At 75.2% G+C, this 115343-nt stretch carries 99 protein-coding genes and 1 riboswitch (1 of these 100 running past the window's edge); of the genes, 43 read left to right on the forward strand and 56 right to left on the reverse strand.

The genetic code is table 11. The features are described 5' to 3' along the window. On the reverse strand, positions 1-714 hold a 714-nt coding region (locus tag NPS70_RS15535; protein WP_256525115.1), incomplete at its 3' end, for a glucose-6-phosphate dehydrogenase. 270 nt (positions 715-984) lie between these two features. On the opposite strand from NPS70_RS15535, the gene NPS70_RS15540 reads away from it, so the two are divergent. Together NPS70_RS15540 and NPS70_RS15545 are read left to right on the forward strand one after the other, a co-directional pair. After that, positions 985-2172, forward strand: coding sequence for a hypothetical protein (locus NPS70_RS15540; RefSeq protein WP_256524849.1), 1188 nt, complete (start codon positions 985-987; stop codon positions 2170-2172). 167 nt (positions 2173-2339) lie between these two features. After that, positions 2340-2522: a hypothetical protein gene (locus NPS70_RS15545; RefSeq protein ID WP_256524850.1), complete on the forward strand. Its 183-nt coding sequence runs from the start codon at positions 2340-2342 to the stop codon at positions 2520-2522. An 88-nt stretch (positions 2523-2610) separates the two neighbouring features. Here the strand turns inward: NPS70_RS15545 and NPS70_RS15550 are convergent, their stop codons facing one another. Together NPS70_RS15550 and NPS70_RS15555 are read right to left on the reverse strand one after the other, a co-directional pair. Next, entirely contained in the window at positions 2611-3522 is a 912-nt protein-coding gene (locus tag NPS70_RS15550) for a hypothetical protein (RefSeq protein WP_256524851.1), read from the reverse strand. A gap of 123 nt (positions 3523-3645) precedes the next feature. After that, positions 3646-4119 carry a VOC family protein gene (locus tag NPS70_RS15555; protein WP_256524852.1) on the reverse strand — a complete coding sequence of 158 codons (474 nt, stop codon included), beginning with the start codon at positions 4117-4119 and terminating at the stop codon, positions 3646-3648. 209 nt (positions 4120-4328) lie between these two features. On the opposite strand from NPS70_RS15555, the gene NPS70_RS15560 reads away from it, so the two are divergent. Then, positions 4329-6749 (forward strand): SpoIIE family protein phosphatase, encoded by a 2421-nt coding sequence (locus NPS70_RS15560; RefSeq protein WP_256524853.1) that lies wholly within the window; start codon positions 4329-4331, stop codon positions 6747-6749. A gap of 59 nt (positions 6750-6808) precedes the next feature. Here the strand turns inward: NPS70_RS15560 and NPS70_RS15565 are convergent, their stop codons facing one another. After that, a complete protein-coding gene (locus NPS70_RS15565; RefSeq protein ID WP_256524854.1) occupies positions 6809-7177 on the reverse strand; it encodes a hypothetical protein in 369 nt (122 codons plus the stop codon). A 308-nt stretch (positions 7178-7485) separates the two neighbouring features. On the opposite strand from NPS70_RS15565, the gene NPS70_RS15570 reads away from it, so the two are divergent. Then, positions 7486-8412 carry a glutamate ABC transporter substrate-binding protein gene (locus NPS70_RS15570; RefSeq protein WP_256524855.1) on the forward strand — a complete coding sequence of 309 codons (927 nt, stop codon included), beginning with the start codon at positions 7486-7488 and terminating at the stop codon, positions 8410-8412. Positions 8413-8589: 177 nt separating this feature from the next. On the opposite strand, the gene NPS70_RS15575 is transcribed toward NPS70_RS15570, so the two are convergent. From NPS70_RS15575 to NPS70_RS15600, 6 genes are all read right to left on the reverse strand, one after another. Then, positions 8590-10809 carry an NADP-dependent isocitrate dehydrogenase gene (locus tag NPS70_RS15575; RefSeq protein WP_256524856.1) on the reverse strand — a complete coding sequence of 740 codons (2220 nt, stop codon included), beginning with the start codon at positions 10807-10809 and terminating at the stop codon, positions 8590-8592. Positions 10810-10924: 115 nt separating this feature from the next. Then, positions 10925-11854, reverse strand: coding sequence for a carbohydrate ABC transporter permease (locus tag NPS70_RS15580; RefSeq protein WP_256524857.1), 930 nt, complete (start codon positions 11852-11854; stop codon positions 10925-10927). Then, the gene (locus NPS70_RS15585) at positions 11851-13209 is read right to left on the reverse strand and encodes an ABC transporter permease subunit (protein WP_256524858.1); all 1359 of its coding nucleotides are present in this window, start codon (positions 13207-13209) and stop codon (positions 11851-11853) included. Before NPS70_RS15585 ends, NPS70_RS15580 begins: the two co-directional genes overlap by 4 nt. 12 nt (positions 13210-13221) lie before the next feature. Next, positions 13222-14553: an ABC transporter substrate-binding protein gene (locus NPS70_RS15590; RefSeq protein WP_256524859.1), complete on the reverse strand. Its 1332-nt coding sequence runs from the start codon at positions 14551-14553 to the stop codon at positions 13222-13224. A 90-nt stretch (positions 14554-14643) separates the two neighbouring features. Continuing rightward, on the reverse strand, positions 14644-16317 hold the full coding sequence (locus NPS70_RS15595; RefSeq protein ID WP_256524860.1) for a glycoside hydrolase family 13 protein: 1674 nt from the start codon (positions 16315-16317) through the stop codon (positions 14644-14646). A gap of 222 nt (positions 16318-16539) precedes the next feature. After that, a complete protein-coding gene (locus tag NPS70_RS15600) occupies positions 16540-17814 on the reverse strand; it encodes an ABC transporter substrate-binding protein (RefSeq protein ID WP_256524861.1) in 1275 nt (424 codons plus the stop codon). A 167-nt stretch (positions 17815-17981) separates the two neighbouring features. Between NPS70_RS15600 and NPS70_RS15605 the strand changes: the two genes are divergently transcribed. From NPS70_RS15605 to NPS70_RS15615, 3 genes are read left to right on the forward strand one after another with little or no spacing between them, the layout of a single operon-like run. Continuing rightward, on the forward strand, positions 17982-18488 hold the full coding sequence (locus NPS70_RS15605) for a PadR family transcriptional regulator (RefSeq protein WP_256524862.1): 507 nt from the start codon (positions 17982-17984) through the stop codon (positions 18486-18488). Next, positions 18485-19345: an ABC transporter ATP-binding protein gene (locus NPS70_RS15610; protein WP_256524863.1), complete on the forward strand. Its 861-nt coding sequence runs from the start codon at positions 18485-18487 to the stop codon at positions 19343-19345. The genes NPS70_RS15605 and NPS70_RS15610 overlap by 4 nt, the downstream gene beginning before the upstream one ends. A gap of 2 nt (positions 19346-19347) precedes the next feature. Beyond that, the gene (locus tag NPS70_RS15615; protein ID WP_256524864.1) at positions 19348-21663 is read left to right on the forward strand and encodes an FtsX-like permease family protein; all 2316 of its coding nucleotides are present in this window, start codon (positions 19348-19350) and stop codon (positions 21661-21663) included. 133 nt (positions 21664-21796) lie between these two features. Here NPS70_RS15615 and NPS70_RS15620 read toward each other — a convergent pair whose 3' ends face one another. Further along, positions 21797-23242 carry a glyceraldehyde-3-phosphate dehydrogenase gene (locus tag NPS70_RS15620; RefSeq protein ID WP_256524865.1) on the reverse strand — a complete coding sequence of 482 codons (1446 nt, stop codon included), beginning with the start codon at positions 23240-23242 and terminating at the stop codon, positions 21797-21799. 329 nt (positions 23243-23571) lie between these two features. Here NPS70_RS15620 and NPS70_RS15625 point away from each other — a divergent pair, with 329 nt between their 5' ends. Next, positions 23572-24210: a LysE family translocator gene (locus NPS70_RS15625; RefSeq protein WP_256524866.1), complete on the forward strand. Its 639-nt coding sequence runs from the start codon at positions 23572-23574 to the stop codon at positions 24208-24210. Between the two features lie 58 nt (positions 24211-24268). Here the strand turns inward: NPS70_RS15625 and NPS70_RS15630 are convergent, their stop codons facing one another. Further along, on the reverse strand, positions 24269-25774 hold the full coding sequence (locus tag NPS70_RS15630; RefSeq protein WP_256524867.1) for a SulP family inorganic anion transporter: 1506 nt from the start codon (positions 25772-25774) through the stop codon (positions 24269-24271). Between the two features lie 404 nt (positions 25775-26178). Between NPS70_RS15630 and NPS70_RS15635 the strand changes: the two genes are divergently transcribed. Continuing rightward, positions 26179-26574: a MerR family transcriptional regulator gene (locus NPS70_RS15635; protein WP_305885953.1), complete on the forward strand. Its 396-nt coding sequence runs from the start codon at positions 26179-26181 to the stop codon at positions 26572-26574. Between the two features lie 79 nt (positions 26575-26653). Here NPS70_RS15635 and NPS70_RS15640 read toward each other — a convergent pair whose 3' ends face one another. From NPS70_RS15640 to NPS70_RS15675, 8 genes are all read right to left on the reverse strand, one after another. Next, the gene (locus tag NPS70_RS15640; RefSeq protein ID WP_256524869.1) at positions 26654-28720 is read right to left on the reverse strand and encodes an iron ABC transporter permease; all 2067 of its coding nucleotides are present in this window, start codon (positions 28718-28720) and stop codon (positions 26654-26656) included. A 4-nt stretch (positions 28721-28724) separates the two neighbouring features. Next, positions 28725-29708 (reverse strand): iron-siderophore ABC transporter substrate-binding protein, encoded by a 984-nt coding sequence (locus NPS70_RS15645; protein ID WP_256524870.1) that lies wholly within the window; start codon positions 29706-29708, stop codon positions 28725-28727. Further along, a complete protein-coding gene (locus NPS70_RS15650; protein WP_256524871.1) occupies positions 29705-30565 on the reverse strand; it encodes an ABC transporter ATP-binding protein in 861 nt (286 codons plus the stop codon). The genes NPS70_RS15645 and NPS70_RS15650 overlap by 4 nt, the downstream gene beginning before the upstream one ends. Positions 30566-30707: 142 nt before the next feature. Further along, positions 30708-31622 carry an STM4011 family radical SAM protein gene (locus NPS70_RS15655; protein ID WP_256524872.1) on the reverse strand — a complete coding sequence of 305 codons (915 nt, stop codon included), beginning with the start codon at positions 31620-31622 and terminating at the stop codon, positions 30708-30710. Positions 31623-31633: 11 nt separating this feature from the next. After that, positions 31634-33052 carry an STM4012 family radical SAM protein gene (locus tag NPS70_RS15660; RefSeq protein WP_256524873.1) on the reverse strand — a complete coding sequence of 473 codons (1419 nt, stop codon included), beginning with the start codon at positions 33050-33052 and terminating at the stop codon, positions 31634-31636. Continuing rightward, entirely contained in the window at positions 33049-33888 is an 840-nt protein-coding gene (locus NPS70_RS15665) for an STM4013/SEN3800 family hydrolase (protein WP_256525116.1), read from the reverse strand. The genes NPS70_RS15660 and NPS70_RS15665 overlap by 4 nt, the downstream gene beginning before the upstream one ends. A 110-nt stretch (positions 33889-33998) precedes the next feature. Further along, positions 33999-35177, reverse strand: coding sequence for an STM4014 family protein (locus tag NPS70_RS15670; RefSeq protein WP_256524874.1), 1179 nt, complete (start codon positions 35175-35177; stop codon positions 33999-34001). Next, the gene (locus tag NPS70_RS15675; protein ID WP_256524875.1) at positions 35174-36127 is read right to left on the reverse strand and encodes an STM4015 family protein; all 954 of its coding nucleotides are present in this window, start codon (positions 36125-36127) and stop codon (positions 35174-35176) included. Before NPS70_RS15675 ends, NPS70_RS15670 begins: the two co-directional genes overlap by 4 nt. A 206-nt stretch (positions 36128-36333) precedes the next feature. Between NPS70_RS15675 and NPS70_RS15680 the strand changes: the two genes are divergently transcribed. Beyond that, positions 36334-36660: a hypothetical protein gene (locus NPS70_RS15680; RefSeq protein ID WP_256524876.1), complete on the forward strand. Its 327-nt coding sequence runs from the start codon at positions 36334-36336 to the stop codon at positions 36658-36660. Between the two features lie 225 nt (positions 36661-36885). Then, positions 36886-37848 (forward strand): DUF6745 domain-containing protein, encoded by a 963-nt coding sequence (locus NPS70_RS15685; protein ID WP_256525117.1) that lies wholly within the window; start codon positions 36886-36888, stop codon positions 37846-37848. Between the two features lie 22 nt (positions 37849-37870). On the opposite strand, the gene NPS70_RS15690 is transcribed toward NPS70_RS15685, so the two are convergent. The 16 genes from NPS70_RS15690 to NPS70_RS15765 form a co-directional block, all read right to left on the reverse strand. Next, positions 37871-38062, reverse strand: coding sequence for a hypothetical protein (locus NPS70_RS15690; protein ID WP_256524877.1), 192 nt, complete (start codon positions 38060-38062; stop codon positions 37871-37873). Positions 38063-38156: 94 nt separating this feature from the next. Next, positions 38157-38492: a DUF6233 domain-containing protein gene (locus NPS70_RS15695; protein ID WP_256524878.1), complete on the reverse strand. Its 336-nt coding sequence runs from the start codon at positions 38490-38492 to the stop codon at positions 38157-38159. Positions 38493-38507: 15 nt separating this feature from the next. Next, the gene (locus NPS70_RS15700) at positions 38508-38879 is read right to left on the reverse strand and encodes a hypothetical protein (RefSeq protein ID WP_256524879.1); all 372 of its coding nucleotides are present in this window, start codon (positions 38877-38879) and stop codon (positions 38508-38510) included. Between the two features lie 215 nt (positions 38880-39094). Next, the gene (locus NPS70_RS15705; protein ID WP_256524880.1) at positions 39095-39676 is read right to left on the reverse strand and encodes a hypothetical protein; all 582 of its coding nucleotides are present in this window, start codon (positions 39674-39676) and stop codon (positions 39095-39097) included. A 12-nt stretch (positions 39677-39688) separates the two neighbouring features. Then, complete coding sequence (htpX, locus tag NPS70_RS15710) at positions 39689-40594, reverse strand: zinc metalloprotease HtpX (protein ID WP_256524882.1); 906 nt, start codon at positions 40592-40594, stop codon at positions 39689-39691. 262 nt (positions 40595-40856) lie between these two features. Further along, positions 40857-42203 (reverse strand): Ni/Fe hydrogenase subunit alpha, encoded by a 1347-nt coding sequence (locus tag NPS70_RS15715; protein ID WP_256524883.1) that lies wholly within the window; start codon positions 42201-42203, stop codon positions 40857-40859. Continuing rightward, the gene (locus NPS70_RS15720; RefSeq protein ID WP_256524884.1) at positions 42200-42985 is read right to left on the reverse strand and encodes an oxidoreductase; all 786 of its coding nucleotides are present in this window, start codon (positions 42983-42985) and stop codon (positions 42200-42202) included. The genes NPS70_RS15715 and NPS70_RS15720 overlap by 4 nt, the downstream gene beginning before the upstream one ends. A 4-nt stretch (positions 42986-42989) precedes the next feature. Beyond that, the gene (locus NPS70_RS15725) at positions 42990-43853 is read right to left on the reverse strand and encodes an FAD/NAD(P)-binding protein (RefSeq protein ID WP_256524885.1); all 864 of its coding nucleotides are present in this window, start codon (positions 43851-43853) and stop codon (positions 42990-42992) included. Then, entirely contained in the window at positions 43850-44332 is a 483-nt protein-coding gene (locus NPS70_RS15730) for a cyclic nucleotide-binding domain-containing protein (RefSeq protein WP_256524886.1), read from the reverse strand. Before NPS70_RS15730 ends, NPS70_RS15725 begins: the two co-directional genes overlap by 4 nt. Further along, positions 44329-45540, reverse strand: a complete 1212-nt coding sequence (locus tag NPS70_RS15735; RefSeq protein ID WP_256524887.1) for a 4Fe-4S dicluster domain-containing protein — start codon at positions 45538-45540, stop codon at positions 44329-44331. The genes NPS70_RS15730 and NPS70_RS15735 overlap by 4 nt, the downstream gene beginning before the upstream one ends. A gap of 124 nt (positions 45541-45664) precedes the next feature. Further along, positions 45665-46213: a hydrogenase maturation protease gene (locus tag NPS70_RS15740; protein ID WP_256524888.1), complete on the reverse strand. Its 549-nt coding sequence runs from the start codon at positions 46211-46213 to the stop codon at positions 45665-45667. 116 nt (positions 46214-46329) lie between these two features. Beyond that, complete coding sequence (locus tag NPS70_RS15745; RefSeq protein WP_374212008.1) at positions 46330-46596, reverse strand: DUF1918 domain-containing protein; 267 nt, start codon at positions 46594-46596, stop codon at positions 46330-46332. Between the two features lie 143 nt (positions 46597-46739). Continuing rightward, positions 46740-47600, reverse strand: coding sequence for a universal stress protein (locus NPS70_RS15750; protein ID WP_256524889.1), 861 nt, complete (start codon positions 47598-47600; stop codon positions 46740-46742). Positions 47601-47933: 333 nt separating this feature from the next. Next, a complete protein-coding gene (locus tag NPS70_RS15755) occupies positions 47934-49103 on the reverse strand; it encodes a cation:proton antiporter (RefSeq protein WP_256524890.1) in 1170 nt (389 codons plus the stop codon). Between the two features lie 3 nt (positions 49104-49106). Next, positions 49107-49592: a cation:proton antiporter regulatory subunit gene (locus NPS70_RS15760; RefSeq protein ID WP_256524891.1), complete on the reverse strand. Its 486-nt coding sequence runs from the start codon at positions 49590-49592 to the stop codon at positions 49107-49109. Positions 49593-49690: 98 nt separating this feature from the next. Further along, complete coding sequence (locus tag NPS70_RS15765; RefSeq protein ID WP_256524892.1) at positions 49691-51814, reverse strand: SpoIIE family protein phosphatase; 2124 nt, start codon at positions 51812-51814, stop codon at positions 49691-49693. Between the two features lie 477 nt (positions 51815-52291). Here NPS70_RS15765 and NPS70_RS15770 point away from each other — a divergent pair, with 477 nt between their 5' ends. After that, entirely contained in the window at positions 52292-54010 is a 1719-nt protein-coding gene (locus NPS70_RS15770; RefSeq protein WP_374212009.1) for an SPFH domain-containing protein, read from the forward strand. A gap of 11 nt (positions 54011-54021) precedes the next feature. Next, positions 54022-55329 (forward strand): SPFH domain-containing protein, encoded by a 1308-nt coding sequence (locus tag NPS70_RS15775; protein ID WP_374212010.1) that lies wholly within the window; start codon positions 54022-54024, stop codon positions 55327-55329. Positions 55330-55401: 72 nt separating this feature from the next. Here NPS70_RS15775 and NPS70_RS15780 read toward each other — a convergent pair whose 3' ends face one another. After that, the gene (locus tag NPS70_RS15780; protein WP_256524894.1) at positions 55402-57786 is read right to left on the reverse strand and encodes a phosphoketolase; all 2385 of its coding nucleotides are present in this window, start codon (positions 57784-57786) and stop codon (positions 55402-55404) included. 338 nt (positions 57787-58124) lie between these two features. On the opposite strand from NPS70_RS15780, the gene NPS70_RS15785 reads away from it, so the two are divergent. Further along, positions 58125-59327: a VanZ family protein gene (locus tag NPS70_RS15785; RefSeq protein WP_256524895.1), complete on the forward strand. Its 1203-nt coding sequence runs from the start codon at positions 58125-58127 to the stop codon at positions 59325-59327. Between the two features lie 163 nt (positions 59328-59490). Here the strand turns inward: NPS70_RS15785 and NPS70_RS15790 are convergent, their stop codons facing one another. After that, entirely contained in the window at positions 59491-60303 is an 813-nt protein-coding gene (locus NPS70_RS15790; protein ID WP_256524896.1) for a class I SAM-dependent methyltransferase, read from the reverse strand. Beyond that, positions 60300-61310: a saccharopine dehydrogenase gene (locus tag NPS70_RS15795; RefSeq protein ID WP_256524897.1), complete on the reverse strand. Its 1011-nt coding sequence runs from the start codon at positions 61308-61310 to the stop codon at positions 60300-60302. Before NPS70_RS15795 ends, NPS70_RS15790 begins: the two co-directional genes overlap by 4 nt. Before the next feature lie 73 nt (positions 61311-61383). On the opposite strand from NPS70_RS15795, the gene NPS70_RS15800 reads away from it, so the two are divergent. The 5 genes from NPS70_RS15800 to NPS70_RS15820 all read left to right on the forward strand — a co-directional run bounded on the left by NPS70_RS15800 (position 61384) and on the right by NPS70_RS15820 (position 66971). Beyond that, entirely contained in the window at positions 61384-62010 is a 627-nt protein-coding gene (locus NPS70_RS15800; protein WP_256524898.1) for a TetR/AcrR family transcriptional regulator, read from the forward strand. Positions 62011-62146: 136 nt separating this feature from the next. Beyond that, a complete protein-coding gene (locus tag NPS70_RS15805; RefSeq protein WP_256524899.1) occupies positions 62147-62743 on the forward strand; it encodes a TetR/AcrR family transcriptional regulator in 597 nt (198 codons plus the stop codon). 451 nt (positions 62744-63194) lie between these two features. After that, a riboswitch (cobalamin riboswitch) is annotated at positions 63195-63413 on the forward strand. Positions 63414-63577: 164 nt separating this feature from the next. Then, entirely contained in the window at positions 63578-65896 is a 2319-nt protein-coding gene (gene metE, locus NPS70_RS15810; protein ID WP_256524900.1) for a 5-methyltetrahydropteroyltriglutamate--homocysteine S-methyltransferase, read from the forward strand. A 116-nt stretch (positions 65897-66012) separates the two neighbouring features. Next, positions 66013-66600, forward strand: coding sequence for a TetR/AcrR family transcriptional regulator (locus NPS70_RS15815; RefSeq protein ID WP_256524901.1), 588 nt, complete (start codon positions 66013-66015; stop codon positions 66598-66600). Then, the gene (locus NPS70_RS15820; RefSeq protein WP_256524902.1) at positions 66597-66971 is read left to right on the forward strand and encodes a hypothetical protein; all 375 of its coding nucleotides are present in this window, start codon (positions 66597-66599) and stop codon (positions 66969-66971) included. Before NPS70_RS15815 ends, NPS70_RS15820 begins: the two co-directional genes overlap by 4 nt. A gap of 147 nt (positions 66972-67118) precedes the next feature. Here NPS70_RS15820 and NPS70_RS15825 read toward each other — a convergent pair whose 3' ends face one another. Continuing rightward, positions 67119-68489, reverse strand: coding sequence for an NAD(P)-binding domain-containing protein (locus tag NPS70_RS15825; protein WP_256524903.1), 1371 nt, complete (start codon positions 68487-68489; stop codon positions 67119-67121). Between the two features lie 212 nt (positions 68490-68701). Here NPS70_RS15825 and NPS70_RS15830 point away from each other — a divergent pair, with 212 nt between their 5' ends. Then, complete coding sequence (locus NPS70_RS15830) at positions 68702-69064, forward strand: helix-turn-helix transcriptional regulator (RefSeq protein WP_256524904.1); 363 nt, start codon at positions 68702-68704, stop codon at positions 69062-69064. Between the two features lie 262 nt (positions 69065-69326). Here NPS70_RS15830 and NPS70_RS15835 read toward each other — a convergent pair whose 3' ends face one another. Continuing rightward, on the reverse strand, positions 69327-69950 hold the full coding sequence (locus NPS70_RS15835) for a histidine phosphatase family protein (RefSeq protein WP_256524905.1): 624 nt from the start codon (positions 69948-69950) through the stop codon (positions 69327-69329). 637 nt (positions 69951-70587) lie between these two features. On the opposite strand from NPS70_RS15835, the gene NPS70_RS15840 reads away from it, so the two are divergent. The 3 genes from NPS70_RS15840 to NPS70_RS15850 all read left to right on the forward strand — a co-directional run bounded on the left by NPS70_RS15840 (position 70588) and on the right by NPS70_RS15850 (position 74217). After that, a complete protein-coding gene (locus NPS70_RS15840) occupies positions 70588-71538 on the forward strand; it encodes a helix-turn-helix domain-containing protein (RefSeq protein WP_256524906.1) in 951 nt (316 codons plus the stop codon). Between the two features lie 220 nt (positions 71539-71758). Then, positions 71759-72514, forward strand: coding sequence for a bifunctional 2-polyprenyl-6-hydroxyphenol methylase/3-demethylubiquinol 3-O-methyltransferase UbiG (locus NPS70_RS15845; RefSeq protein WP_256524907.1), 756 nt, complete (start codon positions 71759-71761; stop codon positions 72512-72514). Then, positions 72511-74217 (forward strand): AMP-binding protein, encoded by a 1707-nt coding sequence (locus NPS70_RS15850; protein ID WP_256524908.1) that lies wholly within the window; start codon positions 72511-72513, stop codon positions 74215-74217. The genes NPS70_RS15845 and NPS70_RS15850 overlap by 4 nt, the downstream gene beginning before the upstream one ends. Positions 74218-74824: 607 nt before the next feature. On the opposite strand, the gene NPS70_RS15855 is transcribed toward NPS70_RS15850, so the two are convergent. Continuing rightward, on the reverse strand, positions 74825-75493 hold the full coding sequence (locus NPS70_RS15855) for a ScbR family autoregulator-binding transcription factor (protein WP_256524909.1): 669 nt from the start codon (positions 75491-75493) through the stop codon (positions 74825-74827). Positions 75494-75593: 100 nt separating this feature from the next. On the opposite strand from NPS70_RS15855, the gene NPS70_RS15860 reads away from it, so the two are divergent. After that, positions 75594-76553 (forward strand): ScbA/BarX family gamma-butyrolactone biosynthesis protein, encoded by a 960-nt coding sequence (locus tag NPS70_RS15860; RefSeq protein WP_256524910.1) that lies wholly within the window; start codon positions 75594-75596, stop codon positions 76551-76553. A 92-nt stretch (positions 76554-76645) separates the two neighbouring features. Beyond that, on the forward strand, positions 76646-77632 hold the full coding sequence (locus NPS70_RS15865; protein ID WP_305885944.1) for an NAD(P)-dependent oxidoreductase: 987 nt from the start codon (positions 76646-76648) through the stop codon (positions 77630-77632). A 4-nt stretch (positions 77633-77636) separates the two neighbouring features. On the opposite strand, the gene NPS70_RS15870 is transcribed toward NPS70_RS15865, so the two are convergent. From NPS70_RS15870 to NPS70_RS15880, 3 genes are all read right to left on the reverse strand, one after another. Beyond that, positions 77637-78884 (reverse strand): cytochrome P450, encoded by a 1248-nt coding sequence (locus tag NPS70_RS15870; protein WP_256524911.1) that lies wholly within the window; start codon positions 78882-78884, stop codon positions 77637-77639. Between the two features lie 174 nt (positions 78885-79058). Continuing rightward, positions 79059-80432, reverse strand: coding sequence for an MFS transporter (locus tag NPS70_RS15875; RefSeq protein WP_256524912.1), 1374 nt, complete (start codon positions 80430-80432; stop codon positions 79059-79061). A 208-nt stretch (positions 80433-80640) separates the two neighbouring features. Then, positions 80641-81855 carry an acyl-CoA dehydrogenase family protein gene (locus tag NPS70_RS15880; RefSeq protein WP_256524913.1) on the reverse strand — a complete coding sequence of 405 codons (1215 nt, stop codon included), beginning with the start codon at positions 81853-81855 and terminating at the stop codon, positions 80641-80643. Between the two features lie 294 nt (positions 81856-82149). Between NPS70_RS15880 and NPS70_RS15885 the strand changes: the two genes are divergently transcribed. The 10 genes from NPS70_RS15885 (at position 82150) to NPS70_RS15930 (ending at position 92698) form a co-directional block, all read left to right on the forward strand. Next, the gene (locus NPS70_RS15885) at positions 82150-82713 is read left to right on the forward strand and encodes a CGNR zinc finger domain-containing protein (protein WP_256524914.1); all 564 of its coding nucleotides are present in this window, start codon (positions 82150-82152) and stop codon (positions 82711-82713) included. A gap of 146 nt (positions 82714-82859) precedes the next feature. Next, a complete protein-coding gene (locus tag NPS70_RS15890; protein WP_256524915.1) occupies positions 82860-83774 on the forward strand; it encodes an alpha/beta fold hydrolase in 915 nt (304 codons plus the stop codon). 422 nt (positions 83775-84196) lie between these two features. Further along, positions 84197-84670 (forward strand): flavin reductase family protein, encoded by a 474-nt coding sequence (locus tag NPS70_RS15895; RefSeq protein ID WP_256524916.1) that lies wholly within the window; start codon positions 84197-84199, stop codon positions 84668-84670. Between the two features lie 62 nt (positions 84671-84732). Further along, a complete protein-coding gene (locus NPS70_RS15900; RefSeq protein ID WP_256524917.1) occupies positions 84733-86268 on the forward strand; it encodes an FAD/NAD(P)-binding protein in 1536 nt (511 codons plus the stop codon). Positions 86269-86354: 86 nt separating this feature from the next. Next, complete coding sequence (locus tag NPS70_RS15905) at positions 86355-87167, forward strand: class II aldolase/adducin family protein (RefSeq protein ID WP_256525119.1); 813 nt, start codon at positions 86355-86357, stop codon at positions 87165-87167. 93 nt (positions 87168-87260) lie between these two features. Then, positions 87261-88643 (forward strand): class II 3-deoxy-7-phosphoheptulonate synthase, encoded by a 1383-nt coding sequence (locus NPS70_RS15910; protein ID WP_256524918.1) that lies wholly within the window; start codon positions 87261-87263, stop codon positions 88641-88643. Between the two features lie 37 nt (positions 88644-88680). Further along, on the forward strand, positions 88681-89061 hold the full coding sequence (gene aroH / locus NPS70_RS15915; protein ID WP_256524919.1) for a chorismate mutase: 381 nt from the start codon (positions 88681-88683) through the stop codon (positions 89059-89061). Continuing rightward, complete coding sequence (locus NPS70_RS15920; RefSeq protein ID WP_256525120.1) at positions 89061-90239, forward strand: prephenate dehydrogenase; 1179 nt, start codon at positions 89061-89063, stop codon at positions 90237-90239. The genes aroH and NPS70_RS15920 overlap by 1 nt, the downstream gene beginning before the upstream one ends. Positions 90240-90633: 394 nt before the next feature. After that, positions 90634-90990 (forward strand): hypothetical protein, encoded by a 357-nt coding sequence (locus tag NPS70_RS15925; protein WP_256524920.1) that lies wholly within the window; start codon positions 90634-90636, stop codon positions 90988-90990. Positions 90991-91255: 265 nt separating this feature from the next. Further along, positions 91256-92698 carry an MFS transporter gene (locus NPS70_RS15930; protein WP_256524921.1) on the forward strand — a complete coding sequence of 481 codons (1443 nt, stop codon included), beginning with the start codon at positions 91256-91258 and terminating at the stop codon, positions 92696-92698. Between the two features lie 67 nt (positions 92699-92765). Here NPS70_RS15930 and NPS70_RS15935 read toward each other — a convergent pair whose 3' ends face one another. From NPS70_RS15935 to NPS70_RS15960, 6 genes are all read right to left on the reverse strand, one after another. Beyond that, positions 92766-94667 carry a GAF domain-containing protein gene (locus tag NPS70_RS15935; protein WP_256524922.1) on the reverse strand — a complete coding sequence of 634 codons (1902 nt, stop codon included), beginning with the start codon at positions 94665-94667 and terminating at the stop codon, positions 92766-92768. A 189-nt stretch (positions 94668-94856) separates the two neighbouring features. Further along, complete coding sequence (locus tag NPS70_RS15940) at positions 94857-95660, reverse strand: 3-hydroxybutyrate dehydrogenase (RefSeq protein ID WP_256524923.1); 804 nt, start codon at positions 95658-95660, stop codon at positions 94857-94859. Between the two features lie 55 nt (positions 95661-95715). Next, on the reverse strand, positions 95716-96198 hold the full coding sequence (locus NPS70_RS15945; RefSeq protein WP_256524924.1) for an NUDIX domain-containing protein: 483 nt from the start codon (positions 96196-96198) through the stop codon (positions 95716-95718). A 108-nt stretch (positions 96199-96306) separates the two neighbouring features. After that, positions 96307-97920 (reverse strand): apolipoprotein N-acyltransferase, encoded by a 1614-nt coding sequence (gene lnt, locus NPS70_RS15950; protein ID WP_256524925.1) that lies wholly within the window; start codon positions 97918-97920, stop codon positions 96307-96309. A gap of 159 nt (positions 97921-98079) precedes the next feature. Continuing rightward, a complete protein-coding gene (locus tag NPS70_RS15955) occupies positions 98080-98643 on the reverse strand; it encodes a hypothetical protein (protein WP_256524926.1) in 564 nt (187 codons plus the stop codon). Positions 98644-98770: 127 nt separating this feature from the next. Continuing rightward, positions 98771-99613, reverse strand: a complete 843-nt coding sequence (locus tag NPS70_RS15960; RefSeq protein ID WP_305885946.1) for an aspartate/glutamate racemase family protein — start codon at positions 99611-99613, stop codon at positions 98771-98773. Here NPS70_RS15960 and NPS70_RS15965 point away from each other — a divergent pair. Beyond that, a complete protein-coding gene (locus NPS70_RS15965) occupies positions 99612-100859 on the forward strand; it encodes a glycosyltransferase (RefSeq protein WP_256524928.1) in 1248 nt (415 codons plus the stop codon). The two genes, NPS70_RS15960 and NPS70_RS15965, sit on opposite strands and share 2 nt — an antisense overlap. A 36-nt stretch (positions 100860-100895) precedes the next feature. Here the strand turns inward: NPS70_RS15965 and NPS70_RS15970 are convergent, their stop codons facing one another. Then, entirely contained in the window at positions 100896-102143 is a 1248-nt protein-coding gene (locus NPS70_RS15970; RefSeq protein WP_256524929.1) for a TerD family protein, read from the reverse strand. Positions 102144-102394: 251 nt separating this feature from the next. Between NPS70_RS15970 and NPS70_RS15975 the strand changes: the two genes are divergently transcribed. Both NPS70_RS15975 and NPS70_RS15980 read left to right on the forward strand, forming a co-directional pair. Next, positions 102395-102841: a DUF6643 family protein gene (locus tag NPS70_RS15975; protein ID WP_256524930.1), complete on the forward strand. Its 447-nt coding sequence runs from the start codon at positions 102395-102397 to the stop codon at positions 102839-102841. Between the two features lie 452 nt (positions 102842-103293). Then, positions 103294-105741 (forward strand): right-handed parallel beta-helix repeat-containing protein, encoded by a 2448-nt coding sequence (locus tag NPS70_RS15980; RefSeq protein WP_256524931.1) that lies wholly within the window; start codon positions 103294-103296, stop codon positions 105739-105741. Here the strand turns inward: NPS70_RS15980 and NPS70_RS15985 are convergent. Then, positions 105711-108110: a hypothetical protein gene (locus NPS70_RS15985; protein WP_256524932.1), complete on the reverse strand. Its 2400-nt coding sequence runs from the start codon at positions 108108-108110 to the stop codon at positions 105711-105713. The two genes, NPS70_RS15980 and NPS70_RS15985, sit on opposite strands and share 31 nt — an antisense overlap. A 288-nt stretch (positions 108111-108398) precedes the next feature. Here NPS70_RS15985 and NPS70_RS15990 point away from each other — a divergent pair, with 288 nt between their 5' ends. Both NPS70_RS15990 and NPS70_RS15995 read left to right on the forward strand, forming a co-directional pair. After that, the gene (locus NPS70_RS15990; protein ID WP_256524933.1) at positions 108399-109235 is read left to right on the forward strand and encodes a DeoR/GlpR family DNA-binding transcription regulator; all 837 of its coding nucleotides are present in this window, start codon (positions 108399-108401) and stop codon (positions 109233-109235) included. A gap of 4 nt (positions 109236-109239) precedes the next feature. Further along, positions 109240-109698: an SRPBCC family protein gene (locus NPS70_RS15995; RefSeq protein WP_256524935.1), complete on the forward strand. Its 459-nt coding sequence runs from the start codon at positions 109240-109242 to the stop codon at positions 109696-109698. A 42-nt stretch (positions 109699-109740) separates the two neighbouring features. Here the strand turns inward: NPS70_RS15995 and NPS70_RS16000 are convergent, their stop codons facing one another. Beyond that, complete coding sequence (locus NPS70_RS16000) at positions 109741-110943, reverse strand: PLP-dependent cysteine synthase family protein (RefSeq protein WP_256524936.1); 1203 nt, start codon at positions 110941-110943, stop codon at positions 109741-109743. Positions 110944-111138: 195 nt separating this feature from the next. Here NPS70_RS16000 and NPS70_RS16005 point away from each other — a divergent pair, with 195 nt between their 5' ends. Then, positions 111139-111492 (forward strand): hypothetical protein, encoded by a 354-nt coding sequence (locus tag NPS70_RS16005; protein ID WP_256524937.1) that lies wholly within the window; start codon positions 111139-111141, stop codon positions 111490-111492. Between the two features lie 188 nt (positions 111493-111680). Beyond that, positions 111681-112205: an ATP-binding protein gene (locus NPS70_RS16010; protein ID WP_256524938.1), complete on the forward strand. Its 525-nt coding sequence runs from the start codon at positions 111681-111683 to the stop codon at positions 112203-112205. A 124-nt stretch (positions 112206-112329) separates the two neighbouring features. On the opposite strand, the gene NPS70_RS16015 is transcribed toward NPS70_RS16010, so the two are convergent. Then, entirely contained in the window at positions 112330-113181 is an 852-nt protein-coding gene (locus tag NPS70_RS16015; RefSeq protein WP_256524939.1) for a YhjD/YihY/BrkB family envelope integrity protein, read from the reverse strand. 107 nt (positions 113182-113288) lie between these two features. After that, the gene (locus NPS70_RS16020) at positions 113289-114503 is read right to left on the reverse strand and encodes an ROK family protein (protein WP_256524940.1); all 1215 of its coding nucleotides are present in this window, start codon (positions 114501-114503) and stop codon (positions 113289-113291) included. Between the two features lie 135 nt (positions 114504-114638). On the opposite strand from NPS70_RS16020, the gene NPS70_RS16025 reads away from it, so the two are divergent. Then, a protein-coding gene (locus tag NPS70_RS16025) for an MFS transporter (protein ID WP_256524941.1) crosses the window boundary here: on the forward strand, positions 114639-115343 show its 5' portion. Its footprint extends 594 nt past the window's final position; the window shows 705 of its 1299 coding nt (coding positions 1-705); the start codon lies at positions 114639-114641; its stop codon lies beyond the right edge, outside the window.

Below are 115343 nucleotides of genomic sequence, written 5' to 3' on the forward strand. Positions count from 1 at the left end.
CGTGATCTGCACGTGGTCGACGTAGGACCGGTTCCAGACCGGCTCGAAGAGGGTGTTGGCGAAGCGCAGCGCCAGGATGTTCTGGACGGTCTCCTTGCCGAGGTAGTGGTCGATCCGGAAGACCTCGTCCGAGGGGAAGACCTCGTGCACGACCCGGCCCAGCTCCCTCGCGGACCCCAGGTCGTGCCCGAAGGGCTTCTCGATGACGGCGCGGCGCCAGGAACCCTCGGGCGGGTCGGCCAGCCCGTGCTCCTTGAGCTGCCGGACGACCGTGGGGAAGAACTTCGGCGGCACCGACAGGTAGAAGGCGAAGTTGCCGCCGGTGCCCTGCGCGGCGTCCAGCTCCTCCACGGTCGTGCGCAACCGCTCGAAGGCGGCGTCGTCGTGGAAGTCGCCCGGGACGAAGCGCATGCCCTCGGCGAGCTGGTGCCAGACCTCCTCGCGGAAGGGGGTGCGCGCGTGCTCCTTGACCGCGTCGTGGACCTCCTGGGCGAAGTCCTGGTCGGCCCAGTCCCGGCGGGCGAAACCGACCAGGGAGAAACCCGGCGGCAGCAGACCCCGGTTGGCGAGGTCGTAGACCGCGGGCATCAGCTTCTTACGGGACAGGTCGCCCGTGACGCCGAAGATGACCAGGCCCGACGGCCCCGCGATCCGCGGCAGTCTCCGGTCGAGCGCGTCCCGCAGGGGATTGGCCCAGCCGCTGTCGTCCGACATGGGGTCAGCCTCCTGGTAGGGGCGGATGCGAACGGCCACGCACCGAGCATCGCACCCCCGGCCGCGCGCGGCCGTGCGGAGCCTCGCGCCGGGGCGGCGGGAGGCTCCGGACGGCCGCCCCGCGCGGTAACCCGGTCGGCGCAGCGGCCGGGGTCCCGGATGGCGCAACGCGATCGAGTACGCACTAGTAGGAGTCAAGTGCGCACTCGAAGGCGCGCACAGTCGAAACACGGTGGACGCCTCGCGGCGTCCACGAACGGAGCCCGCGACATGACCCGCGACCCCTTCAGTACAGACACCGCCGACGACCACATACTCCGGACCGGACACGCGGCGACCGCGGCGGACGCAGCGGCGTCCGTCCGCTCCCCCGCGCCCTCCGCCTCCCTCTCCGACGGCCGCGCCGGGGCCGCGGACCCCGACGGGGAGACGGGGCACCGCTCCGGCACCCTCGCTGTCGCACCTCCCGAGGAGGGTGGCTCGGACTCCGGGGACACGCCGGACCCGTTCCCCGACCCCGCCGTCGGCGACACCGCCGACGGGCGGGCCGCGGAGCCCCCGGAGGACGCGGAGGGTGCGGCCCAGGACGTGGCGCCCCCGGAGGAGGGTCCCGAGGACGAACCGATCCGCACCGTGCTGTGGACCGCCGCCACGGAGCGCCCGCTCGACGAGGTCGCGGCCCTGGTCGCCCGCCTCCAGCGGACGGGGGAGGTCTCCAGCCCGGCTGACGTGGCCCTGAGGGCCGCCGCCGTCTCCCGTCCCGTGGACGAGGTGCGGCAGCTGGTCGCCCTGCTGAAGGAGTCGGGGCACGACCTCCACCAGGCCGACACGACACTGCGCGCCGCCGCCGTCGGACGCCCCGTGGACGACGTCGTCCATCTGGTGAGCATCCTCGGCACCGACGGCGGCGACCGGCCGGACGGGACCGCGGGCGGCCCGGCGGGCGGACGGCGCGCGCGGCCCTCGCGCGCGGAGCGGGCCCGGCAGAAGGCGGCCGCCACCTGGTCGCGCTCCGCGCTGGACACCGCGCTCGCCTCGGGGCCCCGCGGCCAGACGGTCTCCCCCGCGCTGCGCTCCGCGCTGCGCTGGCCCGCGGCGCTGGCGCTGTTCGTGTGCGGGGCCATCCACCTGCCCACGGACCTCGGCGCGCTGCGCTCCGGCGGCTACGCCGAGACCGCGTCCCTCGCCGTCCTGGCCCTGTGCCTGGTGTGCGCCGTGTGGCTGGCGGTGCGCGACACCTTCGTGGTCTGGGCGGCCTCCGCCGGCCTTGCCGTGGGCGTCGTCGCGCTCCACGCGCTGGCCGGGGCGGGTGCGGTCGGCCTGCTCGACAGCAGCCTCGGCTCCGCGTTCGCCTGGGCCGAGGCGGCGGCCGTGCTCGGTGCGGCGGCGACGGTCGGCCTCGCCTGCACGGCCATGGTGCGCTCGCGCGGGCGGTCCGGCGGGGCCACCGGCGCCTGAGCGGCCGGCACCGCGGCGGTGCCCGGGCGGCGGTCGGCCGCCCGGGCACCGGGCCGCTCACGCACGCCGTGCACCAGGGGCGGCGGACGCCCCGGGAGCCCCCTGTGTTGCGGCGCCGCTGCGGGGTACGGGTCCGGAAAGGCACGAATGTACCGAGGAGGTGCTCCATGGAACACGGCAGCAACCGGGTGAGCCCGCACAAGGACGACGCGATGAAGCACGAGGTGGAGGGATACCTGCGCGCCCGGCAGCAGCACACGCGCCCGGAGCAGGCGGGGGACCCCGAGCCCGGGGCCGACGACGCCGCCCCCGAGGGGCCGGGCACCCGTCGGTCCCGTTCCGGCGGGTGACCGTCCCGGTCGCAGCGGTGCCGCGTGCCGAGGGGCGCGCGGCACCGCCTTCCGTGCGGCAAGCGGGGCTCCGCGGGACGCGTGCCGCTCACCGGGGGCGCGGCGCGGGGGCCAGGCGCTCCGCGCGCAGGGCCGCCTCGTCCGCCCGCGCACGTGCCTCCGCCGCGTCCGTGGCGGCGGCCCGGGCACGGTCGCGGGCCTCCTCCGCCGCAGTCTGCCTGGCCCGCAGGGTCTCCCGGGCACGCGCCAGCTGATCGGCCAGGGACTCCGCGCGGGCCGCGGCGTCCCGGACGGCCTCCTGCGCCCGCTCCGCCGCGAGGGCGGCGGCCTGCTGCTCACGGGCGCTGCGCCGGGCGGTGCGCAGGGCCGCCTCCGCCGCACGGCGCGCGGCCTCCCCCGCCGCCCGCTCCGCCGCGCTCTCCCGGGGCTCGGCAGGCCCCGGGCGCAGGGGACGGGAGCCGGCATCCTCGGCCCGCCCCCCGGGGGGCGGCCGCCGGGCCGGCGCCGCGGCGAGGTCCACGGTGGCGGCGGTGAACCCGACGGGCTCCGTGAGCGGGCGCGCCATGTGCCCGTCGGCCCACTCCCGGGCGGCCTCGGGATCGGCGAGCACGACATGGACGGTCGCCTCGATCTCGTGCAGGGCCGCGTCCCCGAGGGGGTGGCCACGCTCCGCCGCCAGGTCCGCCGCGCGGCGCGCGAGGGCAGCCACCACCTGGTGGCGGCGGCTGCCCAGCTCCCTGAGCCGGGCGGCGTCGAGGGTGCGGTGGGCCTCGCGCAGCGCCTCGCCCAGGTGGAGCACGGCCTGCACGGCCTCGGCGTCGTGCCGGACCAGGAGGTTGCCCGCCCAGGCGGAGAGCGTGGGGCGGCGCAGCGTCCTGATCCGGTCGGCGACGTCCCGGTGCCCGGCCTCCCGGGCGGCGGTCGCCGCCGCGTTGCGGGCCTCGGTGAAGTCCTGCGGAGCGAGCTCGTACAGCTCGTCGAGGACACCGTGCAGTTCCACCGCTCCTCCTCGGGTGCCGCCCCCGGCTGCCCCGTCCAGCATGGCGCACCCCGCCCCCGGGGACACCCGGGAACGGGCTGCCCCCGCGCGGGACGGGGCACGCGCGACTCCCGGCACGGCGCGTCAGGCCGCGTCGGCGGCCGCCCGCAGTGCCGCCACGTCCAGCCTGGACATCCGGAGCATCGCGGCCATGGCGCGCTGGGCGCGGGCCGGGTCGGGGTCGGCGAGGAGCTCCCCGAGGACGGCCGGGACGATCTGCCAGGAGAGCCCGTACCGGTCCTTCACCCAGCCGCACGGCCCCTCCCTGCCGCCCTCCGAGAGCCTGGTCCAGTAGTAGTCCACCTCGGCCTGGTCGGCGCAGTCCACGAGGAAGGACACGGCCTCGTCGAAGGTGAACTCCGGGCCGCCGTTGATGGCGGTGAACGGCTTGCCGTCGAGTTCGAAGTCCACGGTGAGCACCGTCCCCGCCGCCCGCGGGCCGGCCTCGCCGTAGTGGGACACGTGCGTGATCCGCGAGTTCGGGAAGACCGAGACGTAGAACTCGGCGGCCTCCTCTCCCCGGGTGTCGAACCAGAGGTTGGGTGTGATGGCGGGCATGGTGCGCTCCTTGCCTCGTCTGCCGTCCGGACGTCCGCGGGCGCCCGGGGCGTGCGTCCGACGCCCCGGCAGGGCCGCGGGCGGCGGGGGCGGCCCCGAGGCCCCACGGTAGGAGGACCGCGGCGGGGGCGGGAACTCATCGGGCGCGTCCGGACCTCCCGGGAGCGGCCCGCGTGCGGGGCGGGGGCGGAGCGGCCAGGATGGAAGCGATGACCGGATCGGCGACCTTCATGAACGAGAACCCGGAGGACCCTTTCTCACCGCGCCGGGCCGTCTCCGCGGTACTCGACCCGCACGGACGGATCACCGGCTGGAGCGAGCGGGCGGAGTCCGTGCTGGGGCGCCCGGCCCGCGAGGTGCTGGGCCGCGTGGCCGCCGGTGTGCTGGTCGCCCCCGGGGACCGCGCCGCGGTGGACGAGGCGGTCGCCGCGTGCGTGAAGCAGGGCGGCTGGTCCGGGGTCCTGCCGCTGCGGGCGGGGGACGGGCGCAGAAGGTGGTTCGGCCTGCGGGTCTGGCCTCTGGAGCGGTCGGGCGGACTGACCGAGTGGCTGGTCACGGGCGCCCCGGCCGCCGCGGTCGGTCAGTGGGAGATCGACCGCTCGGTGGTGGACGGACTGTTCAGCCGCTCCCCCATCGGTCTTGCGGTGCACGCCCCGGACCTGCGCATCCTGCGGATCAACCGCGCCGTCGCCGGCATCGGCGGGATCCGGGCCGAGGACGCCCGGGGCGCCCGGATCGGGGACTTCCTGGTGGCCGGTGACGCGGAGACCATCGAGGCGAGACTGCGGCAGGTGCTGGAGACCGGGGAGCCGCTGATCTTCACCGAGCAGCCCTGCCGCCTGCTGACCGAGCCGTCCAGGGAGCGCCTCGTCGCCGTGTCGGCCTTCCGGATGGAGGACGCCGACGGCCGGGTCCTGGGGGTGACGCAGCTGGTGGAGGACGTCACCGACCGCCACCGGGCCCGGCGCAGGCTGGCGCTGCTGAGCGCGGCCGGAGCGGGCATCGGCACGACGCTCGACGTGGCGACGACCGCGGACGAGCTGGCGTCCGCCGCCGTGCCGGGTATCGCGGACCACGCGTCGGTGGACCTGCTGGAGCAGGTCAGCCGGGGGGAGGAGCCGGTCGCCGACGGGGGCGGCGGGCCGGTGCGCAGAACGGCGCTGCACGGCGTGCTGCCGGCGCCGGACCGGTCGGCCCTGCGGATCGGCGCCCTGAACACCTTCCCGCCCGACTCGCCGCAGGGGCGCTGCCTGGCGACGGGCCGCGCGGTGCTGGAGCCGGTGGTCGGCGACGGGGGCCCGCCCGCGGCGGGCCGGGGTCTGCCACGGGGCGCGCACTCGCTGGTGGTGGTCCCGCTCACCGCGCGGGGCCTGGTGCTCGGCTGCATGAGCCTGTGGCGGTCGCGGCTGCCGGAGCCCTTCGAGGAGGACGACCTGACGCTCGCGGGGGAGCTCGCGGCCCGGGCCGCCGTGTCGATCGACAACGCGCGCCGCTTCACCCAGCAGCGCCGCACCGCCCGGGCGCTCCAGCGGCGGCTGCTGCCCCGGGAGTTCCCCGCGCACCCCGCAGTGGTCGTGGCCCACCGCTATGTGCCCGCCGGGGGCGCGGCCGGGGTCGGCGGCGACTGGTTCGACGTGATCCCGCTCTCGGGTGCGAGGGTCGCCCTCGTCGTCGGGGACGTGGTCGGCCACGGCATCGACGCCGCGGCCACCATGGGGCGGCTGCGCACCGCGGTGCACACACTGGCCGACCTGGATCTGGAGCCGGACGAGGTGCTGTCCCATCTGGACGACCTCGTGACGCGGCTCGCGGGCGAGCAGGAGGCCGACGGGGAGGGGCCCGGTGAGCAGGTGGTGGGCGCCACCTGCCTGTACGCGGTCTACGACCCGGTGACCCGGCAGCTGTGCGCGGCGAGGGCGGGGCATCCTCCGCCGGTGGTGGTCAGCCCCGGTGGAGCGGTGGAGCTGCCCGAGCTGCCCGCGGGCCCGCCGCTCGGCCTCGGCGGGCTGCCCTTCGAGGCCGCGGAGACGGCCCTGCCGGAGGGCAGCCTCCTGGCGCTGTACACCAACGGGCTGGTGGACGGCGACCACCACGACCTGGGCGACGGCATCGCCCGGCTGTGCCGCACCGTCGCGCTGCCGGGGCGGAGTCTGGAGCAGACCGCCCAGGAGGTCCTCGACGCACTGCTGCCGGCCCGTCCCTCCGACGACGTGGCACTGCTGCTCGCGCGGACCAGGACGCTCGCCCCGGAGCTGGTGGCCACCTGGGAGCTGGCTGCCGAGGCCACGGCCCCCTCACGCGCCCGGCAGCTCACCGCCGAGCGGCTCGCCGCGTGGGGTCTGGAGGAGCTCGCCTTCACCACGGAGCTGATCGTGAGCGAGCTGGTCACCAACGCCTACCGGTACGCGGGAGGGCCGGTGACCCTGCGGCTGATCCACCACCACCGGCTGATCTGCGAGGTCGGCGACCCCAGCAGCACCTCGCCCCATCTGCGGCGCGCCCGCACCACCGACGAGGGCGGGCGTGGGCTGCTGCTGGTGGCGCAGCTGGCGGAACGCTGGGGGACGCGGCACTCCCGCGGCGGCAAGACGGTCTGGACCGAGCAGCGCCTCCCGGGACACCGGGACTGACCGGCCCGGACCCCCGAGGGCCGGGCGGAGGAGCGAGGCGGGGCCCGGGGGAGGGCCCGTCACACCGGTGCCGCCACCCCGGCCACCCCGGCGACCGCCTCGTCCCGGCACGCGAGGACACGCAGTCCGGTGCCGTCCGTGCCGGCCTCCAGCAGACGCCGGGTGGCGCGCTCGTGCGCGACGAGGGACAGGGGCACCCGCCCGTGCTCGCACAGCCGGTGCGCCCGCAGTACCGCACTGAGCGCCGCGGCGCTGACGACCCGGGTCCGCAGCTCGATCACCACCGCGCGCGGCAGGTACGTGCGCACGAGCTCCGCGAAGCCCTGCGACACCGCGGCCCGGTCGCCGATCACGACGTCGCCGTGGAGGGTGACGACCAGGACGCCGCGGTCGAGCATGTGGGTGAACACCATGAACCATCCGATCACGGGGTTGATTTCAGGATTTGCCCCATTTAGGGGCTCGACTGCCGCCGCCGCAACACGCCACACCACAGGGCCCGCGAACAGACCGGTCGCCGCAGGTGGGGCAGTGCCGCAGGGTCTCCCGGACGTATCCGGAACGTGATGCTCAATTTCAGCTCAGATCTGGTGACGATGCGACACGGCGGTCCCTAAGGTGCTCGGAATCGGGGGCGGCGCAGCAGGGGGAGCCGTGCGCCCGGTGTCGCAGCAGCTCTCGGGGACCACAAGTCCCCGCTGCTCACCCGCACGTTCGGAACGAAGGAAGTCGCACCATGAAGCCCTGCAAGTCGGCCGCGTACGCGACGGTCGCCGCGCTCGCGGTCACCCTCACCGCCACCTCGTGCAGCTCGGACACCGCGTCCGAGAGCGGCGGCCCCTCGGCCAGCAGCGCTCCCTCCGTGGACCGCCCCCGGCTGCCGACCTACAAGGTGGCCACCGGGGTCTCGATCGACTCCCCCACGCTGACCAGGGCGCAGAAGGCCGGGAAGCTGGTGGTCGGCGTCAAGAACGACCAGCCGTACCTGGGCTTCCAGGACGACACCGGGAACCGGTCCGGCTTCGACATCGAGATCGCCAAGATGGTCGCGGCGGACCTCGGGTTCCCCGCCCGGATGATCGAGTTCAAGACCATCGACACCAGCAGCCGCGAGGCGGCCATCGCCGCCGGCGAGGTGGACCTGTACGTCGGCACGTACACGATCAACGACGAACGGAAGAAGAAGGTCGGATTCTCCGGCCCCTACTACATGGCCGGAGCGGACCTGCTCGTCCGCAAGGACGACCGCACCATCGGCGGCCCCTACTCCCTGCGGGGCAAGACCGTCTGCTCGGTGAAGGGCGCGACCGCGCTGCGGGAGATCCAGCGCGAGGAGTACCGCACCACGACGGTGGAGACCGAGAAGTACTCGCAGTGCGTGCAGAAGCTGCTGGACGGCGAGGTGGACGCGGTGACCACCGACGACGCCATCCTCAAGGGCTACGCGGCGCAGACGCCCGACCGGCTCAAGGTGGTGGGCAACCCCTTCACCGAGGAGCCCTACGGCATCGGCATGGACCGCGAGGACGACGCCCTGCGCGACGCGGTCAACGACGCGCTGGAGGAGCACGACGCCAACGGGGACCAGGAGAAGGCGTACGACGCGACCCTCGGACTCTCCGGGTCGAAGTACGAGGGCGCTCCCGTCGTCGACCGCTACTGAGCACCCGGCCGCGCGGGCCCCGCGCGGGAGGGAGCCGTCCGGAAGGGCGGCGTCCTCCCACGCGGGGCCCGTCCGCGTGCCGGGGGCGCGGGGCGCACCGGCCCGGGCCCGCTGTGCCCGGACGGCCCGGGCGCCGTGCGCCCCCGGCCGGCCGGGCCGGCCGGGGGCGGCGGTTCCTCAGGCCAGCGAGGCGATGGCCTGGTTCAGCGTGGCGGACGGACGCATCACGGCGGAGGCCTTGGCGGCGTCCGGCTGGTAGTAGCCGCCGATGTCGGCCGGGGAGCCCTGGACGGCGATCAGCTCGCCGACGATGGCCTCCTCCTGCTCGGCCAGCGTCTTGGCGAGTGCGTCGAAGGACTGGGCCAGCTGCACGTCCTCGGTCTGCGCGGCCAGTTCCTGCGCCCAGTACAGGGCCAGGTAGAAGTGGCTGCCGCGGTTGTCGATCCCGCCCAGGCGACGGCTCGGGGACTTGTCCTCGTTGAGGAAGGTGCCCGTGGCGCGGTCCAGGGTGTCGGCGAGGACCTGCGCACGGGCGTTGCCCGTGGTGGTGGCGAGGTGCTCGAAGCTGACGGCCAGGGCGAGGAACTCGCCGAGGCTGTCCCAGCGGAGGTAGTTCTCCTTGACGAGCTGCTGGACGTGCTTCGGCGCGGAGCCGCCCGCGCCGGTCTCGAACAGGCCGCCGCCGTTCATCAGCGGGACGACCGACAGCATCTTGGCGCTGGTGCCCAGCTCCAGGATGGGGAAGAGGTCGGTCAGGTAGTCGCGCAGCACGTTGCCGGTGACGGAGATGGTGTTCTCGCCCCGGCGGATGCGCTCCACGGACAGCCTGGCGGCCTCGACCGGGGCGAGGATGCGGATGTCCAGGCCCTCGGTGTCGTGCTCCGGCAGGTACTGCTCGATCTTGGCGATGAGCCGGGCGTCGTGCGCGCGCTCGGCGTCCAGCCAGAACACGGCCGGGTCGCCGGTGGCGCGGGCACGGGTCACGGCCAGCTTGACCCAGTCGCGGATGGGCGCGTCCTTGGTCTGGCAGGCGCGGAAGATGTCGCCGGCGGAGACCGTCTGCTCCAGGACCGCGTTGCCGGCCTGGTCGACGAGGCGGACGGTGCCGGTGACCGGGATCTCGAAGGTCTTGTCGTGGCTGCCGTACTCCTCGGCCTTCTGCGCCATCAGGCCCACGTTGGGGACGGTGCCCATGGTGGCGGGGTCGTAGGCGCCGTTGGCGCGGCAGTCCTCGATGACGGCCTGGTAGACGCCCGCGTAGCTGCTGTCCGGCAGGACGGCGAGGGTGTCGGCCTCCTGGCCGTCGGGGCCCCACATGTGGCCGGAGGTGCGGATCATCGCGGGCATGGAGGCGTCGACGATGACGTCGCTGGGCACGTGCAGGTTGGTGATGCCCCGGTCGGAGTCGACCATGGCGAGCGCCGGGCCGCCGGCGAGTTCCGCGTCGAAGGAGGCCTTGATCTCGGCGCCCTCGGGCAGGGACTCCAGGCCCTTGTAGATGCCGCCGAGGCCGTCGTTGGGGGTGAGCCCGGCCTTGGCCAGGACCTCGCCGTAGCGGGCGAAGGTCTCGGGGAAGAAGGCGCGCACGACGTGGCCGAAGACGATCGGGTCGGAGACCTTCATCATCGTGGCCTTGAGGTGCACGGAGAACAGCACGCCCTCGGCCTTGGCACGGGCGACCTGGGCGGTGAGGAACTCGCGCAGGGCGGCGACGCGCATGACGGAGGCGTCCACGACCTCACCCGCGAGCACCGGTACCGACTCGCGGAGCACGGTGGTGGAGCCGTCGTCGCCCTTGAGCTCGATGCGCAGGGAGCCGTCCTCGGCGATGACCGCGGACTTCTCGGTGGAGCGGAAGTCGTCGGCGCCCATGGTGGCGACGTTGGTCCTGGAGTCCGCGCTCCAGGCGCCCATGCGGTGGGGGTGCGCCTTGGCGTAGTTCTTGACCGAGGCGGGGGCGCGGCGGTCGGAGTTGCCCTCGCGCAGGACCGGGTTGACGGCGCTGCCCTTGACCTTGTCGTAGCGGGCGCGGATCTCCCGCTCCTCGTCGGTCTTCGGGTCGTCCGGGTAGGCGGGCAGCGCGTAGCCCTGCTCCTGGAGCTCGGCGACCGCGGTCTTCAGCTGCGGGATGGAGGCCGAGATGTTGGGCAGCTTGATGATGTTCGCCGCCGGCGTCTTGGCCAGCTCGCCGAGCTCGGCGAGGGCGTCCGGGATGCGCTGGTCCTCCTGGAGGTACTCCGGGAACTGCGAGATGATCCGCCCCGCGAGCGAGATGTCCCGGGTCTCCACGGTGACACCGGCCGTCGACGCGTACGCCTGGATCACAGGGAGGAACGAGTGCGTCGCCAGGGCGGGCGCCTCGTCGGTGTGCGTATAGATGATGGTCGAGTCAGTCACCTGGTGCTCCGCTCTCCACGTCTGCAACATTGCTCGACATCAAGATATCTCGTGACCGGGCCGTGTTCGAACGCGGCCCGCCCCCGTGGTGCGGGCCGCGTCCGGGGCGCCCGGGCTACTTCACGGACCCGGCCATGACGCCCTGCACGAAGTGGCGCTGGAAGGCGAAGAAGACCACCAGCGGCACCACGAGCGAGAGGAAGGCACCGGGGGCCAGTACGCCGATGTTGCTCCCGAACTGGCGCATCTGGGACTGCAGCGCGACGGTCAGCGGCTGGGCGGAGCTGTCGGCGAACAGCAGGGCGACCAGCATGTCGTTCCACACCCACAGGAACTGGAAGATGGCCAGGCTGGCGAGGGCGGGACGGCCGAGCGGGAGCACCAGCCGGGTGAAGATCCGCCACTCGCCCCCGCCGTCCATCCGCGCCGCCTCCAGCATCTCGCGGGGGATCTCCGCGAAGTAGTTCCGCAGCAGGAAGACCGCGAACGGCAGGCCGTAGGCCACGTGGAACAGCACCACCCCGGTCACCGTGCCGAACAGGCCGACCGCGCCGAAGAGCTTCGCCACGGGAAGCAGCCCGATCTGCACGGGGACCACCAGCAGCCCGACGACCACGAGGAAGATCGCGTCCCGGCCGGGGAAGTCCAGCCAGGCGAAGGCGTAGCCGGCGAGCGCGGCGAAGCCGACGACGAGCACGGTGGTGGGGACGGAGATCAGCACCGTGTTCCAGAAGGCGTCCACCAGCCCCCCGTCGGCGAACAGGGCCGTGTAGTTCTCCAGCGACAGCCGGGACGGGTCGCTGAAGGCGGTCCACCAGCCGGTGGAGGCGTTGTCGCCCTCCGGGCGCAGCGAGGACAGGAACAGTCCGGCGAGCGGGGTGATCCACACCAGGGCGGTGAGGACGAGCACGCACTGCACTGCGGTGCGCCCGAGCAGGCGCGACGCCCGGCGGGCGCGCGGCGGGCGCCCGCGGCGCGGGGCGGCGGTGGTGGGGCGGGGCCCGGCGGGCGGCGCGCTGGGGGCGGCGGTGGTGGGGCCGCTCATCCTCGGCTCCTTCTGAATCGGCGGACGTTGACGACCATGGCCGGGATCACCAGCAGCAGGAGCAGGACGCTCAGCGCGCTGCCGAGCCCCTGGTCGTTGCCGCCGCCGAAGGAGACCAGCCACATCCGGGTGGCGAGGACTCCGGCCTCCTCCTGGACGGGCCCGGGCGCGATGATCCACACGAGGTCGAAGACCTTCATCACGTTGATCACCAGGGTGACGAAGACCACGGTCAGCACGGGGGCGAGGAGCGGCACGGTGATCTTGCGGAAGATCTGGCCCTCGCTCGCCCCGTCCATCCGCGCCGCCTCCAGTGCGTCCCGGGGGATCGCGGCGAGCCCGGCGCCGATCAGCACCATGGCGAAGCCGGTCCACACCCACAGGTAGGCGCCGATGATCGCCGGGGTGACCAGTGCGGGGCCGAGCCAGTCGACGCCCTGGTAGGGGGCGGCGAAGTTCGCGGCGGGCAGCCGCAGGGTGTAGGAGCCCTCGGCGAGGTCCGGGAAGCGGAAGGAGCCGTCGGGCCCCGTCACCGCGGTGGCGACCGCCGAGCCGTCGGCGACGGCCTCGACCCTCACGCCGGGCAGCCCCTTCTCGCCCGGGTCGATCCTGCCCTGCTCCCCGCCCCCGCCGGGGGCGAAGTCGAGCCACACGGTGCCCCCGACCTCGCCCGGGCCGGGCGCGGGCGCCGCCGAGGCCTCCCCGGCGTCGGCGGGCAGGGCGCCGGGGGCCACGCCCACGAGTCCGAGGAGGGCGCCCTCCCCCGCCCCGTGGGTGCGGTCGGTGGTGTACGGCCCGCCGACCGGGCCGCTGACTCCCTGGCCGGTGCGGGCACGGGCGGTCGGGTAGGGGGCGGGTTCCTCGAAGGAGCCGTGGACGCCGGTGACGACGGCGTTCAGCACGCCGCGGTCCGGGTCCTGCTCGTAGGCGAGGCGGAAGATGATCCCGGCGGCCAGGAAGGAGACGGCCATCGGGAGGAAGAGGACCAGCTTGAACGCGGTGGCCCAGCGGATCTTCTCGGTGAGGACGGCGAGGACCAGTCCGATGCCGGTGAGGAGCAGCGGGGCCACCACCACCCAGACGGTGCTGTTGCGCAGCGCGGTGAGGGTGGCGGGGTCGCGGAAGATCTCGGCGTAGTTGGCGGCTCCGACGAAGCGGTCGCCGTCGGCGTCGAAGAGGCTGCGGCCGACGGAGAAGACGACCGGGTAGACGACGAGGGCCCCGAGCAGGAGCAGGGCGGGCAGGACGAAGGCGACGGCGAGCAGCCGGCGACGGCGCTGGGCGCGGCGCCGGGGGTTCGCCCCCGCGGCGCCCCGCCGCGCGGTGGCGGCGGGGCGGGTGTGGGTGTGGGCCATGGCGCGGGTGCCTCAGTCCTTGTACGCCTTGGCGGCTGCCGCCTCCAGCGAGGCGGCCGTGGCGGCCGGGTCGGAGGGGTCGCGCAGGAAGTCCTGGAGGATCTTCCACTCCCCCGCGCCCTTGGTGCCGCCGAAGGCGGCCGGGGCCTGGTCCGACATGTCGAAGCGGACGGTGTCGCCCGCGGCGACGAGGGACTCGGCGGTCTGGCGGGCCGTCTCGTCGGCGTAGGCCCCGAGGCCGACCTCCTTGTGGGGCGACAGGAAGCCGCCCGCCTCGGCCCAGACCTCGGCGGCCTCGGGGGTGGCGAGGAACTCCAGGAGTTTCATCCCCGCGTCGGCGTTCCTGCCTTCCTTCAGCACCACGGCCGCGTCCCCGCCGCTGACCACGGGGGCCTTGCCGCCGTCGACGGCGGGGAAGGGGAAGAAGAGGGCGTCCTCACCGGGCGACCGTCCGAACTCGTCGCGGGCGACGCCTCCGACGAAGTCCCCCTCGTACACCATGCCCGCGCTCGGCCGGGGGCCGAAGACCTGCTCGACGGAGCCCGGGAAGTCGGTGCGCAGGGCGCCCTGGGCGCCGCCCGCGACCAGCTGCTCGTCGCCGAAGACCTCGCCGAGGGTGGTCAGGGCCCGCACGACGCTCGCGTCGGTCCAGGGGATCTCGTGCCGGGCCAGCCGGTCGTACTTCTCCGGGCCCGCCTGGGAGAGGTAGATGTTCTCGAACCAGTCGGTGAGCGTCCAGCCGTCCTGGCCCGCTATCGCGAAGGCGGGGCGGCCGGAGTCGGCGAGGGTGCGCCCGGTGGTGAGCAGCTCCTCGAAGCTGGTGGGCTCGGAGACGCCGGCCTGGGTGAAGGCCTCGGGGTCGTACCAGACCGTCGACTTGTGGGCGGCCTTGAAGTAGAGGCCGTAGTAGGTGCCCCCGACGGTGCCGTAGTCCTTCCAGACCGGGGCGAAGCCGGAGTCCGCGGCCTGCTCCGTCTTCTCGGACAGGGGCAGGAGCCAGCCCTGCTCGGCGAACTGCTTCAGCACGCCGACCTGGGGGACCATCACGACGTCCGGGGCGTTGCCGCCCTCGATCTTGGAGCCGACGAAGGTCGAGACGTTGTCGCCGGAGGGCACGAAGACGGTCTTGGCTCCGGTCTTCTCGCTGAAGGCGTCGAGCACCTTGGTGAAGTTCTTCTGCTCGCTGCCGGTCCACACGCCGGCGACCGTGACGGTCGTGCCGTCGAGTTCGCCGCCGGAGGCGGGAGCCGCGTCGCCGCCGCAGGCGGTGGCGGTGAGGGCCAGGGTGAGGACTGCCGCGGACGCCGCGGCGGCGCGGCGGGGTGTGGCGGAGGGTCGTCGCATGGTGGGTCCTTCCGGGGTGCTGTCGGGTGGTCGGTCTCGGGGCGGGGTCGGGGTCCGCGCGGGGTCGGGTTCCGCGCGGGACCGGGGCCGTCAGGAGTGGTCGGCGGCCCACCAGGCGGCGGTGGAGCCGGGCAGGGTGCCGTCGGGGCAGGGCCCGCTGGACAGCAGCGGGGTCCCGGCGGCGGGGGCGGGTACGGGGTCGGTGCCGAAGTTGACGGCGCAGACCAGGCCGTCGCCCCGGGTCATGGCGAGGACCCCCGGCGGGGCGTCCAGCCAGCGGAGCGTGCCTTCGCCGAGCTGCGGCAGGCACCGGCGCAACTGGAGTCCCTCGCGGTAGAGGTGCCAGAAGGAGCGGGTGTCGGCCAGGGCCCGGTCGGTGGCGTGCGCGGCGAACCACTCGGGCTGCGGCAGCCAGGGCCTCGCTCCGGCCTCGCCCTGGCTGAAGCCGAACGGGGACGCGTGGCCGGACCAGGGCAGCGGGACGCGGCACCCGTCGCGGATGTGCTTGCGGCTGCCGGTGCGCCGGAAGATCGGGTCGGTGAGGACCTCGTCGGGCAGGTCGAGCACCTCCGGCAAGCCGAGCTCCTCGCCCTGGTAGACGTAGGCGGCACCGGGCAGGGCCAGCATCAGCAGGGCCGCCGCGCGGGCCCGTGCCGAGCCGAGGCCGCTCGCCTCGACACCGGGCTCCCCGGCGTAGCGGGTGACGGTGCGCACCTGGTCGTGGTTGTTGAGGACCCAGGTGACGGTGGAGCCGGTGCCGGCGATGTCGCGGACGGCCTCGTCGATGACGCCCCGGAAGGCGGCGGCGTCCCAGGGGGCGCTGAGCAGGTCGAAGAAGAACGCCTGGTGGAGCTCGTCGGCGCGGACGTAGTCGGCGTGTTCGCGGGCGGTGGGGACGGAGACCTCGCCGACCAGCAGCCGCTCGTGTCCGTCGCGGGCGGTGTACTCCTCGCACACGGCGCGCCAGCGGCGCCAGACCCCGTGGACCTCGGGCTGGTTCCAGGCGAGGGGGTTGACGGAGTCCCGGGTGCGCTCGTCGGCCCCGGGGTCGTCGGAGTCGGGCAGCCCGGGGTGCTTGAACAGGCCGGCGGCCACGTCGATGCGGAAGCCGTCCGCGCCACGGTCGAGCCAGAAGCGCAGCACCTCCTCGAAGTCGTCGCCGACGCGGGGGTCGCGCCAGTTGAGGTCGGGCTGCTCGGGGGTGAACAGGTGCAGGTACCACTCCCCGGGGCCGCCGTCGGCGGTGGTGGTGCGGCTCCAGGCCGGTCCGCCGAACATGGCGCGCCAGTTGTTCGGGGGCTCGCCGCCGTCGGGGCCGCGTCCGGGGGCGAAGTGGAAACGGGAGCGCGCGGGGCTGCCGGGGGGCGAGGCGAGCGCCTCGCGGAACCAGGGGTGCTCGCTGGAGCAGTGGTTGGGGACGATGTCGAGCAGGACCTTCAGGCCGAGGCGGTGGGCGTCGGCGACCAGGCGGTCGAACTCGGCGAGGTCGCCGTAGAGGGGGTCGACGCCGCAGTAGTCGGCGACGTCGTAGCCGTGGTCGTGCTGGGGCGAGGGGTAGAACGGGCTGAGCCAGATGCCGTCGACGCCGAGCTTCCGGAGGTAGGGCAGTCCTGCGCGGACGCCGGCCAGATCGCCGATGCCGTCCCCGGTGCTGTCGAGGAAGCTGCGGACGTAGACCTGGTAGATGACCGCGTCGCGCCACCAGCTGCCGGAGCCGGGCGCGGTCGGGGAGGGGCGGCCTGCGGCCGCAAGGGTGGTGAGCATCTCGCGTCGACCTGTTTCTGCTGGATGCGAGGGCGCCTCGATCAGGCGCGGCGTTATGCATGCATGTTAAGTAGCCATGACGTGAAGGTGTCAACGATGTGCGCAGAATCCGGGGCAAGACTGGGTGGTTTACCCTGATATGAGGGATTCTCGGAGGGGTGAAATGAAGAAGTCGCTACTTAACATGTAAGTAGCGACTGTCAGAGAGGAGCGCTGATGGGCTCAGCTACCTTTGGAGATCGCGGCGAGCTCGCGCACCAGTCTCGGCACCGCCTCGCCGGAGGTCTGCCGCAGGGCCAGGACGTCCTGCACCACGGCCTGCACCGCGAGGCTCACCTGGTCGTACCGGGGGCTCTTGGGCCGCGGTACGGCCGAGAGCACGCTCTGGCGCAGCGTCGGCAGATAGGGGTGGTCGCGGACGAGGGCGGGATCGCGGTAGAGCGCCGCGCGCACCGGCGGCAGACCCCCCTCGGTCAGGACCCGGCGCTGCACCTCCTCGCCGGTGAGGTGCGTGATCAGGTCGGCGGCGGAGGCCGGGTACCGGGAGTGGGAGCTCACCGCCAGGTTCGACCCGCCGAGGACGCTGGTGCCCGGGCCGCCGGGCCCCGGCAGCGGGACGGCGCCGAAGCGGCCCGCCACCGCGGAGCCCGGCGCGGCCGCCTCGCGGTACACGTAGGGCCAGTTGCGCAGGAACAGCAGCCGCCCCTCCTGGAAGGCCCGGCGGGACTCCTCCTCCTTCCAGCCGAGGGACTCCCGCGGTATCCAGCCCTCGCGTACTCCCCCGGCCAGGAAGTCCAGCGCCCGGCGGGCCTCCACCGAGCCGACGCTCACCCGCTCGCCGTCGTCCCGCAGGATCGAGCCGCCCGCGGAGTGCACCGCCTCGACGGCGTTGACGGTGAGCCCCTCGTAGGGCAGGAACTGCCCGGCGTAGCCGCCCAGCCCGTGGCGGGGTGCGACGGTGCGCGCCTGGTGCTCGAGTTCGGCCCAGGTCCGGGGCGGTTCGAGCCCTTCGCGCCGCAGCACGTCACTGCGGTAGTAGAGCAGCCCGGCGTTGGTCACATAGGGCACGGCGTAGAGCCGGCCGTCGAACGTGGCGGTGTCCACGACGGGGCTCAGGAAGGAGTCCAGCGGGAAGCGCCCGCGCTCCAGCGGTGCTATCCATCCGGCCGCGGCGAACTCCGAGGTCCAGGCCACGTCGATGTTGAGCACGTCGAAGCGGTCGCTGCCCGAGCGGAGTTCGCTGATCATCTGGGCACGGGTCTCGTCGGCCGACTCGGGCAGCTCGACCAGCGTGACCTTCTCGCCGGGGTGCTCCTCGTTCCACTCCCGCAGCAGCGGGGGGAGGTAGCCCGTCAGGTCTCCGGCCGTCACCAGCGTCATGGGGCCTCGCCCCGGGGCCTGCGCCGCATCCCGCCCGGGTCCGGGGGCACCCGCGTGCGCCGCCAGCACGAGGGCCGCGACCAGGAGGCCCCTACCCGCGGCACGCATCCACCGCATAGGTTCCTCCCTGTGCACGACCCGGCTGCACCGCCGGTCGTCGCGGCCCGTCCACGCCCGCGGGGCATGGGCGATACTAGACGCCCGGCACCGGGGGCCGGCGGCCCGCAGACCGAGCTGTTGCCGGACCGATACGCAAGCGACGGAGCGGGAGAGAGGGGGCGGGCGTGCGGCTGCCGCTCCTGGCGCTCCTCACCCGCGGGCCGGCGCACGGCTACGAGCTGAAGCAGGACCTTGAGAAGCTGCTGGGCGCCGCGTACCCTCAGCCGAACATCGGCCAGGTCTACGTGACGCTCGGCCGGCTGGAGAAGAGCGGCCTGATCGACGGCGTGGACGTCGAGCAGTCGGGCCGCCCCAACAAGCGCACCTACCGGCTCACCGACGCCGGGCGCGAGGCCGTGCTGGCCTGGTTCGAGCAGACCGCCGACGAACCCCGGGTCCGCGACGAGTTCTTCATGAAGCTCGCCCTCGCACCGGAGTCCGGGCTGGCCGACCCGATCGCGCTGATCAACCGGCAGCGGAGGCAGTACCTGAACACCATGCGGGAGCTGTCGAGGCTCGCGGCCTCCGAGGACCGGGACAACAAGGTCTCCCAGCTCCTGATCGAGGGCGCCATGCTGCACCTTCAGGCGGATCTGGACTGGCTCGAACGCTGTCAGGAGGAGCTGGAATGAGCGAGAGGGCGCCCACCGGCGACCGCCGGACCGGCCGGTGGGCGCGTGTCCGTGCGGCCCTGCGCACCCCCTCCGCCCCCGGCGGCGCGCAGGGGGCCGCCGCCGGGCGGGTCCCCGCCCCTCTGGTGCGGGCGGAGCAGCTCGTCAAGACGCACCGCGGCGAGGGCACCGCCCCGGTGCACGCGGTGCGCGGGGTCGACCTGACCGTGGAGCCCGGGGAGTTCGTGGCCGTGACCGGGCCGTCCGGTGCCGGCAAGTCCACCCTGCTGCACCTCGTCGGCGGACTCCAGCGTCCCGACTCGGGCGGACTGTGGCTGGACGGCGAGCGGGTGGACGCCTACGGGGAGGCCCGCTGGGCCCTGCTGCGCCGTCGGCGCATCGGCATCGTCTTCCAGTTCTTCAACCTGGTCTCCAACCTCACGGTCGCCGACAACGTGGAGCTCCCGGCGCTCCTCGCCGGGGTGCCCGCCGGCGACGCCCGGGCCTCGCGGGCCGAGCTGCTGGCCGAGCTGGGCCTGGAGGGCCGCGAGCGCTCCATGCCGGGCGAGCTGTCGGGCGGCGAGCAGCAGCGCGTCGCCCTGGCCCGCGCCCTCGTCAACCATCCCGCGCTGCTGCTGGCCGACGAGCCGGCCGGCAGCCTCGACAGCAAGGGCACCCGGGAGGTGCTGCGCCTGCTCGGCCGGTTCCACGAGCGCGGCCAGACGATCCTCATGGTGACCCACGACGCGCGCACGGCCAGTGCGGCGGACCGCGTGATCAGCTTCTTCGACGGGCAGGTCGCCGACGACGCCCCGCTGGGCGGCTCCCGCCGAGAGGGGCGCCGCGGGGTGTCCGGCGTGCTCGAACTGAAGGAGTGAGCGTGCGGGCGACACTGCGCTGGGCGCGCGCCGATGTCCGCGCGCACCGCGGCGAGGCGCTCTTCGCCGTGCTCGCGAGTGCCGGGATCATCGCCTCGCTGCTCCTGGCCGGGGCTCTGCTCGGCTATGCGGCGAACCCCTGGCAGCGGGTGTTCAACGAGTCGCGCGGCGCCCACGTCTGGCTGCACACCCGCGGCGGTGCCGAGGCCGGGGCGCTGTCCCGGCTGGACGGGGTGGAGTCGGTGTCGGGTCCGTACCGGACGGCCGGGGCGACGGCCGAGGCGCGGGGCGCCCGGGCCGCTCTCGAACTGCGGGCGGCCGGGTCCGGCCCGCCGGCGACCGCCCGCCCCCTGGTCGTCGAGGGCTCCTGGCTCGGCGCGGGGGGTGCGGCGGACGAGATCGTCCTGGAGGCCGCTCTCGCCCGCGCGCTGTGGGCCTCCCCGGGCGACACCCTGACCGTGACCGGGCCCGGCGGGGCCGCTCTGGCGCTCCGCGTCGCGGGTGTGGCGGACACCGCGGAGCGGCGCTACCGGCCCGGGGGCGAGCCGGGTATCGGCTGGGTGCCGCCCGCGCTGCTGGAGCGGATCGCGCCCGGGGCACGGGACGAGGCCGTCGGTCTGAGGCTCGTGGACCCCGGGGACACCGACTTCACCGTCCAGCGGGCGGTCACCCTGCTGGGAGCCGACCGGGTCTCCCAGGTGGCCAAGTGGCAGCAGGCCCGGGCCGAGGCGGGCGGCGACGACCGGCTGCTCGGGCAGCTCTTCGCGGTGTTCGGAGTGGGTGCGCTGCTGGCCGCGGCGCTGGCCGCCTCCGGGGCCGTCGCCGCCCGGGTACGGGCCCAGCTCAGGGACATCGCGATCGTCAAGGCGGTCGGCTTCACGCCGGGGCAGGTGGTCCGGGCCTTCCTCGTCGAGCACCTGGCCTTCGCCCTGCTGGGCGTCGCCCTCGGTACCGCGGCCATCGCGCTCGCCGGGTCGCGGATACCGGGGCGGATCGGTGAGGCGGTCTCGGCCTGGCAGGGGCTGCCCGGGTACGCCGCGGTGATGGCGGGCGTACCCGCCGGTGCCGTCCTGCTGATCGCCGCGGCGACGGCGCTGGCCGCCTGGCGGGCGGGCCGGGTGCCGCCGGTGCCCGTGGCCCGGTCGGCGCTGCCCACCGCGGCCCCCATGACCGCCCTCGGCCGGCGTGCCCTGGGACTCGGGGTACCGCCCGCGCTGGTCCTCGGGTGGCGCGCCGCCTTCCCGCGGCGGGCCCGCACCCTGCTGCCGGTGGCCCGGCTGGCCCTGCCGCTGGCCCTGGTCTCCGTGGGGCTGGTCGCGTGGTCCACGCTGGACGGCTTCCGGGACCGGCCGGAGCGCGTCGGGCTGCCCGCGGCGCTGACCGTCCGGGCGGCGCAGCCCGGGGGGCCCTCGCAGGACGAGCTGGACCGGCTGCTCGCGTCGGTCCCCCAGATCGCCGCCGCCTACCCGGGTGCGGAACTGGCCGCCCTGGTGCCCGGGCAGACCGGGACCATCGCCCTGCGCGGTCTGGGGACCGCGGCCGCCCCGTTCCCCTCGGCCGTCGCCGAGGGGCGGCTGCCCGACGGCCCCGACGAGGCCGTGGCCGGACAGGGCCTGCTGGACCTGCTGGGCATCCGGGTCGGCGACTGGGTGCGGATGACGGTCGACGGGCGGCCGCAGCTGCTGCACGTCGTCGGGCGCAGCATCGAGCCGGACGCCGCGGGCCGGGTGGTGACCACGACGGTGGACACGCTGCGGGAACGGGACGGCTCCCTGCGCCCGGAGTTCCACGCGCTGGTGCTGCGCCCGGACGCGGACCGGCGGGAGGTCGCGGAGCGCCTGGGCTCGGCGGCGGACGGCGTGCTGGAGGTCCGGGAGACGCCGGACCCCTCGCAGGGCCTGGAGCCGGCCCGTGTCGTGATCACCGCGCTGATCGCGGTACTGGCCCTGATCGGCTTCATCGAGCTGCTCACGCTGATCGGCACGGGCGTGCGCGACCGCGGGCGGGATCTGCTGGCGCTGAAGGCCATCGGGCTGACACCCCGGCAGATCGGCGGGGTGATCGTGACCGCTGCGGCGTGGACGGCACTGGCCTCCGCGGCGGTGGGCACGGTCGCGGGTGCGCTCGCCGGGCGGTGGCTGGTGGACGCACAGGCGCGCAGCAGCGGCATCGGCGCGGGCATCGCCCAGGTGCCGCCGGTTCCGGTGCTGGCCGCCGTCGCGGCGGCGGCCGTTCTGGGGGCCGCGGCGGCCGCAGTGGTCCCGGCGACGCGGACGGCGCGGCGTCGGCTGGCGGACTCGCTGGGCGAGACGCTCTGAGGGCCGGGGCGGCGCGGCGCGGCCCCGCCCCCGGCGGGCCCGCGGCACCCCGGGAGCGGACGGGAACGGGCCCGGCGCCCGGCCCCCTTCGCGGGGGGCCGGGCGCCGGGCCGGGGCGCGGAGTCCCCGCCGGTCAGGCCACCGGGGCCGGGTAGGTCGGGTACTCCACCCCGGAGACGTGCTGGACGACCCGGATGACCTGGCACGAGTAGCCGAACTCGTTGTCGTACCAGAGGTAGAGGATGGCGTTGTCCCCGTCGACCTTGGTGGCGCCCGCGTCGACGATCGAGGCGTGGCGGGAGCCGATGAAGTCGCTGGAGACGGCGTCGGGGGCGCTGATGAAGTCGATCTGGCGCTTGAGCGGCGAGGTGAGCGAGACCTTGCGCAGGTGGTCGAGGACCTCCTCGCGGGTGGTCTCGCGTCCGAGCCGCAGGCTGAGGATGGCGATCGAGACGTCGGGCACCGGCACGCGGATGGAGCTGCCGGTGATCGGGGCCTTCAGCTCGGGCAGCGCCTTGGCGACGGCGGAGGCGGCACCGGTCTCGGTGATGACCATGTTCAGGGGCGCGGAGCGGCCGCGGCGGTCGGCCTTGTGGTAGTTGTCCAGCAGGTTCTGGTCGTTGGTGAACGAGTGCACGGTCTCCACGTGGCCGCGCAGCACCCCGTACTCGTCGTCCATCGCCTTCAGCGGCGGGACGATGGCGTTGGTGGTGCAGGAGGCGCAGGACAGGACCCGGTCGTCGGGCTTGATCGTGTCGTGGTTGACCCCGTGCACGATGTTCGGCACGTCGCCCTTGCCGGGAGCGGTGAGGACGACCTTGTCGATGCCCGGGCGCAGGTGCTGCGACAGGCCCGCGCGGTCGCGCCACTTGCCGGTGTTGTCGATGAGGATGGCGTCCTTGATGCCGTAGTCCGTGTAGTCCAGCTCGGACGGGTCGCCGGCGTAGATCACCTTGATCTCGTTGCCGTTGGCGATGATCGTGCTGTTCGCCTCGTCGACGGTGATGGTGCCCTGGAACTGGCCGTGGATGGAGTCGCGGCGCAGCAGGGAGGCGCGCTTGACGATGTCCTGTTCCCCGCCGCGGCGCACGACGATGGCCCGCAGCCGCAGGCCGTTGCCGGAGCCGGCCTTCTCGATCAGCAGGCGGGCGACGAGGCGGCCGATGCGCCCGAAGCCGTAGAGCACGACGTCGCGGGCGTCGCGGCGCTCGATCTTGTTCTCGCCCGTGGCACCGGCGACGGCCTCGGCGGTGAACTCCTCGACGCTCAGACCGCGCCCGTCGGCGCGGTAGGTGGCCGCCAGCATGCCGATGTCGATCTGGGAGGGGCCCAGGTCGAGCGTGGTGAGCGCCCTGAGGAAGGGCATGGTCTCGGTGACCGACAGCTCCTCGCCGGCGATCTGCCGGGCGAAGCGGTGGGTCTTGAGGATGCTCACCACCGACTTGTTCACCAGGGAGCGGCTGTGGACCAGGACGGTGACGTCCTGTTCGCGGTGCAGCTTCCCGATGATCGGGATCATCGACTCCGCGATCTCCTCGCGGTGCATCCAGTTGGTGAACGAGTCGTCGTTGACAGTCACAAGTCTTCTCTTTCGAGCTAGGTGGCGCTCATATGCTAACCCGCGTGGCGGCGGGGGCGTCCAGTGCCCCCGTGTTGCCGGGCTCAGGGCCCTGACCAGCGACGCAGTCCACCGGGCACGGGTTCGGGGGCGCACGCGCCCACGGGGCGGGGCGGCCCGCCGCGAGGGGATGCCGGGCGGGCGTGCGGGGCGGCCCCGGGGACCGCCCGAGACGGCGGCGGGGCGTCGGCAGGGGCGCGGCCCGGGCGGGGGACGCTCCGCGGCGGCCGGCGGGGCGGGGGCGCGCAAACCACTGGAACGGGCCCGCCCGCACGTGCTTGCATGACGCCGTGCCCTCCAGTGACCGCGTCCTCGCCTTCGCCGCCGTGTCCTTCGTGCTGATCGCGATCCCGGGCCCGAGCGTGCTGTTCGTGGTGGGGCGGGCGCTGGCGCTCGGCCGGCGTGCGGCGCTGACCACCGTCGCCGGCAACACCCTCGGGGTGTGCGTGCCGGTGCTCGCGGTGGCGCTGGGAGTCGGTTCCGTGGTGGAGCGCTCCGCGACCCTCTACACCGTCCTCCGCCTGGCCGGTGCGGCCTACCTGGTCCACCTCGGCATCCGGGCCTGGCGGGAGCGCGGCCGGATCCGGGCCGCCGTCCCCGGGGCGCAGCCGCCCGCACGCGGGCGGCGCACCTTCTGGGAGGGCTTCGCGGTCGGGGCGACCAACCCCAAGACCATCGTCTTCTTCGCGGCCGTCCTGCCGCAGTTCGTCGACCGCGGCCAGGGGCACGCCGCGGCGCAGATGCTGCTGCTCGGCCTGGTCTTCACCGTCATCGCGGCCCTCTGCGACGGCGCCTGGGGCCTGGCGGCGGGGACGGCGCGGTCCTGGTTCGCCCGCTCGCCCCGGAGGCTGGCGCTGCTCGGCGGCACCGGCGGACTGGCCATGATCGGGCTGGGCGTGGGGATGGCGGCCACGGGCCGCGCGGACTGACACGCGGCGCGCGGGCGGGGCGGGGCTCCCGGGAGCCCCGCCCCGCCCGGGCGGCCGGTCAGTGGCCGGCGGCGAGTTCCCCGCTGAGGCGGTCGTGGAGCCGTGCGCTGGGGTCGTTGAGCCCCGTGATCTCGACGGTCTTGCCGTGCCGGGCGTACTTGGTCTCGATGGCGTCCAGCGCAGCCACCGACGAAGCGTCCCAGACGTGCGCGGCGGACAGGTCGATGATGACCTTGTCGGGGTCGGTGGCGTAGCCGAACTGGCCGACGAGGTCGTTGGAGGAGGCGAAGAACAGCTCGCCGGTGACCCGGTAGACCACCGTGCTGCCGTCGGGGTCGAGCACGGCGGTGACCTCGGCGAGGTGGGCCACCCTCTTGGCGAAGACGACCATGGCGGTGAGGGAGCCCACCACGACACCGATCGCGAGGTTGTGGGTGGCGACCACACAGGCGACCGTGATCGCCATGACGGCGATCTCCCCGGCGGGCATCCGCCTGAGGGTCCCCGGCGCGACGGAGTGCCAGTCGAAGGTGGCGAAGGACACCATGACCATCACGGCCACCAGCGCGGCCATCGGGATGTCGGAGACCACGGGCCCGAAGACGACGCACAGGACCATCAGGAAGGCGCCGGCCAGGAACGTCGACAGCCGGGTCCGCGCTCCGGAGACCTTCACGTTGATCATCGTCTGGCCGATCATGGCGCAGCCGCCCATGCCCCCGAAGAAGCCGGTGACGATGTTGGCGATGCCCTGGCCCACGGACTCGCGGGTCTTGCTGGAGTGGGTGTCGGTGATCTCGTCCACCAGCTTGGCCGTCATCAGCGACTCCATCAGGCCCACCAGCGCCATGGCGAAGGCGTACGGCGCGACGGTCGTCAGGGTGTCCATGGTGAACGGCACGTCGGGCAGGCCCGGCACCGGCAGGGAGGAGGGGAGTTCGCCCTTGTCCCCGACGGTCGGGACGGCGATGGCCGCCCCCACGGTGATCACGGTGAGGATGACGATCGAGACGAGCGGCGCCGGGACCACGGTGGTGATCCTCGGGAAGAACACCATCAGGGCCAGGCCGCCGACGACCAGCGGGTACACCGCCCAGGGCACGTCGGTCAACTCGGGGATCTGCGCCATGAAGATCAGGATGGCGAGGGAGTTGACGAAGCCGACCATCACCGACCTCGGGATGAAGCGCATGAGCCTGGCCACGCCCAGCGCTCCGAGGACCACCTGGAAGACGCCGGCCAGGATGACGGCGGCGACCAGGTACCCGAGCCCGTGCTCGCGGTTGAGCGGGGCGATCACCAGGGCGACGGCCCCGGTGGCCGCGGAGATCATGGCGCGCCGCCCGCCGACGACCGCGATGGTGACCGCCATCGTGAAGGAGGCGAACAGGCCGATCGCCGGGTCCACACCCGCGATGATCGAGAAGGAGATCGCCTCCGGTATCAGGGCGAGGGCGACGACCAGACCGGCCAGGACCTCGGTGCGCCACACCTTGGGGTCGCGCAGCCAGTCGGGGGCGCGCAGCCGCCCGGCCGGGGAGACAGCGGAAGCGGAAGAGGACAAGGGAGGGCGTTCCTGTCGTGCTCGGGCGCTCCGCTCGGCTGTCGGGCGCGCGGGGGACGCGGAGGGCCGGGACGGCACCTCGCGGAGGGCCCCGGGGAGGGACCGGTGCTCAGGAGGGGGACGGGGCGCCCTCGGGCGCCGTGCGTCGCGGCCGTGACGTCACGGCGGGCAGGCGGTGGCGCCGGGCGTCATGGACTCGCGCACGGCTCTCCTGCGGGGTTTCGGGGGTGTCACCGGGGGCGGCGTCGGCCCCGACTCGGAAGGGGCGGGACACACGGCGACCGGGGCCGCACCCGCCGTCGGCAACTCTACCCTAACGTTAGGGTAGGGATCGATCGGGTCGTGCACGGCGGTCCGGCGCAGGCGGCGACCCGAGGAGCAGGCGCGTGGACGGCAGGCAGCGGATGCAGATCGGCGAGGTCGCCGCACGTACGGGGCTGTCGCTGCGCACCATCCGCCACTACGAGGACGCCGCGCTGGTGGTGCCCTCGGCGCGCTCGCAGGGCGGTTTCCGCCTCTACACGGAGACCGACGTGGCGCGGCTCATGGTCATCCGCCGCATGAAGCCCCTGGGCTTCACCCTCGACCAGATGCGCGACCTGCTCGACGCGACCGACCGCCTCGACGCGGAGGGCGGTCCCGCCCCCGACGAGCGTGCGGCGCTGCTGGCCCGGGTACGCGGCTACGAGCGGGCGGCAGCCGAGCAGGTCGACCGGCTCCGCGTGCAGCTGTCCCGGGCCGAGGAGTTCGCCGGGGACCTGCGCACGCGCCTGGAGCGGGAGTCCGCGCGCACCGCGTGAGCGCCCCTCCCCTCCTGCCTCCGCCGGGTCGGCCGGGGCCGCCGCGAGGCCGGGCGGACCCCGGCCGGGGCCGACGGCCTCAGCGGCGGCTGCGCACCAGCAGGTGGAGGAAGTACGGCGTGCCGATGACCGCGGTCATCAGGCCCGCCCCCAGCTGCGCCGGGGCGATGACGGTGCGGCCCACCAGGTCGGCCGTGCAGACGAGCACGGCACCGAGGAGCACGGCGACCGGCAGGACCCGGGCGTGGCGGCGCCCCACCAGGGCCCGCGCGGCATGGGGTGCGACGAGGCCGACGAAGCCGATCGTGCCCGCCGCCGCGACGGCGGTCGCGCTGAGCAGCACGGCGAGGACCAGGAAGCCCAGGCGGGCCCGTGAGAGGCCCAGCCCCAGGAGTCGGGGAGTGTCCTCGTCGAGGGAGACCAGGTCGAGCTCGGTGCGGCGCACGGCGGCGAGGGCCAGGCCGACGGCCAGGACCACCGCGAGCGGCACCGCGTCCGGCAGGCTGCGCCCGTAGGTGGAGCCGGAGAGCCAGGTCAGCGCCTTCGTGGCGTTGAACGGGTCGGTGAGCACGATCAGCAGCCCGATCAGTGCGGCGCTGCCGGTGGCGGCGCCGAAGCCGACGAGGACGAGGCGGTTCTGCCGGAAGCCTCCCCGCGCCGCGAGACCGAAGACCAGGAGCGAGCTGGCGGCGGCGCCCGCGAACGCGGCGCCGGCGATGCTCCACGACCCGGCCAGCGGCACGGTGGTGACGAGGAGCACGGCTCCCAGCGCGGCACCGCCCGAGACACCCAGGACGCCGGGTTCGGCGAGCGGGTTGCGCGTGACGGCCTGGACGAGCGTGCCCGCCAGGGCGAGGGCCGCCCCGGCCAGGAGGGCGGCCACGACCCGCGGCACCCGGGTGTCGAGGACGAAGCCGACCGCGCGTCCCGCCCGGCCCTGGGCCCAGTGGGCCACGTCCCCCAGCAGCAGCTTGCTGTCGCCCAGCAGGACCGCGGCGACGGCGACGGCGACCAGCAGGGCCACGAGGACGGCCGTGGCGGCCAGGAAGGCGGTCCTGCTCCGGATGCGCAGCCGGTCCTCCGCTGCGGTGCGCCCGGCGTCGCGCACCCGGGTGGCCAGCACGACCAGGAAGACGGCACCGGCGAGCGAGGTGGCCACACCCGTGGGCACGGCGACGGCGACGTCCGGGGGCACGGCGGCGCGCAGGGCGACGTCGGAGCCGAGGACCAGCACCGCACCGGCGAGGCCGGCGAGGGGGAGGCCCGCCCGCGCCCGGGCGAAGGGGCGGATCCTGCGGGCCAGGGGCCGTACCAGGGCGGGGGCGCACAGACCGACGAAGCCGATGGGGCCGGCGAGGGTCACGGCCGCCGCGGAGAGCAGTGCGGCGAGGGTCACGGAGGCGACGCGGGTGGCGCGGACCGGCACCCCGAGGCCGCGGGCGGCCTCGTCCCCGAGGGCGAGGGTGTCGATCCGCCGGGACAGCAGGAGCAGTCCGGACAGGCCGATGACGGCGAGCGGGAGGACCGAGAGCACTCCGCCGAAGCCGTTCTGGGCGATGCTGCCCTGGTTCCACTGGTAAAGCCCCTCGGTCTGCTCCGGGAACAGCAGCAGGAGCCCTTCGGTGACGGCGGTCAGACCGAGGGTCAGGGCGCTGCCGGCGAGCACGAGCCGGACGGTGCCGGCGCCGAGCCCGGACAGGCCGAGGACGACGGCCGCGGCCGCGGCTCCCCCGGCGAAGGCGACGCCCGAGGAGGCGAGCAGGGGCAGGGAGACGCCGGTCACGGCGGCGAGGCCGAGGGCGAGGTAGGACCCGGCGTTCACGGCCAGGGTGTCGGGTGAGGCGAGCACGTTGCGGCTGACGGCCTGAAGGGCGGCCCCGGCGATGCCGAGGACGGCTCCGACGAGCAGCCCCGCGGCCATGCGCGGCAGGCGCGAGGCGACGACGACGGAGGCGTCGGCGGCGTCGGCGCGCCCGGTGAGCGCCTTGAGCACCTCGGGGGCGCCCACGGCGGCGGTGCCCTGGGTGACGTCGGCGGCGGCGAGGGCGGCGAGCAGCAGCAGGAGCGCGGCCGTCACCGCGGCCGCGCCCGTACGGGACGCGGCCGCCGGTGAACGGGGGGCGGAGGGTGGGGCGGTGACGGCCACGTGGCTACTTCGTCAGGGCCTGGACGAGGGCGTCGACGTAGGCTCCCATGGACTCGGGGCCGCCGAACATCCAGATGCCGTCGGGCAGCCGGTGGACGTTCCCGTCCTTGACGAAGGGCAGCGAGGTCCACACCGGGTCGTCCTTCAGCACCCCGGTGAAGGGGGTGCTGCTGGCGTCCCCCGCGCTGCCGATGTAGGCGAAGTGCACGTCCTCGCCCAGGGAGGTCAGCCCCTCGACGTCCGTGGTGCCGAGGCCGTAGTTCTCGTCGCCCTCGACGGTCCAGGCGTTCTCCAGGCCCAGCTTCTCGTTGACGCCGCCGATCAGCGAACCGGCGGTGTAGGGGCGGACGGAGACCTGGTTGGAGACCACGTAGCCGTCGGCGAAGGCGAGGCGGGCGTCGGCGAGCCCGGCGTCGGCGAGGGCCTTGCGGCCCTCCTCGGTCTTCGCCTCGAACTCCTTCTTCAGCTCCTCGGCCCTGTCGGTGGTGCCGGTGGCCCGGGCGATGAGGTCGAGGTTCTGCGTCATCCGCCCGATCGGGTCGGAGGCGTCCGCCGCCCGCACCTCGAGCACGGGTGCGATCTTGCGCAACTGCTCCACGGCCGCGGCGGGCAGGTCGCTGGTGGCGACGACGAGGTCCGGCGCGAGCCCGGCGACGGCGTCCATGCTCGGCTCGCCGCGGGTGCCGATGTCCTCGGGTTCGTTCGTGAGCGGGACGGCGGTGTCCCAGGTCCTGTAGCCCTTGACGTCGGCGACGCCCACGGGGTCGACGCCGAGGGACACCAGGCTCTCGACGACGTTCCACTCGGTGCCGACGACCTTCTCGGCGGGACCGTCGAGTTCCACCTTCCTGCCGGTGGCGTCGGTGAGGACCAGGGGCTCGGCGCCCTTCGGGCCGGCCGCGTCGTCGGCGGCCGGCTCGGTGGTGCCGCAGGCGCCGAGGGCGAGCACGGCGGCAGTGGCGGTGGCGGCCAGGAGGAGTCGTCTCATGAGGTGGTGCTGAGCCTTTCGCTTCGGGTGTGGTGGCGGCCGATGGCGCGGGTGCGCAGCCGGCCCGTCAGGGGGTCGGTGTCGACCTCGATGCGGATGCCGTAGGCGCCGGTCAGCCGCTCGGGGGTGAGGACGGCCTCGGGTGCGCCGTCGGCGACGGTGCGCCCGTCGTGCAGCAGCACGATCCGGTCGGCCACCGCGGCGGCCTGGTCGAGGTCGTGCAGGACGGCGCCGACGGCGATGCCGTGGCCGTCCGCCAGGTCCCGCAGCAGGTCGAGGAGTTCGACCTGGTAGCGCAGGTCCAGATAGGTGGTGGGTTCGTCGAGGAGGAGCACGCCGGTCTCCTGGGCGAGGCAGCCCGCCAGCCAGACGCGCTGGAGCTGGCCGCCGGAGAGCTGCTCGGCGCCCCGCCCGGCCAGCTCGGTGACGCCGGTCATGGCGAGCGCCCGGTCCACTGCCGCGGGGCCGCCCGGGTCGCTCCTCCCCCACCGGCCGCGGTGGGGGTAGCGGCCGAACTCCACGAGGTCCCGCACGGTCAGGCCGCTGGGCGTGGAGCGCTTCTGGGCCAGGAGGGCCACATGGCGGGAGAACTCACGAGGGGTCAGGGCGAGCCCGTCGGTGTCGCCGTCGATGAGCAGCCGCGCGGTCCTCGGGCGCTGGAGCCGGGCGAGCGTGCGCAGCAGGGTGGACTTGCCGCTTCCGTTGGGTCCCACCAGCACGGTGACCTCGCCGGGCAGCAGCGACAGGGCCGCCTCGTGCACGACATCGGTCCCGTCGTAGGCCACGGTCACGTCCGCGGCCGACAGGTGGTGGCCGCGGGGTGCCGCGGCAGCGGGGTTCTCTGCACCGTCCTTCACGAAGGTCAGGTTAGCCTAACCTAAGCACTTCTCGGCACCCCGGGGGACCGGCGGAATCCTCCGCTCCGCGGCTGGCCCGCGCGGCACCGCAGCGGCGTGCCGCCCGGGGTCCCGGCGGGCCGGGGGCCGGGGGCCCGCCGCCTCAGCGGAGGCGTGCCGCCCGGGGTCCCGGCGGCCGGGCGGCCGGCCGCGACGGCCTTGCCGCGGCCAGGGCTTCCCTGGTCGGGATCCGCTCCAGCACGCCCCCCGCGAAGACGTCGTACAGCGGCAGCGACTCCAGGTGCACGTAGCCGATGTGGCAGTCGCAGACGGCCAGCGGGCAGGCGCGCGGGCGCAGTGCGCCGCGGTAGCTGCCGTCGTAGAGGTTGCCGAGGGCGGCGGGGACGAAGTGGCAGCGCCGCACGGTGCCCTCGCCGTCCACGGACACCACCGACTCACCGGTCCGGCAGGGCAGTCCGGCGGTGCGGTGCGGATGGCGGCTGAACGCGAAGAGCGGGTCGAGCGCCTCCCAGTCGGCCGCCTCGGCGTCGCTGTACGTGTGCCCCTCCGCGGCGTTGACCCACAGGTAGACGTGCTCGGGCAGCGCCTCGCGCAGCCGCCGGGCGTGCCCGAGGTGCTCGGGGAGGCCGACGACGCCGACGCTGTGGCGCACCCCGGACTGCGCCAGCTCCCGGCACCGGCCGAGGAACCGGTCGTAGGGCGTCTGGCCCGGGTGGTAGGTGCACCACAGGGCCAGGCTGTCCCGGTCCGCGTCGGCGATCCAGCCCGTCCGGCAGGACAGGTTGGTCTGGATCGCCACCCTCCGCACGTGCGGCAGGCGGGAGAGTTCCACGAGCGCCCGCCGGTACCAGGAGCGCACCAGGCCCTCCCCCCACGGGGTGAACAGCAGCGAGAGCCGGTCGCCGGTGGCCTCGGCGGCCCAGCCGGAGAAGCGCTCCAGGGCTCTGCGGTCCTGCTCCAGGGCGGCCCGGCTGTCGCGGCGCTTGGCGAAGGGGCAGTAGGGGCAGTCGTAGTCGCAGGAGGCCAGCGGCCCCCGGTACAGCAGGGTCAGGTCCACGCCGGCCCCCTTCACTTGCGGGCGTAGGCGGCCATCGCGGACCGGACGGCGGGTGAGAAGAGCGCCGGTCCGACCGCGTCGGAGTGGGCCAGCCCCTCGGGCGTGAGACGCAGCCGCGCCTCCCCCGGACCGCCCTCGGCCAGCCAGCCCGCCTCAGCGAACCGCCGCAGCTCGACGGGGAAGTCCTCGAAGGGCCCGGTGCCGAACCGTGCCCGGTAGTCGGCCACGGCCATGCCCTCGGCCTGGAGGAGCGACTGCAGCAGGTGGCGGCGGCGGGCCTCGCCGTCGTCCATCCGGCGGCCGTACTCGGCGCGGGCGAAGTCCGGGCCCGGCCGGGCCACGTAGTCGTCCACGATGGCCCGGATCTGCCGCATGTCGACGGCGTAGTCGAAGGAGTAGTGCAGTGCGGGGGTGTAGGACCGCGCCCCGCAGCCCAGGCCGACCATGCCGTCCGTCTGGCAGGAGTGGTCCGCAGGCACGGCGGTCGGAGCGCCGGGCCTGCGGAACATCCGCATCGAGACCTGCTCGTACCCGGCGGAGAGCAGTGTGTCGCGGCCGTGGCGGTACAGGTGCAGCCGCTGGGCGTCCCAGGCGGCCTCCGCGAGGGGGCCGGATGCCTCGCCGCGCCTCCCGAGGCCCGTCAGCGGCCGCACGTAGAGCGGGTAGAGGTACAGCTCCTCGGGCCGCCAGGCCAGTGCCGCCGCGAGCGAGCTGCTCCAGGTGGCCTCGGTCTGGCCGTCGATGCCGTAGATGAGGTCGATGTTGAGGACCGGGAGGGCGGCCTCGCGGACGCGGCCGAGGGCGGCCTCGACGTCCGCGCGCCGCTGGGGGCGGGCGGCGGAGCGGACCTCCGTGTCCACGAAGCTCTGCACCCCGAGGCTCAGACGGGTGGTGCCCCGCTCGGCGAGGACGGCGAGCCGGTCCGCGGTCGCGGTGGACGGGGACGCCTCCACCGACAGCGGCACCGCCCGCAGGTCGGCTCCCGCGGTGTGCTCCGCGATGTCGCACAGCCGGGAGAGTTCGGCCGCGGTCAGGAACGTCGGGGTGCCTCCTCCGAACGCGGCGGCGGCGAAGCGGACGGGACGGCCGTCGGCGCCGAGCGCCTCGCGGACCGTGCGCGCCTGCCGCTCCAGCGCGTCGAGGTACGCGCCCGTGAGGCCGTCGGGGGCGCCGATGCGGGTGAACAGGTTGCAGAAGCCGCAGCGGACCTCGCAGAAGGGGATGTGCAGGTACAGCGAGAGGGCGTCCTTGGTCCGTCCCGCCCACACCTCGGCGAGTTCGGGCCGGTCCGGGAGGGCGCGGTAGGCGGTCTTGTGCGGGTAGGCGTAGACGTAGCTCTCGTACGGGCGGACCCCGGGGGCGGGCGGCGGCGCGGCGGCGGGACCGGGCCCCGTCGGGGAGGGCGCGGCGGCGGAGGGCGTGGCGGTCATCGCGGGCCTCCTGCCTCGGCGGACGGGACCGGGCCGTCGGGTTCCAGGAAGAAGTGGGCGTAGGGCACCGTCCACACCGCCTCGTGGGCGAGGCGGTGCCCGGTGTACCCCCCGTCGCCGTAGGCCGTGCCGTGGTCCGAGGTGACCACCGCGAAGCAGCGCCGGCGGCTCCGCATCGCGTCGAAGAGGCGCCCGACGTGCCGGTCCACGTACGCCAGCGCGGCGGCGTGCGTCTCCCGCGTGTCGCCGTCCTCCCGCCGGGCACCCTCGGCGTGGAACCAGTTCGGCTGGTGCATCGCGGAGACGTTCACGAAGAGGAACAGCCGCTGCTCGGCGGGCAGTCCGGCCACCACCCGCTCCGCGCGGGCCACCTGCTCCTCGAAGGAGTTCGGGGAGGCGACCCCGAACGACGGCTCCCAGTGGGCCTCCTGGAACAGCTCCGGCAGCACCGACCCGAGCGCGCCGCGCCGGTTGAAGAAGCCGACGCCGCCGATGCAGACGGTGCGGTACCCGGCGCCGGCCAGCCCGGAGACCAGGTCGGGGGTGTCGAAGACCCAGGTGCGCCCGGCCGTGGACTCGCTGCCGGCGAAGCGTGCGGCGAACAGCCGCGGGTGCGGCCCCGGTGCGGCGGGGGTGGGCAGGAAGCCCGCGAAGATCGCGTGGTGGGAGGCGTAGGTGAAGCTGCCCGGCGCGTGGCGGCGCTCCCAGCGGCCGCCCGGCAGCCGGGCGGCGAGCCGGGGGGTGCGCCCCCGGGCCGCGGCCTCGGCGGCGACGTCGTGGCGGAGGGTGTCCAGCGTGACGAGCAGCAGGTCGTCCCGGCCGACGACCTCGTTCATGTCGGGTGTGTCGGGCCCGGGCGCCTGCCCGGGTGCGGTGCCGGTTCCGGGGGCGTCGCGCAGGGCGGGGCCCGGCGGGAAGGGGTGCATGGGTGGTTCCTGTCGTTCGGTCAGGGGCGGGCGCCCGCGAGGGCCGCGGACGCGCGTCCTCGGTGCGGAGCACGGAGGGCACCGGGGTTCCAGGGCGGGGAGGCCACTTGCGCGGCGTAGGTGTCGAGGCCCTCGGCGGGGCCGCCCTCGAAGCCGGTCAGCCCGGGCAGCAGGTCGCCGAAGGCGTTCACCTCGGCGACGGCGAAGCGGCGCCAGTGGACGGCCGGAAGCAGGTCGACGCCGACGCACGGGGTGCCCGGGAAGACGGCCGCGGCGCCTTCGGCGACCGCCAGCATGCCGGGCCACCCCGTGCCGGGCGCGGCGGCGACGGCTTCCCGGACCGCGGCGAGGTCGCCCCGGGAGCCGCCGAGGTGGAGGTTGGTCAGCGGCCCCGCGGAGGTGCGGACCACGGCGTGGGTGGCACGGCCGGCGGTGGCCACGACCCTCAGGTCCGCGGCGCGCCCGTGCTGTGAGGCCTTGGGCAGCCAGCGCTCGACGTGCAGTCCGTCGGGGGCGAGGGCGTCGACCAGGGCGCCGACGGTCCGCTCGTCCTCGTAGCGGCGCACCCGCAGGGAGTTGTGGAGCGCCCCCGACGGGGTGAGTTCCACGGAGGTGGTGGCCCGCACCCGGCCTCCGGTGCCGCTCTCGACGGCCAGCACACCCGAGGCGGAGGAGCCGTGGGCCGGTTTGGCGAACACGCGGCGCAGCCCGGGGCGGTCGAGGAGTGCGCGCAGGTCCGGCCAGCCGTGGACCGGTGGCGCGCCGGGGCCGGAGGTGGGCGAGGGCGGAACCGGCACCCCCGCCGCGGCGAGCGCGGCATGGCAGAGCCGCTTGTCGAACAGGACGGCCAGCTCCCCCGGATCGGCGAGCAGTGTGCCCCCGGCCGTGCGCACCCCGTCCGCGACATGGTGCACGGCGTCGAGGAACCCCCGGTACCAGCGGGCACCGCCCTCCACCCGGGTGGGGTCCGCCGTTCCGCGCAGCAGCCGGTCGGCCAGCGGGTCCTGGCCGGGCGAGTCGAGGCGCACCAGCTCCCCGGGCCGGAAGCGGGCCGCGCCGCGGAGCACGTCGGTCCAGGGGACGACGCGCGCGGGGGCGCGTCCGGCGTTGCGCAGGGCGGTCTGCAGGAGCGCCGTGCGCCGTCCCTCGGGGTGTCCCACGACCGCGGCGGCCGGGTGCGCGGCCGTGGCGGGCGTCATTCCGCCACCGCGGTGTAGCGCTCCTCGCGTCCCCCGCGCTCCTCGATGCCGCCCGAGAGGTCGACCTCCACCCCGTACGGCTCCAGCGCCGACCGCAGCCTGCCCGCGACCTCGGGGCTGAGGAAGTGGTGGTGGAGGTCGAGCCTGGCCAGATGGGTGAGCGGCTGGCCTTCGAGCAGCGCCGCGGCGCCCTCGTCGCCGAAGGTGCCCATGGACAGGTCGAGTTCGCTCAGGCGCGCGACCACGGGGGCCCCGGCGAGCGCGGCGGCTATCTCGCTCTGGATCTCGCTGTTGCGCAGGGCGAGGCGGCGCAGCGACGGCAGGCGCGCACCGCTCAGGACGGGCTCCAGGTCGGCGACCTCGGCGTCGGCGCCGTACCAGGAGGTGCCGAGCCAGAGGTCGAGGTCCTCCAGCGCCGGGAGTTCGCTGGCGGCGACGCCGCGGACGACCTCCTTCGACAGGCCGCCGGTCTCGATGCGCAGCCTGCGCAGGGCGGAGTGCGCCAGGGGCGGGAAGGCCAGCCCCTCGCCGCCGCGGACGCCGAACTCCTCCAGCCGGGGGTAGGCGCGCAGCAGCGGGCCCATGTCGGACTGGTGGATCCAGGAGATCTCGCACTCCTCGTAGGTGACGTCGCCGACGAACAGGGCGCGCAGCGCGGGCAACCGGTCCGCGGCGCCCACCAGGAGCTCCACGAGCCCGGTGTTGGCGGTGTCGCAGTCCTCGGTCCACCACCCGCCGACCACCAGGGCCCGCACCCGGGAGGCGTCGACCGACCGGAGGAACCTGGCGAACGACTCCGGCCAGCTCTCCTCGCCGTCGTACACGTCGGCGGAGATCCGCCAGGCGACGGCGCCCGCCTCGGGGAGCGGGGCGGCCGGCTGCGCGCCGGGGCCGGCGAAGTCGGCGACCGGAAGGCCGCCCCACTCCTTCATGTGGTCACCGATGGTCATCTGCACGGCTCCTGCGTCTGGCGGTCGGTCATGGCAGGTCAGTTCTACCAAGGGCCGCCGACATCCCGCCCGCCCGTTCCCGGGCACCCGTCACGGCGGTTGCGGCCCGGGCGCCGTCCGGCGTTCGCGGCGTGCGTTGTCGGACCCCGGCCGTAGCGTGGTCACGTGAACGGGCGGTCCGCAGGGGGCCGCCGGGAGGGAGAGCCGTGTACCGGCAGGGGGACGTCCTGATCATGCCCGTGGCCGAGGAGGCGGTGCCGGAGCGCGCCCGGGAGGGCGGGGGCGAGGCGCGGGACGGGCGCGGGCGCCTGGTGCTCGCGCTGGGCGAGGTCACCGGTCACGCCCACGCGGTCCCCGGCCCGGGGCGCCTGGTGCGCCAGGGAGGGGAGTTCGGGCCGATGCTGCTCCATCTCCCGCAGGGCGGACGCGTGGTGCACGAGGAGCACGCGGCGATCCCGCTCCCCCGAGGCTGGTTCCGGGTGGTGCGCCAGCGGGAGTACGTCCCGGGCGCCGTGCGCATCGTGGCCGACTGACGGCCCACCGCGCCCGGCGACACGGGGCGCCCTGCGCACCGCCCGGCCCCCGCCACCGCTTCCGTGCCGCCCCGGCGGCTCCGCGACCACGACGACGAGGACACCGTGACCGACATCTCCGCCACCGCCGCCTCCCTCCCGGCCGACGCCCGGCCCGGGGGCACGCGGCCCGTCCCCGGGCCGGGTGCCGCCGGGCCCGCCGAGGCCACCGCCCGCTGGCGCGCGGTGGCCGCGGCCACCGGCCCGGCCGACCGGGAGGCCGCGGAGGCGGGTGTCCGCCTCGCCTACCGCTCGGCGGGGCTGCCCGAGCCGCGCCGGGTGCTCTGGGCCGACTCGCCCCGTGCCGCCGTGGCCCTGCTGCGGGCGGGCGGCGGCTTCGGCCGCAGTGTGCGCGAGGAGGTCCGCACCCGCCCCTGGGAGGCCGAACGGGCCCGCGTCCACCGGGAGCTGGGTGCCGCGGGGTACGCGGCGCTCTGGGCGTCCACGGGGGCGAGGCTGTGGGAGCAGGCCAGGGCCCTGGCCGAGCGGATCCGGGCGGGGGTCGCCGAGGAGGCGGGCGGCGGGCCCGAGGTGCGGCTGCTGCTGCTGGACGCGGTCCTCGGCCAGCATGACGCGGCCTGGCTCGCGGCTCTCTCCGGGCGGGGAACCGCGCTGGACGGCCTCGCCGCGGTGGCCCGGAACGCGGGCTGGTGGTGGCCGTACGAGGACGCCGCGGTGGTCTGCGAACGGCCGGTGGAGCTGCACCGGGACGAGGCGGGCCGGCTGGACAGGGGCGACGGCCCCGCCCTGGCCTTCCCCGACGGCTTCGCGCTGCACGCCTGGCGGGGCATGGCGGTGCGGGCGGACTTCCTCGCCGTGCTCGCGGACCTCACCCCCGAGCGCATACGCGCCGAGGACAACGCCGAACTCCGCCGTGTGATGCTGGAGTTCTACGGCTACGACCGCTATCTGGCGGACTCGGGCGCCGAACCCCTGCACCGGGACGCGACGGGGATCCTGTGGCGGATCGCGCTCGCCGACGACGAGGACGTGGCGATGGTCGAGGTGGTCAACTCCACCCCGGAGCCCGACGGCACGTCCCGCACGTACTGGCTGCGCGTGCCGCCCACCACCCGGACGGCGCGTGAGGGCGTCGCCTGGACCTTCGGGCTGACGGAGGAGGAGTACGCCCCGCTGCACCAGACATGAGCACCCCCTGACGGGCGGGCGCTCAGTGGTCCTCGTGGACCGCGCCCGCTCCCCCGCCGCTCTCGGCCTCCGGGCGGCCCTGCTGGTGGTCGGCGTGGCGCGCGGGTTCCGCTCCGGCCACCACCGGGTCGAACGCGGCGCCCGCGCCCCACGCCGCGCCGAAGACGGCGGTGAGCAGGACCGCGAAGGCGGCGGCCTTGGGACCGGCGTTCATGAGGGACCTCCCGTGTCCGAGGGCCGCCGGGTGCGGCCCGGGACCATGGTACCCCCTGGGGGTATCAATACCCCCAGGGGGTATGACGGCCGGCCTACTCCAGGATGCCGAGCGCGGCGTCGGCCCGGCAGTGGGAGCACGCTTCGACCCCCTCCGCGACGGCACGGGCGGCGGCCTCCCGGGAGACGGGATACCGGCGCCCTCCGGCGAGATGGCAGTCACCGGTGTGCACGTACAGCGGCCGGCGGCCCTCGCCGATACCCCGTTCGACGACCCAGTCCGGCACCGGCGGCCGCCTGGCCTCGCCCGCGCGGCGCTCGGCCTCACGCCGCTCCGCGTCCGCGATCCGCGCGCGCACGCGCTCCAGGGCGAGCACCAGCCAGGTCTCCAGGGTGCGCAGACGGGGCAGGTCGGGCGGCAGGTCGGACACGGGAGGGCCCTCCGGTCAGGCGGCGGGGGTGACGCCCGGGGCGGGCGCCGCCCCGGGACGGGTGGCGGCCTTCAGCTCCGTCCGGGCCGCGACGACGTCCTCACGGGCGACCTCCGCCCAGTAGGGGTGCACGGCGACGGCCTCGGAGAGGGCCAGGCACTCCGCGCGGAGGCGGTCCACGGCGGCCCTCTCCTCCTCCCTCCAGCCCGGACTCGACGGCCGCCCGCCCTCGGTCCGCCCGGTGTGCGGGTGCTCGGTACCCGGCCACCCCTCATGGGGCTCCACCGACCAGGGCAGGGACCGCACCAGCCCGGCCAGCTCGGCGGTCGCCCGGTGCAGGCGGAGCTGGGCGGCGCGCAGATCCTCGGGGAAGGTGTTCTCAGCCATGACTGAATCATACTCGTGTTCGATTTACTGGGTCGGTTTCGCCGGCCGCCGGTGAGCCGCGCCGCACCCCCGGGCGGCGGGAGGCGCCCGAGGGGCACGGGGCGCACGCCGGACCCCTTCCGCGCCGCCGGGCCCGGCCCTCCGGGCGCCGCCCGCCGGTGTGCGCCGCCGGATCCGCCCCCGGCGGACGCGCCGCGAGGGCCGGGAGCGGGGCGTCACAGTCCGGGCGCCCCCCACACCGGGAACCAGCGGCCGAGGTCGGCCTCGATGCGCAGGTCGTCCGCGAGAACCGCCCTGACCTGGAGTTCGAGCGGGTTGTCGCGCTTCTCTCCCGGAAGCGGCGCGAAGGGGTAGAAGGTGCCGCGCTTGTAGAGGTAGACCAGGGCCAGCCGCCGGTCCTCGGAGTCCCGGAAGGCCACCAGGGAGCACAGCAGCTGCGGGCCGAACCCGCCGTCCTCCAGGGCCGTGTTCACCGCGTGCAGGTCGCTCACCAGAGCCGGCAGGCCGTCCTCGCCCCGGCGCCGGGACAGCAGCCAGGCGTACCCGTAGGCGTCGCGGCTGAACTCGACCCGCTCCCCCTGCCGCTCGGAGTCGGCGTCCAGCAGCTGCTGCACCTCGCGGCGGACCCGGTCGAAGGCGCCGCCCTCGGTGGCGGAGAAGCACACCGAACCGGCGCCCGTGGGCGCGAAGCCGACGGCCGCGCGCAGCGCCACGGCCGCGGACGGCAGGGCGAAGAGCCGGTCCAGGTCGGGCCGGACCGGTTCGGACCGGCCGAGCAGGGTGCTCCAGAAGCCCACGGGCTTCTCCTCTCAGGGTGTCTCGTCGCCCAGCTGCGCGGAGATCTGCGCCAGCGCCTCCAGGCGCCGCTCCAGGGGCGGGTGGGTCGAGAACAGGCGGGCGGCGGCGGACCCGGGCCGGAGCGCGGGGGTGAAGAAGAAGGCGTTGAACGCCTGGGCGGTGCGCAGGTCCCGGGTCGGGATGCGGGCGATCTCCCCGTCGACCTTGGTCAGCGCGGCGGCCAGGGCGGAGGGCTTGCCCGTGAGCAGCGCGGCCGCCCGGTCGGCGGCCAGCTCCCGGTAGCGGGACAGGGCCCGGATGAGCAGGAAGCTGAGCGCGTAGACGGCCGCCGAGACGCCCATCACGGCCGCGAAGGCGACCGCGGTGTTCTGGTCCCGCCTGCCTCCGCCGAAGAGCTGCGAGTAGAAGGCGAAGCGCACGGTGAGTCCGGCGATCACGCCCAGGAACGAGGCGATGGTGATCACGGCCACGTCCCGGTGGGCCACATGGGAGAGCTCGTGTGCCAGCACGCCCTCGAGCTCCTCCGTCTCCAGCCGCCGCTGGAGTCCGCTGGTGACGCAGACCACCGCGTGGTCGGCGTTGCGGCCGGTGGCGAAGGCGTTGGGCAGGTCCATCCGCGAGACGGCCACCCGGGGCTTGGGCATGTCGGCGGAGGCGCACAGCCGGTCGACGATGCCGTGCAGCACCGGCTCCTCCTCGGGGCCGACCAGCTGCCCCCGCATGGCGTACAGGGCGATCCGGTCGGAGAACCAGAACTGCGCCACCAGCAGCCCCCCGGCGATCACCACGATCAGGACCACGGACTTGAGCAGGACGACGAGCGCCGCGACGAACCCCACGTAGAGGAGCCCGAGGAGGAACATGGTGAGGACCATGCGCGCGGTCAGCTGCCGGTCCGGTTCGAATCGACTACGCACCGTCATCACCTCGGTTCCCGGACCGCCGCGCGGTCCCCGCCGCGCCCGGCCGGGCGCGGTCGCCCGGCGACCGGCTCCCGGGCCCCTGCCGTGGGGGTCCGGCCGCCCGCGGCCGCCCGGCCCGCGGCACTGCTGCCCGGTGCCGGCGGCCGACCGCGTCCCGCGCAGCGGCGCGGGCCGCACGTTCAGTGTTGACCCTGGCGCACCGCACCGCCAAGCGCGGGGCCCGGCGCGCGGCGCGGGGCGCCCCGGACGCCCCGCGCTACCCGTGCTCGACGTCCAGGCGCAGGAAGTGGGCGGAGCAGGAGATGCAGGGGTCGTGGTTGCGGATGGCGCGCTCGCACAGCCGGGTGAGCGCCTCGGTGTCGGGGTCCGGGCCGCCGCGCCGGAGCTCGTCCTGCACGAGGCGCCGGAGGTCGTCCTCGATCGCCCCCTGGTTCTGCGCCGTCGGCGGCACCAGCACGGCGTCGGCGACCGTGCCGTCGCCGTCGAGGGTGTAGCGGTGGTACAGCAGCCCGCGGGGGGCCTCGGTTGCCCCGTGGCCGGTGCCCGCCCGTGCGGGCACGTCCGCCGACGGCCGGTCGGGCGGCTCGTAGGCGTCGATCAGGCGGACGGCCTCGTCGGCGGCGTACAGCACCTCCAGCGCGCGGACCACGATGCTGCGGAACGGGTTGCGGCAGACCTCTCCGCCGTCCCCCGGTGCCGCGATGCCCGCCTCCCCGGCCGCCTCGCGGGCGAGGGGGGACATCAGGTGGCCGCTGATGGCGTAGCGGGCGAGGGAGCCGGTGAGGTGCCGGCGGCCGTCCAGCCGGGACTGCAGGGCGGTGGAGTGCGGCACCTGCTGCTCCACGACGTGCCGGCCGAAGTCGCGGACGGCGAAGGAGCGCGGGGGTGCGGCGGCGCCGGCCGCGAGGACGGCCGGGGTCCCCGAGCCGATCGCGTAGGCACCGGGTTCGGCGAGGGCGAGGAGGTCGGCGTCGACCGCCGCGTCCGGGAAGTCGAAGCCCGCCACCCAGCGCACGGCCTCCCGGGCGTCGTCGCGGGCGCGCAGCAGGCGCTCGCGCAGGGGCCGCAGCTCCGCGCGGGCGGGCACCCGGTGGAAGCCTCCGACCCGGACGTTCACCGGGTGGATGGCGCGGCCCCCCAGGACCTCCATCAGGAGGTTGCCCGCCTGCTTCAGCCTCAGCCCGCGCTCGACCTGCGGCCGGTGGGTGCGGGCGAGGTCGACGGCGCTGTCCCCGCCGAGGAAGTCGGGGGCGTGCAGCAGGTGGACGTGCAGGGTCTGGCTCTCGATCCACTCCCCGCAGTAGAGCAGCCGCCGCAGGTCGGCGAGCGGACCGCCGACCTCGACCCCGCAGGCGTCCTCGATCGCGCGGCAGGCGCTCATCTGGTAGGCGACCGGGCAGATGCCGCACACCCGGGAGGTGATGTCGGGCGGCTCGGTGTGGCCGCGTCCGCGCAGGAACGCCTCGAAGAAGCGCGGCGGTTCGTAGATCTCCAGGCGGGCCTCGGCGACCTCGCCCCCGCGGATGCGGACGTGCAGGGCGCCCTCGCCCTCGACACGGCTCAGGGCGCCGACGCGCAGGACCCGGGTCTCGCGGTGGGTCACGGCCGGGACTCCCGCACGGAGGGCTCCTCGAAGGCGGCGGCGTTGTACGTGCGCAGGAAGCGCGTCACGTCCCGCTCGTCCATGCCGTCGCGGCGCAGCACGGGGATGTAGGCGGGCAGGTTGGTGGACCGGGCGGGGCCGAAGCAGCCGTAGCAGCCGCGTCCGAAGGCGGGGCAGATCGCGCCGCAGCCGGCATGGGTCACGGGGCCGAGGCAGGGGGTCCCGTGGGCGACGGTCACGCACACCGTGCCGCGGCGCTTGCACGCGAAGCAGACGCTGTGGTCGGGGATGTCGGGCCGGCGGCCGCTGAGGTAGGCGGTGACGACCTCCAGCAGCTGGCCCCGGTCGATGGGGCAGCCGCGGAGTTCGAAGTCGACCGGGACATGGGCGGAGACGGGCGTGGAGGTGGCGAGGGTGGAGATGTACTCGGGGGTGGCGTAGACCGTGCGGGTGAACTCCTCCACGTCGGCGAAGTTCCGCAGGGCCTGGACTCCGCCGGCGGTGGCGCAGGCGCCGATGGTGACCAGGTGGCGGGAGTCGGCCCGCACCTGGCGGATGCGCCGGGCGTCCTCCGGGGTGGTGATCGAGCCCTCGACGAGGGAGAGGTCGTAGGGGCCCGGTGCGACGGCTCCGGAGGCCTCCAGGAAGTGGCGGATCTCCACCTCGTCGGCGAGTGGCAGGAGTTCGTCCTCGCAGTCGAGGAGGGTCAGCTGGCACCCGTCGCAGGAGGCGAACTTGAACACGCCGAGCCGGGGGCGCGGGCGGGGTTCCTGGTCGGTCATGGCGTCACAGCTCCCGGTACGTCAGCAGCGGTCCCGCACGGTCGTAGCCGGCCACGGGCCCGTCGCGGCACACCAGCAGCGGGCCGAGCTGGCAGTGGCCGCAGTGGCCGGTGCCGCAGTGCATGGTGCGCTCCAGCGACACCTGGACGCGGTCCTCGGCGACGCCGCGGTGGGCGAGGTCGCGCGCCGCGGCCCGCATCATCACCTCCGGGCCGCAGACGAAGGCGGCCGTGCGCCCCGGGGTGAACGGGGCCCGTTCCAGCAGCGCGGTGACCACGCCGACCTCGCCCGTCCACCGCGGGCCGGGCCGGTCCACGGTGACCGCCACATGCGTTCCGGGGCGGGCCGACCACTCCTCGACATCGTCCGCGAAGGGCAGTTCGCCGGGGCTGCGCGCACCGACCAGGACGCCGAGCCGGCCGCCGGAGCGGCCCGCGGACCGGTCCCGGAGCAGGGCGTGCACCAGCGGGCGCAGCGGGGCGAGGCCGATGCCGCCGGCGACGACGAGCACGTCCCGGTCCCGTGCGCGGGCGAGGTCCCAGGCGGTGCCGAAGGGGCCGCGCAGGGCGATCTGGGTGCCCGGCGCGCTGTCGTGGAGGGCTGCGGAGACGGCGCCGACCGCGCGGACGGTGTGCTCCAGGGTCCGGCCGTCCTCGCCGATGCCGCTGGCGGACAGGGGGATCTCGCCCCGCCCGAAGGCGTAGGCCATCGCGAACTGCCCGGGGGCGAAGCGCGGCAGCGCCCGGTCCACCGGTTCCACGACGAGCGTGGCGGTGTCCGGGGTCTGCCGGGTCCTGCGCACCACGCGGTAGGGGACCGGCACGGTGGCGCCGGGGCCCGAGCCGCCGGTGGCGCTGCGGACGCTCACGGCACGCGTCCGGGGTGCGCCGCCCCGGGCGGCGGGGCGTACAGGTCCAGCAGCCGGGCCCGGGTGGCCTCCAGGCGCCTGCCGACGACCTCGGCGACGCGCAGCGTGAGCACCCGGCCCAGCTCCGGCTCCCGGGTGCACAGGTCCCTGACCTCGGCGGCCGGGAACTCCCTGGCCTGCACGGCGGTGGCCGCCGTCGCGGCGAGCCGCCACAGGTGCGGCGGGACCAGCCAGGACCAGCCGACCAGTTCACCGGCCCCGACCGTCTCCACCACCGCCTCGGGCCGCCCGGGGACACGGGTGGAGAGGGTGACCGTGCCCTGGTGCAGGACCCAGAAGCGGTCGGCGGGGCGGCCCTCCTCGAACAGCCGGGTCCCGGCGGCGAGGGCGACGTCCCCGCCGAGCGCGAGGAGCGCCGCGGCCCCGTCCTCGGGCAGCCGGGCGAGGAAGCCGCCGCGGGGTGCGGTCCCGCCGGTCACGGGCCGGTCCGTCCGGGCGAACGGCCCCGGGCGTCGCCGGGCTCCGCGGGCGCGGTCGGCGGGAGGGTGCGTGCCGACCACTCGCGGTCCAGGGCGGCGGCCTCCTCGGTGATGTCGATGCCGACGGGGCACCAGACGATGCAGCGCCCGCAGCCCACGCAGCCGGAGCTGCCGAACTGGTCGTGCCAGGTGCCGAGTTTGTGGGTGAGCCACTGGCGGTAGCGGCTGCGGCCGGAGGAGCGGACGGGGCCGCCGGGCAGGTGGGAGAAGTCGAGGTCGAAACAGGACTCCCAGCGCCGCCAGCGCTCCGCGTGGTCGCCCGTGAGGTCGCCGACGTCCTCGGTGGAGGTGCAGAAGCAGGTGGGGCAGACCATGGTGCAGTTGCCGCAGGTCAGGCAGCGCGAGGCGACGTCGTCCCAGCGGTCGGCCTCCAGGGTGCCGGCCATCAGCGCGTGCAGGTCGGTCCCGGGCATGGTCCGCCCCATCCGGGTGGCGGCATCGGCGACGGCCTCCCGGGCGGCCTCGGCCGTCGCCCCGTCGGCCGGGCGCCGCGGGAGGGCTGCCAGCACCTCGGCTCCCGCGGGGCTCCCGGCCCGCACGAGGAAGCGGTGGCCGCCGTCGTCGACGACCTCGGTGAGCGCCAGGTCGTAGGCGGCGTCCCCGGGCGCCCCCGGTCCGGTGCCCATGGACACGCAGAAGCAGGTGGCGCCGGGCTCGGTGCACTCGGCCACGACGAGGAAGGCGCGGGCGCGGCGCCCGCGGTAGCCCTCGTCCGTGTAGGCCCCGCCGCCGAGCACGCGGTCCTGGACGGCGATGGCGCGCAGATCGCAGGGCTGGACCCCGAGGAACGCGTAGGAGACGCGCGCGGGTTCCTCGGCGCGCACGGTGATCCGGCCGTCGGCCTCGCGGTCGGCGGTCCACTCGCGCAGGCGCTGGGGGTGCAGGTACGCCTTCCACGACTGCGGGCCCGCGCTGTGCGCGAACGCCGCCCCGTCCTCCCGGGGCCGCAGGCGGTACCGGCCGGCCTCGTGCTCGACGCCCCAGCCGAAGGGCAGCCGGTCGGCGCTGTCGATCTCGTCGAGGACGACGGCCCCGTCCCGCACGGTGGGCCCGACGACGGTGTGCCCCCGGGCGCGCAGCTCGCGCACCAGGGCGCCGAGGCCGTCGCGGTCGAGCACCGCGCGCTCGGTGCCGGGGCTGTCGGTCATCGCATCCCACCTCCGGGGGCCGCCGTAGCGCTCCTGCACCTCTCAAGGGTGCGGCGGGGCGCCGCCGGGGGCGAGTCCTGGGGGCCCGCCGGGGGCGGGTGCGGGCCGGCGGGCCGGAACCCGCTCACGTCCGGTGGGGCGGGGGTCCGCCCGCCGCCTCGCGGTGGAAGCGGCGGATCTCGTCCTCGATCCGCTCCGCCAGCGGGGCGACGGCGGCCTCCACGGCGGCGGTGAGGCCGGGGCCGAGGGACGTGTCGGCGGTCTCGACCGCGTAGACGCGCAGCCGGGCGGGGAGTCTGCCGAGCGCGGCGGCGAGTTCGGCGGCCTGGCCGAAGCCGAGGCCGTGCGAGGTGACGGGGCCGTGGCCGTGGAACTCCACCTCGCCGGCGTCCAGCCGGTGCACCCGCCCGGGGACGGCGGGGTCGGTGTGCACGGCGTCCACGACCACGGTCAGCCCGGTGCCCTCCCATCGGTCGATCAGTCCGCTCGGCTCGCCGTCGGACAGGGCGAGCAGCGTGCCCGGCGGCAGGGGGCGCCGGGCCGCGCGCCCCTCCATCCGGCGCAGGACCGCCCACCCCACTCCGTCGTCCCGGCGGAACTCGTTGCCCACGCCGATCACCGCGACGCGGGCGGGCCGCGGTGTCACCTCGTCCTCGTACCGGTCGCCGTCCATCGTGGTGCGCTGTTCCCGCAGGCGGGGCCGCGCCCGCCCCCGGCGCCGGTCAACCGCCCGATCGGCGCAGAGCCCGTGACCTCCCGGCGGGTGCCCGCGGGGCGGTGCGCCGCGTGCTACGAGGCGTTCCCGCCGCGGGGCGACGGGTGGGTGAAGTGCTGGACCCGGGCGTCCGGGCCGGGGAACACCAGGGTGACCCGGCCGGTGTCGGACCAGCGGACGTCGTAGGGCGGGGTGCCGTCCCGGTGGTGGAGCGCGACGATCTCCCCGTCCCGCCCCCCGTCCCCGACGGCGGCGCCCGACACGACCAGCCGGTCCCCCACGCGCGCCCACAGACCGGCGCGGGGCTGGGGTGCGTCGCGGTCTGTCCCGGTCCCGGCCATGGCGTGCTCCTTCCGGCGCGGGACGCGGTGCCTCTCCGCCGCGGGCCGCGCCCCGAGACCTCACGGTGCGCCCTCCCCCGGCACGGGCTCAAGGGGCCGACAGGCCCCCTCGTGGGCCCTGCCGGCCCCTTCCCGCGGCGGGCTCAGCCCCCGGGGACGGTGATCACCGGGCAGGTGGCGCGGTGGAGCAGGCCGCGCACGACGGAGCCGACGCGCATCCCGGAGTACCCGCCCCTGCCGCGGCGGCCGACGACGACGGCGAGGGCGTGTTCCCCGGCCCGCGCCAGCACCTCGACGGGGGAGCCGATCTGCACGTCGTGGTGGACGGGGACGTCGGGGTACCGCTCGGACAGCCCGCTGGTGGCCTCGGCGAGCAGCCGCCGCTCGGCCGGGAAGAGAGTGTCGCCCGGTTCCCGGGAGAAGGCGGGCGGCTGCCAGGCGGCCACGGCCCGCACCAGGCAGCCCCGCAGGTCCGCCTCCTCGAAGGCGAACTCCACGGCGGCACGGGAGGTGGCGCTGCCGTCGACCCCCACCACCAGGTACGGGGACTCCTGGGTGGTGTGCTCGGCCTCGCCCACGACGGCGACCGGGCACTGCGCCTGGGCGGTCACCGGGACGGCCAGGGAACCGGCGCTGAGGAACTCCTCGATGCCCCCGAGGTGCCGGGAGCCGAGGACCACCATCTCCGCGCCCCTGGACTGTTCGACCAGCACGGCGGCCGCCGGGCCGTCCGCGACCAGGGGGGCGCTGTCGACCTCCGGCTGCCGGGCCCGTGCCAGGTCCACCGCCTGGCGCAGGGTGTCGTCGGCGGCCCGGGTGCGCGCCGTGTGGCGCAGGTCCTCGGCCGCGCGGCGCGTCGACTGCCGCGGGGGGACGGCGACCACCAGGCGCAGCCTGCGGCCCCGGTGGCGCGCCTCGTCGGCGCCCCAGGCGACGGCCAGGCGCCAGTTCCTGACGGGGTCGACGCCCACCACGATGTCGCGGGGGTCGGTGGTGCCGGTCATGGTGTGCTCCCCTTCGGCTGGCGTACCGGCGGCGGGTGCCGCCGGGGGCGGAGCGGCACCGGCCGCTCCGCGGGTCCTTCCGGCCGCGGCCCTGCCGGGGCCGGTGCCGGGCCGGACGGCACCGTGCTGTCGGGGCCGGTGCCGGGCCGCGCGGGGAGCGCCGTTGCCCGCGGTCCCCCGTCCTCCCAGCCTCCCCCGGGTGCCGGAGCCGGGATCAGGGCTGTCAGGGACCCGGCAGGGGGCCGAAGGTCCCGGCGGGCCGCGGCCGCCGGCGGTCCACCAGCCGCGCCCGGCCCCCGGGGCGGCGCTCGCGCGCTCGTGTGGCCCCGGTGCTCAGGAGGGGGCCGCCTCCGGCCCGGGGCCCGGGGCCCGGGTGGCCGTGAACCGGGTGAGCAGCGGCCCCGCGACGGCGAGCAGCAGGACGTAGGCCGCCACCAGCGCACCGAGCCGGTCGTGGCGCACCCCGGCGAGGCCGATGATCACGATGGAGAACTCGCCGCGTGCGATGAGTGCGGTGCCCGCGCGCAGCCGGCCCCGGCGGCCCGCTCCCTCGCGCCGCGCCGCGTACCAGCCGGAGGCCAGCTTGGTACCGGCGGTGACCAGGGCGAGCAGCAGGGCGGCGGGCAGTACCGGGATCAGCGCGCCGGGGCTGACGGTCAGTCCGACGGCCAGGAAGAACACCGCGGCGAAGAGGTCCCGCAGCGGCCCGAGGACGGCCCGTGCCCGGTCGGCCGCCTCCCCGGTGAGCGAGAGCCCGACGAGGAAGGCGCCGACGGCGGCCGAGACGTGGACGCTCTCGGCCAGGGCCGCGACGATCAGGGTCACCCCCAGCACCCGCAGCAGCAGTTGCTCGGGGTCCGGCTCCCGGTGCAGCAGCAGGCGCCCGAGGTGGTGCCCCCACCAGTAGGACACGGTGAAGGCGACCAGCACCGCCGCGAGCGCGACCAGCAGCCCCAGCAGGGCCTGCCGCCAGGTGCCCCCGGCGGCCAGCACGGCGAGCAGCGGGAGGTACGCGGCCATCGCGAAGTCCTCCAGCACCAGGACGGACAGCACCGCGGGGGTCTCCCGGTTGCCGAGACGGCGCAGGTCGACCAGGAGCCGCGCGATGATGCCCGAGGAGGAGATGTAGGTGACCCCCGCAAGGGCCAGCACCCCTCCGGCGTCCAGTCCTAGCAGCCATCCCATGACGGCCCCGGGGGTGGCGTTGAGCACGAGGTCGACCCAGGCGGAGGGCAGGTGGCGGCGCAGGCTGACGGTGAACTCCGCGACGGTGAACTCCAGTCCGAGCGTGAGCAGCAGCAGGACCACGCCGATGCCCGCCCCGGCCTCCACGAAGGTCCCCGAGGCGGGCACCGGTGCGATGCCGCCCTCGCCGAGCGCGAGGCCGGCGAGCAGGTAGAGCGGGATCGGGGACAGCGCGAAGCGCCGCGCCAGTGCCCCCAGGAGGCTCAGCGCGGTCAGGATGACGCCCAGTTCGAGCAGCAGGGCCGCCGAGAGCTCCACCGGTCAGCCGCCCCGGATGAGCCGTTCCACCGCGGCGATGCCGTCGTGGGTGCCGATGACGACCAGCACGTCCCCCGCAAGCAGTACCCGGCCGGGTCCCGGGGAGGGGGTCACCTCCTCGCCCCGGACGATCGCGACGACGGAGGCGCCGGTGCGGGTACGGGCGCGGGTCTCGCCCAGGCGCCGGCCCGCGTAGGGGCCCTCGGCCTCCACCTCGACCTGCGCGGCCCGCAGGCCCGGCACCTCCTTGGACAGGTCGGCGAAGCGCTCGGCGATACGCGGGGCACCGAGCATCTCGGCGAGCGCGTCCGCCTCCTCCGCGGTCAGCCGCAGCACCGTGCGTGCCTCGTCGTCGGGGTCGGTGCCCTCGTAGACGATCAGCTCGGCGCCCCCGGTGCGCCGGGCCACGACGCCGATGCGCTCGCCCTCGTCGTTGACGAACTCGTAGCGCAGCCCCACTCCGGGCAGCAGAACCTCGTTGACGTCCATGGGCCCATCATCACGTGTCACCCGACACCGCCTCGGGGCGCGCACCGGGTCATTCGAGCGTTCTTGGCGCCGGGTCGGCGGGGTGCCGGGCGGGGGCCTCACCCGGTCGGCGGTGTGCGCAGCAGCAGCAGGGCGATGTCGTCCGTGTGGTGGCCCGTGGGCCGGGCGTGGGCCAGGAGGCTGTCGATGAGGGGGTCGAGCTCCCGGGCGGCGTGCCGGGCGAGGTGCCGGGCGAGCTCCCCGGCGGCCTCCTCCGGGTCGGCGCCGGGGGTCTCGACCAGCCCGTCGGTGTACAGGGCCAGGGTCGTCCCGGGTGGCAGGGGCACGGTGCCGACCGGGAAGGCCAGCGAGGGGTCGACGCCGAGCAGCGGCCCGGGGTCGAGTCCGACGGCGCCGCAGCGCAGGCCCGGGCCGTGGAGCAGCGGCGGCGGGTGGCCGGCGCTGGCGAGTACGGCCTCGCGGGCCGCGAGGTCGATGTGCAGGTACAGGCAGGAGACCAGGAGGTCGGTCTCCAGGTCCGCGAGGACCCGGTTGGTGCGCATGAGGACCTGGTCGGGCGGGGCGCCGGCGGTGGCGTGGATGGCGGTGCGGACCTGGCCCATGAGCGCGGCGGCGGCGACGTTGTGGCCCTGCACGTCGCCGATGACGGCCGCGGCGGTGGTCGGGTCGAGCTTGATGACGTCGTAGAAGTCCCCGCCCACGTCCATGCCGTGACTGGCGGGCAGGTAGCGGGCGGCCACCTCCATGCCGGGCAGGGCGGGCAGGGTGCGCGGCAGGAGGGCCTCCTGAAGGCCGCGCGCGAGGGCCCGGGTGGTGTCGTAGAGGCGGGCCCGGTCCAGGGCCTGGGCGACGAGTCCGGCGAGCGAGGTCAGCACGGCCCGCTCCTCGGCGCTGAAGGACCGGGGCCGGTCGTAGGAGAGGATGCAGCAGCCGACGGGGCGTCCGGAGACGATCAGGGGGAGGAAGGCCCAGGCCTGCTTGCCGCTGATGCGCGGTGCGTCGGGGTAGCGGCGGGCCATCTCGCCGGGGCTGGCGAAGAAGGAGGGCCTTCCGGCGGCGAGCACCTGTCCGGCGGGGGTGAGCACGGTGTCCAGGGGCAGGCCGTCGAGGCGTTCGATGGTCTCCCGGGGGTAGCCGTGGTATCCGGTGATCCTCAGGCGGCCCGCGTCGGTGGCGGACAGCACCAGGCCGTCGGCTCCGAAGGCCGGGAGCACCTGGTCGGCGAGGAGGTCGACGACGTCGCGGACCGCGACCGTCTCCGTCAGGGCGGCCGCCAGGTGGACCAGCTGGTACAGGCGCCCGGTGGGCGCGGCCCCGGGCACGAGGGCGCCGGACGTCCCGGCCGCGCGGTCGGTCGCCCTCCGGCCGGTGCCGGAGGCCGGAGCGCGGGAGATGCGGACGCTGATGCCGGAGGTGTCCGGGTGGAGTTCGAAGCGCAGCCGCTCCCGGGGCGGCCGCAGGACGGTGAAGCTCACCGGCGCGCGGCTGATGACCGCCGTGCGGTAGTGGTCCTCGACCACCGCGGTCTCCAGCCAGGGGAGCGCCTGCCACGGGCGGGTGCCGAGCAGGCGCCCGGCGTCGAGCCCGAGGAGCTCGGCCGCCTCGCCGCTCACCAGGGTGATCCTCCCCTCCAGGTCGAGGGCGAGGGCGCCTTCGGGCAGGCGCTCGACGTAGTCGACGGCGGCCTGCTGGGCGCCCTGGGGACTCGGGGCGGCGGCGAAGGGGACCGGGCGCGGGTGGTCCGGCAGGGTGGGCGCCGAGGCGGAGTCGTCCAGGGCCCGGGCGACGCGCCGCGCCGCGGCCGCGACGGCTCCCCGCTCGCGCCGGGTGGCGGTCCCCGGGTGCTGCTCGGGCCACATCAGCAGCAGCGCGCCCCAGCCCCGCTCGCCGGCGTGCAGCGGGGCGGCGGCGAGGGCGAGGTGGTCGGGCAGCCGGGGGGTGCCGCCCGGGGAGGCGCGGGCGGTGTCGTCGTCCGGGCCCACCCAGACCACGCGGTCCTCGCGGACGGCCTCCCCGACGGCGAGCGGGGCGGCCAGGGGCACCCGCCGCCACGGCCCGGTCGACTCCACCGGCACGCCGGAGACGGCCACCAGGCGCAGCGCGGGCGCGGCGTCCTCGCGCAGGTACACGCCCCCGGCGCAGGCGCCGGTGCGGTGGACGGCGTCGACCAGCGCCGCGTCCACCCGGTCCGCGTCGCGGGGCTCCTCACCGCGGGCGGACACCACTCGCCTCCGGGCGACGGGCCCGGGCGCGGCCCGGGGCCGCTGCCCGCGCCGGGGGCGCCGTGCGCGGGGGGCCGGGGGGACGGGGGGACGGCCGGCAGAGCGGGAGCGGGGCGGGGACCGGGCGGAGCGGGGCGGCACGGGGGCTCCTCCGCCGTGCACCACACCCGTCGCCCGCGATCCGTCCGGACATGCTTCCGACCATACGCCGGTTCCCCCGCCGCTACGCCCCTGCCCGCACCGCGCCCTCCCGGGCGGCAGTCCGCCCGCCCCTCGCGGACGGCCGGCGGCCGCGCCCCGGCCGGCGCGATGCGGGGGACGGCACGGTGCGTGCCGCCCCCCGCATCGCGCCGCGGCGGTGCCATGGTGTGGGATGGGGCGGCAGCGGGAGTCGCCGCACCGCGGGATCCGCGGTGCGGGCGCACCTCCCGGGCACAGCAGAGCGGGAGCAGTCCCGAGCACAGCAAAGGGGGAACAGTGGCACGAACACAGAACCTGCGGGAGGCCGCACGGGCCATCGCGGGGGGTGCCGCACCGCGCGAGGTCGCCGAGCGGGAACTGCGCCGCAGGGCCGGCGTCGGCGGCGGGCGGCAGCAGGCACCGCGGGACGCGGGCCCGGCGGCCGGAGCGCCGCAGGACGAGGGCATGGACCCGGCGGACTTCCCGGCCGCGAGGGAGCAGGGCGGCTCCATGGCGACGGTCATGGTGCAGCGGACCGTCCCGCTGGACGAGGCGGGTGAGGCGCTCAACCGCAGCGAGCAGCAGCGGGAGGACGGGGAGCCGGTCCATCTCATCTGCCCGATGGTGATGCCGCGCGGCCGCTCATTCCTGAGCATGCTCCCCGTGGTGCTGCTGCTGGTCCTCGGGGCCGTGGGCACCGCCATCGTGGCGGCCGTGGGCGGCGACGTGCTGACCCACCCGCTGTTCGGTGTCCACTACTGGGTGGTCTCGGTCCTCGCGGTGGCCTTCGTCTGGGCGCGCCAGGGGATGGTGATGGTCCCGGACGGCAGCCAGGCGCTGATCACCCGCTTCGGCAAGCTGGAGAAGGTGGTGGGCCCCGGGCGGGTGATCCTGCTGAGCCCCTGGAAGCGGGTGTCGTACATCGTCAACACCACCCGCGAGTACCCGTTCAACGCCCCGGTGCGGGAGGCCCCCACCAAGGGCGGGGTGAAGGCGTCGATCGACCTGTTCATCCAGTTCCGCATCAGCGACCCCACGGAGTTCGTGTACACGCTCGGCGCGGTCCGGGGCTTCGAGGAGAAGCTGTCCAACGCGGTCAGCGAGACGATCCGCAGCCTGATCTACGAGCAGGAGGCGGCCGGGATCTACGACATGGTCGGCGAGGACACCGGGCGGCTGCTCGACCAGCTCAACCAGCAGTTCCGTCCGGCCGTCGAGCTGACCAACGCCAACATCACCCACGCCGAGCCCTCCGACCGCGGCTACCGCATGGACCTGGCCGCCCCGGAGATGGTGCGCGTGGCCAAGGAGGCGTACACCCACGAGTACGCGCTCCAGCTGCGCAAGGAGCAGGACGAGGGCGACCTGACCAAGGAGCTGGCCACCCGCCAGGAGACGCTCTCGGCGATCCAGGCCGACATCGCGCAGTACCAGGCGCAGATGGACACGGCGGTGGAGCGGGAGACCAACCGGGCCGAGGCACTGGCCCGGCAGCGGTACGTGCAGGCGGAGTCCGAGGCGAAGGCGAACGCGGCGCTGCTGGAGGCGCAGGCGCTGGACATCCGGGCGGTGACCGCGGCGGAGGCCCCGGAGATCCTGGAGTACCGCTACCAGCAGCAGGTGCTGGAGACCCTGGAGCAGGTGGCGGGCCATCTGCCGCGGCTGGTGCGCATCGGCGGTCCCGGCGAGGCGGGCGAGGCCGGGGGCGTCGACTTCCTCGCGCTGGCGCGCGAGTTGATCGGCGAGCACGGAGCGGAGCTGTTCACCGAGGGTGACATGTCCGCGATGCGCGCCCGGCTGGCCGAGGTGGCCGGGCGGATCGCCGAGCGGGAGTCGGAGATCGCCGCCCTGCTGGAGGCCGACCGCCCGGTGGTCCCGGCGACCGGGGACGGCCAGGCGGCGGACGGAGCGGACGCGGGCCCCGGGCGCGGCCCTGACGCGTCCTCGGAAGGCGAGCCGCCCGCGGACGCGGGACGGCTCGGGAACGGCATCGGGACCGGGAGGGACGCGCAGTGAGCGGCGCAGGCGTGAATCGAAGGTCGGTCATCTCCGAGGCGGTCGCTCCGTGGAGCGAGATCGCCCAGCTGCTGCGCGGTGGTGAGGCCGGCACCCTGGTCCCGGTCATCATCCCGCGCCACCGCCGCAGGCTGTGGTGGATGCTGCCGCTGTGGGCCGGCGTCTTCGCCCTGCTGTCCGGGGTGATGCTGACGCTGCGCGGGGCGGACGCGGACGGCGCGGCGGACCTCGCCTACGGCGCGCTCGCCGCGGTCGCCTACACCTCGGGCGTCCTGCTGCTGGTGGTCGGCGGGCTGTGGTGGTGGCGCTCGTCGATCGTGGAGATCGAGCAGGGCACCAACGGCGTCCTGACCCGCTACGGCGCGGTCACCGACACCCTCCAGGCGGGCCGGCACTACCTGTGGCACCCGTGGTCGCGGGTCGACTTCGTGGTGGACACGGCCACCGAGATCCCCTACTCGGCACCGGTGATGGCCTGCCCCACGCAGGAGAACGTGCCGCTGCGCTCCATCGAGTTCTTCCTGAAGTTCAGGATCACGGACGCGGTGCTGTTCGTCCGCACGATCGGCGCGGGCAACTTCGACCTGGTGCTCTCCAGTGCCGTCCAGGACGCGATCCGCCAGCGCGCCCGCAGGATGCGCACCGAGCGCGCCTACGACCTGCGCGGCTCGGACGTCGCCGACATGCAGGAGCTGCTGAACCGCCAGCTGTCCCGGTACGGCGTGCGGATCACCGGCTGCAACATCCCGGACGTGCAGCTGCCGGCCCAGTACCAGCAGCACCTGGCCACGCGGGAGCGGGTGGCGAAGGAGCGCACCGCCTACGAGCAGGAGTGGGGCCTGACCCGCAAGCGCCGCATCGACAGCCTCGGCATGGACATCGAGCGCGCCAAGAAGGTGCGCGACGCGCGCATCGTCGAGGTGAAGGCGGCCCTCAACCGCGCCCGGGAGGCCGTGGCGCAGCTCCTGGAGGAGCAGGAGACGAACGCGCAGCGGGTGCGCTTCGAGATCGAGACGCGCGGGCGCAGCGGGCTGATCTCCGCCGAGAACGAGGCCAGGGCGCAGCGGGCGCTGGCCAAGGCGTACCGCGACAACCGCGCGGTGCTCCAGTACGAGTTGGCGCGCCGCCGACTGGAGGTCGGCGCCTCGCTGGCCGTGAACGCCCCGCAGCCGGTGGTGGTGCGGACCGACGGCCCCGGCGCGGGCGGGGACACCTCCGCGCTGTCCACCCTGGTCGCGGCGCAGTTGCTGCCGCGGCTGAGCACGGCGCTTCCCGTGGCCGGGGAGCTGCCGCTGCCCGGCCACCGGGACGGGGAGTAGCCGGGTCGCCGGGCGGGTCCGCCCGCCCGGCGCCGCACCGCCGCGGGCCGGGCGGGCCCGGCCCGCGGCCGGTCAGTCCTCGAAGCTCCAGTCGGCCACCTCCGGGAGGTCGACGCCGTGGGCGCGGATGTGGGCGTGGTGGCGCAGCCGGACGTCCTCCATGTGCTGGCGGACCGCCGCGGCGCGGACGGCCAGGCCGGGCACGCGGTCGATGACGTCCATGACCAGCCGGTAGCGGTCCATGTCGTTGCCGACCACCATGTCGAAGGGCGTGGTGGTGGTGCCGATCTCCTTGTAGCCGCGCACGTGCAGGTGCGGATGGCCGGTGCGGCGGTAGGCCAGGCGGTGGATCAGCCAGGGGTAGCCGTGGTAGGCGAAGACGACGGGCTTGTCGGTGGTGAACAGGCCGTCGTAGTCGAAGTCGCTCATGCCGTGCGGGTGCTCGGAGGCGGGCATCAGCCGGGCGATGTCCACGACGTTGACCACCCGCACCGACAGGTCCGGCAGATGGCGGCGGAGCAGCCGGGAGGCGGCGAGCACCTCCTGGGTGGGCACGTCCCCGGCGCAGGCGAGGACGACGTCCGGTTCGCGGCCGGCGTCCTCGGTGCCGGCCCAGTCCCAGATGCCCGCGCCGCGGGCGCAGTGCACGCGCGCCTCCTCCAGGGACAGCCAGTCGAAGCAGGGCTGCTTCCCCGCCACGATCACGTTGACGTAGTCCCGGCTGCGCAGGGCGTGGTCGGCCACGGCGAGCAGCGTGTTGGCGTCCGGCGGCAGGTAGACCCGCACGGCCTCGGGGCTCTTGTTGAGGACGTGGTCGACGAAGCCGGGGTCCTGGTGGGAGAAGCCGTTGTGGTCCTGGCGCCAGACGTGCGAGGTGAGCAGGTAGTTCAGCGAGGCGACGGGAGCGCGCCACGGCAGCCGCCGGCTCACCCTCAGCCATTTGAGGTGCTGGTTGACCATCGAGTCGACGATGTGGACGAAGGCCTCGTAGCAGGAGAAGAGCCCGTGCCGGCCGGTGAGCAGGTAGCCCTCCAGCCACCCCTGGCAGGTGTGCTCGGAGAGGATCTCCATCACCCGGCCGTGCCGGTCGAGGTTCTCGTCCACGGGCAGTGTGCGCTGCTGCCACGCCTTGCCGCTGGCGGCGTAGACGGCCTGGAGGCGGTTGGAGGCCGTCTCGTCGGGGCCGACGAGGCGGAAGTCCCGCCGGTCGGCGGTGGCGGCCATGACGTCGCGGAGCAGGTCCCCGAGGACGCGGGTGGGTTCGTGGAGGGTGGTGCCGGGCTTGTCCACGGCCACGGCGTACCGCTCCAGCGGGGGCAGCGGCAGCTCCCTCAGCAGCAGCCCGCCGTTGGCGTAGGGCGTGGCCCCGAGCCGCCGGCTCCCGGCGGGTACGGCGCCGAGGACCACCGGTCGGGGGGCGCCCCGCTCGTCGAACAGCTCCTCGGGCCGGTAGGAGCGCATCCACTGCTCCAGCTGCCGCAGGTGCTCGGGGTTGTCGCGGACCCCGGACAGCGGCACCTGGTGGGCGCGCCAGGTACCGGCGACGGGGACCCCGTCGACCTCGGCGGGACCGGTCCAGCCCTTCGGGGTGCGCAGCACGATCACCGGCCAGCGCGGCCGTTCGGTGGCCCCCTCCCGGCGGGCGGCCCGCTGGACGGCGGCGATGCGGTCGAGCGCGGTGTCCATCGCCGCGGCCATCGCGCGGTGGACGGCCTCCGGGTCGTCGCCCTCGACGTGGAGCGGTTCGTGGCCGTGGCCGTGGAAGAAGGCGTCGAGTTCCGCCCGGTCCATCCTGGCCAGCACCGTCGGGTTGGCGATCTTGTACCCGTTGAGGTGGAGGATCGGCAGGACCGCACCGTCGTGGACGGGGTCGAGGAAGGCGGTGGAGTGCCAGGAGGCCGCCAGCGGCCCGGTCTCGGCCTCGCCGTCGCCCACGACGCACGCGACCAGCAGGTCGGGGTGGTCGAAGGCGGCGCCGTAGGCGTGCGCGAGGGAGTAGCCCAGTTCGCCGCCCTCGTGGATGGAGCCGGGGGTCTCGGGGGCGACATGGCTCGGCACCCCGCCCGGGAAGGAGAACTGCCGGAAGAGCCGGGCCATCCCGGCCGCGTCGCGGGTGACGTCCGGATAGGTCTCGGTGTACGAGCCCTCCAGCCAGGAGTTGGCCAGGACGGCAGGGCCGCCGTGGCCCGGGCCCCAGACGCACAGGGCGTCGAGGCCGCGGCGCGCGATCACCCGGTTGAGGTGGGTGTGGACCAGGTTGAGGCCCGGAGAGGTACCCCAGTGGCCCAGCAGCCGCGGCTTGATGTGCTCCGGGCGCAGGGGCTCGGTCAGCAGGGGGTTCGCCATCAGGTAGATCTGGCCGACGGAGAGGTAGTTCGCGGCGCGCCAGTGGGCGTCGAGGGCGGTGAGTTCCTCGTCCGTGACCCCGGCGGGCGCCGGCTGCGGGTCGGGGGACATCGGGGGTCCTTCCGGGTGGGGCGGCGGTGGACAGGACCCGGTGCCCCGGCCCTACCGGGGCGCCGGGGCGCACGCCACCACCCTGCGCGACGGGGGCGGTTCGCCGACAGGGCCGTTCGGGGCACGCCGCCCGTCGGCCGCCTGGGCGGTGTGCGGACGCCGGTCGGGGCCGTTCGCCGGAGCACCTATCCTGATCGCCGCGGCAGGCGTCGCGGCACCGGTTCCCGGGCAGGCATGCGGGTGCGGTGCGCGGCCGGGCCGTCCGCGTCGCGGGCGTGCCCGCGTCGCCCGCCTCCTGCCCCTGTCCGGCTCGCAGGGAACCGCGGAAGAGGACTGAGGTGTTCCGAACCTATCTGCTGCCCGTCGAGGCCGCGGTGACCTGGTTCCCGCTGCTGGTCGCCGTCATCATGGTGCCCGTGGCGGTCCACGGGTACCGCCACCGCGGCAGGGCCGGCGGGTGGCCCGTCCTGGTCCTCTACAGCTTCGTGTTCTACCTGCTCGCCGCGCTGCTCCAGACGGTGATGCCGCTGCCCGCCGACACCGACGCGCACTGCACCCTCGTGCGCTACGCGGAGAGCCCGCAGCTGGAACCCTTCGCCTTCCAGGCCAGGATCTCCCACGCGACCGGCGGCGACTGGTCCCCGCGCACCCTGGCGGGGACGCATTCGGCGTGGACCGCGGCCCTCAACGCGGTGCTGCTGCTGCCGCTGGGCGTCTACCTGCGCTACTACCTGCGCCGGGGGCTGGTGTCCTCGGCCGCGGTGGCCTTCGCCACCTCCCTGTTCTTCGAGGCCACCCAGTACACGGGCCTGTGGTTCGTCTACGCCTGCCCCTACCGCCAGTTCAACGTCGACGACCTGGTGCTCAACACGGCCGGTGCGGTCTGCGGCTGGCTGCTCGCGGGCCCGCTGCGCCGGGTGCTGCCCGCCAACGACCCCGACGGCGAGCGCACCCGCTACGGCGGCCGGGTGACGCTGACCCGCCGGGCACTGGCCTTCCTCACCGACCTGGCCGGATGGCTCGTCACCTGGACGCTCCTGACGGGCGGGACGGCCCTGGCCACCGACTGGACCACCGGTCGCCGCTACGCCCTGCCGGCGGGGGCGGTCCTCGGTCTCGTGTGGTTCTGGCTGGTGCCGCTGCTCCTCCGGGCGACCCCGGGCAAGCACGCGGTGCTGCTGCGGCTCGCCCGCCCGGACGGCCGGGCTCCGGGTCCGCTGCGCCTGACGGTGCGCACCGTGCTGCTCTGCTCGCCGCTCGCCCTGGCCTGGCTGGCGCTGGCCCACCGCACGGGCACCGTGGTTCTGCCCGGCGACGCGGGCCCGGCGCTGCCGTACGCGGCGGGGCTCGCGGCCCTGGTGATGTGGGGGTCCCCTCCCGTGGCGCAGCTCGTCCGGCGGGACGGCCGCGCACCCCACGAGCGCTGGTCGGGCACCGTCAACCGGGCGCTGCCCCCTCGGGGCGCCCCCGCGGACCCGCCGGCGCCGCGGCAGGAGGACGCCCTCTCCGCGGCCCGCGGCCGGGTCGTGTCCGACGCGTAGCGCTGCCGCCCGCAGGGCGGGGTGCGTGCGACCGCACGGCGGGGGGGCATCCTCGTACCGGACGTACGTGGAGGGCTCCGACGACGCAGCGAGTGTGCGCGCCGGGCGCCGCCCGCGAAGCGGGACGCGTCGGACACGGCCCGGGACACGCGGAGGGGAAGGCTCACCGCCCCGTCACACGCCCGAGCGCGAGCAGGTAGGGGGCGTCCAGCACGAGCCGGCCGTCGGCGGACCTGTCGTGGTGCCGGAACAGCTCCGCGAGGGCTCCGCGCGCCTCGTCCCAGCGGCCCGCGTCCCGCAGGGCGCGCCGGTAGGCGCGCAGCGGCCCGGGCTTCTCCTCGAAGACGCGGACGGCGTGCCCGAGCGAGGCGTAGGCGACCCGGACGTGCAGCAGCCTCGTGTGCACCTCCACCGGGAGCGGGGCGAACAGCTCCGCCACGTGCGCGGCCTCGCCCCAGCGGGTGGGCAGCGGCTCCTCGGGGGCGGCCCCGAGGGGCGACAGGACCGTCGGTGCGATGCGGCCCATCACGCCGTCGGGCGTCCAGGACGCGACGGCGAGCACGCCGCCGGGGCGGCAGACCCGGACCAGTTCGGCGGCGGTGCGGCGCGGCTCCGGGGCGAACATGGCGCCGAAGGTCGAGACGACGAGGTCGAAGGCGCCCGCGGCGAAGGGCAGTGACAGGGCGTCCGCCGCGAGGAAGGAGGTCCGCTCGGCGAGACCGGCGGCGCCGGCCCGCTCCTGGGCGACGCCCAGCAGCGCGGGGTTGGTGTCGATCCCGACGACCCGCGGGACGCCCGCGCGGGCCAGGGCGAGTGCGGCGGGTCCGGAGCCGGTCGCGACGTCGAGCGCCGAGGCGGCCGGTGTGCGGGCCGGGGGGTGCGCCGCCCGCAGGGCGAGTGCGGTCACGTCGTCGGCCGCGTGCGCCCAGGCGTCCCCGGCGGCGGGGTAGCCGCCGCCCTCCCAGGGGCCGCTCACGGGTGCGTCCCGGGGTCGGGGCCCCAGAGGACGATCCCCTGGCAGGCCAGCCGTTCGGGGAGGTCGGCCAGGCCGGGGAGCTGCTCGATGTGGTGCACGCCGGGCGGTACGCGCCCGGCCAGGACCTCCCGCACGGTGTGGGCGGCGACCAGGCCCGTCGTACGGCTCTGGCCGCTGCCGGTCAGGGCCCGGGCCGCGCGGCGGGGGCCGCGGACGGCCTCGGCGCACACGGCGAACCGCTCTCCTCCGAGGTGGACGCGGCCGAGCACGCGGGTGAGCAGCTCGGTGCGCCGGGCGAGGCGCGAACGGCGCAGGGCGGCGAGCAGGGCGGTGAGCGGGCGGGAGCCGAGGCAGAGGCGGGTGGTGACCTCCGGCACGCCGAGCGTCCGGGGCAGGGTGAACTGGTCCGAGAAGGGGAAGGGGTGCGCGGTCCGCGGTCCGTGGCCGGGGAGGGCGGTCCGCCGGGAGCGGGCGGCGGAGGGCGCGCTCAGACCGGTGACGGTCCAGCGCACGGCGTCGCGTCCGTGGCGCTCGCCCGTGCCCAGCAGGACGGTCAGGTCGATGCGCTCCGCTCCTCCGACGTCGCGGTGGGCCCGCAGGGCCAGCAGGTTGCTCAGCCCGGGTGCGACTCCGACGCTCAGGACCGCCGCGGCCCCGGTGCGCTCGGCCTCCCCGGCGGCCCGCTCGACGCCGTCGAGGAGCCGGTGGCTGGCCCCGACGTCCACCAGGTGGATGCCGCGTGAGAGGCAGAGCACCGCCGTCCGGGCGTCCGGCGGCTCGACGCAGAGCACCACCGCGGCGATGTCGCCCAGCGCGTCCAGCACCCGCCCGAAGCCCTCCGGGTCCGCCACGTCGACGCGGACGCCGCCGGGGGGTGCCGACCGCCCGGCGGCCAGGACCCGCCCCGGGTACCAGCCGTCCAGGGTGCCGACCACCACCCTCCCGACGGCACCGTGGCCGCCGACGACGAGCAGTCTGCCCGGCCCCTCCCAATTCACTGTAGTCATACTCCAGTGAATAACACTGTAGTCTCACTACAGTCAAACTTCCGCACGGACGAAGGCGAAGGCGGCGAGCACGGTGACCCCACCCCCCACACGGGCCGAGAAGGCGCGTCTGACCCGAGGGCGCATGGTCGAGGCGGCAACCGGCCTGTTCACCGAACGGGGATGGGCACGGACCACGGTCGAGGACATCGCCCGCACCGCGGGGGTCGGTGTGCAGACGGTCTACTTCACCTTCGGGACCAAGCGCGCGGTGCTGAAGGAGGTCCTCGACACCGCCGTGGCGGGCGACGGCGACCCCCTCGCCACCCTCGACCGCCCCTGGGCACGCGCGGTCCTCGACGAACCCGACCCGGCCGCCCAGCTCGCCCTCCAGGCGGGAGGCGCGCGGCGCGTCCTGGAGCGCGCGGCGCCCGTCCTGGAGGTGGTCCGCGGCGCGGCCGCCGCCGACCCGGAGCTCGCCGGGCTCTGGCACGCCAACCTGCGCCAGCGGCACGCCGTCCAGGAGCGGTTCGCCCGGGCGCTGGTGGACAAGGCGCCCTCCGGGCTGCGGGACGGCCACGACGCGCGGTCCGCCGCCGACGTCGCCACCGCCCTGCTCGGGCCGGAGACCTACGGCCTGATGGTGGGCGAGCTGGGGTGGTCCGCACGGCGCTGGGAGGACTGGGCCGCGGACGGACTGGTGCGCCAGCTCCTGCCGTGAGCGGCACCGCCGGGCGGGCGGCGTTCCGGAGGACCGCCCCCGGCCGCCGGGGACGGCGGGGCGGGCACTGGCCTTAGGCTGGTCGACGACAGGTGAAGAGGAGTACTGCCGCCATGAGTTCGAGGACGCCCACCGGATGAGCCCGAAGCAGCAACGGGGCGAGGCCACGGTCGGGCAGGTGCTGGACGCGGCGATGCGCCTGTACGCGGCGTCCGGGGAGGCGGGGCTCACGGTCAGCGCCCTCACCAGCGCCAGCGGCGTCAGCACCGGCAGCGTCTACCACCACTTCGGCAGCCTCGACGGCGTGGTGAACGCCCTCGCGGTGCGTTCACTGGAGCGGCTGCTGACGCGCCTGGGGACCGCTCTCCTCCAGGAGACCGACGCCCGCTCCGGCGTCGAGGCCGTGGTCCTGGCCTATCTGGACTTCACCCGGAGCAGTCCGGAGGAGGCCCGGCTGCTGCACTCCGTGGCGGCGGACCGCGAGGGGATGGCCCGCGCGGGGCAGATCCGCGACTCCCAGGAGGCCCGGCTGGAGCCGATCGCCGCGTGGATCCACGCCCACCAGGAGGCCGGTGGGCTCGTCGCCGGCCTCTCGGCCCCCCTGATCGAGTCCCTGGTCCTCGGGCCGGTCGTCGGCGTCGTCCGCCGGTGGCTCACCATGGGCGACATCGACCTGGAGGAGGCCGCCCGCGTCCTGCCCGACCGGATCTGGCGCTCCGTCGGGCCCGCCTGAGGACGCCAGGTCCACCGGGGCACACCGGTACCGGTGCGCTCCCGGGGCGCCCGGCGGTCCGCACCCGGCCGGGCTCCCCTCCAGGATGGCCTCCGTCGGCTGCCGCCACCCTGGCCGCGTTCCGGCCGACCGCACGGCCGGCCCTCGTCCGCGTGCGGAGTCTCCAGCAGGGACACGCCGGTGTCCCCGTGGGGGAGGGCGCGGCGGCGGCCCTCTGACAGGCGGTCGGGGCCGCGGGGCCGCCGGGGGTTCCGCACCGGTGCCCGGGCCCGGTGCGGGCGCGGGCCGAGGGCCCCGCGCCCGGCGGGGTGGCTCGCGGAAGGCACCGGCGCCGCGCCCCCGTCCGGTTCGTTCCCGGCGCACGCCCGCCGGCGGTGCCCGGGCGGCGGCCGCGTGAGACGGGTTCCATCCGGATGACGGACACCCGCGTACGCTCCGGTGCGACTCCCCTAGGCTTCTCCGTGCAGCTGGTTCGCCCCGTCCGCCAGGCGGGAGGCGTCGTAAGAGGGAACCCGGTGGGAATCCGGGACTGCCCCGCAGCGGTGAGCGGGAACGACCGCCGTCATACGCACTGGGCCCGAAGGGCCTGGGAAGCGACGGCCAGTAGGTGTCCTCCCCCGGGAGGGCGAGCCCGCGAGTCCGAAGACCTGCCGACTGCCCGCGTGCGACCCGTTCGCGCGCGGAATCCCGGTGACCTCGAGGGCGGGTCGGCGTTCACACCGGGCGGTCGACCGCGCCGTGCCGCGCGGGGTCGTTCCCGTCCGGTCCGCCGTTCCTTCGCGCTCTCGTCCCGTCTCCGGGATCTCAGGGATCCATCTCGCGAAGGAGATCTCCGTGACAGCGAAGTCCGCGCCCGCGACAGCACGGCCCACCGTGTACGGCTACCCCCGCCAGGGGCCCAACCGGGAGCTGAAGAAGGCGATCGAGGGCTACTGGAAGGGCCGCGTCACCGCCGGGGCCCTCCGTGGCACGGCCGCCGACCTGCGCCGGGAGAACTGGCGGCAGCTCGCCGACGCCGGCATCCACGAGGTGCCGACCGGCGACTTCTCGTACTACGACCACGTCCTGGACACCACGGTGATGGTCGGCGCGATCCCCGGGCGCCACCGCAGCGCCGTCGCGGCCGGCGCCCTGGACGGCTACTTCGCCATGGCCCGTGGCACGCAGGATGCGGCGCCGCTGGAGATGACCAAGTGGTTCGACACCAACTACCACTACCTGGTGCCCGAGCTGGGACCGGACACGGTGTTCGCGGCGGACCCGGCCAAGCAGGCCGGTGAGGTGAAGGAGGCACTGGCGCTCGGCCTCGCGGCCCGCCCGGTCCTCGTCGGACCCGTGACCTACCTCCTGCTGTCCAAGGCCGCCCCCGGCGCCCCCGCCGGCTTCGACCCGCTGACCCTGCTGGACCGGCTGCTGCCCGTCTACGCCGAGGTGCTGGCCGACCTGCGCGCGGCCGGCGCGGAGTGGGTGCAGCTCGACGAGCCCGCGCTCGTGCAGGACCGCACCCCGGCCGAGCTGAACGCGGCCGAACGCGCCTACCGCGAACTCGGTTCCGCCACCGACCGGCCCAAGCTGCTGGTCGCCTCGTACTTCGACCGGCTCGGCGAGGCGCTGCCACTGCTCGCCAAGGCCCCGGTCGAGGGTCTCGCCCTGGACTTCACCGGGGCCGCCGCCGCCAACCTGGACGCGCTCGCCGCCGTCGGCGGGCTGCCGGGCAAGCGGCTGGTCGCCGGTGTCGTCGACGGCCGGAACATCTGGGTCAACGACCTCGCCGCGTCCCTGTCCACGCTCGGCACCCTGCTGGGTCTGGCCGACCGGGTCGACGTGGCCGCCTCCTGCTCGCTGCTCCACGTTCCCCTGGACGCCGCGGCCGAGCGGGACATCGACCCGCAGCTCCTGCGCTGGCTGGCCTTCGCCCGGCAGAAGACCGCCGAGATCGCCACCCTCGCCAAGGGCCTGTCCCACGGGACCGGAGCCGTCGCCGCCGAGCTGGCCGCCAACCGCGCCGACCTCGCCGCCCGCGCCGACTCCCCCGTCACCCGCGACCCGGCCGTCCGGGCCCGTGCCGCCGCGGTGACCGAGGCCGACGCGCGCCGCTCCCGGCCGTACGCCGAGCGCACCGCCGCCCAGCGTGCCCGCCTCGGCCTGCCGCTGCTGCCGACCACCACCGTCGGCTCCTTCCCGCAGACCGGGGAACTGCGCACCGCCCGCGCCGGACTGCGCGCGGGCCGCATCGGCCCGGCCGGGTACGAGGAGCGCATCAGGGCCGAGATCCGGCAGGTGATCGCGTTTCAGGAGACGATCGGCCTGGACGTCCTGGTGCACGGCGAGCCCGAGCGCAACGACATGGTCCAGTACTTCGCCGAGCAGCTCACGGGCTACCTCGCCACGCAGCACGGCTGGGTCCAGTCCTACGGCACCCGCTACGTCCGCCCGCCGATCCTCGCGGGCGACATCTCCCGGCCCGAGGCGATGACGGTCCGCTGGACGACGTATGCCCAGTCCCTCACGGACCGGCCCGTGAAGGGCATGCTCACCGGTCCGGTCACCATGCTGGCCTGGTCCTTCGTCCGTGACGACCAGCCGCTCGGCGACACCGCGCGCCAGGTCGCGCTCGCCCTGCGCGACGAGGTGGACGACCTGGAGGCGGCGGGGAGCCCGGTGATCCAGGTCGACGAGCCGGCGCTGCGCGAGACCCTCCCGCTGCGGGCCGCCGACCGGTCCGCCTACCTGGCGTGGGCGACCGAGGCGTTCCGGCTCAGCACGAGCGGGGTCCGCCCGGACACGCAGATCCACACCCACATGTGCTACGCCGAGTTCGGGGACGTCGTCCGGGCCATCGACGACCTCGACGCGGACGTCATCAGCCTGGAGGCCGCCCGCTCCCGCATGCAGGTGGCCCGCGAGCTGGCCTCGCACGGCTACCCGCGCGAGGCCGGCCCCGGCGTGTACGACATCCACTCCCCGCGCGTCCCGAGCGCCGAGGAGGCCGCCCGGCTGCTGCGCGCGGGGCTGGAGGCCATCCCCGCCGAGCGGCTGTGGGTCAACCCGGACTGCGGCCTGAAGACCCGCGGATGGCCCGAGACGCGGGCCTCGCTGGAGAACCTGGTCGCCGCCGCCCGCACCGTCCGCGGTGAGCTCGCGGGGTCCTGACCCCGCGCGGGGCCGGGGCGCGGCGCGCCCCGGCCCCGCTGTCCCCGGCGGTCCCGGTGGGCGCGTCCGCACCTCGGATTTACCATACGGGTCGACCCGTATGGTAAAAGAGAGGCATGCCTTCCGAAACGACTCCACGCGGACGCCCGCGAGACGCGCGCTCACACGCGGCGATCCTCGCCGCCACCGCCGACCTGCTCGCCGAGACCGGCTACGCCGCCATGTCCCTCGGGGCCGTGGCCACCCGGGCCGGGGTGGGGAAGGACACCATCTACCGCCGGTGGTCCGGCAAGGCCGAACTGGTCTACGAGGCGGTGTTCACCACCACCGACACGGCCCCGGTGCCCGACACCGGCACCCTCGAAGGCGACCTGACCGCGCTGGTCCAGCAGCTGATCGACGAGTTCGGCGCACCGGCGGCCGCTCCGGCTCTGCCCGGACTGCTGGCGGACCTCGCCGCCTCCCCGGCGCTGCTGGCCCGGATCCGCTCCGGCTTCCTCGGCCCCGCCAAGAGGCGCCTGGCCGTGGTCTTCGACCGGGCGCGGGCCCGCGGGGAGACCGGCCCGGAGGTGGACGGCGACCTGGTGCTCGACTTGCTGCTCGGCACCGTCGTGTTCCGGCTGGGCGTCCTCGGCGCGCCTGCCGACTCCCGGCTGGCCCGCAGCATGGCCGGGATCACCGCGAAGGGAATCGAGGTCCGGTGAACGGATGGCTGCTGGCCGCCGGCGTTTCGGCCACGGTGACGGCCCTGATCCACCTCATCGCCGGGGGGCGCGACGTGGTCCGCCCTCTGCTGGGCAGCTCCCTGGAGGCCGAGGCCCGGCACACCCTGCACGCGGTGTGGCACTTCGCCACGGCGGACCTCCTGTTCAGCGGTATCGCCCTGATCGCCCTCGCGCCCCGGCCCGCGCCGAACGCACCGCTCGTGCTGTTCATCGCGGCCCACTTCCTCGCCTACGCTGCGGTGTTCCTGGTGATCGCGCTCCGCACCGGCTGGCCCCGCCCGCTGCTGCGGCTTCCGCAGTGGATGCTGCTGCTCCCGGTGGCGGCACTGGCCGGAGCCGGGGTGCTCTGAGTCCGGCACCGCCGCCACCTCGCTCCGGCAAGAGGAGCGCCCGGTCCCGCCCCTCCCCCGGCCCGGGCGCACCACTCCGCCGCGCAGGCGGACCGGCGCCCTTACGGCTCCCGCGGCCGCGCCCGGACGGGCGCGGCCGTTCCGCCGTCAGCCGCAGGAGGGGGCGGCTCCCGTGGCGCCGGGTGCGGTCGCCTGCGGGGCGGGCGCGCAGCAGCCGCCGTCGGCGGCCGCCTCGCCGGACCCGGGCTCGTCGAAGAGACCGGAGCCGCCGCAGACACCGGTCTCCGGGAGGACGAGTTCGACGCGCCTTGCGGCCTCGTGGTCGCCGGCGACGGCGGCGACCACGGAGCGGACCTGCTCGTAGCCGGTGAGGGCGAGGAAGGTCGGAGCGCGCCCGTAGGACTTCATGCCGACCAGGTAGACACCGGACTCGGCGTGCGAGAGCTCCTTCACCCCGTGCGGGTAGACGGTGCCGCAGGAATGCTGGTTGGGGTCGATCAGCGGGGCGAGCCGGACCGGCGCCTGAAGGCGCTCGTCGAGATCCAGCCGGAGTTCGCCGAGGAAGGACAGGTCGGGACGGAAGCCGGTGAGGACGACGAGTTCGTCGACCGGGTCGAGCCGCCGGCCGTCCTCGGCGACCAGGACGAGGCGGTCGCCGTCGCGTTCGATCGCCTCGGTGCGGAAACCGGTGACCGCGTCGGCGTGGCCCTCGTCCACGGCGGCCTTGGCGGCGAGGCCGAGGGCGCCGCGGGCGGGGAGCTGGTCGGCGGCGCCGCCGCCGAAGGTGGAGCCGGAGATCCCCCGGCGCAGGATCCACAGTGCCTTCGTCCCCTCGCCGCCCTCCGACGCGGCCAGGTCGGCCAGCGCGGCGAGCGCGGTGAACGCGGAGGCGCCGGAGCCGATGACGGCGGTGCGCCTGCCCGCGTAGCGGGCGCGGACGGCCGGATCCTTCAGGTCCGGGACGCGGTAGGCGATCCGCGCGGCGGCGGCCTTCTCGCCCAGGGCCGGGAGGCCGGAGGCGCCGGCCGGTCCCGGCGTGGACCAGGTTCCGGAGGCGTCGATCACCGCACGGGCGAGGATGCGCTCCTCCCGGCCGTCGGCGTACGCGACGTGGACGGCGAAGGGCCGGGCCTCGCGGTCCGCGTCCACGATCCGGTCGCGCCCGGCGCGGGAGACGCCGGTGACGGTGGCGCCGCAGCGGACCCGGCCGCCGAGGGCGTCGGCCAGTGGGCTGAGATACCGCTCCACCCAGTCACCGCCGGTCGGGTACGTGCTCGCGTCGGGCGCCACCCAGCCGGTGGAGGCCAGCAGCTTCTCGGCCGCCGGGTCGGTGACCTCGCCCCAGGTGGAGAACAGCCGCAGGTGTGCCCACTCGCGGACCGCCGCACCGGCACCCGGGCCGGCCTCCAGGACCAGGGGCTCGATGCCCCGTTCGAGGAGATGGGCCGCGGCCGCCAGGCCGGCGGGCCCGGCGCCGATCACGAGGACGGGCAGGTGGTCGGTGGCTGTGGCGCTCACGACACTCCTCATTGATTCGATATTCGTCGATGTCCTGCGCCGCCAGGATGGCACTTGATTCGACGTACGTCAACATAGACATTCATCGAACCATGCCGGGCACGCGACGGCGGACTCCGCGCGCACCCCCGCACCTCCCCCGCCGGGCGGCCGTGCACCTCCCCGGCCGCACGCCCGGGGCCCGCTGCTTCGACATGTGTCAACATAGGAGCATGCCGAGGACCAGGGACCTGCCGCTGCTCAAGCCCGAGGGCGACTGGTGCTGCCCGCCGCTCACCGAGCGGCGGCTGACCGCCGAGGAGGCCGAGCGGACCGCCGTCATGTTCAAGGCGCTGGGCGACCCGGTCCGCCTGCGGCTCTTCTCGGCCGTCGCCTCCCACCAGGGCGGCGAGGCGTGCGTGTGCGACATCTCGGACGTGGGCGTCTCCCAGCCGACCGTCTCCCACCACCTGAAGAAGCTCAGGGAGGCCGGACTGCTCTCCTCCGAGCGGCGGGGCACCTGGGTCTACTACCGCGTCGAGCCGGCCGCCCTGGCGGCGATGGGCGCACTGCTCACCCAGGCCGCCGCGACCTGACGGCCCGGAACCGGCTCGGCCTCGGGGAACACCGGGACAGCGGTTGCCGGTGAGAGCGATCCTGGTCAGGGCGTGAGTGCGCCGACCCGGTTCCCGGGCTCGCCCTGCCGGCGACCATCGTCGGACCCGACGGGATCCGGACCGCCGCGAACCCCCGGACCCGGTTCATCGGACGCGCCGCCCACCCGCCGGTGGACGATCGTCTGCCGGACAGGTGCAGCTGCTCCCCCTGACGGTTCACCATCGATCTCGTCCACGGACCTCAGACACGGAGCTCCGGCGGGAAGCCGGTCCAGCGGAGCCCGGCGGGGAGGTGGCCGGTGTCGTTGAAGAGGAGGACCGCCGGAGGGCGGTCGGGCGTGTAGCGGATGACGGTCAGGGCCGCGTGGGCATGGTTGATGCCCAGCCATCGCCACTTGGGCGCGTCAAGGGCGGCCCGGACGAGCCAGCCGACCAGGAAGTTGTGGGTGACGACGAGCTCATGCCGCGGTTCGTCTCCGGCGACAGTCCCGGTGAACTCCGCACGTGCCGCCGCGGCGAGCCCGGGGCCCTGCTCGCGCTCCTCGACGGTGAACTGGCGCAGGAACCCGATCCAGGCGTCCGCCGCCTCCGATGGCAGCTCCTCGTGTGTCGGCAGGTAGGGGAGGTAGTCGCCGGCCGCTTCGGAACGACGGCAGGGAACTCCGTCGAGCCGCTCACCGACCAGCCGGGCGGTCTGTTCGGCACGGGCGAGAGGGCCGTGGTGGATCGCCGCCAGCGGAACCCCACGGAGCCGCTCCCCCAGCAGGGCGGCCTGGCGGCGGCCCGCATCCGTCAACGCACTCTCATCCGGCGACGCCTCGCCGTGACGGGCGAGATAGAGGTAGCGGGCGGCCGTACCGGTCATGGATGCGTCCTTCGGCGAAGTCGGTCCTGCGGGGTCATGGAAGGACGCCGGCCTACGGGGGCCGGTTCCCACGAGGGGAGAGCCGGACCTCACGCCGGTCGGCGCGTTGGGCGACTTCCCCGGACGTGATCGTTCTCAGCGACTACCGCCGTCCCGACGCCCCCCGAGGCCGCGGCCCCACCGCACGCGCACCGCACCCCGCGGCGCGAGCACGGCGACCACCCCGGCGGCGGCCACCGGGTGAGACCGCGCACGCCACCGCGAGCGCCGAGCCCCGCCGGGCTGCCACCCGCGCCCACGGGGCCCGCACGGACAGTCCGCCGGGCCCCGTTTGACGAATCGCGCACACGGCATGGCCGAGTTGCGTTCCGTCAGCGACCCGGCCGTGGGCGCCGACGCAGGTCCGCGCAGCACGTCGGCGCAGCCAGGACCGGGTGCGGGCACGCGGCACATGCCCGCGGTAGCTCCGCCCAGCAATCGAACGCTATAGAAAACCAGCATCCTGGTATGTTCCAATGGGTGCGGCTTACGGATGCAGGGGGTGACTCCCGCACCCATCGCGGGTGCGGCGGCCATGTGGTGCGGCCGTGTCGTGAAGAGTGCCCCTGAATCCTCAGTAGACGGGGGGATGTGGACGATGACACGTGTCGATGTTCGAACCGAGAGCCGGACCGCGATTCGCTTCAACGTGACCGCACGGTCCCATGACCGTGTGCAGATTATCCGGGAGCACGACGAAGAACCGCACGGAACGACGGTGAGCAACAAGTTCGGCGAAGTGCGGGCCCTTCTCGTCGAGGGCGGCCCTCACGAGATGATCAGACCCGGCAGGCTGCTCACACCGCACGGGGAAGGGCAGCTGAGCATATGCCGTCCCCTCGTCGGCGAGATCCTGGTGTTCCAGGACGGGAAACACGCGACGGCCCGGGGGGCCCAGCTCGTCTGCTACGACAGCTCCCGTCCGTACAAGGTCGTCATGCCGGAGCGCTTCCGCATGGTGACGCTCATGGTGCCGCGCCGCCTGATGGGCCTCACGGCGAAGGACACCGAGATGCTCACCGCCAAGGTGTGGCCCGGATCGCACGGCCTCGGAGCACTGCTGTCGAACCTGCTCGTCGGCCTCGAGCAGCACGCCGAGCACGTCGACACCGGCATCGACCTGCTCGGCGGAAGCATGGCCGGGCTGGCCGCGGCGCTCTTCGCCGAGCGGCTGCGCGCGATGGCCGAGGAGTCGGGAACGGGCCGGCCGACGCTGATGCTCAGCATCCAGGCGTTCATCAGGGAGCGCCTCTCCGACCCCGACCTCTGCCCGTCGGTCGTGGCCCAGCAGCACAACGTCTCGCTGCGCTATCTGCAGAAGATCTTCCACGAGCACAACGCCAGCCCGGCCCGCTGGATCAGGGACGAGCGGCTCGCCCGGTGCCGGTCCGAGATGGCCGACCCCCGATTCGACCACCTCTCCATCGCGGCGATCGGGGAACGCTCGGGCTTCTACGGGGCTTCGCACTTCAGCCGCCTCTTCAGGGACCGGTACGGCGTCACGCCCCGGGAGTTCCGAAAGAGCCGGGGAACCGCCCTCGCCGGTTAGCACGCGATACCCCCTTTCCATTCCAGGCAAGGACCCTCCCGCAATTCCCGGCGGGCGCGCGACGACGGCTGCGGCACCTCGCCGCATTCCCGGAGCATCCGAGTGCATCCCGTATGCGGAAGCTCCTCCGCCCCGCGATGCGCCGCAGCCGACGCCGCACGCCGGTCCACCGGGAACTGCGGGCCGGTCCCTCGTCACCACTCCCACGGAAGGCAATGCATTGACCAGCTTCGAATTCCCCGGAGAGTACTACGAGATCATGCGGGGCGATTTCCGCGATCTTGCCGCGGAAACGGATTTCCTGTCCTCCTTCGCGTCGGCCGGCGGGCGCGTCCTCGATCTGGGCTGCGGGACGGGCACGAACCTCCGGGAGCTCGGCGCACGGGGCTTCTCGTGCCTCGGAGCAGACCAGAGTGCATGTTTCGTCGAGTACGCGCGCGGCGCCGGCGGCAGGAACGTCGAGTACGTGCACGAACGGGCCGAGACCTTCACCACCGACGACCGGTTCGATCTCGTCTACAGCATCTTCATGACGCTCAACTACCTCCCCCGTGCGGAGCTGCGCACCGTGCTGCGGACGATGCGGGGGCTGCTGCGGCCCGGGGGCCATGTGGTGCTGGAGTTCGGCCACCTGCTGAACTTCGTGGAGGGCTTCCAGCAGCACACGGTGGCCCACCACCGCGGCGGCGACGGAGTGCTGATCACGCGGCTGGCCCGTCAGGCGATCAACCCGCACGCGGCGAACTGGCGGAACGAGGAGACCCTGCTCGTCCGGGAGCGCGACGGCCGGGTGTCCCTGTACGACAACTTCTTCGACCAGGCGGTCCTCACCGGACCGGAGGTGCGGGAGCTGCTCGCCGACGCGGGGCTGCGGATCATCGCGGAGTACGGCGGCTTCCGCAAGGAGCCGGTGCCCTTCCACGGGCGCGGCCCGCTGGTGATCGTGGCGACCGCGCAGGGGGAGGACTCGGAATGACGACCTCAGACACCGCGGAAACGGCGTCCGGGACCTCCTTCCTCGACGGCGGGCCCGCCGTCGCACCGGAGGTGGCCTGCCTCGGCGAGGCACTCGTGCGGGCGGCGGAGCGCGAGGACGACTCCGGGGAGAGCATCCGGTTCGTCCGCGCGGACGGCAGCGAGACGGGCATGGGCTACCGGCGGCTGCTGGACGACGCCGCTCGGATGCTCGCAGGGCTCCGCGCGGCGGGCCTCCTCCCCGGGGAGGCCGTGGTCCTCCAGGTCGCCGACGACCCCGAACTGCTGACCGCGTTCTGGGCCTGCGTCCTGGGCGGCTTCGTGCCGATGCCCGTCAATGCCGGAGCCACCGCCGACCAGCGCGCGCAGGCCCCCGGCCTGCTGGGTCGGGTGTGGGAGGGCTACGGCGCGCCCCGGGTCCTCACGGGTGCCGGTCAGGAGCCGGCACCGGAGGTGGCGGCCGACCCGCGCTGGGCGGACGCCTGGCTCGGGACGACCCGCGACCTGCTCGCGCACGCCCCGGACCGGACCTGGCACCGGGCCGACGCCGACGATCCCGCCGTGCGGCTGCTGACCTCCGGCAGCACCGGCGTGCCGAAGGCGGTCGTGCTCACCCACCGCAACGTGCTCAGCCGGACCGCGGCGACCGTCCGGGTGAACCGGCTGAGCGAGAGGACGCGCACCTTCAACTGGATGCCCCTGGACCATGTGGGCGGTCTGGTGATGTTCCACGCACGGGACGTCTACCTCGGGTGCCGGCAGGTGCACGCCCGCTTCGAGTGGGTGCTCGACGACCCCTTGCGCTGGCTCGACGTGATGGACCGCCACCGATCGGACACGACCTGGGCGCCGAACTTCGCCTTCGGGCTCATCAACGACCAGGCGGACAGGCTCGCCGGGCGGTCCTTGGACCTGTCCTGCGTGCGCTACATCATGAACGGCGGGGAGGCCGTCCGCAGCGGTGTGGTCCGCCGCTTCCTGGAGGTGCTCGCCCCCTTCGGTCTGCCCTCGGACGCCATGTACCCGGGCTGGGGCATGTCGGAGACCTCCGCCGGGGTGGCCGACTGCGAGTTCTCCTCCGTCAGCGCCGGGGACGAGCGCTACGTCCCGGTCGGGCGGCCGCAGCCGGGCACCGCCCTGCGGGTCGTCGACGAGCGCAACGAGCTGGTGCCGCCCGGTGTCACGGGCCGGCTCCAGGTCACCGGCGCCACCGTGACCGCCGGATACCACCGCAACGAGGAGCAGAACCGCCAGTCGTTCACCTCGGACGGCTGGTTCAAGTCCGGCGACCTCGCCTACGTCCGCGACGGGATCCTGACGGTGACCGGGCGTGCGGACGACGTCATCCAGCTGCGCGGCGTCACCTACCACGGCCACGAGATCGAGGCCCGGGTGGAGGAACTCGACTGCGTCGCCCCCTCGTACACCGTGGCCTGCGCGGTGAACGCCGCCGAGGGGGAGGACGAGGAGCTCGCGGTCTTCTTCCATCCGCGCGAGGGGGCGGACGCCGCCTCGGCCGGGGAGCGGGTGCGCTCCCGGGTGACCGAGTCCTTCGGGGTCGACTCCGTGCACGTCGTGCCGGTCACCAGGGAGGACGTGCCCAAGACCGGTATCGGCAAACTCCGCAGGGCGCAGCTGCGGAAGCGGTTCGAGTCCTCCCCGGAGCGGGCCCGGGGTGCCGGCGCGGCGGCCTCCCGGCCCTGAGCCCCTCCCGTTCGGGGCGGCGCGTGCGGTGGTGCCGGGCGGACGGCCGGCACCACCCACCGGCCCGGAGGCGGCAGGAGGCGTACGCCCTCGGCGGCGGCCCGCCGCCCGGAGCGGAGGGCACGGGGCCGGTGCCGCGGCGCGGCGCGCGCTCCGGTGGGCTGGGACGCCACGGGACCGGCCCCGCACGGAGGGCCGTGCGGGGCCGGTCCACGGCCCGGGGTTCCTCCCCCGGGCGCCGACGCATGCGCGCTCCGCCTCCCGCGGCAGGCCCGGGGGCCGCGGTGCTCCGGCTGCCCCGGGGGCCGGGCGGCCCGGAGCACCGCGGGGCGCCGGCGCCGGCCTCCGGGTGCGGCCGGGGACGCGGGGGTCCCGGCCCGCGTGTCCGCCGGCCGTCCCGCACGCCCCGGGGAGGCCGTCCCTGTGCCGCGCCCCACCGCCGGCCTCCGGCACCGGGTACGCCCTCCGGGCGGCTCGGGGGCCGGGAAAGGAGGACGGCAGACGGCAGACGGCAACGGAAAGAAACCGGTGTGCAGGTTCTTCCGGGCAGCTCAGGCAGCTCAGGCGGCTCGGCCGAGGCCGAGGCCGAGGCCGACGGGGCACCCGGTCACGCGCCGCCGGCCTGCGCGGCGGTCAGCGCCTCGGCCTCGGCCAGCACCCGTTCGCCCCGGTCGGCGCTCAGGTCGAGCTGTGCCAGCACGCCGGGGACGGCGACAGACGGCAGCAGCTGGGCGAGGAGCACCGACAGCCGCTCGGTGAGGTCCCTGCGGTCGGCCAGCACATGGGAGAGCATCTGGATTCCCGAGAAGGCGCCCACCAGGAGTTCGGCGGTGGCCCTCAGGTCGGCGTGCCCGTAGAGCTCGCCCTGCTCGCTCGCCTCCGTCAGCGCGGCCAGGTTGTGGTCGACCCAGGCCAGGAAGGGCCTCCTGCGGTCCAGTTGGTGCGCTCCGCGCTCCAGGGACAGACCGACGCTCCCCTGGAGCATCCGGTCGTACATGAGGCGGTGCCCGAAGACGAACCCGGCGTCCACCAGCTCCTGGAGCTTCAGGGTGCGCCGTACGACGGGATAGGCGCCCGACCCCACCTGCACCTCCAGGATCGCCTCGGCGAGTTCCTCCTTGGAGGCGAAGTGGAAGTAGAACGCGCCCTTGGTCAGCCCGGCCCTCGAGTAGACGTCGGAGATGGTCGCACCGTCGTAACCCCGTTCGGCGAACACCTCGCCCGCCGCTTCGAGGATCAGCTCCCGGGTCCTGATCGCGCGTTCCTGCTGGCTCACTTGCACCAACCCCTTTATTCCTTGAAACCATACCGCTGTGCACGTATCTTTCCGCAAGGGGGGATCGATGGCCCTTCCGTGCCCGTGAGAAGGAGGAGCCATGGACCGGACACCCGTGCTCGGCGTCCCGCAGCCCGCCGGCACAGCGGAGCGGACCGGGGAGCCGCTCGGCCCCCCGGCGGCCGGACGCGGAACGGTGACCAGGGAACTGGTGCACCGCGCCCGCGAGACCGACGTGCTGCCGGCCTCCTGGGAGAGCCTCGGCGAGGACCGCTTCACCGTGCGCGCGAAGTGGCCGGACACCCATGAGGTCTTCGTCGCCCCGGACGGAAGGCCCGACCCCGTGCTCCTCGTGGAGACCCTGCGGCAGAGCGCGATCTTACTGTGCCACGCCGCGTTCGCCGTCCCGCTCGACCACCACTTCCTCATGGAGGACCTCCACTACCGCGCCCGCCCCGGGCTGCTCGATGTGGCCGGTGGACCAGCCGAGTTGCGGCTGGACGTGGAGTGCTCCGGGATACGGCGCCGCGGCGCGTCGCTGGCCGCCACCGACTGCCGCATGCACGTCCGGGAGGGCGAGCGCACGGTCGCCACGGGCGGCGGCCGCCTGAACATCTCCACCCCCCGCGCCTACCGGCGGCTCCGCGGCGCCCACCTCCCGCCCGCGATGGCGGCGCTGGCGATACCCGTCCCGCACGGGCTCGTCGGGAGATCCGGGCCCACGCAGGTCGTGCTGGCCCCGACGCCCGAATCCGGGCGCTGGCAGCTGCGCGCCGACCCCGGGAACACCACCCTGTTCGGCCGCGCCACCGACCACTACCCGGGGATGATCCTGGTCGAGGCCGCTCACCAGGCCGCCCGCGCCCTGCTGTCGCCGGCCTCCTTCCGCCCGGCGTCGTTCACCATCCGCTTCCACCGCTATGTGGAGTTCGCCCCGCCCTGCTGGATCGAGGCCCACACCGTCCCGACCCGGGTGACGGGCGCCACCGCGGTGCGGGTCGTCGGCCGCCAGGGGGGTCATGCGGTCTTCACCGCATCGCTCACCGGCGCGGAGCGCTGACCCGGGTCGCCGCCCGGGCCGCCGTGACCGTTCCATTCCACTCCTCTCGCCACCGGTGCGGCCCGACGGCTGCCCCGGGGAAGGAAGCCGGCATGCCGCAGCCCACCGTACTGATCACCGGAGGGGCGGGGTTCGTCGGCGGCCACGTGGTGCGCCGACTGCTCGCCCCCGGCGCCGCCGACCCCGGCGCAACGGTGCGTCTGCTGGTCCACGACCGCCGCGTCCACGTGCCCGACGGGGCACCGGTGGAGGTCGTCCGCGGCGACCTGTGCTCCCCGGGCTCCCTGCGCGGCCTGTGCGACGGGGCGGACACCCTGGTCCATCTCGCCGCGCAGGTCGGCGGCCGCATGGAGCAGTGCCGCGCCGTCAACGTCGGGGGCACCGAGGCGCTGCTCGCCGAGGCCGCCCGGGCGGGCGTCCGGCGGATCGTCCAGCTGAGCACCGCGGCGGTCTACGGCGACGGCCCCTACCGCGGCGAGGCGGAGTCGGACCTGCCGACCGCCCCGGTCTCCCCGACCAGCGTGACCCGGCTCGCCGCCGAGGAACGGGTGCGGGCGGCGGGCGGGCTGGTGCTGCGCCCCCATCTGGTCTACGGGGAGGGGGACACCTGGGTGATCCCCTCCCTGGTGGCCCTGCTGCGCCGGGTCCCCCACTGGGTCGAGGGGGGACGCGCCCGCACGTCCATGATCGCCGTGGACGATCTGGCCGAGGCGGTGGCCGCTCTGGTGCGCGGCCGCGACCCCCTGCCGTCCGGCCGGGTCCTGCACGCGAGCCACCCCGAACCCGTGCGGGTCCGGGACCTGGTCACCACCGTGGCACGGGCCCTGGACCTGCCCCTGCCGCGGGGCGAGGTCACGGGCCGCCGGGCGCTGGAGCTGCTCGGGGCCCGCGACGACCCCGCCGGCGCGCGCAGGCTGTCGCTCCTGTCGGTCGACCACTGGTACGACGGTTCGGCGCTGTGGCGGCTGACCGGGGCCCGCCCGGGACCGGGGTTCGCGGAGCGCTTCGCACGCCACGCGGCCTGGTACCGGGCCGCCCTGGCCGACGCGGCGGGCGAGGGCGCGCGGGCGGCGGGCTGAGCCCTCAGACCGGGACGGCCCGGCGGTCCAGGACGACCTCCAGGGCGCGGTGGCCGTTGGAGATGAAGGAACGCTGGGGCTCGGCCCGCCGTTCGGGGTGGGCGAGCGCCATGTCGGGGAACCGCTCGAACAGGGAGCTCAGCGCGATCGACGCCTCCAGCCGAGCCAGTGGTGCGCCCAGGCAGTGGTGGACGCCGTGCCCGAAGGAGATGTGGTCCCGGCGGTCGGGCCGGGTGATGTCGAAGCGGTCCGCGGTGTCGCCGTAGCGGACCGGGTCCCGCCCGGCGGCGGCATAGGAGATCATGATCGCGTCGCCCTTGGGGATCACGGTGCCGCCGAGGTCGATGTCCTCGACGGCGTAGCGCAGGATCGCGTGCGCGCCCGGCGGTTCGTGACGCAGTGTCTCCTCGACCACGTCGTCCCAGCCGGCCCTGCCCTGCCGGACCAGGTCCAGTTGGTCCGGGTGGCGCAGCAGCGCGTGGACGGCGTGGTCGAGGAGGTTGACGGTGGTCTCGTACCCGGCCGTGTAGAGCAGGATGAGGTTGTCCGCCAGTTCCTTCTCGGTGAGGCCGGCGCCGTCGTCGTCGCGCACGGCGATCAGGTCGCAGGTGAGGTCGTCGGCCGGGTGCTCGCGCTTGTGGACCAGGAAGTCGGAGATCGTGGTGTAGAGGGCGTATCCGTTGGCCTGCGCCTCCTCCGCGGTGGCGGAGGTGCGGAAGAAGCCCTTGATGATCCGGTGGAGTCCGGTCCGGTACTCCTCGGGGATGCCGAACAGCTCGCACATCACCTCGTTCGGCAGCGGGTGGGCGAACCTCTCGCGCAGGTCCAGGGGGTGCCCGTGCGGTTCGGCCGCCAGCGCGCCGAGGAGGTCGTCGGCGATGCGCTGGATGCGCGGGCGCAGGGCGGCGACGCGGCGCCGGGTGAAGGCCGAGGCCACCGGCCTGCGCTGCCGGGTGTGGTCGGCGCCGTAGGCCGTGACCATGTTCTGGACGGACACCCAGATGGCCAGGGGCCAGTCCCGGGGGATGTCGCCGTTGATCCAGGCGGGCCAGTGCCGGTAGGCGTCCTTGGACACCCGGGGGTCCAGCAGGAGGCTGCGGATCAGCTCGCCGTCGGTGACCGACCAGGCGGTGACCCCGCCGGGGAGCACCACCTGCGCCGCCGGTCCCCGGGCACGTATCCGGGCGATCTCGCCGTGGATGTCGCTCCCGTCGGTGTCGATGATGACGGGGCACTGCCCGCTGCGGTCCATGTGTCATCTCCAGGTCCTGCCGGGTCGGTCGACCGCCCGGGCAGCCAGCTCTGCCGGAGCGGGTGACCGCCGTCACCACGGGTTCCGGTCTCGGGGGACGTGGGGCCGGCGCCCCTCCCGCTCCCGGACGAGGGGTTCGGGCGGGACGCCGGCCGGTTCTCGGGGAGGGGGGCGCTACGAGCCGGTCCGAGCCGCCTCCGCCCGGCGGCGCCTGGTGGCACGGACCGCCGCGACGAGCGTGAGCACCATGGTGAGGGCGGAGATGGCGGTCACCACGTAGAGGCCGGAGTGGTAGCCGGACAGGGTCGCGGACGCCTCTCCCCCGTGGCCGTCGGCCGCCATCGTGGCGGTGACGACGGCGAGGACGATCGCCGCGCCCACCTGGTAGCCCGTCTGCAGCACACCGGCCGCCAGCCCCTGCTCGGACTCGTCCACGCCGTTGGTCGCCTGGACGTTGGCGGCGGGGAAGGAGAAGGGGAAGGCGATGCCGATGAGGACGATGCTCGGCAGGATGACCCAGAGGTAGGAGGAGGTCTCGTCGATGCGGAGGAAGAGCAGGTACGACGCGGTATAGGCGACGAAGCCCGCGAAGATCATCCAGTGGAGGCCGAAGCGGGCGATCAGCTTGCCGGCACGGGGGGCGATCGTCATGATCAGCAGGCCGATGGGCAGGAAGGCCAGGGCCATCTCCATGGGCGACCAGCCCCGCAGCGACTGCAGGTACAGGCCGCCGATGAACTGGAAGCTCATGTAGGTGCCGAGGATGGCCGCGGCGACCAGGCTCGCGCCGACCAGGGCGCGGTTGCGCAGCAGGCCCAGGCGGAGCAGGGGCTGGGCGGCGCGGCGCTCGACGGCCACGAACAGGACCAGCAGGACGATCGCGGCGGCCAGGGTGCCCAGCGTGCGGACGGAGGTCCAACCGGCGTTGGGGGCCTCGACGATACTGAAGACGAACAGCAGCATCGCGGCGGTGACGCTCACGGCGCCGGTGACGTCGAAGGTGCCGCCGCCCGTGTCCCTGCGCGAGTCGCGCGGCACCAGCACCACCGCGCCGGCGAAGGCGACGACCGCCACGACGACCGGGAGCAGGAAGGTCCAGCGCCAGCTGATCTCGGTGAGGGCGCCGCCGACGATGACGCCGGTGGAGTAGCCGACCGCACCGCACGCGGTGTAGATGCCGACCGCGCGGTTGCGCTGCGGGCCCTCGCGGAAGTTGGTGATGATGATGGAGAGACCGGCCGGTGCGGTGAACGCGGCGCCGATGCCCATGACGAACCGGGCGATGATCACCACGAGGCCGTCACTGGTCAGACCTCCGACCAGGGAGCCCACGGCGAAGACCGCCACGCCCATCAGGAACATGCGGCGCCGGCCCAGCAGGTCCGCCATCCGTCCGCCGAGCAGCAGGAAGCCGCCGAACCCCAGGACGTAGGAACTGACCACCCACTGCACGGACTCGGTGCTCATGCCCAGGTCCGCCTGGATCGGCGGAACGGCGATGCCGACCATGATGTTGTCGAGGGCGTCCAGGAAGAATGCCGCACACACGCTGACGAGCAGACCCCACTCGCGAACGCCCCACTTGCCTGTGTCCGCTTTCCCTCCACCGGTGGGTGTTGCGTCGACTTCTACTTCGCTGGAAGTTGCCATTGGCTGTCCTCATCTAGTCAATTGCCGGTCACTGTGCATCCGATGCCGGCGGTGCGGTCGGCGGCGGGGGGCGCCCCGCCGCCGACCGCCGTTCACCGTGCCCGGGTTATCCCTTGAGCCCGAGGGGGAAGGGGGCCTGCGGCGTTCCGCCGAGGAGGTGCGCTCCCGCCGACTGCACGATCTGCTCCTGGGCGAGGATGTGCTGGCACATCGTGTGCAGGTCGCGGAGCCAGCGGTCGAGCGGGGAGGTCTGGTAGATCGAGGCCGTGCCGACGAGGTCGGAGAGCCGGGAGACGACGGAGCGGGCCGTCCGAAAGGCGTTGACCCGCGCGAGGGCGGAGGAGACCTGCTGGTCGGGGGTCGGCTGGACGCCGGACTCCAGTCGCTGCCACAGCTCGTCGAGGGTTCCGTAGACCGCGTAGCGGGCCGCGGTGAGCTCCATCTCGGCCTGGCCGATGACGGTCTGCACCCGGTAGCTCTCCGGCCACGGGGTGCCGGTGGCCCGCTCCACGCGGTCGGCGGCCAGTTCGCGCACGTGGTCCAGCGCCGCACGGGCGACGCCCAGCGGCACTCCGGGCACGTTGCCGAGGAAGGCGTCGGGGGCGGACAGGGGTCCGGAGCCGCGCGGGGTGGTGAAGTCGAAGGAGTGCTCCTCGGGCACGAACAGGTCGGTGGCCTGGTAGTCCATGCTGCCGCTGCCGGCCAGGCCGGTGGTGTGCCAGGTGTCGACGGTCTCGAACTCCTCGCGGCGGGCCATCACCAGCCGCCAGTTCACCGGGGCGCCGCCCGGGCCGGGTTCCGGCGTGCCGTCGGAGTGCACCACGCAGCCGCCGACGACCCAGTCGGCGTGCGTGACCCCGCTGCCGAAGGGCCAGCGGCCGGTCACCCGGTATCCGCCCGGCACCCGCTCTGCGCGGCCGACGGGGAAGATCAGGCCGGCGGTGATGGCGTCCGGGTTGGCGAGCATCTCCTTGACGACCGTCTCGTCCAGGTAGCCCGCGTAGATCCAGGTGTCCATGCCGATCATCGCGCACCAGCCGGCGGCCGAGTCGCCGTAGGAGAGCGCCTCGATGACCTCGGTCTGCTCGGCGAAGGTCAGCTCGGGGCCGCCCCAGTCCTTCGGCATGCCGATACGGAAGACACCCGTACCGCGCACGAGTTCGACGACGTCCTCCGGAAGGCGCCGGCCGCGTGCGATCTCCTCGGAGCGCTCGCGCAGCAGCGGGGCCGCGGCCCGCGCCCTCGCCAGGATCTCCGCCGCCGAGGTGGGGGCGTCCTGCTCGGCGCCCGCCGCGGGGTTGAGAGTCTCCGTCACGGTCATTGAAACCCCTCCTGTACCTGCGTGCTCGTCTCTCTTCGGGCGCGACGGCCGGCAGCCGTGTCCGCACGGGTCACCGCACAGGCGGCACCCCCGGGCAGCGGAGCGGCGGACGATCCGTCCGGTCCCGCGCCGTCTTCACGCTAGGGACGGCGCCCCCTCGCCTCTCGTGTGAACGCGCACGCAATCTGGCACGTCCGCACACGCCGACAGGACTAACCGTCGTAAGTGACTTTAAGGGTTAGGCTCGGCTCGTGCAACCAGTCACTTACGCTTGAGAGGTTAGAATCGGATCGGATGGAGGAAGATGCGATGACCGAGGTCGACCCGCGTCCTTTCGTCGGCGAACCCTTCGCCCTCGATCTGCTCAACACCCGATGGCAGGAGCACGGACGACAGGAGGATCTGCTGGACACCCCGGCCGGGCTGCACGTGTGGCTGGCCGGGCACGGACTGGCCGAGCGGTTTCCCGCCGGCGCCGCGTCGCTGGAGGCGGTGCGCACCACCCGCCGCGCACTGGCGGCGGCCGTCACCACACCCGGCTCGCCCGATGCGGTGCGGCAGGTGGACGAGATCCTGGACCACGGCCGCGTCCGGCTGACCCTCGACACCGAAGGCCCCGGCGAGCGTGCGGAGTTCACCGATCCGCACTGGGGCGCGGCATGGACGGCCGCCCAGGACTACCGGCGGCTGCTGGCCACGGCCCCGGACCGGATCAGGCTCTGCGACCAGCCCGACTGCATCCGGTACTTCCTCGACACCTCCCGCAACGGCACCCGGCGCTGGTGCTCGATGGCCCTGTGCGGCAACCGCGCCAAGGCGGCCCGCCACTACGCCCGGAGCCGCGGGCCCCGCGCATAGAGCGGCTGCGACCGGGGCGGCCCCGCAGCGGCAGCAGCCGCCGCACCCACCCGGTGCGCCGCGCACCGGCGGACGGACCGCCGGCGCCGCGGTCGGTGCCGCCCCGGCGCACGCGTCCGGACGCTCCCACACCACGAAGGGGTTCCATGAATCCGCCCATCCGCCACCGCACGGTCCAGGTACAGGGGCTCGACGTCTTCTACCGCGAGGCCGGCCCACCCGACGCCCCGGCCCTGCTCCTGCTCCACGGCTTCCCGGCCAGCTCGCGGTCCTTCCGCGAACTCATGTGCCGGCTGGCCGGGGCGTACCGGGTCATCGCGCCGGACCACATCGGCTTCGGCCACTCCGCCCGGCCGTCCACCGACGCGTTCGCCTACACCTTCGCCCGACTGGCGGAGATCACCGACGAGTTCACCAGGCTGCTCGGGCTGTCGCGCTTCGCGCTCTACGTCCACGACTACGGGGCGCCGATCGGCTGGCGGCTCGCCGCCGCCCGCCCCGAGCGCGTCACCGCGATCGTCAGCCAGAACGGCAACGCCTATCTCCAGGGCCTGCGCCCCGGGTTCTGGGCACCCGTCCACGCCTACATCGCCGACCCCGGCCCGGCCACCGAGGCAGCCGTCCTCCAGGCCCTGACCCCGGAGGCCGTGCGGTGGCAGTACACCCACGGGGTCCCCGACGAGAGCCTGCTCGACCCCGACGCCTGGCTTCTCGACACGGCGGCACTCGCGCGCCCCGGCAGCACCGCCGCGCAGCTGCGCCTCGTCCGCGACTACGGCTCCAACCTGGAGGCGTACCCGGCGTTCCAGAGGTACTTCAGGGAGAGCGGGGTCCCGCTGCTCGCCGTGTGGGGAGCCCACGACGAGATCTTCGGCCCCGAGGGCGCGCACGCCTTCCGCGACGACCTCCCGGAGGCGGAGGTGCACCTGCTGCCGACCGGCCACTTCGCCCTGGAGACGCACTGCGACGAGATCGCCGACCGGGTGGCGGACTTCCTCGCCCGCAGGCTCCCGCCGCGGACCGCGCCCTCCCCGGCGGGGGCGGTGAGCGGCACGGGCTGAGGCACGGCGGCGCGGGCCCCGTCCGGCGCTCCCCGTCGCCGCGGGAGCGCGGACGGGGAGCGCCGTCCCGCCCCGTGCCCGGGCCCACGGGACCCGCGCGGCTCCCCGGTCCCGCTCGCCGGGGCGCCGCCACGGCCGCCCCGGTGAATTCCGCACCGCCGCGCGTTCTCCCGCCGCGGGCACCGCGGCAGGCGTGGACGGGCCAATTCCTGTGCGCTCTCCCGCCATACGGCACTTCGGCCGCTCGGTAACGTCTCCGCCATCGAACGGGGTTTCGCCATTTCCTGAGGTGTTCGACCTCTGGCCCCGGGACGCCCACATGCGTGCGCGTATCAGACATTCCCCGGAGAGGACCATTCATGGGTGAGCTGTCAGCGGCCGACCGTCCACCGGTTGCCGTGGAAGACGACCTGCGTTCCGTCATGCGCAATTTCGCCACCGGCGTCTGCGTGGTGAGCACCTTCTCCGACGCGGAATCCACGCGCCGGCACAACGCGCTGACGATCAACTCGCTGACGTCCCTCTCGCTGGACCCGCCGCTGGTGTCGCTGAGCATCCGTCGCGACTCCGCGTTCCTGGACGATCTGATGGAGTCCCGGGTCTGGGCCCTGTCCCTTCTCGACGGCGGCGGCGAGGACCTCGCCAGGATCTTCGCCCGCCCGGCCGAGGAGCGGGGGAAGGCCCTGCGCAGCCTGCCCTCGGAGCCCGGGGAGCGGACGGGGGCGCTGCTCCTGGACTCCGCGGCCTGGATGGAGTGCCGCTACCGGGACCATCTGGTGGCCGGTGACCACCTGCTGATCGTCGGTGAGGTCGTCGGCACCGGAGTGCGTCACACCCGGTCGTCCCTCGTGTTCCTGCACGGCGCGTTCCACCGCTTCGAGCGGCGCGCGACATGAGGCGGAAAGGAAAGCGACGGACGAGGCTCCACACAATCCCTGTACCGATAGGTGGCTGACGCATGTCCGGAATTTCCCTCGCCGTGGTCGGAGGTGGCGCGTCCGCGGTCTGCCTCATCGACGCACTGGCTCAGACGCAGAGCCCTTCGGGCAGTATCACGGTGTTCGAGCCCTCGCCGAATCTGTGGCGCGGCCGGGCCTACCAGGTCGATATCGACACCATCAAGGTCAATGCGCCGCCGGAGGACATGTCCGTGCGGGTGGGCGACCTCGGCCATCTCCGGCGCTGGCTGGACGCGCGGCAGCGGGTCGTGGAATTCGACAGCGCCGACCCCGTCTCCGGAGCCTGTTTCCCCCCGCGCACCGTCTACGGCGAATACCTGGAGCAGTCGGCCTATTCCGCGCTCGGGGAACTGCGCAGGAACGGATGGCGGGTCGACCTGGTCGGGGCGGCCGTCACTTCGGCCCGGTGCACCGGCGAGCGGATCCATCTGAGCACCAGCAACGGCAGCGACAGCGCCTTCGACTACGTCGTCCTCTGTGTGGGCGGCGACGGCCCCAAGGACGCCTACGGGCTCTCGGGCGCACCCGGGTTCATCGCGGACCCGTACCCGATGTCCCACAGCCTGCGCGGGATCGGCCCGCGTGAGGACGTCGCCGTCGTCGGCAGCGGCCTCACGGCCGTCGACACCGTGCTCGCCCTCGCCGCCCAGGGCCACCAGGGACGCATCAGCCTGCTCTCCCGGCGGGGCGTGCTCCCCGGTGTCCGCCAGCGCCCCCTGCACTTCGAGCCCCGCCACCTCACCAAGGAGCGGATGCGGGCGCTGGCCCGCACCGGCCGCGAGCTGCCCCTCGCAGAGTTCGCCCGGATCGTGGCGGCCGAGCTGCGCGACGCCGGCTCGGACACCGAAGCGGTCCACGCGGAGATCACCGACCTCGGCAGGGAGGCTCCCGCGGAACGGCTGCGGCGCCAGTTCGCGGCCGTCGACTCGCCCGACCCGGGTCTGCGGATCCTCCAGAACGCCGTCCCCGACATCGGCCCCGACGTCTGGCCGCAGCTTCCGGAGGAGGACCGGGCGGAGCTGCTCCGCTCCCACTACCGCACCATCATGAGCCTGTGCTGCCCGATGCCTCCGGCCAGCGCCGCCGTGCTGCTGGAACTGGTCGACTCGGGACAGCTGCGGATCCGTTCCGGGCTGCGGAAGGTCGCGGAACGCGGTGGCGGGGGCTTCGAGCTGCTCACCGCCGACGAGCCCCCCGTCACGGCGGACACGGTCGTCAACGCGGTCAACGCCTCCGAGGGCCGCGTCCCCGTCGGGGCCCTCCCCCTGGTGACCAGTCTGACCAGGGCCGGTGCGGCCAGCCTCCACCCCCACGGCGGACTGCACCTCGCCCGGGCGACCAGCCGCCTCGCCGACGCGCAGGGCCGCCACGACCCCCGGCTCTACGGACTCGGCACCATCGGCGCCGGATCGCTGTTCTTCACCTTCGGCGTCCCCTCCCTGGTGGACCGCGCCGAGGACATCGTCGCCGCCATCCTCCAGGACGCGGGCGACAGGCACCCGACGCGCTCCGCGGACGCCCTGCTGCCCGCCTGACGGGGACCGCACCGTCCGAGCGGACCGCACGTCCGCGCACCGCCCTTCCACGGCCCGTCCAGAAAGAGGTACCCACCATGACCACGATGACCGACCGGGCCGCCGAGCCCGCCGCGGAGTTCCTCGCCGACACCGCCACCGGGCTGCCGATCCCCTCCGAACCGGTCTTCGCCACCCCGGAGGAGACCCGGCGGCACCGCAAGCAGCGGCTGGCCGCGGCACTGCGGCTGTTCGGCAAGTACGGCTTCGGCGAGGGGATCTCCGGGCACATCTCGGTACGCGACCCGGAGCACCCCGACCGGTTCTGGGTCAACCCCTTCGGCATCTCCTTCAGGCACGTGCGGGTCGCCGACCTGATCTGCGTCGACGCCCGGGGACGCGTGGTCCACGGCAGGCACCGCGTCAACCCCAGCGCCTTCGTCATCCACTCCCAGATCCACGAGCTCCACCCGGGCGCGACCGCCGCGGCGCACGGCCACACCGCCCACTCCCGGGCCCTCGGCGCCCTCGGGCGCCTGCTGGAGCCCATCGACCAGGAGTCGGCCGCCTTCTACGGGCGGCAGACCCTCTACGAGGCCTACGAGGGGCCCTCCGTGTCCCTGGAGCAGGGGCGCGACATCGCCGAGAACCTCGGGGACAACAGGGCCGTCCTGCTGCGGCACCACGGTCTGATCACCGTCGGCGGCTCGCTGGACGAGGCCGTGCACTGGTTCTTCACCTACGACAGCTGCGCCCAGGTCCAGCTCCTCGCCCTCGCGGCGGGCACCCCGAAGACGTTCACCCACGAGCAGGCCGTGGCGGCGGGCGAGGGCTTCGGCGACGCGCAGCTCGGCTGGTTCAGCTTCCAGCTGCTCTGGGACGAGATCGTCCGCGAGGAGCCCGACCTGCTGGACGAATGAGCGGCACGCAGCCCCTCGCGGGGGCCGGCGCCGGCCCCCGCGAGGGGCCCTCCTCGCAGTACACCCTGCCGGAACGACGAAGGAACCCCTCCCATGGACGCAACGCAAGCCGCATCGCCGCAGACCTGGCGGACCCTGCCCGCCGCGCAGCAGCCCTCCTGGCCCGACGAGCGGGCCCTCGGCACCGTGCTGGACGACCTCGCCACCGCGCCGCCCCTGGTCTTCGCCGGTGAGTGCGACCAGCTCCGCTCCCGGCTGGCCGCCGTCGCCCGCGGTGAGGCCTTCCTGCTCCAGGGCGGCGACTGCGCCGAGACCTTCGACGCCGTCTCCGCCGACCAGGTCCGCGACAAGCTCAAGACCCTGCTGCAGATGGCGGCCGTGCTCACCTACGCGACCTCCCTCCCGGTGGTCAAGGTCGGACGGATCGCCGGGCAGTACTCCAAGCCCCGCTCGCAGCCCACCGAGCGGCGCGACGGCGTGGAGCTCCCGGTCTACCGCGGAGACGCGGTCAACGGGCTCGACTTCACACCGCAGAGCCGCACCCCCGACCCCGAGCGGCTCCGGCGGATGTACCACGCCTCCGCCGCGACGCTGAACATCGTCCGCGCCTTCACCACCGGCGGCTACGCCGACCTGCGCCAGGTGCACACCTGGAACCAGGACTTCGTCGCCCGTTCCCCGGTCGGGAAGCGCTACGAGCGCCTGGCCGACGAGATCGACCGGGCACTCGCCTTCCTCAGGGCCTGCGGGGCGCAGCCCGGCGAGTTCGGCTCGACCGAGTTCTACTCCAGCCACGAGGCGCTGATCCTCGACTACGAGGCGGCCCTGACCCGGCGCGACTCCCGCACCGGCGACTGGTACGACGTCTCCGGCCACATGGTGTGGATCGGCGAGCGCACCCGCCGACTGGACGGCGCGCACATCGAGTTCGCCTCCCGGGTGCGCAACCCCGTCGCCGTCAAGCTCGGGCCGTCGGCCACCGCGGACGAGGCCCTGGCGCTGATCGACCGCCTCGATCCCGACCGGGAGCCCGGCCGCCTGTCGTTCATCACCCGGATGGGTGCCGAGCGGGTCCGCGACGTCCTGCCGGGGCTGGTGGAGAAGGTCACGGCCTCCGGTGCGCGGATCGCCTGGATCTGCGACCCGATGCACGGCAACACCTTCACCGCGCCCAGCGGCCACAAGACGCGGCGCTTCGACGACGTGCTCGACGAGGTGCGCGGCTTCTTCGAGGTCCACCGCGAGCTGGGCACCCATCCGGGCGGCCTCCACGTCGAGTTGACCGGCGAGGACGTCACCGAGTGCGTGGGCGGCGGCGCCGAGGTGCGCCTGGACGACCTCGCGCACCGCTACGAGTCCGCCTGCGACCCGCGTCTCAACCGCTACCAGTCGCTCGACCTGGCCTTCCAGGCGGCCGAGCTGTACCAGGAGCGCGTCGTGCCGAGGGGGCCCGTGCGGACGGCCGCCGAGGCATGACGGCGACAGCCCGGCAGAAGCCGATCCGGAGGGTGGGATGACCGTGCGCGCGATACGCGGCGCGATCCAGATCGAGAACGACGACAGGGGCCGGCTGGTGGACGGCACCAAGGGCCTGCTGAAGGCCATGCTCGACGCCAACGGGCTGGAGCAGCAGGACCTGATCAGCATGGTGTTCACCGCGACCCCCGATCTGCGCAGCGAGTTCCCGGCGGTGGCGGCACGGGAGCTGGGACTCACCGACACCCCGCTGCTGTGCGCCGGGGAGCTCGACGTCCCCGGCGCCCTGCCGCGGGTGGTGCGCATCCTGCTGCACGCCGAGACCGATCGGGCCAAGTGCGATGTGCGGCACGTCTACCTGGGCGGCGCCGCAGCACTGCGCACCGACCTGGCCGGGGCGCCGGAGGGGTCCCGGTGATCCGCACGGCAGCGGTCGTGGGCACGGGACTGATCGGCACCTCGGTGGCGCTCGCCCTGGCCGCCAGGCAGGTGCACGTCCATCTGCTCGACGCGGACGAGTCGGCGGCGCGCACGGCCGCCGCGCTCGGCGCGGGCACCGTCGGCCCGCCCACCGCGCCGGTGGACATCGCCGTGCTGGCGGTGCCGCCCGGCTGCGTCGGCGCGGTGCTCGCCGCCCAGCAGGCGAAGGGGCTGGCGCGCAGCTACACCGACGTGGCCAGCGTGAAGGGCGGTCCGGAGCGGGACGCCCTGCGGCTGGCCGACCCCACCTGCTACATCGGCGGCCACCCGATGGCCGGGCGTGAGCTGTCCGGGCCGCTCGCCGCCTCGGCCTCCCTGTTCGAGGGCCGCTCCTGGGTGCTCACCCCCACACAGGGCACCGGGACGGACACCCTGAACCGGGCCCTGGAGGTGGTGGCGCTGTGCGCGGCGGTGCCCGTGGTCATGGAGAGCGGTGCCCACGACCGCGCGGTGGCGCTCGTCTCCCACACCCCGCACCTCCTCGCCTCGCTGATGGCGGCGCGGCTGGAGGACATGCCGGACGACGCCTCGCGCCTCGCCGGGCAGGGGCTGCGGGACGTCACCCGGATCGCCGGGGGCGACCCCGGGCTGTGGGGCGACATCCTGGACGCCAACGCCGGGGCCGTCGCGGAGGTGCTGGAGGCGCTCGCCGCGGACCTCGGCGCGGCGGTGGCGGCCCTGCGGGGGCTGGCGGGCGACGATGCCGACGCCCGCGCGGAGGGCACGGTGCGCGTGGCCGACCTGCTGGGCCGCGGCAGGAGGGGCCGGGGGCGCGTGCCCGGCAAGCACGGCGGGAACCCGACCCACTGCGCCGCCGTGCACGTGCTCATCGGGGACCAGCCGGGCGAACTGGCCCGCCTGCTGGCGACCGTGGCCGACCTGGAGGTCAACGTCGAGGAGGTGTCCATCGACCACTCCCCCGCGGAGCGCAGCGGACTGGTCGAACTGGCCGTGGAGGCGTCCGCCGCCGTCCGCATGGCGCGACGGCTCACGGAGTTCGGCTGGGCGGTGCAGCGGCCCGGTTCCCGTGCCGGCTCCACCGCACCCGGGGGCGTGCTCCCACCGGCGGGCGGGCCCGACCGCGGGCGGGTTCCGCTGGCGGCAGGAACGGCCTGACCGCACGGACGTCCGCGACGGCGGCCGGGGCCGGCGACGGCTCCGGCGACCGGCCTTCCGCGGCGGGTCCTGCCGTCTCCGCGCGGGTACCGCACCGGCTCCGTGCGCGGGCGGCGGTCCGCGGCTGCGGACGGCCGCGCGTGCACGGCGGTGGCGCGCCACCCCCGCACCGCCTGCCGGACGGAGGGGCGGAGCGCGGTGAGGTGTGGCCTCCGCGCCGCCGAGGCCCGCGGCGCGGGCTGCGGGGCCGCTCGCACGGCGGCGTTCTCCCGCAGGCCCCGCCCGGGGCGGAGGCCCCGGAGCGGTGCGGCCGGGCCCTCCGCCGCGCCCCGGGTGCGGCGTCCGCCCCGGCGGCACGCCGGTGCGCCCCCACGGCCGGGATACGCTGCTCGCCATGAGCCGACCGGTGGGGAACGACGGGACGGGTCCGGTCCGCGGGGCGGGCTCGTTCGTGCTCGCGATCGTGGAGTCCGCCGTCACCTCGGTCCTGTCGGTGTGCTGGCTCCTGCTGGCCCTGGCGGTGTACCTGGAGTCGTACGGCCTCGCCCCCGGCGCGCCGGGGCGACCGCACGGGCACGCCGCGCTCGCCTGGTCCGCGGGCGGCCTGCTGGCCTCTCTCGGGGTCACCTGGCTGCTCCGAGCCTCCCGGAGGGCCGCCGTCCGGCGGGGCGCCGACGGGGCGGTCACGGCGCGGCTGGTCACCGTGCTCGCCGTCACCGCGCTTCTCGCCGTCGACCTGCTCGACGGCTGACCTCCCACCGGTTCACGGTGCGCGCCGCGTGCGCCGGGTGCTCGCGAGCCCGCCGGGGACGCACGGGAGGGGGCGCCGTGGCGCCGTCCTCGCCGTGTCGCCGCCGTCCCGGAGTCGTCCCGGAGCCACCGGGACCGTCCTCATGGGGGGCGCGCGCACTCCGGCGACCGTAACTGTGGTGTCCCGCCATATACGCCTCTGATCTGCGCCTTCCTACGGTGTGCGACACGCATTCGTCCCCGTCAGACGCCAGGAAGTGGTGCCGATGTCCTCCCCCGCGACCTCCCCTCCGACGCCCGGCAACCTGAGGCGTATCGTCGCCGCCTCGCTCATCGGCACCACCATCGAGTGGTACGACTTCTTCCTCTACGGCTCCGCCGCCGCGCTCGTGTTCAACAAGCTGTTCTTCCCCGGCTCCGACCCGCTCGTCGGAACCCTGCTGTCCTTCCTCACCTACGCGGTCGGATTCGCCGCCCGCCCCCTGGGGGCCCTGGTGTTCGGGCACTTCGGGGACCGGCTGGGCCGGAAGAAGCTCCTGGTCCTGAGCCTGCTGATGATGGGCGGCGCGACCTTCGCCATCGGCCTGCTGCCCACCCACGCGGCCATCGGCAGCGCCGCCCCCGTGCTGCTGACCCTGCTCCGGCTGGTCCAGGGCTTCGCGCTGGGCGGGGAGTGGGGCGGCGCGGTACTGCTGGTGTCGGAGCACGGGGACGCGCGGCGGCGCGGGTACTGGGCCTCCTGGCCCCAGACCGGCGCGCCCGCGGGGCAGTTGCTCGCCACCGGCGTCCTCGCCGCGCTCACCGCGCTGCTGTCGGAGTCGGCCTTCACCTCCTGGGGCTGGCGGGTGCCCTTCCTCCTGTCCGGGGTGCTGGTCGTCGTCGGCCTGTGGATCCGGCTCTCGGTCGACGAGTCCCCGGTGTTCCGGGCCGCGCTGGCCCGGGCCGAGCGGCGCAGGGCGGCGGAGGGCACGCAGGAGCGGCTGCCGATCGTGGCCGTCCTGCGCGACCACTGGCGCGATGTCCTGGTCGCGATGGGGGCGCGGATGGCGGAGAACATCAGCTACTACGTGATCACCGCCTTCATCCTCGTCTACGCGACCACGGCCGTGGAGGCGAGCAGGCAGACCGCGCTCAACGCCGTGCTCGTGGCCTCGGCCGTGCACTTCGCGGCCATCCCGCTGTGGGGCGCGCTGTCCGACCGGATCGGCCGCAGGCCCGTCTACCTGATCGGCGCGGTCGGCGTCGGTGCCTGGATGTTCCCCTTCTTCCTGCTGGTCGACCGGGGGTCCTTCGGGCCCCTGCTGCTGGCCGTCACCGTCGGACTGGTGCTGCACGGCGCGATGTACGCGCCTCAGGCTGCCTTCTTCTCCGAGCTGTTCTCGACCCGGGTGCGCTACTCGGGGGCCTCCATCGGGGCGCAGTTCTCCTCGGTGGCCGCGGGTGCGCCCGCTCCGCTGATCGCCACGGCGCTGCTCGCCGAGTACGGGTCCTCCACCCCGGTGTCGCTGTACGTCCTCGCCGCGGTGCTGCTCACCGTCCTTGCCGTGGTGTGCGCGGCGGAGACCCGCCACCGGGACCTCGGCGACGCCGGTGCGGACGGGGAGCCGGCCTCCGGGGACCGGGGCGCGGTGCCGGGGCGGACACCGGAGGACGGGCGGTCCGGGGGCTCCGCCGAACCGGCCGGGGACGTCGCGGCCCGGCCCGTCTGAACTCCACGCCCGCCCGGTCCGGGTTCCCGCCCCGCCCCGGCGCGCCCGCCGCGTCGGGGCGGCGGCGTCACGGCCTCCGGGGGGCGTCGGGGGCCGACATCGCGTGGAGCCGGAGGGCCAGGTGGATCTCCAGGGCGCGGGAGGGGGTCTGCCAGTCGTCCCCCAGCAGCCTGCCCACCCGCTCCAGCCGCTGGGCCACCGTGTTGACGTGCACATGGAGTCGCTCCCGGGTGCGGGCCGGGCTCATCCCGCTCGCGAAGTACGCCGCCAGGGTGCCCACGAGGTCGGTGCCGCGGCGCTCGTCGTAGGCGAGGACCTCCCCGAGGGTCCGCTGCACGAAGCCGCCGACGTCCCCCGGGTCGGCGAGGAGCAGTCCGAGGAATCCCAGGTCCTGTGCCGCGGCCCCCTGCCCCCCGCGTCCGAGCAGGGCGAGGGCGTCCAGGCAGCGCCGGGCCTGCTCGTACGCCCCGGCCACGGGGGCCGGGTCGTCGGCGGGGGACGCGACGGGCGAGGACGCACCCACCGTGACGGGTTCGCGCAGCGCGTCGGAGAGCTGGCGGGCCGCCCGGCGGGCCAGATGCCCGGGGGTGTCGCCCGGCCGCAGGGGAAGGAGCAGCACGGCGCCGCCGTCACGGGCGGCGGCCAGGCCCGCGCCGGTGGCGGCGAGATGGGAGGCGGCCGACCACAGGCGGCGGCGGTCGGCCCCCTCCCGGGCGGACGGCTCCCCCGGGCCCGTGGGGTCGGCGGGCGAGGCGTCGCTCCGTGCCGCGAGGACCACCTGGGGGCCGTCGAGGTCGGCGTCGAGGCGCAGGGCGCGCTCGCGCAGCGGGCCCGGGTCGCGGCCGGGGGCGTCGAGCAGGTCGTCCAGCAGCTCGCCCCGGACCCGCCGCTCCGCGTCGTGCGCCGAGCGGCGCGCGAGCAGCAGGAGGGAGGTGACCATGGCGGCGCGTTCCAGCGTGCGCCGGTCCACGGGGTCGAGGCGGGGGCTCCCGTGCAGCACGAGGGCGCCGAGAGCCTCACCGCCCGCGGACACCTCGGCGACCCAGTCGTCCCCGCGGCGCACGGCGCGCCCGTCCGCCCGGGGCCCGTCGGGCGGGTCGGAGGTGAACGCCACGGTGCCGTCCAGGACTTCGGAGAGCGCGGCGGTCACCTCCTCGACGCCGCCCCCGCGCAGGACCAGTTCGGTGAGCCGGTCGTGGACCTCGGAGGCGCGCTCGATGACGCCGCTGTGCGCCTGGATGATGCCGTTGGCCCGCTCCAGTCCGGTCAGGGCCGAGCGGGTCTCGGCGAGCAGGTTCGCGGTGTCGATGGCGACGGCGGCGTGGGCGGCGAACGAGGCCAGCAGGGCGATCTGCTCGCGCTCGAAGACCCGGGCCCGGCGGTCCGCGGCGAACAGCACGCCGATCACCCGGCTGCCCAGGGTGAGCGGCACGCCGAGGATGGCGGCCAGGCCCTCGTCGCGGACGGCCTCGTCGATCGGCCCGGTGTGCGCGAAGCGTGCGTCGTCGAAGTAGCTCTCGGTGACGTACGGGCGGGCGGTCTGGGCGACCAGGCCGCCGAGCCCCTCGCCCATGCCGAGGCGCACCTGCTGGAAGCGGGCGGAGACCGAGCCCTCGGTGACCTTCATGTAGGTGTCCCCGGCGACCGGGTCGTTCAGGCTGAGGTAGGCGACCTCGGTGCCGAGCAGGGAGCGTGCCCGCTGCACGATGGCCCGCAGGACCGCGTCGAGGTCGCGGAGGCCGGCCAGGTCGTGGGCGGTCTCGAAGAGGGCGGACAGCTCCGCCTCCCGTCTGCGGCGCCCTTCGAGCTCGGCCCGGACGCGCAGGGCGAGTTGCTTGGCGTGCTCCAGTGCGGCGAGCGTGCCGGGGTCTGCTCCGCGCTCGCGCGCCCGCAGCACCGGTCCGTCGTAGGACTCGGCGTCGGCGCCGCGGGCCAGGAGCTCCAGGTAGACGGCGTGGTCGTGGGACATGGCGTCAGGAATACCCGTGCCCGGGCGCCGGGCGCCAGCCCTGTGGACGGCGCCCGGGGGCGGCGGGGCGCGGACCGCCCCCGCCCGGTGGGACGGCCGCGCGGCGCGGTGGTGCGGCGGCCGGATGTGCTCCCGGTCCCCGGCCCGGGGCGCGGCGGCGGCAGCGGCAGCGGCAGCGGCAGCGGCGGTTCAGTGCGCCGTCCATCCGCCGTCGAGTGCCACCGAGGTGCCGGTGATGAAGGAGGCGTGCGGGCTGCACAGGTAGGCCACGGCCTCGGCGACCTCTTCCGGTTCGGCGAGCCGCCTGATCGCGGCCTCCCGCAGCATGACCTCGTTCAGCACCCGGTCCTCGGGCAGCCCGTGGGCCGCCGCCTGGTCGGCGAGCTGCCGCTCCACCAGGGGCGTGCGCACATAGCCGGGGTTCACGCAGACCGAGGTCACCCCGTGGGGCGCCCCTTCGAGGGCGGCCGTCTTGGAGAGCCCCTCGAGGCCGTGCTTGGCCGCCACGTAGGCGGACTTGTAGGCCGAGGCGCGTACGCCGTGGACGGAGGAGATGTTGACGATGCGGCCCCAGCCGCGCGCGTACATGTGCGGCAGAGCGCCGCGGATCAGCCGGAACGGGGCCTCCAGCATCACCGTGAGGACGGTGTGGAACGCCTCCGGCGGGAACTCCTGGATGGGACGGACCAGTTGCAGGCCGGCGTTGTTGACCAGGACGTCCGTACCCGCCGCCGCGGACTCGGCGGCGTCGAGGTCGGTCAGGTCGAGGGTGCGGGTCTTTACGGTGCCGCGGAGCCCCTCCGCCCGGCTGAGCAGGGCGGCGAGGCCGTCGGCGTCCCGGTCCAGGGCACGGACCTCGGCCCCCGCGGCGGCGAGGCGGAGTGCGCAGGCGCGGCCGATGCCGCCTGCGGCACCCGTGACCAGGGCCGTCCGCCCGCCGAGGTCGAGGGAGACGGAGAGGTCGTGGGGGTCTGGAGGGGTGGGCGCGCTCATGCCTCGCACGCTAGGGAGCAATCGGCGGCGGACCCATAGGGCCAGGGCCCACAGTTCAGTCGGAATCAGTGGGTTGGAACCATGCCGGTCCCTCGGTCAGGGCGTGCTTGATCCGGAAGAGGGCGTACTCCTGGAGCTCGGGCAGGGCGTCCACGGGGAACCACCCCACCTCCAGGGACTCCTCGTCGTTGACGCGTGCCCGGCCGCCCACGGCGCGGCACCGCAGGGTGATGTCCATGTACTGGCAGCGGTCGCCGTTGGGATAGGTGACGGGCCGTGGCAGGGCCTGCACGAGGACCACCCGCTCGGCCACGCACCGCACCGCCGTCTCCTCCATGACCTCGCGCTCGGCCGTGGCGGCGGGCTCCTCCCCCGGCTCGCAGATCCCGCCGATGACCGACCACCGGCCGTTGTCGGCACGCCGCCCGAGCAGCACCCGCCCGCGGTCGTCGAAGACGACGGCGCTCACTCCGGGCAGGTAGAGCAGCTGGTGGCCCGCGGTGGCCCGGATCTCTCGGATGAAGTCGGGGGTGCCCATGGAAGGGACCTTAGCCGCAGGCGGGGCAGGCGGCCGCCCGGGGACCCGGCTCCCCGGGAGCAGGCCGTACCGGCCCGGGTCGGCCCGCCGGGAGAGGGGGGCGGTCCGTCAGCGGGCGTCCGCCCCGGCGGACAGGCGGCCGCGCTCCCGCAGGGCGCCGACCGCCACCGCACCGAGCGCGCCCGCCGCGAGCAGGACCACCAGGGCCTCGGGCAGCGCACCCACGCGGGTCGCCGGGGTGAGGGACGAGCGCAGCGGCACCTCGGCGACCAGGGCGTCCGGGGTGAACAGCTCCGTCTGCTGGACGACCCGGCCGTCGGGCATGATCACCGCGCTGACCCCGCTGGTGACGGGCACCACGACCGTCCGGCTGTGCTCCACGGCCCGCACCCGCGACATGGCGAGCTGCTGGTAGGTCATCTCGCTGCGCCCGAAGGTGGCGTTGTTGCTCGGCACGGTGATCATCTGCGCGCCGTGGGTCACGGTGTCCCGGGCAGCCCGGTCGAAGGCCGCCTCGTAGCAGGTCACCAGGCCCACGCGGGTCCCGGCGAGGTCGAAGACGCCGACCTCGTCGCCGGGCCCGAAGTCGCGCCGTACCCGGTCGACGTCGGAGCTGAACAACCGCACGAAGGAGCGCATCGGAATGTACTCGCCGAACGGCTGCACGATGCGCTTCTCGTAGGTGTCGACGGGGCCCTCCCCGGGCCGCCACTCGATCAGGGTGTTGCGCAGCGGCCCGGTCTCGGGTGTCACCACGGCGCCGACCACCGTGGGAACGCCGATGGCGGCCACGGCCTCGTCGATCACCCGGCGGGCGTCCGCGTTGCGGTACGGGTCGAGGTCGGAGGAGTTCTCCGGCCAGAGCACGAAGTCCGGCCGGGGCTCCCGGCCGGCCGCCACGTCGGCGGCGAGCTGCTCGGTCCGCTGCGCGTGGTTGTCCAGCACCGCCCGGCGCTGGGCGTTGAAGTCGAGACCGAGGCGGGGCACGTTCCCCTGGATCGCGGCGACGGTCGCGGTGCCGTCCTCGGCCGCGGCGTCGACCAGCGGGCGGGCGGCCGCCGCGGCCGCGGGCGGAAGCAGCAGGGCGAGCAGGGCGGCGACGGCCCCGAGGCGGTGCACGGCCGCACCCGCGCGCCGCGCGCGGGCGGCCTGGCGGACGGTCTCCAGCAGCCCGAAGCCGCACAGGGCGACGGCGAACCCCAGGACGGGCGTGCCGCCGAGGGCGGCCAGGGGCAGGAAGACGCCGTCGGCCTGCCCGAAGGCGATCTTGCCCCAGGGGAAGCCCCCGAAGGGCACCCGTGCGCGCAGCGCCTCCCCCGCGATCCACACGGCCGCGGCCCACAGCGGCCACCCCGGCAGCCGTGAGACCGCCGCGATGCCCGTGCAGGTGACGGCGACGAACACGGCTTCCGCGACGGCCAGGGCCAGCCACGGCCCCGGGCCGACCTCCTCTCCCGTCCACTGCAGGAGCGGCAGCATGAAGGCGAGTCCGGCAAGCAGGCCGAGCCCCAGTCCGGCCCGCAGCCGGCGCCCGCGCAGCACCCAGCCGAGGAGGGCGAACGCCGGGACGGCCAGCCACCACAGCGGACGGGGCGGGAAGCTCAGGAAGAGCAGCGCCCCGGCGAGCAGCGCCGCCACCGGTGGGATGAACCGGCCGGCGAGCGGGCGTCCGCCCGCCTTCGGGGGCCGGGACGGGTCGGCGGGGGCGATGGTCGTGGTCACCTGCCGGAGTCTACGGCGGAGGGCGTGGGCACGGCAGGGCGGTCCGGGGAGCAGGGCCGGGAGCGGTCGGCACGGGCCCCGGGGGGCCCGGGGAGGGCGGCACCGCGCGGGGCGGTGCGCAGGGCGCGGGTCCGCCGGGCGGGGGCGGGAGCGCGGACCTCAGGAGCGGGGCACGGTCCCCGGGCTCATGCCGCCGCGTATCCGCTCGCGGATGACCCGCACCGCCAGCTCGGCGTCGTCCACGGTGACGGTGAAGGTCTTGCCGTCGCTGAGCGTGACGACGAGGCCCTCTCCCCGGCGCACCACGACGGCCGTCCCCTTGTCGGGGCGCCAGCGGAAGCCCCAGCCGCCCCACTGGTGCGGGGTGACCTTCGGCTCGAAGTCGGCGCCGACCACCTGGTCCAGCGGGATGCGCCGGCGGGGCAGCCCGATGTGGCCGCAGCGCACGTCCAGGGCCTCGCGGTCCACCGTGACGTCCACGTGGACGAAGGCCAGCGTGCCGTAGAGCATCATCAGGCCCGCGGCCACACAGCCGATCACGGCCATGAGCAGGGCGGCGATACCGGTGGTCCAGTTGCCGTCGACGGCCAGCTTGATGCCCAGGGCCAGGCACGCCGCGCCCGCCGCGGCGAGGACCCACTGCATGCGGTTGCTCGCACGTCCGGTCCAGACCTCGGGAAGCGGGGTGCTCCCGGGACCGATGCGGCGGAAGTGGTGCCTCATGCTGTGGAGGGTACCCACGAACGCGGGGCGGGGCACGGTCCGCGCCTGACGCAGCGTGGTCGTCCCAGGCGGGCGCCCCGGCGGGCGGCGTCCGGACGGGGCGGGCGGGCCCCGGGCCGGTGCCGCCCTAGGACACGGCGGCCCCCGCGCCGAGCAGCCGGCCCTCCGCATAGGCGAGCGCGGGCGCGGGGAGCTCCGCCTCCCGTCCGCTGAGCAGCACCGACAGCCGCCCGCTCGGCGCGGCGCCCGGCGCGGGTTCGATGCCGCCGCGCCGCAGCGCCTGGGCGGCGACGGCCTCCGCGGAGCCGTGGAGCACGGGCGCGGGGCCGGTGCCCGCGACGGCGGCCCTGATCCGCCGTGCGACCAGCTCGTAGTGGGTGCACCCGAGGACGAGCGCCGCCAGGTGGGGCGGGGTCAGCGCGGCCGCCGCGGCGACGGCGCGGTCGATGGCCTGCTCGTCGGCCTTCTCCACGGCGTCGGCGAGCCCGGGGCAGGGCACCTCGGTCACCTCGACGCCCTGGGCGAAGTCCCTGATCAGCCCTCGCTGGTACGGGCTCCCCGTGGTGGCGGGCGTGGCCCAGATGGCGACCGGTCCGCCGCCGGAGGCGGCCGGCTTGATGGCGGGCACGGTCCCGATGACGGGGATGCCGGGCTCCAGCTCGGCGCGGAGCGCGGGCAGGGCGTGGACGCTGGCGGTGTTGCAGGCGACGATCAGCGCGTCGGGTCCCCCGGCGGCCACCGCCCGGGCGACGAGCAGCGCCCGCTCGGTGAGGCTGCGGGGCGTCCGGGGGCCCCAGGGCATGCCGTCCGGGTCCGAGGAGAGCAGGAGATCGGCGTCCGGCCGCAGCCGGCGCACGGCGGCGGCCGCCGCGAGCAGCCCGATCCCGGAGTCCATGAGCGCGATCTTCACCCGGTCACCATAGTCGACCGCCCGGGCCGGGCCCCCGTCGTGCGGCAGACTGCGGCCCATGACCGCCCTCGCGTGGACCGCCGCCGCGTCCCTGGCCGCCTGGTGCTGGCTGCTGCTCTTCCAGGGCTTCTTCTGGCGTACGGACCAGCGGCTGCCCCCGCGGCGGGAGGGGGCGGCGGAGCCGGACAGCTGGCCGGATGTCGCGGTCGTGGTGCCGGCCCGGGACGAGGCGGAGGTGCTCGCCCTGTCCCTGCCCTCGCTGCTGGCCCAGGACTACCCGGGCCGGGCCGAGGTGGTGCTGGTCGACGACGGGAGCAGCGACGGGACGGCCGCCCTCGCCCGCCGCCTGGCCGAGCGGTGCGGCGGACTGGCCCTGACGGTGGCGTCCCCGGGCGAACCGGAGCCGGGCTGGACGGGCAAGCTGTGGGCGCTGCGGCACGGCATGGAGGTGGCCGGGGCAGGCGACCCGGAGTTCTGGCTGCTGACGGACGCGGACATCGCCCACGAGCCGGACAGCCTGCGCCGGCTGGTCGAGGCGGCGCTGGAGCCGGGTGCGGGGCCCGCCGGGTGCGGCGGCGCCGCCGCGGAGCCGGGCGGGCAGGCGCGCGGCGGCTTCGACCTGGTGTCCCAGATGGCGCGGCTGAGGGTCGAGAACCGCTGGGAGCGGCTGGTGGTCCCCGCCTTCGTCTACTTCTTCGCGCAGCTGTACCCGTTCCGGCGGGTGAACCGCGCCTCGGGGCGCACCGCCGCGGCTGCCGGGGGCTGTGTGCTGCTCCGGGCCGCGACGGCCCGGAGCGCCGGGGTGCCCGCGGCGATCCGGCAGGCGGTGATCGACGACGTGTCGCTGGCCCGTGCCGTGCGGGGCGGCGGCGGGAGGATCTGGCTGGGGCTCGCGGACCGGGTGCGCAGTGTGCGCCCGTACCCGGGTCTGGGCGGGCTGTGGGACATGGTGGCCCGCAGCGCCTACGCCCAGCTGCGGCACAGCCCGGTGCTGCTGGCGGGGACGGTGGCCGGGCTGGTGCTGGTGTACCTCGTCCCTCCGGTCGCGCTCGTCGCCGGGCTCGGCACCGGGGACGCCGCGGCCGCTGCGGCCGGGGGCCTCGCCTGGGCGGTCATGGCGGGGACGTACGCGCCGATGCTGCGCTACTACGGGCTTCCGGCGGCGGGGGCGCCGCTGCTGCCGTTCACCGCCGTGCTGTACCTGCTGATGACGGTGGACTCGGCGGTGCGGCACCACCGGGGCCGGGGTGCGGCCTGGAAGGGGCGCACCTATGCGCGCCCCGAGGCCGCGCCGGGCGGGCGGTGAGCCGCCCGCCCGGCGCGGTCCGGGGGCGCCCGGCGGTCACTTCCGGCCGGGCGTCCAGTTCATGCCCCAGCCGTAGGCGTGGTCGACGGTGCGCTGCGGGCTGACGCCGCGGTCGGGCACCAGGAAGTTGGCCTCCCGCTGGACGACGAGGTCGGAGCCGGTGTTGGTGATCAGGGCGAGGGCGCAGACCGTGGACGGCACGGTGCACTCGCCGAGCGAGAAGTCCACCGGTGCGCCGTGCTGCGGCTGGAGGGTGACGGTCGCGTCGAGGTCGGCGAAGCTCCGGGCGCCCTCGTAGATCGTGACGAACACGAGGATGCGGCGCAGGGCCGCGGTGTGGTCCAGATTGACCGTCAGGTTCTCGCCGGAGGTGCCCCCGGTGCGGTCGTCGCCGTCGAGGTGGACGTAGGGCGGCTGGTGCAGGGAGCCGAAGGCGTTGCCGAGCGCCTGGACGACGCCCTTGCGGCCGTCGGTCAGTTCGTAGAGGGCGCACAGGTCGAGGTCGAGGTCGCCGTGCATGGCCATCGCCCTGCCCAGTTTGGCCCCCCACCCCTGGAACTGCTTGCGGACCTGCCAGCTGAGGTTCACGCGCAGGGTGCCGGAGGTACCGCCCTGCTTGACGAGGGAGACCGCGGGGGCCTCCTTGGTCAGGGTGACCTTGGTGAGGCGGACGGGGGCCGCGGGAGCGGGGGGTGCGGGCGGGGCCTGGGGGGCGGCGGGCTGCGGCGCGGGGGCGGTGGCGGGGGCCGGCGCCTGCTGCGGCTCGTCGACGGTGATGCCGAAGTCCGTGGCGAGCCCCTCCAGCCCGGTGCCGTAGCCCTGCCCGACGGCGCGGAACTTCCAGGCGCCCTGGCGGAGGTAGAGCTCACCGAGCACGAAGGCGGTCTCCACCGTGGCGTCCTGGCTGTCGTAGCGCGCCAGTTCCTCACCGGAGTCGGCGTCGAGGACCCGGACGTGGAGCTCCGGGACCTGGCCGAAGGTGCCGCCGTCGGCGGAGGCGGCGAGCACGATCCGCTCGATCGCCGGCTCGACGCGGTCCAGGTCGACGGTGAGCGTGTCCGCGGCGCCGCCCGCACCGGAGCCCTTGCCGTCGTGGCGGACGGCCCCGGAGGAGTGCGCGGGCTGGTTGTAGAAGACGAAGTCGGCGTCGGAACGGACCCGGCCGTCCGCGAGCAGCAGGGCCGAGGCGTCGATGTCCGGCACTCCGGGCCCGGCGCGCCATCCGGTCTCCACACGGATCCGCCGCGCCCGGAGCGGGGTGTTGGCTCCCTTAGCGAGCTGCACGGCGGCCCCCGTCCCGGCGCGGTGCGCCCGGAAGCTCCGTTGTCGTCGACGTACGGTGCATACGTCCCCCTCCTCGGCCCCGACCCATCGGTAACCCTCTCTACGCTTGTCCTTTACACGATCACACCATGCCGCGGCGACCGATTTTCTCCAGTTCGCTCACATTGGGGATCCACGGTCACTCAGAGCTGCCGAAACAACCCACTTATCGGGCTCCCCAACCGGCACATCGTGGGCTTAACTTATGTGCCATGACCTCGCCCCGCGCCACCTATGGCGGCGGTTACTACTCCGCGCCGTCGTTCCCCGACACCCCGATCTACGACTCCCTGGTCGCGGAGCGGGGCACGCCTCAGATCGCCCCGATCCGAGTGCCCTCCGCCTACGACACCGGCAGCAGCCACCTGCCGGCGCTCCCCTCGGCCCTGCCCGCCCTCCCGGCGGCGCCCTCCCCGTCCGCCCCCGCCTACGGGTACCCGCAGCAGATGCCGCAGCCGGTACCGCTCCAGCAGGCCCCCGCGCCCTACATCCCGCAGCAGCCGGCCCCGCCGCGCGGCTACCCGGCGCCGCAGTACCAGGGCCAGCAGCCGCCCCGGCCCGCGGTCGGCGGCTACGAGTCCATGCGCCCGGCCGCCCGCCCGGCGCCCGCCCCGTACGAGGACCAGTACCACCGCCCGTACCCGGGCCGGGGGTACTGAGCCCGCACCCGCGGCCCGGACCGGTGCACGGCAGCGCCGGTCCGCCGCGGCACGAGGTCGACCACGGCCGCACGCCGGCGTGCGGCGGCGGCGCGCCCTGCGCCGTCCGCCGCGCGGGGGGCGGCGCACGGCCGTGACACCCTGTCGGCAGCGGCCGCCAGGTGCCCCGGCGCGGGGGCACCGGCGCGCCGCCGCCGCGCGGTCCGCGCGGACCGCCGCATCCCTCGCCCGGCCGGAGTCTCCGGCCGGGTTTCCGCACGTGTGCGTGCCACCCCGGGCTCCCGGCCCCCACCGGCACGGGGCGCGCCGGACCGGCCTGCCACATCCCGTCAACTCCGGCCCGCTCCGCGCGCTACGGTGGTGCGACGCCCTCTTCGACGGGCGCGGAGGGCGCCCCCGTCGGCGCGCCCCGGTGCACGACACGGACCACGAGGTGGGGGCAGAGCAGCACGATGGCACAGGGCACGGTCCAGGTGACGCACACCGGCACATCGCGGTGGCGGCGCCGCACGGGCGAGTACCCCTCCCTCGCCGCCGCCCTGGAGGCCGCCGGGGACGGCGACGTCCTCACCGTGGCACCCGGCACCTACCGCGAGAACCTCGTGCTCGGGCGCGCGGTCACCCTGCGGGGAGCCGACGGGGCGGCCGGTTCGGTGCGCATCGCGCCCGCCGACGGAGTGGCGCTCGTGGTGCGGGCGTCGGCGACGGTGGAGGACCTCCATGTGGAGGGCCAGGACGCGGCCGCGCCGGCGCTCCTGGTGGAGGACGGCGCCCCGGAGCTGACGGGCCTGCGGATCGTGACCCGCTCCGCCGCCGGGCTGGAGGTCCGCGGTGCCGCCCGCCCCACGGTGCGCCGTGTGAGCGTCGACAACCCGGCGGGGGTCGGCATCGCCGTGCTGGACGGCGCCGGCGGGGTGTTCGAGGAGTGCGAGGTGGTGTCGGCGGGCCAGTCCGGGGTGTCCGTGCGCGGCGGGGCGCGCCCCCGGCTGGAGCGGTGCCGGGTCCACCACGCCTCGGGGGCCGGGCTGTCGGTCACCGGTGAGGGCAGCGGCCTGGAGGCCCTCGGCTGCGAGGTGTACGAGATCAAGGGCGCGGGCGTCCAGATCTCCTCCCGGGCGTCGGCGCACCTGACCGACTCCTCGGTGCACCGCACCTCCTCCGACGGGGTGACCCTGGACACCGACGCCGTGCTCACCCTGTCGGACTGCGACATCCACGACGTCCCGGAGAACGGGATCGACCTCCGCTCCCGCGCGGTGCTGACGCTCACGCGGTCCTCGGTGCGCCGGTTCGGCCGCAACGGGCTGTCGGTGTGGGACCCGGGCACCCGGGTGGACGCCAACCGGTGCGAGATCCACGACAGCACCGGCGACTACCCGGCGGTCTGGGTCAGCGACGGCGCGACCGCCGTGCTGGACTCCTGCCGCGTGCACGACGTGCCGGACGCGTTGTTCGTGCTCGACCGCGGCTCCCGGGCCGATGTCGTGGACAGCGACATCTCCCAGGTGCGCAACACGGCCGTGTCGGTCAGCGACGGGGCGACCGCCCAACTGGACGACTGCCGGGTCCGCGAGGTCTCGACCGGCGCCTGGTTCCGCGACCACGGCAGCGGCGGCACCCTCAACGGCTGCACCGTGGACGGGGCGCAGACCGGCGTCATCGTGACCAAGGGGGCGGACCCGCTGATCGAGCGGTGCACCGTCACCTCGCCCGCCGAGGCCGGCTTCTACGTCTCCGCCCAGGGGCGCGGCACGTTCCGCGGCTGCACGGTGTCGGGCAGCGGGGGCTACGGCTTCCATGTGATGGACGGCTGCCGCACCCTGCTGTCCCGGTGCCGCACCGAGCGCTGCGCGCGCGGCGGCTACGAGTTCGGGGAGAACGACGGCCCGGTCGTCGAGGAGTGCACCAGCGACGAGAGCGGGACGGTGCGCCCGGCGGGCGCCGAGCGCACGGCGGTCCCCCCGCCGGCCGCGCCCGCGACGGTGGGGCTGCTGTCGGCCGTGCCCGTGCAGAGCCCGGCGCAGTCCCCGGCCTCGCCCCGGGGCGCGGGCGCCCGGGAGCCGGGGGCTCCCGCCGCCGCCCCGGACGCGCGCGGCGCCGACGAGGTGCTCGGCGAACTCGACGCCCTGGTCGGCCTCGACAGCGTCAAGCGGGAGGTCCGCACCCTCACCAACATGATCGAGGTGGGGCGGCGCCGCGTCGAGGCGGGGCTCAAGGCGGCCTCCGTCCGCCGCCACCTGGTGTTCACCGGGTCACCCGGCACCGGCAAGACCACCGTGGCCCGGCTGTACGGGGAGATCCTGGCCTCCCTGGGCGTGCTGGAGCGCGGCCACCTCGTCGAGGTCTCCCGGGTCGACCTGGTGGGCGAGCACATCGGCTCGACCGCCATCCGCACCCAGGAGGCGTTCGAACGGGCGCGGGGCGGGGTGCTGTTCATCGACGAGGCGTACGCGCTCTCCCCCGAGGACTCCGGCCGGGACTTCGGCAAGGAGGCCATCGACACCCTGGTGAAGCTGATGGAGGACCACCGGGAGGCGGTCGTCGTGATCGTGGCCGGGTACACCGCGGAGATGGAGCGGTTCCTCACCGTCAACCCGGGTGTCGCCTCCCGGTTCTCACGGACCATCACCTTCCGCGACTACCGGCCCGGGGAACTGCTGCGGATCGTGGAGCAGCAGGCCGAGGAGCACGAGTACCGGCTCGCGCCGGGGGCCGCGGAGTGCTTGCTGAAGTACTTCACCGCGCTGCCGAAGGGACCCGCCTTCGGCAACGGCCGCACGGCCCGCCAGACCTTCGAGTCGATGGTCGAGCGGCACGCGGTGCGGGTGGCGGCGCTGCCGGAGGCGGGCACCGAGGAGCTGACCCTGCTCTACCCGGAGGACCTGCCCGAGCTGCCCTGAGCGCCGCCGTCCGCCCTCGTGCCCCCGGAGGCGGGGCCCTGCCGGGGCAGGGGCGGTGCGAGGCGGGCGAGGAGCCGGGCGCGCTCCTCGGCGAAGGCGGGGTCCGCCCGGTAGTCGGAGTGCCCGAGGATCGGCTCGGGCAACGGGTAGCGGTCGCAGCGCCCGTAGACGAGGGGGTCGGCGAGGGCCGGCCGGTCGACCTCGGGACGGCGGCCCTGCGCGGGGAGCATCACCGGCCCGCCGATGGGGTCGGTGGGCCGCCACAGGTTCCGCCAGCAGTCGAGCTCCTCGTGGAGCCCGGCGAGCGCGGCCGGTCCGAAGTAGGCGGGGAACCAGCGACCGTAGAGCCGCTCCAGCGGGGAGCCGTAGGTCAGCAGCGCCACCCGGCGGCGCGCCGCGGGCGGCAGCTGCCACACCGCGGCGGCGGCCAGCACGCTGCCCTGGGAGTGGCCCGAGATGACGAGCCGCCCCCCGGTGCGGTCCGTCCAGGTGCACATCCTCCAGGTGAGGTCGGGCACGGCGCGCTCCGCGTAGCACGGCGGGGCGAAGGGATGGGCGGCGCGCGGCCAGAAGGTGCCCACGTCCCACAGGATGCCGACGGTACGGCGGGCGGAGGCGTCCCGGTAGGCGCGGCGCCCCATGGCGACGAAGAGGACGAAGCCGAGGCCCACCAGCCAGGAGCCGAGCGCCTGGGCCGCCTCGGCGGCCGTCGAGAGCAGCGGGCCGGAGTCGGCCAGGGTCCGGGCGGGCGGGCGGCCGCTCCTCCAGGCCCCGACGACCGCGGCGGCACCGAGCAGCAGGGTGGTCGCGGAGACCACGCCCACGATCACGGGGGCCGCGTCGGTGAGCCGCGCCCGCGCCCGGGTGCCGGCGATCCGCCGGGAGCGTGCGGCGTCGGGGCGGGCGGTGCCGTACTCCGTTTCGACGGCGGGGGCGAGGCGGCGGGCCGTGCGCCAGGTGCGCAGGGCGAGCCAGAGCGCGGGGACGAGCAGGACCGCGAGGAGCGCGGGGATGACCGACGCCTGCCAGCTCAGCAGGACCGGCGGGCCGGGGATGACGCCGGGCCCGCCGAGCCAGTCGGCGACGCGCTGGGCGACGCCGCCGGTCATGACGCCGCCGAGCGCGCAGGCCAGCATCGCGACGGCCGGCCCTCCGAGGCCGCCCAGCACGGCCCGCGGATGCCGCGCCCTGCGGTGGAGGCGGTGGGCGGCGGCGGCGAGGGCCACCACCAGGGCTCCCTGGGCGAGGACGATCACGCGGAAGGCCTCGTCACCCGGCAGGCTGCCGGCGGAGACCCAGCCGGGGCGGGACCAGCAGGCGTAGCCGAGGCCCGCGGCGAGCAGCCCGGCGGCCGCGCCGGGGAGCAGGCGCACCGCGGCGCGGTCGAGGCGGGCGTCGAGGCGGCGTTCGCTGCGGCCGCGCCGCAGGACGACGTAGAGCACGGCGCACCCGGCGAGCGCCAGGGCGGCCTCCAGGACCGCCCCGTACACCGCGGGAGCCGTGCCGCCCGCGGTGCGGTCGTGGCGGGCCGCGGCCCCGGTGACGGCCGCCGCGACGGTGAGCAGGCCCGCCGCGGTGTGCGCGGCGCGCAGCCGGGCGACGAGCCGGCGTCCGTACCAGAAGCCCGGGCGGCCGAGCGCCGGCCGGTGCGGGCCCGCGCCCTCGCCCTCTCCGTCCTCGTCGCCGTCGTCCGTGTCGGCGCCGCCGTCCGCGGCAGCGGCACCGGCGGCGCGGGGGCCGATCGGCGGGCGCTGGGACTCGTAGGCGCTCCATGTCCGGTTGGAGAGGTACCACAGCAGGGCCACCAGGGCGGTCGGGACGGCGGCCGCGAGGGCCAGGCGCCTGCCCGGCTGGGACCACCAGCCCCCGTGGGCGGGATCCAGGAACCCCAGCCGGCCGCGGGCGCCGCCGCAGGCGTGGGTCCCCGCGCACTGCCACGCCACCAGGTCGAGGGCGACCTCGCAGGCGGCCGCGGTCAGCAGCACGGTGAGGCTGAGGGCGACGAGGCGGACCAGCGCTCCGTAGGCCCGGGTGGTGCGCCGGCTGCCGACCGCCCCGGGCCGCATCCAGTGCGCCAGGTTGGCCACCATGAAGGGCAGGAGCAGCAGCCACAGCGCACGGGCCCCGTTCCCCGAGGTCAGGTTGGACCAGCAGTAGGCCTCGGGGACGGGCCGACCGGCGTGGCGCTCGGGGTGGAGTTCGGCCTCCGCGTCCTCGGTGCGCCGGAAGACGGCGGCCTTCGCGTCGCCGGTGATGCGCACCGTGCGGGGGTCCCCGAGGACCCCCTGGGCGGTGGCGCCGCCGACTCCGTGGACGAGCAGCTCCAGCGCGGGTCCCTCGCCGCGCGGTGCCGGGTTCGCAGGGGTCACCGGTGACTCACTCCCTCCGTGGGCGGGCGGGTGTTCGGTGCGGCGCGGGGGCGGACCCGCAGGGCGGTGCGGTGGGCACGGCGGCCCGTCAGGTGTGCGGCGGGTGACCGCGGGGCGGCGTTGCGTGACCAGGATCGCCGATGGAGGGGCGGCCGCGCACCGGATCCGGCCGGATCCGCACCGGATCTGGTCCAGACCTCGGCCGACGCGGCGTGGGAGGATGGGGACCCTGTCAGCGGACGCGGTGCGGCTGGGCACGGTGTCGACACGGAAGGGGCCGTCCGGGCGGTGGCGGACAACCGGAATCTGCTCGCGGAGCAGCGGCGCGCGCTCATCCTCGACGAGGTCCGCCGCCGCGGCGGGGTGCGGGTCAACGAGCTCACCCGCAGGCTCAACGTGTCCGACATGACCGTGCGGCGCGATCTGGACGTGCTGGCGCGGCTGGGGATGGTGGAGAAGGTGCACGGCGGAGCGGTCCCGGTCGTCGAGGCGAGCGGCCACGAGCCCGGGTTCGAGGTCAAGTCCTCGCTGGAGCCGACCGCCAAGGAGGAGATCGGCCGTGCGGCGGCCCGGTTCGCCGCGCCGGGGAGCGCCGTGGCCCTGTCCGGCGGCACCACGACCTGCGCTCTGGCCCGTCACCTGCTGGAGGTGCCCGACCTGACGGTGGTGACCAACTCGCTGCGCGTGGCGGACGTGTTCCACGCGGCCCGGCAGGCGGCCGCGGCCGAGGGGCGGCCGGGCCCGGCCGCCGCGGTGCTCACCGGCGGGACCCGCACGCCGTCCGACGCGCTGGTGGGGCCGGTGGCCGACCACGCCATCCGCTCCCTCCACGTCGACGTGGTCTTCGTCGGTGTGCACGGCGTCTCGGTGGAGGCGGGGCTCACGACGCCCAACCTGGCGGAGGCGGAGACCAACCGGCGGCTGGTGGAGGCCGCCCGGCGCGTGGTGGTGGTCGCCGACCACACCAAGTGGGGGACGGTGGGACTGAGTTCCTTCGCCGGCCTGGAGGAGGTGGACACCCTGGTGACCGACTCCGGGCTGCCCGCCGGGGCCCGCTCGGAGATCGCCGAGCATCTTCCCGGCCTGGTGGTGGCCGGGGAGACCGGCAGCGGCGGACGGGGCTGAGACGGTGGCCGTGTTCCGTATCGGGCGCAGGACGGCACTGCCCGCCCCGGAGTGCTGGCGGCGGGTCACCGACTGGGAGGCGCACGGCGCCGGGGTCCCGGCGACCTCGGTGTCGGTGCGGGGCCCGCTGCCGGTGGGCGAGGGCAGCACCGTGGTGGCGCGGACCGGGCTCGGGGGCCGCCTGGGATTCGACGACCCGATGGAGATCGTGCGCTGGAGCCCGCCGTCCCCCGGCCGCGCCGGGGTGGTCCGGTTGGAGAAGCGGGGGCGGGTGGTGACCGGGTGGGCGTCGATCGAGGTGCACCCGACCTGGAGCGGTTCGGTGGTGCTGTGGGTCGAGGGACTGCGCGTCAGGGGCGTGCCCGGGCTGCTGGACCCGCTGGTCGCGCACGCGGGCAGGGCGGTCTTCGGGCGGGCGCTCGACCGGCTGCTGGCCTCGCCGCGGCGGCCGGCGCCGGAGTGAGGCACCGGGGGCGGCCCCTCGCGCCCCCGGTGCCCTGGGCGGTCAGGCGCCCAGGCGGGCGGTCCGGAGGAACCCGTCGATCGCGGCGCTGTAGGGGCCGATGTCCAGGCCCTGCTCCGCCAGCCACGCGTCCGAGTAGTACTTGTCCAGGTAGCGCTCCCCCGGGTCGCAGATCAGGGTGACGACACTGCCCCGCTCGCCCCGTTCGACCATCTCCGCGACGATCCGGAACGCGCTCCACAGTCCGGTCCCCGTGGAGCCGCCCGCCTTGCGGCCGATCGCCCGCTCCAGTGCCCGTACCGCGGCGACCGACGCGGCGTCCGGCACCTTCATCATCCGGTCGATGGCCCCGGGGACGAAGCTGGGCTCCATCCGGGGGCGCCCGATCCCCTCGATGCGGGATCCGCAGTCGCTGCTCGCGTCCGGGTCGGCGTGCGTCCAGCCGTCGAAGAAGCAGGAGTTCTCGGGGTCGGGCACGCAGATGCGGGTGTCGTACTGCATGTAGTGCACGTACCGGGCGATGGTGGCGGAAGTGCCGCCCGTCCCGGCGGTCGCGACGATCCACGCGGGTTCGGGGTAGCGCTCCCGCCGCAGCTGCTGGTAGACGGACTCGGCGATGTTGTTGTTGCCGCGCCAGTCGGTCGCCCGCTCGGCGTAGGTGAACTGGTCCATGTAGTGGCCGCCGGTGCGTTGGGCGAGCGTGGCGGACTCCTCGTACATGGTCCGCGGGTCGTCGACGAAGTGGCAGCGTCCGCCGTGGAACTCGATCAGCCGGATCTTCTCCGGGCTCGTGGTGCGCGGCATCACGGCGACGAAGGGGACGCCGATCAGCTTCGCGAAGTACGCCTCGGAGACGGCCGTGGAGCCGCTGGACGCCTCGATGACCGGCTTGCCCGGGCGGATCCAGCCGTTGCACAGGCCGTAGAGGAACAGCGAACGGGCCAGGCGGTGCTTGAGGCTGCCGGTGGGGTGCGTGGACTCGTCCTTGAGGTAGAGGTCGATCCCCCACTCCTCGGGCAGCGGGAAGAGCAGGAGGTGCGTGTCGGCGGACCGGTTGGCGTCCGCCTGGACCCTGCGAACAGCGTCTTTCAGCCATGCGCGGTAGGCGGAGTCGCTGCGGTCGACGTCCGCCGTGGCCTGGGGGACCTCCGTCCCCGGCCTCACCCGGACGGCGGACGGCGCGCGTCCGCCGTCCTCCTCCTCGCTCCCGGTCCCGGGGCCCACGGCTTCCCCACTCGTCCTCATCGGTACCGCCCGCCGTTCTCTCCGTGCCGCCGTCCCGTCCGGCGCCTGCCTCCACAGTAAGCCCCTCACCTGCATAAACGTTCGCTTTGGGGTTCCATAGGGCTGCCTTGTGGCCGGACCTGGCGCCGGCTACTGGTGCGCGGCGCGGCAAGTGTGCAGACTTCCGGAAGGAGCCATCGAGAAGGGGGCGGAGCCATGGCGGCGACGGAGTCGGACTTCAGTGCCACGGGCGTGCGGATCGAGCGCTGGCCCCGGTCCCTGACCCGGGCCGGGCAGGTGCGGATCAAGGACGGCCGGCTGGCCCTGATGACGAGCTACGGACGGGTCATCGACAGCGCGCCGGTACGGGCCGTGACCGCGGGGCGGCCGTGGTTCGCCGGTGAGGACAGCACGGTGGCCACCGTCAACGGCAGGCGGTACCGGCTCACCATGGGGCAGCGGGGCGGCAGGCCGGACGCCAAGGGGCTGGCCGGACGCTTCCTGGAGGCCGTGCGCGGTGCTTCCGGAGCGGCGGAGGACGCTGCCGCGGGCGACGGCGCGGCGGGCTGAGAACGGGCGCGGCGCGGGCGCGAGTTGCGGTGCCCCGGGTGGTGGTTCACTCTGGTCCCACATCACTCAGGGTTCCCCGGCGGTCACACGGAGATCCATCCGCTCCGCCGGGCTCGTCCGGCGGGCACCGTCTGCCGGACACCGCTTGACTCGTCTTCTTCCGGACCTCATTTCGGGGAGTCGCAGCCGTGATCAGCCAGCCCAGCAGGCACTGCACGGTGGAGCTCCAGGCCCTGCCGTCGCGGATCTGTCAGGTCCGCAGAATCATCTCGGCGCAGCTGCGCTACTGGCATCTCGATCCCCTGATCGACCAGGCAGCGCTGGGTGTCACCGAGTTGCTCACCAACGTCCACCGGCACGCGCGGCCGGACAAGACGTGCACCGTGGACGTGGAGCTGCTGCTCGACCGCCTCACGGTCTCCGTCCACGACCGCGACCCGCGGCTGCCCACGGTGTGCGAGGCCGACGCCTCGGCGACCCACGGGCGCGGGCTCGCGCTGATCGCCGCCGTCAGCGAGAGCTGGGGCGTGCGTCCACGGGGGGAGGCGGGCAAGGTCGTCTGGTTCACGCTCCCCGCCTCGTCGCCCGCGGGCACGCTCCGGGCGTATCCCGCGTCGGCGGTGTACGGCGCGACCACGACGGGGCCGTTCACGGACTCGCCGCGGATCGTGATCGACTCCTCGGCCAAGCCCCGTTCGGCGGTGGCGGGCTGACGGGTCCGCCGGACGGTACGCCGGCGGTACGCCGCCGCATCCGGTCCGCGGGGCGGCGTGCAGGTGCACGGGTCCCGCCCGGCCCCGCCCGCCGCGCACGGCCCGGCCTGTGCGCCTCCCGCCGTCAGAGGGAGTCCTCACGCAGCCGACGCTCCACCCGCCGCCGGGTGCGCTCCTCGTGCGCGATCCGGCCGACCAGCGCACCGCCGTAGACGACGAACCCGGCGCCGACCAGCCACGACTGCACGACGAGGACGGTGCCGAACGGCCCGTAGGTCACGGTGTTGGTGGCGATCAGCGGTGAGAACACCAGCTGGGAGAAGACCCTCAGCCCCAGCATGCCGAGTGTGGTGGCCACCGCCCCGGGCACCAGGGCGCGCCACCGCACCCTGCCGCACACCAGCACCCGCTGCGAGGCCCAGAAGAACAGGAAGGTCCCGGCGAGGTCCCCCAGCGCACCGGCAAGCGCGACCAGCCCGGACTCCTGCTCGACGGGGATATTGGTGAACACCAGCAGGAACAGCACGAGCATGGCGAGCCACACCACATGGCGCCACATCGTGTGCCATCGGGCCGTAGGCAGGTCCCACACCTTCTCGTACCCGGTCTGCACGGCGGAGCCGAAGGTCAGGCCGAAGACGGCCAGGGCGGCGAGCCCGAAGGCCGTGGTGCGCTGGAGCGCCTGGCCCGGCACGCCGAAGAGCTGCTCGACCTCCTGCTGCGAGGCGGCCGAGACCCCGAGCGCCTGACCGAGCCATCGGGCGAAGCCCTCCGCACTGACCGGGTCGGCGGCCGCCACGACGACGAGCAGCGGCACCAGGGTGAGGAAGCCGAGGGCCGCGAACCCCATGGCGCGGTGCATCAGCTCCATGGAGCGCCCGCGGTTCCACGCGAGACCGACCGGCGACTCGGCCAGCCTGCGGTGCACCTCGTCGAAGCGGCGCGGGCCGCGCGGCCGGGAGGGCGTGTCGGTCATATGGCGTCGACTACCCGGAGTCGGGCCCGTCCCCCGCCGGCGCTGCGCCGGACGGGTGGCCGGGGAGCCGTTCGGGCGGGCCCGGACGGCCCGGGCCCGCGGCGGGGTCAGACGAGAACCGTCAGAGGGTCGTCCAGTATGGGCTGCCAGGCCAGCTCGGCGGCGCCCACCAGGCTGTTGTGGTCCAGGGTGCACGGCAGGATGGGCACGCCGCCGCTGCGGCCCCACAGGCTCCGGTCGGCGACCACGGCGCGCAGCCGGTCGGGGTCGGCCTGGAGCAGCTCCCGGTGGAGGCCTCCGAGGATGATGCGGTCCGGGTTGAGGATGTTGACCAGGCCCGCGAGTCCGAGGCCGAGGCGGTCGATGAGCCGCTCGGCCGCGGAGCGGACGGCCGGCTCCCCGAACTCGCCGCGGAGCATGTCCCTGGACTGCTGGAGCAGGGAGACCTCCGGGCCCGGCTCGCGCCCGGCCGCGGTCAGGAAGGCCAGCGGGTCGGCCTCGACGTCCAGGCAGCCGCGGCTGCCGCAGTGGCAGGGCCGCCCCTCGGGGTTCACGGTGAGGTGGCCGACCTCCAGGGCGAGGCCGGCGCTGCCGCTGTGGAGGCGTCCGTCCAGGACCAGCGCCCCGCCGACACCGCGGTGCCCGGTGGCGACGCAGAGCAGGTGCTGCGCCCCGCGGCCGGCCCCGTGGCGGTGCTCGGCGAGCGCGGCGAGGTTGACGTCGTTGCCGGTGAACGCGGGGCCGGCGATCCCCGCCCTGGCGACCTGCTCGGCGAAGATGCCGCGCACGGGCGCGCCGGGCGGCCAGGCCAGATGGAGCGGGTTCAGCGCGGTGCCCTCGGGTTCCGCGACGGCGGAGGGGACGGCGAGTCCGGCTCCCACGCACCGCCGCCCCGTCTCGCGCAGCAGCTGCGCACCGGCGGCGACGACCTCGCCGAGCACCTGCGCGGGGTCGGCCTGGACGGTCGTGCAGCCGGGGGCCGTGGCGACGGTCCGGCCTCCGAGGCCGATGAGCGAGGCACGGAAGCCGTCCGCGTGGATCTGGGCGGCCAGCACCACGGGGCCGCTCTCGTCGACGGCGAGCCGGTGCGAGGGCCTGCCCTGGGAGCCGGCGGCCGCGCCGGGGCGGGAGTCGACGCGGATGAGGCCGAGCGCTTCGAGCTCGGCGGCCACGGCACCCGCGGTCGCCCGGGTGACGCCCAGTTCGGCGGTGAGCACGGCGCGCGTGGGCGCCCTCCCGGTGTGAACCAGTTCGAGGGCCGGACCGAGAGCGCTGCGGCCCCTGTCCAGTCGCGTCCGGGTCGTCGTCGCCTTGCCGTTCATAGGGGCGAGTCTCCCATGATCCTGCGGGGTTCCCGCCGTTGCTCCCCGGCGCCGGGCGGACCACGGCACTCTCCCCCGCCCCTGGAGGAGGGCGCCGCGTTGTGCCGGACGGGGGCGAGCCTCTACCCTTCTTTTGTGCCGCTACTAAACAAAACAGCGACGGCCGATCCGGAAGGGGCGGGCACCACCAGCGCCCGCAGCCCCCTGTCCCGCGTCCGCACCGCCCTGACCGTGTTCTTCGCCCTCGACGGCCTGCTCTTCGCCGGCTGGGTCGTCCGCATTCCCGCGATCAAGGAGCAGACCGGCGCCTCGGCGAGCGACCTCGGCATGGCGCTCCTGGGCGTCTCCGCGGGGGCCGTCGCCACCATGGCCCTCACGGGCCGCCTGTGCCGGCGGTACGGCTCCCCCGCCGTGACCGTGGCCTGCGCGGCCGTGCTCTCGCTGAGCATGGCGCTGCCGCCGCTCGCCCACTCGGCCACGGCGCTCGGGCTCGCGCTCCTCGTCTTCGGAGCGGGGTACGGCGGCATCAACGTGGCCATGAACAGTGTGGCCGTGGACCTCGTGGCCGCGCTGCGCCGCCCGGTCATGCCGAGCTTCCACGCGGCCTTCAGCCTGGGGGGCATGCTCGGCGCCGGGCTCGGCGGGCTCGCCGCCGGAAGCGTTCCGCCGTCCGTGCACCTGCCGGCCCTCGGCCTGCTCGGCCTGGCCGCCACCGCGGCGGCGGGCCCCGCGCTGCTGCGCGCCCCCTCGGCACCGGCGGAACCCGCGGACCCCGTGCACGCAGGACCGCGCGCGGCCGGGGACCGCACCCGCGGGCCCGTGCTCCTGCTGGGCCTGATC

Origin of the sequence: Streptomyces sp. C10-9-1 (assembly GCF_024497955.1) — a bacterium.
GTDB classification, from domain to species: domain Bacteria; phylum Actinomycetota; class Actinomycetes; order Streptomycetales; family Streptomycetaceae; genus Streptomyces; species Streptomyces sanyensis.

Excerpts from the sequence above, each read along its gene's own strand:
- NPS70_RS16000 (WP_256524936.1), bottom strand. The coding sequence starts at position 110,943 with ATGAGGACGAGTGGGGAAGCCGTGGGCCCCGGGACCGGGAGCGAGGAG.
- NPS70_RS15720 (WP_256524884.1), bottom strand. The coding sequence starts at position 42,985 with ATGACCGACCAGGAACCCCGCCCGCGCCCCCGGCTCGGCGTGTTCAAG.
- NPS70_RS15940 (WP_256524923.1), bottom strand. The coding sequence starts at position 95,660 with ATGAGCGCGCCCACCCCTCCAGACCCCCACGACCTCTCCGTCTCCCTC.
- NPS70_RS15865 (WP_305885944.1), top strand. The coding sequence starts at position 76,646 with ATGCCGCAGCCCACCGTACTGATCACCGGAGGGGCGGGGTTCGTCGGC.
- NPS70_RS15580 (WP_256524857.1), bottom strand. The coding sequence starts at position 11,854 with ATGAGCGGCCCCACCACCGCCGCCCCCAGCGCGCCGCCCGCCGGGCCC.
- NPS70_RS15895 (WP_256524916.1), top strand. The coding sequence starts at position 84,197 with ATGCGCAATTTCGCCACCGGCGTCTGCGTGGTGAGCACCTTCTCCGAC.
- NPS70_RS15910 (WP_256524918.1), top strand. The coding sequence starts at position 87,261 with ATGGACGCAACGCAAGCCGCATCGCCGCAGACCTGGCGGACCCTGCCC.
- NPS70_RS15850 (WP_256524908.1), top strand. The coding sequence starts at position 72,511 with ATGACGACCTCAGACACCGCGGAAACGGCGTCCGGGACCTCCTTCCTC.
- NPS70_RS15930 (WP_256524921.1), top strand. The coding sequence starts at position 91,256 with ATGTCCTCCCCCGCGACCTCCCCTCCGACGCCCGGCAACCTGAGGCGT.
- NPS70_RS15835 (WP_256524905.1), bottom strand. The coding sequence starts at position 69,950 with ATGACCGGTACGGCCGCCCGCTACCTCTATCTCGCCCGTCACGGCGAG.
- NPS70_RS15890 (WP_256524915.1), top strand. The coding sequence starts at position 82,860 with ATGAATCCGCCCATCCGCCACCGCACGGTCCAGGTACAGGGGCTCGAC.
- NPS70_RS15735 (WP_256524887.1), bottom strand. The coding sequence starts at position 45,540 with ATGACCGACAGCCCCGGCACCGAGCGCGCGGTGCTCGACCGCGACGGC.
- NPS70_RS15745 (WP_374212008.1), bottom strand. The coding sequence starts at position 46,596 with ATGGCCGGGACCGGGACAGACCGCGACGCACCCCAGCCCCGCGCCGGT.
- NPS70_RS16005 (WP_256524937.1), top strand. The coding sequence starts at position 111,139 with ATGGCGGCGACGGAGTCGGACTTCAGTGCCACGGGCGTGCGGATCGAG.
- NPS70_RS15540 (WP_256524849.1), top strand. The coding sequence starts at position 985 with ATGACCCGCGACCCCTTCAGTACAGACACCGCCGACGACCACATACTC.
- NPS70_RS15885 (WP_256524914.1), top strand. The coding sequence starts at position 82,150 with ATGGAGGAAGATGCGATGACCGAGGTCGACCCGCGTCCTTTCGTCGGC.
- NPS70_RS15545 (WP_256524850.1), top strand. The coding sequence starts at position 2,340 with ATGGAACACGGCAGCAACCGGGTGAGCCCGCACAAGGACGACGCGATG.
- NPS70_RS15780 (WP_256524894.1), bottom strand. The coding sequence starts at position 57,786 with ATGTCCCCCGACCCGCAGCCGGCGCCCGCCGGGGTCACGGACGAGGAA.
- NPS70_RS15955 (WP_256524926.1), bottom strand. The coding sequence starts at position 98,643 with ATGAGGCACCACTTCCGCCGCATCGGTCCCGGGAGCACCCCGCTTCCC.
- NPS70_RS15675 (WP_256524875.1), bottom strand. The coding sequence starts at position 36,127 with ATGACCATCGGTGACCACATGAAGGAGTGGGGCGGCCTTCCGGTCGCC.
- NPS70_RS15975 (WP_256524930.1), top strand. The coding sequence starts at position 102,395 with ATGACCTCGCCCCGCGCCACCTATGGCGGCGGTTACTACTCCGCGCCG.
- NPS70_RS15740 (WP_256524888.1), bottom strand. The coding sequence starts at position 46,213 with ATGGACGGCGACCGGTACGAGGACGAGGTGACACCGCGGCCCGCCCGC.
- NPS70_RS15595 (WP_256524860.1), bottom strand. The coding sequence starts at position 16,317 with ATGCTCACCACCCTTGCGGCCGCAGGCCGCCCCTCCCCGACCGCGCCC.
- NPS70_RS15815 (WP_256524901.1), top strand. The coding sequence starts at position 66,013 with ATGCCTTCCGAAACGACTCCACGCGGACGCCCGCGAGACGCGCGCTCA.
- NPS70_RS15805 (WP_256524899.1), top strand. The coding sequence starts at position 62,147 with ATGAGCCCGAAGCAGCAACGGGGCGAGGCCACGGTCGGGCAGGTGCTG.
- NPS70_RS15645 (WP_256524870.1), bottom strand. The coding sequence starts at position 29,708 with ATGAGACGACTCCTCCTGGCCGCCACCGCCACTGCCGCCGTGCTCGCC.
- NPS70_RS15900 (WP_256524917.1), top strand. The coding sequence starts at position 84,733 with ATGTCCGGAATTTCCCTCGCCGTGGTCGGAGGTGGCGCGTCCGCGGTC.
- NPS70_RS15600 (WP_256524861.1), bottom strand. The coding sequence starts at position 17,814 with ATGCGGTGGATGCGTGCCGCGGGTAGGGGCCTCCTGGTCGCGGCCCTC.
- NPS70_RS15760 (WP_256524891.1), bottom strand. The coding sequence starts at position 49,592 with ATGGACGTCAACGAGGTTCTGCTGCCCGGAGTGGGGCTGCGCTACGAG.
- NPS70_RS15560 (WP_256524853.1), top strand. The coding sequence starts at position 4,329 with ATGACCGGATCGGCGACCTTCATGAACGAGAACCCGGAGGACCCTTTC.
- NPS70_RS15965 (WP_256524928.1), top strand. The coding sequence starts at position 99,612 with ATGACCGCCCTCGCGTGGACCGCCGCCGCGTCCCTGGCCGCCTGGTGC.
- NPS70_RS15555 (WP_256524852.1), bottom strand. The coding sequence starts at position 4,119 with ATGCCCGCCATCACACCCAACCTCTGGTTCGACACCCGGGGAGAGGAG.
- NPS70_RS15925 (WP_256524920.1), top strand. The coding sequence starts at position 90,634 with ATGAGCCGACCGGTGGGGAACGACGGGACGGGTCCGGTCCGCGGGGCG.
- aroH (WP_256524919.1), top strand. The coding sequence starts at position 88,681 with ATGACCGTGCGCGCGATACGCGGCGCGATCCAGATCGAGAACGACGAC.
- NPS70_RS16020 (WP_256524940.1), bottom strand. The coding sequence starts at position 114,503 with ATGAACGGCAAGGCGACGACGACCCGGACGCGACTGGACAGGGGCCGC.
- NPS70_RS16015 (WP_256524939.1), bottom strand. The coding sequence starts at position 113,181 with ATGACCGACACGCCCTCCCGGCCGCGCGGCCCGCGCCGCTTCGACGAG.
- NPS70_RS15700 (WP_256524879.1), bottom strand. The coding sequence starts at position 38,879 with ATGGCTGAGAACACCTTCCCCGAGGATCTGCGCGCCGCCCAGCTCCGC.
- NPS70_RS15635 (WP_305885953.1), top strand. The coding sequence starts at position 26,179 with ATGCAGATCGGCGAGGTCGCCGCACGTACGGGGCTGTCGCTGCGCACC.
- NPS70_RS15870 (WP_256524911.1), bottom strand. The coding sequence starts at position 78,884 with ATGGACCGCAGCGGGCAGTGCCCCGTCATCATCGACACCGACGGGAGC.
- NPS70_RS15960 (WP_305885946.1), bottom strand. The coding sequence starts at position 99,613 with ATGGGCCGCAGTCTGCCGCACGACGGGGGCCCGGCCCGGGCGGTCGAC.
- NPS70_RS15830 (WP_256524904.1), top strand. The coding sequence starts at position 68,702 with ATGCCGAGGACCAGGGACCTGCCGCTGCTCAAGCCCGAGGGCGACTGG.
- NPS70_RS15750 (WP_256524889.1), bottom strand. The coding sequence starts at position 47,600 with ATGACCGGCACCACCGACCCCCGCGACATCGTGGTGGGCGTCGACCCC.
- NPS70_RS15690 (WP_256524877.1), bottom strand. The coding sequence starts at position 38,062 with ATGAACGCCGGTCCCAAGGCCGCCGCCTTCGCGGTCCTGCTCACCGCC.
- NPS70_RS15660 (WP_256524873.1), bottom strand. The coding sequence starts at position 33,052 with ATGACCGCCACGCCCTCCGCCGCCGCGCCCTCCCCGACGGGGCCCGGT.
- NPS70_RS15945 (WP_256524924.1), bottom strand. The coding sequence starts at position 96,198 with ATGGGCACCCCCGACTTCATCCGAGAGATCCGGGCCACCGCGGGCCAC.
- NPS70_RS15585 (WP_256524858.1), bottom strand. The coding sequence starts at position 13,209 with ATGGCCCACACCCACACCCGCCCCGCCGCCACCGCGCGGCGGGGCGCC.
- NPS70_RS15860 (WP_256524910.1), top strand. The coding sequence starts at position 75,594 with ATGGACCGGACACCCGTGCTCGGCGTCCCGCAGCCCGCCGGCACAGCG.
- NPS70_RS15590 (WP_256524859.1), bottom strand. The coding sequence starts at position 14,553 with ATGCGACGACCCTCCGCCACACCCCGCCGCGCCGCCGCGGCGTCCGCG.
- NPS70_RS15670 (WP_256524874.1), bottom strand. The coding sequence starts at position 35,177 with ATGACGCCCGCCACGGCCGCGCACCCGGCCGCCGCGGTCGTGGGACAC.
- NPS70_RS15905 (WP_256525119.1), top strand. The coding sequence starts at position 86,355 with ATGACCGACCGGGCCGCCGAGCCCGCCGCGGAGTTCCTCGCCGACACC.
- NPS70_RS15795 (WP_256524897.1), bottom strand. The coding sequence starts at position 61,310 with ATGACTACAGTGAATTGGGAGGGGCCGGGCAGACTGCTCGTCGTCGGC.
- NPS70_RS15665 (WP_256525116.1), bottom strand. The coding sequence starts at position 33,888 with ATGAACGAGGTCGTCGGCCGGGACGACCTGCTGCTCGTCACGCTGGAC.
- NPS70_RS15880 (WP_256524913.1), bottom strand. The coding sequence starts at position 81,855 with ATGACCGTGACGGAGACTCTCAACCCCGCGGCGGGCGCCGAGCAGGAC.
- NPS70_RS15935 (WP_256524922.1), bottom strand. The coding sequence starts at position 94,667 with ATGTCCCACGACCACGCCGTCTACCTGGAGCTCCTGGCCCGCGGCGCC.
- NPS70_RS15570 (WP_256524855.1), top strand. The coding sequence starts at position 7,486 with ATGAAGCCCTGCAAGTCGGCCGCGTACGCGACGGTCGCCGCGCTCGCG.
- NPS70_RS15840 (WP_256524906.1), top strand. The coding sequence starts at position 70,588 with ATGACACGTGTCGATGTTCGAACCGAGAGCCGGACCGCGATTCGCTTC.
- NPS70_RS15980 (WP_256524931.1), top strand. The coding sequence starts at position 103,294 with ATGGCACAGGGCACGGTCCAGGTGACGCACACCGGCACATCGCGGTGG.
- NPS70_RS15610 (WP_256524863.1), top strand. The coding sequence starts at position 18,485 with ATGAGCGAGAGGGCGCCCACCGGCGACCGCCGGACCGGCCGGTGGGCG.